Origin of the sequence: Rhodovulum sp. YNF3179, assembly GCF_050586465.1 — a bacterium.
In the GTDB taxonomy this organism is placed as follows: domain Bacteria; phylum Pseudomonadota; class Alphaproteobacteria; order Rhodobacterales; family Rhodobacteraceae; genus CAJXYS01.
In genome coordinates this window covers 223,811-332,517 of the sequence record NZ_JBOCEG010000002.1, presented here as the reverse complement: position 1 = coordinate 332,517, position 108,707 = coordinate 223,811, and the positions used below count along the sequence as shown (strand labels likewise).

General features: G+C 69.1%; 113 protein-coding genes and 1 tRNA gene (1 of these 114 cut by a window edge). 43 read left to right on the top strand and 71 right to left on the bottom strand.

Going from position 1 to position 108,707, the window contains the following annotated elements; genetic code table 11:
• The first annotated feature begins 185 nt into the window (after nt 1-185).
• The gene (locus ACQ5SP_RS04525; protein ID WP_430936886.1) at nt 186-563 is read left to right on the top strand and encodes a rhodanese-like domain-containing protein; all 378 of its coding nucleotides are present in this window, start codon (nt 186-188) and stop codon (nt 561-563) included.
• Here ACQ5SP_RS04525 and ACQ5SP_RS04520 read toward each other — a convergent pair.
• A complete protein-coding gene (locus ACQ5SP_RS04520) occupies nt 560-1,675 on the bottom strand; it encodes an ABC transporter ATP-binding protein (protein WP_430936884.1) in 1,116 nt (371 codons plus the stop codon). The genes ACQ5SP_RS04525 and ACQ5SP_RS04520 overlap by 4 nt on opposite strands.
• A 91-nt stretch (nt 1,676-1,766) precedes the next feature.
• Complete coding sequence (locus ACQ5SP_RS04515) at nt 1,767-2,546, bottom strand: SDR family oxidoreductase (RefSeq protein ID WP_430936882.1); 780 nt, start codon at nt 2,544-2,546, stop codon at nt 1,767-1,769.
• Between the two features lie 155 nt (nt 2,547-2,701).
• On the opposite strand from ACQ5SP_RS04515, the gene ACQ5SP_RS04510 reads away from it, so the two are divergent.
• From ACQ5SP_RS04510 to ACQ5SP_RS04500, 3 genes are all read left to right on the top strand, one after another.
• Nucleotides 2,702-4,309, top strand: coding sequence for a peptide chain release factor 3 (locus tag ACQ5SP_RS04510; protein ID WP_430936880.1), 1,608 nt, complete (start codon nt 2,702-2,704; stop codon nt 4,307-4,309).
• 132 nt (nt 4,310-4,441) lie between these two features.
• Nucleotides 4,442-6,655, top strand: a complete 2,214-nt coding sequence (locus ACQ5SP_RS04505; RefSeq protein ID WP_430936878.1) for a Hint domain-containing protein — start codon at nt 4,442-4,444, stop codon at nt 6,653-6,655.
• Between the two features lie 441 nt (nt 6,656-7,096).
• Complete coding sequence (locus ACQ5SP_RS04500; RefSeq protein WP_430936876.1) at nt 7,097-8,593, top strand: DEAD/DEAH box helicase; 1,497 nt, start codon at nt 7,097-7,099, stop codon at nt 8,591-8,593.
• 62 nt (nt 8,594-8,655) lie between these two features.
• On the opposite strand, the gene ACQ5SP_RS04495 is transcribed toward ACQ5SP_RS04500, so the two are convergent.
• The 31 genes from ACQ5SP_RS04495 to ACQ5SP_RS04345 all read right to left on the bottom strand — a co-directional run bounded on the left by ACQ5SP_RS04495 (nt 8,656) and on the right by ACQ5SP_RS04345 (nt 38,828).
• Nucleotides 8,656-10,326, bottom strand: a complete 1,671-nt coding sequence (locus ACQ5SP_RS04495) for a ribonuclease J (RefSeq protein ID WP_430936874.1) — start codon at nt 10,324-10,326, stop codon at nt 8,656-8,658.
• Nucleotides 10,323-11,102 (bottom strand): type III pantothenate kinase, encoded by a 780-nt coding sequence (locus ACQ5SP_RS04490; RefSeq protein ID WP_430936872.1) that lies wholly within the window; start codon nt 11,100-11,102, stop codon nt 10,323-10,325. Before ACQ5SP_RS04490 ends, ACQ5SP_RS04495 begins: the two co-directional genes overlap by 4 nt.
• Before the next feature lie 13 nt (nt 11,103-11,115).
• Nucleotides 11,116-11,865: a biotin--[acetyl-CoA-carboxylase] ligase gene (locus ACQ5SP_RS04485; protein ID WP_430936870.1), complete on the bottom strand. Its 750-nt coding sequence runs from the start codon at nt 11,863-11,865 to the stop codon at nt 11,116-11,118.
• Nucleotides 11,866-13,302: an NADH-quinone oxidoreductase subunit NuoN gene (nuoN, locus tag ACQ5SP_RS04480; RefSeq protein ID WP_430936868.1), complete on the bottom strand. Its 1,437-nt coding sequence runs from the start codon at nt 13,300-13,302 to the stop codon at nt 11,866-11,868.
• A 12-nt stretch (nt 13,303-13,314) separates the two neighbouring features.
• Nucleotides 13,315-14,853 carry an NADH-quinone oxidoreductase subunit M gene (locus ACQ5SP_RS04475; protein WP_430936866.1) on the bottom strand — a complete coding sequence of 513 codons (1,539 nt, stop codon included), beginning with the start codon at nt 14,851-14,853 and terminating at the stop codon, nt 13,315-13,317.
• Nucleotides 14,853-16,925 (bottom strand): NADH-quinone oxidoreductase subunit L, encoded by a 2,073-nt coding sequence (gene nuoL / locus ACQ5SP_RS04470; RefSeq protein WP_430936864.1) that lies wholly within the window; start codon nt 16,923-16,925, stop codon nt 14,853-14,855. Before nuoL ends, ACQ5SP_RS04475 begins: the two co-directional genes overlap by 1 nt.
• Nucleotides 16,926-16,931: 6 nt before the next feature.
• Nucleotides 16,932-17,237, bottom strand: coding sequence for an NADH-quinone oxidoreductase subunit NuoK (gene nuoK / locus ACQ5SP_RS04465; RefSeq protein ID WP_430936862.1), 306 nt, complete (start codon nt 17,235-17,237; stop codon nt 16,932-16,934).
• A gap of 1 nt (nt 17,238) precedes the next feature.
• On the bottom strand, nt 17,239-17,853 hold the full coding sequence (locus ACQ5SP_RS04460; RefSeq protein ID WP_430936860.1) for an NADH-quinone oxidoreductase subunit J: 615 nt from the start codon (nt 17,851-17,853) through the stop codon (nt 17,239-17,241).
• Between the two features lie 87 nt (nt 17,854-17,940).
• Entirely contained in the window at nt 17,941-18,432 is a 492-nt protein-coding gene (gene nuoI / locus ACQ5SP_RS04455; protein ID WP_430936859.1) for an NADH-quinone oxidoreductase subunit NuoI, read from the bottom strand.
• A gap of 3 nt (nt 18,433-18,435) precedes the next feature.
• A complete protein-coding gene (gene nuoH / locus ACQ5SP_RS04450) occupies nt 18,436-19,473 on the bottom strand; it encodes an NADH-quinone oxidoreductase subunit NuoH (RefSeq protein ID WP_430936857.1) in 1,038 nt (345 codons plus the stop codon).
• Between the two features lie 15 nt (nt 19,474-19,488).
• On the bottom strand, nt 19,489-19,893 hold the full coding sequence (locus tag ACQ5SP_RS04445; RefSeq protein WP_430936855.1) for a hypothetical protein: 405 nt from the start codon (nt 19,891-19,893) through the stop codon (nt 19,489-19,491).
• A gap of 4 nt (nt 19,894-19,897) precedes the next feature.
• A complete protein-coding gene (nuoG, locus tag ACQ5SP_RS04440) occupies nt 19,898-21,919 on the bottom strand; it encodes an NADH-quinone oxidoreductase subunit NuoG (protein ID WP_430936853.1) in 2,022 nt (673 codons plus the stop codon).
• 132 nt (nt 21,920-22,051) lie between these two features.
• Complete coding sequence (locus tag ACQ5SP_RS04435; RefSeq protein WP_430936851.1) at nt 22,052-22,375, bottom strand: hypothetical protein; 324 nt, start codon at nt 22,373-22,375, stop codon at nt 22,052-22,054.
• Between the two features lie 5 nt (nt 22,376-22,380).
• Nucleotides 22,381-23,676 carry an NADH-quinone oxidoreductase subunit NuoF gene (nuoF, locus tag ACQ5SP_RS04430; RefSeq protein WP_430936849.1) on the bottom strand — a complete coding sequence of 432 codons (1,296 nt, stop codon included), beginning with the start codon at nt 23,674-23,676 and terminating at the stop codon, nt 22,381-22,383.
• Between the two features lie 4 nt (nt 23,677-23,680).
• Nucleotides 23,681-23,908, bottom strand: a complete 228-nt coding sequence (locus ACQ5SP_RS04425; protein WP_430937173.1) for a DUF5337 family protein — start codon at nt 23,906-23,908, stop codon at nt 23,681-23,683.
• 2 nt (nt 23,909-23,910) lie between these two features.
• A complete protein-coding gene (locus ACQ5SP_RS04420; RefSeq protein ID WP_430936847.1) occupies nt 23,911-24,621 on the bottom strand; it encodes an endonuclease in 711 nt (236 codons plus the stop codon).
• Nucleotides 24,622-24,757: 136 nt separating this feature from the next.
• The gene (locus ACQ5SP_RS04415; protein ID WP_430936845.1) at nt 24,758-25,885 is read right to left on the bottom strand and encodes an NADH-quinone oxidoreductase subunit E; all 1,128 of its coding nucleotides are present in this window, start codon (nt 25,883-25,885) and stop codon (nt 24,758-24,760) included.
• Nucleotides 25,886-25,931: 46 nt separating this feature from the next.
• Entirely contained in the window at nt 25,932-27,143 is a 1,212-nt protein-coding gene (locus tag ACQ5SP_RS04410) for an NADH-quinone oxidoreductase subunit D (RefSeq protein ID WP_430936843.1), read from the bottom strand.
• Nucleotides 27,143-27,343 carry a hypothetical protein gene (locus tag ACQ5SP_RS04405; RefSeq protein ID WP_430936841.1) on the bottom strand — a complete coding sequence of 67 codons (201 nt, stop codon included), beginning with the start codon at nt 27,341-27,343 and terminating at the stop codon, nt 27,143-27,145. The genes ACQ5SP_RS04410 and ACQ5SP_RS04405 overlap by 1 nt, the downstream gene beginning before the upstream one ends.
• Entirely contained in the window at nt 27,343-27,948 is a 606-nt protein-coding gene (locus ACQ5SP_RS04400; protein WP_430936839.1) for an NADH-quinone oxidoreductase subunit C, read from the bottom strand. The genes ACQ5SP_RS04405 and ACQ5SP_RS04400 overlap by 1 nt, the downstream gene beginning before the upstream one ends.
• A gap of 9 nt (nt 27,949-27,957) precedes the next feature.
• Entirely contained in the window at nt 27,958-28,554 is a 597-nt protein-coding gene (locus tag ACQ5SP_RS04395; protein ID WP_430936837.1) for a NuoB/complex I 20 kDa subunit family protein, read from the bottom strand.
• The gene (locus ACQ5SP_RS04390) at nt 28,545-28,910 is read right to left on the bottom strand and encodes an NADH-quinone oxidoreductase subunit A (protein ID WP_430936835.1); all 366 of its coding nucleotides are present in this window, start codon (nt 28,908-28,910) and stop codon (nt 28,545-28,547) included. The genes ACQ5SP_RS04395 and ACQ5SP_RS04390 overlap by 10 nt, the downstream gene beginning before the upstream one ends.
• 275 nt (nt 28,911-29,185) lie before the next feature.
• Nucleotides 29,186-29,977, bottom strand: coding sequence for a crotonase/enoyl-CoA hydratase family protein (locus ACQ5SP_RS04385; RefSeq protein ID WP_430936833.1), 792 nt, complete (start codon nt 29,975-29,977; stop codon nt 29,186-29,188).
• A gap of 20 nt (nt 29,978-29,997) precedes the next feature.
• Nucleotides 29,998-30,852, bottom strand: coding sequence for a hydroxymethylglutaryl-CoA lyase (locus ACQ5SP_RS04380; RefSeq protein WP_430936831.1), 855 nt, complete (start codon nt 30,850-30,852; stop codon nt 29,998-30,000).
• Nucleotides 30,845-31,510, bottom strand: coding sequence for a glutathione S-transferase family protein (locus tag ACQ5SP_RS04375; protein ID WP_430936829.1), 666 nt, complete (start codon nt 31,508-31,510; stop codon nt 30,845-30,847). The genes ACQ5SP_RS04380 and ACQ5SP_RS04375 overlap by 8 nt, the downstream gene beginning before the upstream one ends.
• The gene (locus tag ACQ5SP_RS04370; protein ID WP_430936827.1) at nt 31,507-33,459 is read right to left on the bottom strand and encodes an acetyl/propionyl/methylcrotonyl-CoA carboxylase subunit alpha; all 1,953 of its coding nucleotides are present in this window, start codon (nt 33,457-33,459) and stop codon (nt 31,507-31,509) included. Before ACQ5SP_RS04370 ends, ACQ5SP_RS04375 begins: the two co-directional genes overlap by 4 nt.
• A gap of 103 nt (nt 33,460-33,562) precedes the next feature.
• A complete protein-coding gene (locus tag ACQ5SP_RS04365; RefSeq protein ID WP_430936825.1) occupies nt 33,563-35,167 on the bottom strand; it encodes a carboxyl transferase domain-containing protein in 1,605 nt (534 codons plus the stop codon).
• Nucleotides 35,164-35,550 (bottom strand): DUF1622 domain-containing protein, encoded by a 387-nt coding sequence (locus ACQ5SP_RS04360; RefSeq protein ID WP_430936823.1) that lies wholly within the window; start codon nt 35,548-35,550, stop codon nt 35,164-35,166. The genes ACQ5SP_RS04365 and ACQ5SP_RS04360 overlap by 4 nt, the downstream gene beginning before the upstream one ends.
• Nucleotides 35,551-35,572: 22 nt before the next feature.
• Nucleotides 35,573-36,736, bottom strand: a complete 1,164-nt coding sequence (locus ACQ5SP_RS04355) for an isovaleryl-CoA dehydrogenase (RefSeq protein ID WP_430936821.1) — start codon at nt 36,734-36,736, stop codon at nt 35,573-35,575.
• 148 nt (nt 36,737-36,884) lie between these two features.
• On the bottom strand, nt 36,885-38,093 hold the full coding sequence (locus ACQ5SP_RS04350) for a DegT/DnrJ/EryC1/StrS family aminotransferase (protein ID WP_430936819.1): 1,209 nt from the start codon (nt 38,091-38,093) through the stop codon (nt 36,885-36,887).
• 69 nt (nt 38,094-38,162) lie between these two features.
• A complete protein-coding gene (locus ACQ5SP_RS04345) occupies nt 38,163-38,828 on the bottom strand; it encodes an HAD-IA family hydrolase (protein ID WP_430936817.1) in 666 nt (221 codons plus the stop codon).
• Nucleotides 38,829-38,967: 139 nt separating this feature from the next.
• Between ACQ5SP_RS04345 and glmU the strand changes: the two genes are divergently transcribed.
• Together glmU and glmS are read left to right on the top strand one after the other, a co-directional pair.
• Nucleotides 38,968-40,317: a bifunctional UDP-N-acetylglucosamine diphosphorylase/glucosamine-1-phosphate N-acetyltransferase GlmU gene (glmU, locus tag ACQ5SP_RS04340; protein ID WP_430936815.1), complete on the top strand. Its 1,350-nt coding sequence runs from the start codon at nt 38,968-38,970 to the stop codon at nt 40,315-40,317.
• Between the two features lie 15 nt (nt 40,318-40,332).
• Nucleotides 40,333-42,156, top strand: a complete 1,824-nt coding sequence (glmS, locus tag ACQ5SP_RS04335) for a glutamine--fructose-6-phosphate transaminase (isomerizing) (RefSeq protein ID WP_430936813.1) — start codon at nt 40,333-40,335, stop codon at nt 42,154-42,156.
• 15 nt (nt 42,157-42,171) lie between these two features.
• Here the strand turns inward: glmS and ACQ5SP_RS04330 are convergent, their stop codons facing one another.
• The gene (locus ACQ5SP_RS04330) at nt 42,172-43,809 is read right to left on the bottom strand and encodes an AMP-binding protein (RefSeq protein WP_430936811.1); all 1,638 of its coding nucleotides are present in this window, start codon (nt 43,807-43,809) and stop codon (nt 42,172-42,174) included.
• Nucleotides 43,806-44,213 (bottom strand): hypothetical protein, encoded by a 408-nt coding sequence (locus ACQ5SP_RS04325; protein ID WP_430936809.1) that lies wholly within the window; start codon nt 44,211-44,213, stop codon nt 43,806-43,808. Before ACQ5SP_RS04325 ends, ACQ5SP_RS04330 begins: the two co-directional genes overlap by 4 nt.
• 86 nt (nt 44,214-44,299) lie before the next feature.
• On the opposite strand from ACQ5SP_RS04325, the gene moaA reads away from it, so the two are divergent.
• The gene (moaA, locus tag ACQ5SP_RS04320; RefSeq protein ID WP_430936807.1) at nt 44,300-45,310 is read left to right on the top strand and encodes a GTP 3',8-cyclase MoaA; all 1,011 of its coding nucleotides are present in this window, start codon (nt 44,300-44,302) and stop codon (nt 45,308-45,310) included.
• A 24-nt stretch (nt 45,311-45,334) separates the two neighbouring features.
• Here moaA and ACQ5SP_RS04315 read toward each other — a convergent pair whose 3' ends face one another.
• Nucleotides 45,335-46,099, bottom strand: coding sequence for a GNAT family N-acetyltransferase (locus ACQ5SP_RS04315; RefSeq protein ID WP_430936805.1), 765 nt, complete (start codon nt 46,097-46,099; stop codon nt 45,335-45,337).
• Nucleotides 46,100-46,213: 114 nt separating this feature from the next.
• On the opposite strand from ACQ5SP_RS04315, the gene msrB reads away from it, so the two are divergent.
• A complete protein-coding gene (gene msrB / locus ACQ5SP_RS04310) occupies nt 46,214-46,612 on the top strand; it encodes a peptide-methionine (R)-S-oxide reductase MsrB (protein WP_430936803.1) in 399 nt (132 codons plus the stop codon).
• Here msrB and ACQ5SP_RS04305 read toward each other — a convergent pair.
• Nucleotides 46,609-47,073, bottom strand: a complete 465-nt coding sequence (locus tag ACQ5SP_RS04305; protein ID WP_430936801.1) for an outer membrane protein assembly factor BamE — start codon at nt 47,071-47,073, stop codon at nt 46,609-46,611. The genes msrB and ACQ5SP_RS04305 overlap by 4 nt on opposite strands.
• Before the next feature lie 110 nt (nt 47,074-47,183).
• Here ACQ5SP_RS04305 and ACQ5SP_RS04300 point away from each other — a divergent pair, with 110 nt between their 5' ends.
• From ACQ5SP_RS04300 to ACQ5SP_RS04265, 8 genes are all read left to right on the top strand, one after another.
• A complete protein-coding gene (locus ACQ5SP_RS04300; RefSeq protein WP_430936799.1) occupies nt 47,184-47,753 on the top strand; it encodes a YceD family protein in 570 nt (189 codons plus the stop codon).
• Nucleotides 47,754-47,908: 155 nt separating this feature from the next.
• On the top strand, nt 47,909-48,118 hold the full coding sequence (gene rpmF / locus ACQ5SP_RS04295; RefSeq protein ID WP_430936797.1) for a 50S ribosomal protein L32: 210 nt from the start codon (nt 47,909-47,911) through the stop codon (nt 48,116-48,118).
• A gap of 22 nt (nt 48,119-48,140) precedes the next feature.
• Nucleotides 48,141-49,244 carry a phosphate acyltransferase PlsX gene (plsX, locus tag ACQ5SP_RS04290; RefSeq protein WP_430936795.1) on the top strand — a complete coding sequence of 368 codons (1,104 nt, stop codon included), beginning with the start codon at nt 48,141-48,143 and terminating at the stop codon, nt 49,242-49,244.
• Nucleotides 49,241-50,218, top strand: a complete 978-nt coding sequence (locus ACQ5SP_RS04285) for a beta-ketoacyl-ACP synthase III (protein ID WP_430936793.1) — start codon at nt 49,241-49,243, stop codon at nt 50,216-50,218. Before plsX ends, ACQ5SP_RS04285 begins: the two co-directional genes overlap by 4 nt.
• Before the next feature lie 86 nt (nt 50,219-50,304).
• Complete coding sequence (ihfA, locus tag ACQ5SP_RS04280) at nt 50,305-50,607, top strand: integration host factor subunit alpha (protein ID WP_430936791.1); 303 nt, start codon at nt 50,305-50,307, stop codon at nt 50,605-50,607.
• 17 nt (nt 50,608-50,624) lie between these two features.
• The gene (locus ACQ5SP_RS04275) at nt 50,625-51,314 is read left to right on the top strand and encodes a MerR family transcriptional regulator (RefSeq protein ID WP_430936789.1); all 690 of its coding nucleotides are present in this window, start codon (nt 50,625-50,627) and stop codon (nt 51,312-51,314) included.
• A gap of 73 nt (nt 51,315-51,387) precedes the next feature.
• Nucleotides 51,388-51,465, top strand: a tRNA-Pro gene (locus tag ACQ5SP_RS04270).
• 30 nt (nt 51,466-51,495) lie between these two features.
• Entirely contained in the window at nt 51,496-52,581 is a 1,086-nt protein-coding gene (locus tag ACQ5SP_RS04265; RefSeq protein WP_430936787.1) for a 2'-deoxycytidine 5'-triphosphate deaminase, read from the top strand.
• Between the two features lie 17 nt (nt 52,582-52,598).
• On the opposite strand, the gene scpB is transcribed toward ACQ5SP_RS04265, so the two are convergent.
• From scpB to ACQ5SP_RS04235, 6 genes are all read right to left on the bottom strand, one after another.
• Nucleotides 52,599-53,276, bottom strand: coding sequence for an SMC-Scp complex subunit ScpB (scpB, locus tag ACQ5SP_RS04260; protein ID WP_430936785.1), 678 nt, complete (start codon nt 53,274-53,276; stop codon nt 52,599-52,601).
• On the bottom strand, nt 53,266-54,069 hold the full coding sequence (locus ACQ5SP_RS04255; RefSeq protein ID WP_430936783.1) for a segregation and condensation protein A: 804 nt from the start codon (nt 54,067-54,069) through the stop codon (nt 53,266-53,268). Before ACQ5SP_RS04255 ends, scpB begins: the two co-directional genes overlap by 11 nt.
• Nucleotides 54,062-55,072 (bottom strand): beta-N-acetylhexosaminidase, encoded by a 1,011-nt coding sequence (nagZ, locus tag ACQ5SP_RS04250; protein ID WP_430936781.1) that lies wholly within the window; start codon nt 55,070-55,072, stop codon nt 54,062-54,064. Before nagZ ends, ACQ5SP_RS04255 begins: the two co-directional genes overlap by 8 nt.
• A complete protein-coding gene (locus tag ACQ5SP_RS04245; RefSeq protein WP_430936779.1) occupies nt 55,072-56,016 on the bottom strand; it encodes an SPOR domain-containing protein in 945 nt (314 codons plus the stop codon). Before ACQ5SP_RS04245 ends, nagZ begins: the two co-directional genes overlap by 1 nt.
• A gap of 88 nt (nt 56,017-56,104) precedes the next feature.
• Nucleotides 56,105-57,850: an arginine--tRNA ligase gene (argS, locus tag ACQ5SP_RS04240; RefSeq protein WP_430936777.1), complete on the bottom strand. Its 1,746-nt coding sequence runs from the start codon at nt 57,848-57,850 to the stop codon at nt 56,105-56,107.
• A gap of 79 nt (nt 57,851-57,929) precedes the next feature.
• Complete coding sequence (locus ACQ5SP_RS04235) at nt 57,930-59,072, bottom strand: deoxyguanosinetriphosphate triphosphohydrolase (protein WP_430936775.1); 1,143 nt, start codon at nt 59,070-59,072, stop codon at nt 57,930-57,932.
• Nucleotides 59,073-59,161: 89 nt separating this feature from the next.
• Here ACQ5SP_RS04235 and ACQ5SP_RS04230 point away from each other — a divergent pair, with 89 nt between their 5' ends.
• A complete protein-coding gene (locus tag ACQ5SP_RS04230; RefSeq protein WP_430936773.1) occupies nt 59,162-59,488 on the top strand; it encodes a HesB/IscA family protein in 327 nt (108 codons plus the stop codon).
• A 79-nt stretch (nt 59,489-59,567) separates the two neighbouring features.
• On the opposite strand, the gene ACQ5SP_RS04225 is transcribed toward ACQ5SP_RS04230, so the two are convergent.
• Nucleotides 59,568-60,746, bottom strand: coding sequence for a cation:proton antiporter (locus ACQ5SP_RS04225; RefSeq protein ID WP_430936771.1), 1,179 nt, complete (start codon nt 60,744-60,746; stop codon nt 59,568-59,570).
• Between the two features lie 136 nt (nt 60,747-60,882).
• On the opposite strand from ACQ5SP_RS04225, the gene xth reads away from it, so the two are divergent.
• A complete protein-coding gene (gene xth / locus ACQ5SP_RS04220; protein ID WP_430936768.1) occupies nt 60,883-61,662 on the top strand; it encodes an exodeoxyribonuclease III in 780 nt (259 codons plus the stop codon).
• A gap of 6 nt (nt 61,663-61,668) precedes the next feature.
• Here xth and ACQ5SP_RS04215 read toward each other — a convergent pair whose 3' ends face one another.
• Both ACQ5SP_RS04215 and dksA read right to left on the bottom strand, forming a co-directional pair.
• Complete coding sequence (locus ACQ5SP_RS04215) at nt 61,669-62,832, bottom strand: FAD-dependent monooxygenase (RefSeq protein WP_430936766.1); 1,164 nt, start codon at nt 62,830-62,832, stop codon at nt 61,669-61,671.
• Nucleotides 62,833-62,907: 75 nt separating this feature from the next.
• Nucleotides 62,908-63,330, bottom strand: a complete 423-nt coding sequence (gene dksA / locus ACQ5SP_RS04210) for an RNA polymerase-binding protein DksA (protein ID WP_430936764.1) — start codon at nt 63,328-63,330, stop codon at nt 62,908-62,910.
• A gap of 195 nt (nt 63,331-63,525) precedes the next feature.
• Here dksA and ACQ5SP_RS04205 point away from each other — a divergent pair, with 195 nt between their 5' ends.
• The 8 genes from ACQ5SP_RS04205 to ACQ5SP_RS04170 all read left to right on the top strand — a co-directional run bounded on the left by ACQ5SP_RS04205 (nt 63,526) and on the right by ACQ5SP_RS04170 (nt 69,386).
• On the top strand, nt 63,526-64,365 hold the full coding sequence (locus tag ACQ5SP_RS04205) for an AAA family ATPase (protein WP_430936762.1): 840 nt from the start codon (nt 63,526-63,528) through the stop codon (nt 64,363-64,365).
• Nucleotides 64,366-64,485: 120 nt separating this feature from the next.
• Nucleotides 64,486-64,944: a GNAT family N-acetyltransferase gene (locus ACQ5SP_RS04200; protein ID WP_430936760.1), complete on the top strand. Its 459-nt coding sequence runs from the start codon at nt 64,486-64,488 to the stop codon at nt 64,942-64,944.
• On the top strand, nt 64,941-66,338 hold the full coding sequence (locus ACQ5SP_RS04195) for a DUF2927 domain-containing protein (RefSeq protein WP_430936758.1): 1,398 nt from the start codon (nt 64,941-64,943) through the stop codon (nt 66,336-66,338). The genes ACQ5SP_RS04200 and ACQ5SP_RS04195 overlap by 4 nt, the downstream gene beginning before the upstream one ends.
• Complete coding sequence (locus ACQ5SP_RS04190) at nt 66,338-66,508, top strand: hypothetical protein (RefSeq protein ID WP_430936756.1); 171 nt, start codon at nt 66,338-66,340, stop codon at nt 66,506-66,508. The genes ACQ5SP_RS04195 and ACQ5SP_RS04190 overlap by 1 nt, the downstream gene beginning before the upstream one ends.
• 3 nt (nt 66,509-66,511) lie before the next feature.
• Nucleotides 66,512-67,696, top strand: a complete 1,185-nt coding sequence (locus ACQ5SP_RS04185; protein ID WP_430936754.1) for a vWA domain-containing protein — start codon at nt 66,512-66,514, stop codon at nt 67,694-67,696.
• Nucleotides 67,693-68,046, top strand: a complete 354-nt coding sequence (locus tag ACQ5SP_RS04180) for a hypothetical protein (protein ID WP_430936752.1) — start codon at nt 67,693-67,695, stop codon at nt 68,044-68,046. The genes ACQ5SP_RS04185 and ACQ5SP_RS04180 overlap by 4 nt, the downstream gene beginning before the upstream one ends.
• Complete coding sequence (locus tag ACQ5SP_RS04175; protein ID WP_430936750.1) at nt 68,043-68,636, top strand: DedA family protein; 594 nt, start codon at nt 68,043-68,045, stop codon at nt 68,634-68,636. Before ACQ5SP_RS04180 ends, ACQ5SP_RS04175 begins: the two co-directional genes overlap by 4 nt.
• A gap of 54 nt (nt 68,637-68,690) precedes the next feature.
• The gene (locus tag ACQ5SP_RS04170) at nt 68,691-69,386 is read left to right on the top strand and encodes a M48 family metalloprotease (protein WP_430936748.1); all 696 of its coding nucleotides are present in this window, start codon (nt 68,691-68,693) and stop codon (nt 69,384-69,386) included.
• Here ACQ5SP_RS04170 and ACQ5SP_RS04165 read toward each other — a convergent pair.
• The 8 genes from ACQ5SP_RS04165 to ACQ5SP_RS04130 form a co-directional block, all read right to left on the bottom strand.
• Nucleotides 69,377-69,922, bottom strand: a complete 546-nt coding sequence (locus ACQ5SP_RS04165; protein WP_430936746.1) for an RSP_2648 family PIN domain-containing protein — start codon at nt 69,920-69,922, stop codon at nt 69,377-69,379. The two genes, ACQ5SP_RS04170 and ACQ5SP_RS04165, sit on opposite strands and share 10 nt — an antisense overlap.
• Nucleotides 69,923-69,927: 5 nt before the next feature.
• The gene (locus ACQ5SP_RS04160) at nt 69,928-71,124 is read right to left on the bottom strand and encodes an RSP_2647 family RNA methyltransferase (protein ID WP_430936744.1); all 1,197 of its coding nucleotides are present in this window, start codon (nt 71,122-71,124) and stop codon (nt 69,928-69,930) included.
• Between the two features lie 56 nt (nt 71,125-71,180).
• Nucleotides 71,181-71,333, bottom strand: coding sequence for an RSP_7527 family protein (locus tag ACQ5SP_RS04155; protein ID WP_430936742.1), 153 nt, complete (start codon nt 71,331-71,333; stop codon nt 71,181-71,183).
• A gap of 108 nt (nt 71,334-71,441) precedes the next feature.
• On the bottom strand, nt 71,442-72,011 hold the full coding sequence (locus ACQ5SP_RS04150) for a sarcosine oxidase subunit gamma (RefSeq protein WP_430936740.1): 570 nt from the start codon (nt 72,009-72,011) through the stop codon (nt 71,442-71,444).
• Entirely contained in the window at nt 72,004-75,018 is a 3,015-nt protein-coding gene (locus ACQ5SP_RS04145; protein ID WP_430936738.1) for a sarcosine oxidase subunit alpha family protein, read from the bottom strand. Before ACQ5SP_RS04145 ends, ACQ5SP_RS04150 begins: the two co-directional genes overlap by 8 nt.
• The gene (locus tag ACQ5SP_RS04140) at nt 75,015-75,338 is read right to left on the bottom strand and encodes a sarcosine oxidase subunit delta (RefSeq protein ID WP_430936736.1); all 324 of its coding nucleotides are present in this window, start codon (nt 75,336-75,338) and stop codon (nt 75,015-75,017) included. Before ACQ5SP_RS04140 ends, ACQ5SP_RS04145 begins: the two co-directional genes overlap by 4 nt.
• A 15-nt stretch (nt 75,339-75,353) precedes the next feature.
• Nucleotides 75,354-75,797: a hypothetical protein gene (locus ACQ5SP_RS04135; RefSeq protein WP_430936734.1), complete on the bottom strand. Its 444-nt coding sequence runs from the start codon at nt 75,795-75,797 to the stop codon at nt 75,354-75,356.
• 40 nt (nt 75,798-75,837) lie between these two features.
• On the bottom strand, nt 75,838-77,085 hold the full coding sequence (locus tag ACQ5SP_RS04130; protein WP_430936732.1) for a sarcosine oxidase subunit beta family protein: 1,248 nt from the start codon (nt 77,083-77,085) through the stop codon (nt 75,838-75,840).
• Between the two features lie 208 nt (nt 77,086-77,293).
• Between ACQ5SP_RS04130 and ccmI the strand changes: the two genes are divergently transcribed.
• The 4 genes from ccmI (at nt 77,294) to ACQ5SP_RS04110 (ending at nt 80,885) form a co-directional block, all read left to right on the top strand.
• The gene (gene ccmI / locus ACQ5SP_RS04125; protein WP_430936730.1) at nt 77,294-78,535 is read left to right on the top strand and encodes a c-type cytochrome biogenesis protein CcmI; all 1,242 of its coding nucleotides are present in this window, start codon (nt 77,294-77,296) and stop codon (nt 78,533-78,535) included.
• A gap of 50 nt (nt 78,536-78,585) precedes the next feature.
• Entirely contained in the window at nt 78,586-79,020 is a 435-nt protein-coding gene (gene ruvX, locus ACQ5SP_RS04120) for a Holliday junction resolvase RuvX (RefSeq protein WP_430937171.1), read from the top strand.
• Nucleotides 79,017-79,256 carry a DUF1289 domain-containing protein gene (locus ACQ5SP_RS04115; protein ID WP_430936728.1) on the top strand — a complete coding sequence of 80 codons (240 nt, stop codon included), beginning with the start codon at nt 79,017-79,019 and terminating at the stop codon, nt 79,254-79,256. Before ruvX ends, ACQ5SP_RS04115 begins: the two co-directional genes overlap by 4 nt.
• 93 nt (nt 79,257-79,349) lie before the next feature.
• On the top strand, nt 79,350-80,885 hold the full coding sequence (locus ACQ5SP_RS04110) for a phytoene desaturase family protein (protein WP_430936726.1): 1,536 nt from the start codon (nt 79,350-79,352) through the stop codon (nt 80,883-80,885).
• A gap of 12 nt (nt 80,886-80,897) precedes the next feature.
• Here ACQ5SP_RS04110 and ACQ5SP_RS04105 read toward each other — a convergent pair whose 3' ends face one another.
• The 6 genes from ACQ5SP_RS04105 to ACQ5SP_RS04080 all read right to left on the bottom strand — a co-directional run bounded on the left by ACQ5SP_RS04105 (nt 80,898) and on the right by ACQ5SP_RS04080 (nt 85,136).
• Entirely contained in the window at nt 80,898-81,701 is an 804-nt protein-coding gene (locus ACQ5SP_RS04105; RefSeq protein ID WP_430936724.1) for a hypothetical protein, read from the bottom strand.
• On the bottom strand, nt 81,689-82,513 hold the full coding sequence (locus ACQ5SP_RS04100) for a sulfite exporter TauE/SafE family protein (protein WP_430936722.1): 825 nt from the start codon (nt 82,511-82,513) through the stop codon (nt 81,689-81,691). The genes ACQ5SP_RS04105 and ACQ5SP_RS04100 overlap by 13 nt, the downstream gene beginning before the upstream one ends.
• Before the next feature lie 72 nt (nt 82,514-82,585).
• Nucleotides 82,586-83,593 (bottom strand): tRNA dihydrouridine(20/20a) synthase DusA, encoded by a 1,008-nt coding sequence (dusA, locus tag ACQ5SP_RS04095; protein WP_430936720.1) that lies wholly within the window; start codon nt 83,591-83,593, stop codon nt 82,586-82,588.
• A gap of 162 nt (nt 83,594-83,755) precedes the next feature.
• Complete coding sequence (locus ACQ5SP_RS04090; protein WP_430936718.1) at nt 83,756-84,214, bottom strand: hypothetical protein; 459 nt, start codon at nt 84,212-84,214, stop codon at nt 83,756-83,758.
• A gap of 14 nt (nt 84,215-84,228) precedes the next feature.
• The gene (locus tag ACQ5SP_RS04085) at nt 84,229-84,516 is read right to left on the bottom strand and encodes a hypothetical protein (RefSeq protein ID WP_430936716.1); all 288 of its coding nucleotides are present in this window, start codon (nt 84,514-84,516) and stop codon (nt 84,229-84,231) included.
• A 134-nt stretch (nt 84,517-84,650) separates the two neighbouring features.
• The gene (locus ACQ5SP_RS04080) at nt 84,651-85,136 is read right to left on the bottom strand and encodes a bacterioferritin (RefSeq protein ID WP_430936714.1); all 486 of its coding nucleotides are present in this window, start codon (nt 85,134-85,136) and stop codon (nt 84,651-84,653) included.
• Between the two features lie 247 nt (nt 85,137-85,383).
• Here ACQ5SP_RS04080 and ACQ5SP_RS04075 point away from each other — a divergent pair, with 247 nt between their 5' ends.
• The 3 genes from ACQ5SP_RS04075 to ACQ5SP_RS04065 all read left to right on the top strand — a co-directional run bounded on the left by ACQ5SP_RS04075 (nt 85,384) and on the right by ACQ5SP_RS04065 (nt 87,705).
• Nucleotides 85,384-86,265 (top strand): patatin-like phospholipase family protein, encoded by an 882-nt coding sequence (locus ACQ5SP_RS04075; protein ID WP_430936712.1) that lies wholly within the window; start codon nt 85,384-85,386, stop codon nt 86,263-86,265.
• Between the two features lie 96 nt (nt 86,266-86,361).
• Nucleotides 86,362-86,631: a DksA/TraR family C4-type zinc finger protein gene (locus tag ACQ5SP_RS04070; protein ID WP_430936710.1), complete on the top strand. Its 270-nt coding sequence runs from the start codon at nt 86,362-86,364 to the stop codon at nt 86,629-86,631.
• Between the two features lie 99 nt (nt 86,632-86,730).
• Entirely contained in the window at nt 86,731-87,705 is a 975-nt protein-coding gene (locus ACQ5SP_RS04065; RefSeq protein ID WP_430936708.1) for an MBL fold metallo-hydrolase, read from the top strand.
• A 24-nt stretch (nt 87,706-87,729) separates the two neighbouring features.
• On the opposite strand, the gene ACQ5SP_RS04060 is transcribed toward ACQ5SP_RS04065, so the two are convergent.
• From ACQ5SP_RS04060 to ACQ5SP_RS04025, 8 genes are all read right to left on the bottom strand, one after another.
• A complete protein-coding gene (locus ACQ5SP_RS04060; protein ID WP_430936706.1) occupies nt 87,730-88,260 on the bottom strand; it encodes a flavodoxin domain-containing protein in 531 nt (176 codons plus the stop codon).
• A 79-nt stretch (nt 88,261-88,339) separates the two neighbouring features.
• Nucleotides 88,340-88,750: a c-type cytochrome gene (locus ACQ5SP_RS04055; protein WP_430936704.1), complete on the bottom strand. Its 411-nt coding sequence runs from the start codon at nt 88,748-88,750 to the stop codon at nt 88,340-88,342.
• A gap of 83 nt (nt 88,751-88,833) precedes the next feature.
• The gene (locus tag ACQ5SP_RS04050) at nt 88,834-89,613 is read right to left on the bottom strand and encodes a gamma-glutamyl-gamma-aminobutyrate hydrolase family protein (RefSeq protein ID WP_430936702.1); all 780 of its coding nucleotides are present in this window, start codon (nt 89,611-89,613) and stop codon (nt 88,834-88,836) included.
• Nucleotides 89,614-89,694: 81 nt separating this feature from the next.
• The gene (locus ACQ5SP_RS04045) at nt 89,695-90,123 is read right to left on the bottom strand and encodes a GlcG/HbpS family heme-binding protein (protein ID WP_430936700.1); all 429 of its coding nucleotides are present in this window, start codon (nt 90,121-90,123) and stop codon (nt 89,695-89,697) included.
• Entirely contained in the window at nt 90,116-92,281 is a 2,166-nt protein-coding gene (locus ACQ5SP_RS04040; protein WP_430936698.1) for a malate synthase G, read from the bottom strand. The genes ACQ5SP_RS04045 and ACQ5SP_RS04040 overlap by 8 nt, the downstream gene beginning before the upstream one ends.
• A gap of 72 nt (nt 92,282-92,353) precedes the next feature.
• Entirely contained in the window at nt 92,354-92,542 is a 189-nt protein-coding gene (locus tag ACQ5SP_RS04035) for a DUF2256 domain-containing protein (protein WP_430936696.1), read from the bottom strand.
• A complete protein-coding gene (locus ACQ5SP_RS04030; protein WP_430936694.1) occupies nt 92,542-94,071 on the bottom strand; it encodes a deoxyribodipyrimidine photo-lyase/cryptochrome family protein in 1,530 nt (509 codons plus the stop codon). Before ACQ5SP_RS04030 ends, ACQ5SP_RS04035 begins: the two co-directional genes overlap by 1 nt.
• Nucleotides 94,072-94,119: 48 nt before the next feature.
• Complete coding sequence (locus ACQ5SP_RS04025; RefSeq protein ID WP_430936692.1) at nt 94,120-94,326, bottom strand: hypothetical protein; 207 nt, start codon at nt 94,324-94,326, stop codon at nt 94,120-94,122.
• Between the two features lie 144 nt (nt 94,327-94,470).
• On the opposite strand from ACQ5SP_RS04025, the gene pepN reads away from it, so the two are divergent.
• The 3 genes from pepN to ACQ5SP_RS04010 all read left to right on the top strand — a co-directional run bounded on the left by pepN (nt 94,471) and on the right by ACQ5SP_RS04010 (nt 98,680).
• Nucleotides 94,471-97,044, top strand: a complete 2,574-nt coding sequence (pepN, locus tag ACQ5SP_RS04020) for an aminopeptidase N (protein WP_430936690.1) — start codon at nt 94,471-94,473, stop codon at nt 97,042-97,044.
• A gap of 69 nt (nt 97,045-97,113) precedes the next feature.
• Nucleotides 97,114-97,674 carry a type 1 glutamine amidotransferase domain-containing protein gene (locus tag ACQ5SP_RS04015; protein ID WP_430936688.1) on the top strand — a complete coding sequence of 187 codons (561 nt, stop codon included), beginning with the start codon at nt 97,114-97,116 and terminating at the stop codon, nt 97,672-97,674.
• Between the two features lie 127 nt (nt 97,675-97,801).
• Complete coding sequence (locus ACQ5SP_RS04010; RefSeq protein ID WP_430936686.1) at nt 97,802-98,680, top strand: lysophospholipid acyltransferase family protein; 879 nt, start codon at nt 97,802-97,804, stop codon at nt 98,678-98,680.
• 6 nt (nt 98,681-98,686) lie between these two features.
• Here the strand turns inward: ACQ5SP_RS04010 and ACQ5SP_RS04005 are convergent, their stop codons facing one another.
• Entirely contained in the window at nt 98,687-99,283 is a 597-nt protein-coding gene (locus ACQ5SP_RS04005; protein ID WP_430936684.1) for a transglycosylase SLT domain-containing protein, read from the bottom strand.
• A 175-nt stretch (nt 99,284-99,458) separates the two neighbouring features.
• On the opposite strand from ACQ5SP_RS04005, the gene gatB reads away from it, so the two are divergent.
• Entirely contained in the window at nt 99,459-100,970 is a 1,512-nt protein-coding gene (gatB, locus tag ACQ5SP_RS04000) for an Asp-tRNA(Asn)/Glu-tRNA(Gln) amidotransferase subunit GatB (protein WP_430936682.1), read from the top strand.
• Between the two features lie 107 nt (nt 100,971-101,077).
• Nucleotides 101,078-101,524, top strand: coding sequence for a DUF4177 domain-containing protein (locus ACQ5SP_RS03995; protein WP_430936680.1), 447 nt, complete (start codon nt 101,078-101,080; stop codon nt 101,522-101,524).
• A gap of 17 nt (nt 101,525-101,541) precedes the next feature.
• On the opposite strand, the gene ACQ5SP_RS03990 is transcribed toward ACQ5SP_RS03995, so the two are convergent.
• On the bottom strand, nt 101,542-101,796 hold the full coding sequence (locus ACQ5SP_RS03990) for a BolA family protein (RefSeq protein ID WP_430936678.1): 255 nt from the start codon (nt 101,794-101,796) through the stop codon (nt 101,542-101,544).
• Nucleotides 101,797-101,887: 91 nt separating this feature from the next.
• Here ACQ5SP_RS03990 and ACQ5SP_RS03985 point away from each other — a divergent pair, with 91 nt between their 5' ends.
• The 5 genes from ACQ5SP_RS03985 to ACQ5SP_RS03965 all read left to right on the top strand — a co-directional run bounded on the left by ACQ5SP_RS03985 (nt 101,888) and on the right by ACQ5SP_RS03965 (nt 107,753).
• On the top strand, nt 101,888-102,520 hold the full coding sequence (locus ACQ5SP_RS03985) for a DnaJ domain-containing protein (protein WP_430936676.1): 633 nt from the start codon (nt 101,888-101,890) through the stop codon (nt 102,518-102,520).
• Between the two features lie 143 nt (nt 102,521-102,663).
• Entirely contained in the window at nt 102,664-103,650 is a 987-nt protein-coding gene (gene cobS, locus ACQ5SP_RS03980) for a cobaltochelatase subunit CobS (protein ID WP_430936674.1), read from the top strand.
• Nucleotides 103,651-103,671: 21 nt separating this feature from the next.
• Nucleotides 103,672-105,558, top strand: coding sequence for a cobaltochelatase subunit CobT (gene cobT, locus ACQ5SP_RS03975; protein WP_430936672.1), 1,887 nt, complete (start codon nt 103,672-103,674; stop codon nt 105,556-105,558).
• Nucleotides 105,558-107,351, top strand: coding sequence for an aminopeptidase P family protein (locus tag ACQ5SP_RS03970; protein WP_430936670.1), 1,794 nt, complete (start codon nt 105,558-105,560; stop codon nt 107,349-107,351). The genes cobT and ACQ5SP_RS03970 overlap by 1 nt, the downstream gene beginning before the upstream one ends.
• Before the next feature lie 60 nt (nt 107,352-107,411).
• Nucleotides 107,412-107,753: a DUF427 domain-containing protein gene (locus tag ACQ5SP_RS03965; protein WP_430936668.1), complete on the top strand. Its 342-nt coding sequence runs from the start codon at nt 107,412-107,414 to the stop codon at nt 107,751-107,753.
• Nucleotides 107,754-107,771: 18 nt separating this feature from the next.
• Here the strand turns inward: ACQ5SP_RS03965 and ACQ5SP_RS03960 are convergent, their stop codons facing one another.
• Nucleotides 107,772-108,707: the 3' portion of a chloride channel protein gene (locus tag ACQ5SP_RS03960; protein ID WP_430936666.1), read on the bottom strand. 750 nt of this gene lie beyond the right edge of the window; only the last 936 of its 1,686 coding nucleotides appear in the window; its start codon lies beyond the right edge, outside the window; it ends in the stop codon at nt 107,772-107,774.

Here is a 108,707-nt window from a genome sequence, read left to right as displayed (position 1 = left end):
AGCGCGCGCCCGCCCCAATGCGTCATCCCGCACATTTATTCACTATCGCCACCGGATCAAAGACCCAATCGGCCGCTCGGCACGATTTCTTGCCTTTCCCCGGCGCCGGGGGATTGCCGCGATGCCCGAGCGTGGCACATCCTGACCGGGGACGAAACAACGCAAATTCCAAAGGAGCGACCCGGATGAAAACGGAACAGATCGACGGCGGCACCCTCGAGACCTGGACGGTCGAGGAGGTCGAAAAAGGCCTGGCGGATCACAGCATCGTGCTGATCGACGTCCGCACGCCACCCGAATACATGTTCGAATGCATCCCCGGCGCACTGCTCGCGCCCATGTCCCATTTCGACGCGGCCCAGATGCCCGAGGAAGGCAACAAGCGGATCGTGTTTCACTGCGGCTCCGGCATCCGGTCGGGCAAGGTCGCCCAGCGATACCTGGCCGCGGGCCATGACCGCATCGCCCATCTCGAGGGCGGCTTCGGCGCCTGGAAACAGGCCAAGAAGCCCTTTATCGGGATCGACCCCGCCAGCGGCAGCCAGCGCGCGGTGAACGGCTAGCCGGCATAGGGATCGGCGACGGTCGTCTGGCGCTTGCAGGGCATCACGAAGCAGCGGTCGCGCCGGATCGACAGCCAGAGCGGCGTGCCCGGCGCCGGCAGGAACACCGCCGGGACCGTCGCCTTGATCTGGGAGCCGTCGAATTCCATGCGGAATTCGACCAGGCTCTCGGAGCCCATGAACCGCGCCCGCTCGACGACCGCGCGGGCGGGCACGCCATCCGTCGAGGTGGGGTTCGGGCCCTTGCCGCCGCGGTCGAAATCCATCTTCAGGTGCTGCGGGCGGATGATGATCTCGACATCGGTGCCGTCGACCATGCCGGGCGTCAGGAAGCGCCCGAACGGCGTCTCGGTCTGCATATTCTTGACCACGCCGTGGATCACGTTGATGTCGGAAAAGAAGGCCGCCGCCTCCTTGTCGACCGGCGCGTTGTAGATGTTGTAGGGCGCCCCGCGCTGCACGATCCGCCCCCGGCGCATCAGCAGGATCTCGTCGGCCATGCGCATCGCCTCGTCGGGCTCGTGCGTGACCAGCAGCACCGCCGTGCCCTCCGCTTTCAGCACCGAGAGCGTCTCGTCGCGGATCTCGTCGCGGAGCCGGTTGTCGAGCCCCGAAAACGGCTCGTCCATCAGCATGATCCGCGGCCGCGGCGCCAGCGCCCGGGCCAGCGCCACGCGCTGCTGCTCGCCGCCCGACAGCTCATGGGGGTATTTCTCGGCGAAGCCGGCGAGATTGACCTTGTCGAGCTGCTCACGCACGCGGGCCGCGATCTCGTCGCGCGGCCCCTTGAGCCCGAAGCCCACGTTCCCGGCGACGGAGAGATGCGGGAAAAGCGCGAAGTCCTGGAACATGAGCCCGACCGAGCGGCGCTCGGGCGGGACCTGCACGTGATCGTCGGACACGGTGCGGCCCTCGATGCGCACCGCGCCCTTGTCCTGGCGGTCGACGCCCGCGATGATGCGCAGCATGGTGGACTTGCCGCAGCCCGACGGGCCGAGCAGGCAGCTCACCTGCCCCGCCGGCACGTCCAGAGACACGTCGCGCACCACCTCGATGCCGCCGAAACGGCGCGTGAGGCCGATCGCTTCCAGCCTTGGTGTGGTTTCCGTCACCGTCTGACCTGTGCCCTGTCTTTCCCGATAGAAATAATCGGATTAGGGCCGGTTACCACCCCGCCGGCCCCCGGGCAAGCCCGTCGGACGATCAGAGCGTGCTGTTGACGGCGCCGCCGTCGAGCAGCAGGTTCTGGCCGACGATGAAGCCCGCATGCTGCGAACAGAGGAAGGCGCAGGTATGGCCGAATTCCGAGGCCGTGCCGTAGCGGCCCACCGGGATGGTGGCCTCGCGCTTGGTGCGGGCCTCGTCCAGCGTGATGCCCTCGCGCTCGGCCACGCCCGTGTCGAGCGAGACCGCGCGATCAGTGGCGTGGATGCCCGGCAGCAGGTTGTTGATGGTCACCCCCTTGCCCGCGACCTGGCGCGAGGTGCCGGCGACATAGCCGGTCAGGCCCGCCCGGGCCGAGTTCGACAGCCCCAGGACCGGGATCGGCGACTTGACCGACTGGCTGGTGATGTTCACGACCCGGCCCCAGCCGCGATCCATCATGCCGGGCACGGTCGCCTTGATCATGGCGATCGGCGCCAGCATGTTCCCATCCAGCGCCTTGATGAAATCCTCGCGGTCCCAGTCGGTCCACATGCCCGGCGGCGGACCGCCGGCATTGTTGACCAGGATATCCGGCGCACCGCAGGCGGCGAGGATGGCCTCGCGGCCCTCGGGCGTGGTCACGTCGGAGGCCACGGCCGTCACCTCGACGCCATATGCGCTGCGAATCGCGTCCGCCGCCTCGTTGAGCGGGCCTTCGCTGCGCGCGTTCATCACCAGGTTTACGCCGGCCTCGGCCAGCGCCTCGGCGCAGCCGCGCCCGAGACCCTTGGACGATGCACAGACGATGGCCCATTTGCCCGAAATTCCCAGATCCACGGCTGATCCTCCCTCGCTCCGCTTCTTTCATGCCTTGGTTTGGCACCCCCGGCGCCGAAGTGCAACTTGGCGATCGCGCGGTGACCGCGCAAAGCATAGGGCACCGCCGCGCCGGGGCAATTGTGCTCGGCCCCGGGCTCGCCTATATGGCGGCCATGCTCGACCGCACGCACAACGCCCCCGCCCTGCCGCCCGAGATCGCGCGGCGCCGCACCTTCGCGATCATCTCGCACCCCGATGCGGGCAAGACGACGCTGACGGAGAAATTCCTGCTCTATGGCGGCGCGATCCAGATGGCCGGCCAGGTCCGCGCCAAGGGCGAGGCGCGCCGGACGCGCTCGGACTACATGCAGATGGAAAAGGATCGCGGGATCTCGGTCTCGGCCTCGGCGATGTCCTTCGACTACGACGGGTATCGCTTCAACCTGGTCGACACGCCGGGCCACTCGGACTTTTCCGAGGACACCTACCGCACCCTGACGGCGGTGGACGCCGCGATCATGGTGATCGACGGCGCCAAGGGCGTGGAAAGCCAGACGCGCAAGCTCTTCGAGGTCTGCCGCCTGCGCGACCTGCCGATCCTGACCTTCTGCAACAAGATGGACCGCGAGAGCCGCGACACCTTCGAGATCATCGACGAGATCCAGGAAAACCTGGCCATCGACGTGACACCGGCGAGCTGGCCCATCGGCATGGGGCGCGATTTCATCGGCTCGTACGACATGCTGAACGATCGGCTGGAGCTGATGGAACGCGCCGACCGCAACGTGGTGGCCGAGTCCATCGCCATCGAGGGGCTCGATGATCCCAAGCTGGACGAGACCATTCCCGCGCACCTGCTCGAGCAGCTGCGCGAAGAGGTCGAGATGGCGCGCGCGCTGATGCCCGCCTTCGACCGGCAGGCCTTCCTCGACGGCACGCTGACGCCGATCTGGTTCGGCTCGGCGATCAACTCCTTCGGCGTGAAGGAGCTGATGGACGGGATCGGGAATTTCGGCCCCGAACCCCAACCCCAGACGGCCGAGCCACGCCAGGTCACTCCGGACGAGGGCAAGGTCACCGGCTTCGTCTTCAAGGTGCAGGCGAACATGGATCCCAAGCATCGCGACCGCGTGGCCTTCCTGCGGCTGGGATCGGGTCATTTCAAGCGCGGCATGAAGCTGACCCATGTGCGCTCGAAGAAGCCGATGGCGATCTCCAGCCCGGTGCTGTTCCTCGCGGCCGACCGGGAACTCGCCGAAGAGGCCTGGGCCGGCGACATCATCGGCATTCCGAACCACGGGCAGCTGCGGATCGGCGACACCCTGACCGAGGGCGAGGCGCTGCGCTTCACCGGCATCCCGTCCTTCGCGCCGGAGCTGCTTCAAAGCTGCCGCGCCGGCGACCCGATGAAGGCCAAGCATCTCGACAAGGCGCTGATGCAGTTCGCCGAGGAAGGCGCGGCCAAGGTCTTCAAGCCGGCGATCGGCGCGGGCTTCATCGTGGGCGTCGTCGGCCAGCTGCAATTCGAGGTGCTGGCCAGCCGGATAGAGCAGGAATACGGCCTGCCCGTGCGCTTCGAGCCGACGCAGTTCACCAGCGCCCGCTGGGTGTCGGGCCCGAAGGCCGATCTCGACCGGTTCGTCAACGCCAACAAGGGGCACATCGCCCATGACCATGACGGCGACCCGGTCTACCTGACCCGGCTGCAATGGGACATCGACCGGGTGGAACGCGACTACCCGGACCTGACGCTTTCCGCGACCAAGGAAATGCAGGTCTGAACGGCGCCGCCGGCGCCGGCGGCGCGGCGGCGGCGGCTTCAATCAACCGGAAACCCATTTCCCGCAAACTATCCCGAACGAGAGCCGGACCCGCCCTTGGTGGAGCGGCGGCCAGACACCCGGGGCACGGGCATGGGATACAGGTTCATCGGCGCGGCGGGCGACTACGCCGGCGGGTCGCTCAACTTCACCGACGATATCGACGGCGACGGCCGCGCCGAGATCCTGATCGGCGCGACTGGATCCGATGCGGGCGGCGCGAATTCCGGCGCGGTCTACCTGCTCACCTCCACCGATCTGGCCGCACTCGATGCCGCCGACGGCGCCCGGGACTTCGAGATCGATCTCGGCCTCGTGGGGGCGGCGGGCGGCTACCGGATCGCCGGGGAAGCGGCCGCCGACTTCGCCGGAACCACCGTCGCTGGCATCGGCGACGTGGACGGCGGCGGCACCGGCGATTTCCTGATCGGGGCACGCGGCGCCTTTTTCGATGCCGACGACGATGCCGGGCGGACCTACCTGATCAGCGCCGAAAACCTGGACGTGCTGGACGGCGCCGACGGGGCGGTCGACGGAATCATCGACCCTGGCAACACCGGGTCCGCCGGGGGCTACCTGATCGGTGGCGAGGACGTGCAGGACTATTCCGGCGCCGTCGTCTCGTCGGCCGGCGACGTTGACGGCGACGGGCTGGAAGACCTGCTGATCGGCGCCGCCAGGGCCGACGGCATGGATGGCGCGGCCTATCTGCTGCCCGCCGCCGATCTCGCGGCGATCGACGCGGCAGATGGCGCGACCGACGGCCAGATCGACCTGGAAAATGTCGGTTCCGCGGGCGGCTACAGCTTCGGCACCTCCGGCAGTTACGAGTGGCTCGGCCATAAAATATCGTCTGCCGGCGATCTCGATGGCGACACCGCGCCTTTTGCCGATTACGGCGGAAGCTACGCGGGCGACATCTATCTTGTCACGGCCGCCGACCTCGCCGGCCTCGATGCTGCAGACGGCAGCACCGACGGCGATATCGACGTCGCGCATGTCGGTCCCGCCGGCGGTTTCGTGATCCGGGGCGATAGCGACGACCGGCTCGGAATCCAATCTGTCGTCGGCGGGGATGTCGATGACGACGGCCTCGGCGATCTGTTGATCGGCACCGGCTCCTATGCCCCTTACGACGCCTATTTCCTGACCGGTGCCGGGCTGACCACGATGGACGGGGCCGACGGGGCCACGGATGGCGTCATCAGCCTTGACCACACGGCGGCCGCGGGCGGCTATGTCTTCCAGGAAGCCCATGCCTCCGACTATGCCGGGGAAACGCTCTCCTTCGCCGGCGATGTCGACGGCGACGGTTTGGGCGACCTGCTGATCGGCGCGCCCGGCGCCTCCTACGGCGGATCGGACAGTGGCGCGCTTTACCTGCTGCCTCAGGCCGATCTCGGCGCGCTGGACGCGGCCGACGGGGCGACCGACGGCGTGATCGACCTGGCCCATGCTGGCAGCGCCGGGGGCTACGTGTTGAGCGGGGCCAGTGCGGACGACCAGGTCGGCGACGGTGGTGGCCAACTGACCTCGGGCGATTTCGACGGCGACGGGTTGGGCGATCTGCTCATCGGCGCGCGGCAGGCCGAGGGCGGCGGCGCGGGCTCCGGCGAGGTCTACCTCGTGCCGGCCGGTCAGCTCGACGCGATGGACGCCGCCGACGGCAGCCTTGACGGGCAGATCAGCCTCGCGAACGCCCCGGTTTGCTTCGTGCGCGGCACCCGGATCCTCACCGACCGGGGCGAGGTGGCGGTGGAACATCTCCGCCCCGGCGACCGGGTGATCACGCTGGATGACGGGCCGCGGCCGGTGGTCTGGATCGCCTCGGCCACCCGCCGCGCCCGGGGCCGCATGGCGCCGGTGCGGATCGCCGCCGGCGCGCTGGGCAACACCCGCGACCTCTGGGTCTCGCCGCAGCACCGGATTCTGGTGCGTGGCCCGGACGGGGCCGAGGGGTTCCGCCCCGCGATCCACCTGGTCGATGGCCGGGCGATCCGGCAGGTCGCGGGCGGCACGGTCACCTATTTCCACCTGATGTGCGCCCGCCACCAGGTGCTCCTGGCCGAGGGCACCCCCGCCGAAAGCTTCTTTCCCGGCCCCGAGGCCTGGAAAAGCCTGCCGCCCGCGGCGCGCGCCGAGCTGCTGGGCCTCTTCCCCGGCCTCGCCCCCGCCGCCGCGACCAGGCCAAGCGGACGCCCCGGCCCGCCCCCCGTGCCCGGTTTCGGCCCGCTGGCCCGGCCGGTGTTGCCGCGGCCCGCCTCCGCGCGGCCGATGGTGCGCGCCGTCTCGACCGTTCCGGCCTGAGCCGGCTGCTCCGGCCAGGCTGGTGGCGGTCCCATCCATCCGCCGGCGCTGCGGCGGGTCGGCGTCGCGGTGATCTGCGCGGGGCGGCTGCCGATCCCCTTCGCCCCGGTGCCGTTTCCGGCCTTCGGGATCGGGCTGACGGCGCGCCTGCTCGGGCCCGGCCTGACGGCCCGCGACGGCGCCGCAACGCGGATCGGCTTCGCTGCGCTGGCATGGGTGATGGGAAAGATCGCCTTCCGGTTGACACAACCTACCCTTTTTAGGGTGAGAAATCGCCGCAACTGCCCGATATGGCGCAAAAACCCGCGCCGCACGTTGACCAGTCCCGGCGATTCGCGTAGGGAAACGGTGTCGACGGCAGCACCAGGGGCCCTAGGCTTACGGACGTGCGCCACACCGATCTTGCGGCAGACGGAAACCGGCCGCACCAGACGGATACACATGACCAAATTCACCGACCTCGAACTCGACCCGAAAGTCCTGAAAGCCATTGCCGAAGCCGGCTATGAGGAACCGACGCCGATCCAGGCGCAGGCGATCCCGCATGCGCTCCAGGGCCGCGACGTCCTCGGCATCGCGCAGACCGGCACCGGCAAGACCGCCAGCTTCGTGCTGCCCATGATCACGCTGCTCGGCAAGGGCCGGGCGCGCGCGCGGATGCCGCGCAGCCTCGTGCTGGCGCCGACGCGGGAACTTGCCGCACAGGTGGCCGAGAACTTCGACACCTACGCCAGGCACACCAAGCTGACCAAGGCGCTCTTGATCGGGGGGGTCTCGTTCAAGGAACAGGACAAGCTGATCGACCGGGGCGTCGACGTGCTGATCGCGACGCCCGGCCGCCTGCTCGACCATTTCGAACGCGGCAAGTTGATGCTGAACGGCGTCCAGATCATGGTCGTGGACGAGGCCGACCGGATGCTCGACATGGGGTTCATCCCCGATATCGAGCGGATCTTCAAGCTGACGCCCTTCACGCGGCAGACGCTCTTCTTCTCGGCCACCATGGCCAAGGAGATCGAGCGCATCACCAACGAGTTCCTCACCGCCCCCGCGCGGGTCGAGGTGGCGCGCCAGGCCACGACGGCCGAAACCATCGACCAGCACGTGATCGAGTACAGCCCCAGCCGCCGCGACCGCGCGGCCAAGGAAAAGCGCGAAGTGCTGCGCGCGCTGATCGACCAGGAAGGCGAGAAGCTGACGAACGGCATCGTCTTCTGCAACCGCAAGAGCGAGGTCGACATCCTTTCCAAGTCGCTGAAAAAGCACGGCTACGATGCCGCGCCGATCCACGGGGACCTCGACCAGTCGCTGCGCACGAAGACGCTGGACGGGTTCCGCGACGGAGAGATCAAGCTGCTGATCGCCTCCGACGTGGCCGCGCGCGGGCTCGACGTGCCCTCGGTCAGCCACGTGTTCAACTTCGACGTTCCGAGCCATTCGGAAGACTATGTCCACCGGATCGGCCGCACGGGCCGCGCCGGGCGCGAGGGGCGCGCCCTGACCATCGCGATGCCGGCCGACGAGAAGTATCTCAAGGCGATCGAGGATCTTCTGCAACGGGAAATCCCGCGCATGGAAAGCCCCTACAATCCTGCGCCGACCCGGTCGCGCAGCAAGAAGGCAACGGAGGCGGACACGGCGCCCGCGCCCGATGCCGCCGAGGACCCCGGGAAGCCGCCGGCGCGCCGGTCGCGCCGGTCTGCCGCCAAGACCGCGGCACCCGCCAAGGCGGAACCCGCCCCGCCGGCCGCCGAAGACGCGGCGCCGAAGGCCGAGGCGCAGCCCAAGCCCGAGGAAAAGCCGAAGCCTGCCGCCAGGTCGCGCGGGCGCGGCAAGAAGGGCGGCGAGGACAAGCGGCGCCAGGACGAGGTCGTCGGCATGGGCGACCACCTGCCGAGCTTCATCGCCATGAGCTTCGAGGAACGCATGGCGGGCTGACGGCCCGCCCTGCCCGGCTGGCCCGGGGTCTCGCCCGGACCGGACCGGCGCGCCGGTCGCCCCTACTGGGCGACCAGCCGGCTGATCAGCACCGTGACCTCGGGTTTCTTGCCCAGAACCTCGTTCACCGCCATCCGGGCGGCGCGGTGGACCAGCTTCTCCAGCTTGTCGTCATCCATCACCGTCCGCGTGTCGGCCCGGGCCAGCACGTCGCCCACGGCATCCTCGACCGCCTCGACCAGCGGGGCGCCGCTGGCGCCGGTCTCGGGCAGGCCCATCAGCTCCACCCAGGCATCTTCCAGAACCTCGTCGTCCTCGTCCACGATCACGCCGACCGTGACATGCCCGTTCAGCGCCATGCGGATACGGTCGCGGACGATGCCGTCCATCGCCCCGATCAGGACGTTGCCGTCGAGATAGGTGCGCCCGGCCTCGATGTTGTCGATGACCCTGGGGCGGTCGCCGGTGAGATCCAGCATGGTGCCGTTCACCGCGATCGCGGCGGCGATGCCGCGGGACTCGGCCAGGCGGACATGCTCGCGCAGGTGGCGATGCTCGCCATGCATCGGGATGACCATCCGGGGCTTCACCAGGTCGTGCATCGCCTCCAGGTCCGGGCGGTTGGCATGACCCGAGACGTGGTAGCGGTCGTCGTCCTCGACCACGTCGACATCCATCTCGGAGAAGGCGTTGACGATGCGGCCGACGCCGACCTCGTTGCCCGGGATGGTCTTGGAGGAGAACAGGAACATGTCGCCGGCCTTCATCTGCAGACCCATGTAGCGGCCATTGGCCAGCTGCGCCGAGGCCGCGCGACGCTCGCCCTGGCTGCCGGTGACGATCAGCATCAGGTTCTCGCGCGGCAGGTCCTGCGCGTCCTCGGGCGAGATCGTCGGCGGAAAGCCCTTTAGCACGCCGGTTTCCTCGGCGGTGGACACCATGCGGCGCATGGCCCGCCCCAGCAGCACCACCGAGCGGCCGGCGGATCGCCCGGCCTCGGCCAGGGTCTTCACCCGCGCCACGTTGGACGCGAAGGTCGTGACCACGACCATGCCCGGCGCATCGGCGACGAGGTCGCGGAGGCTTTCGGTCAGCGTCTCTTCGGACCGGCCGGCATGGGAGTTGAAGACATTGGTGGAGTCGCAGATCAAGGCCTGGACCCCGCCTTTCGCCGCCTCTTGCCAGAGCGCGGGATCCCAGGGCTCGCCCACGCGCGGCGTCGGGTCGAGCTTGAAGTCGCCGGTATGGATCAGCTTGCCCTTCGGTGTCTCGATCACCAGCGCCGAGGTCTCGGGGATCGAGTGCGACACCGGCAGGAAGCTGACGCTGAAGGGACCCGCCTCGACCGTCTCGGGGAAGGGCTTGACGATCCGGACATCGTCCGGGTTCCGGCCGCGTTCCTCCATCTTCATCTGCGCCAGCGTGCCGGTGAAGCGACGCGCGTAGACCGGCGCGCGCAGCCGGTCCCACAAGAGCCCGATGGCGCCGACATGATCCTCATGCGCATGGGTGATGAAGATCGCGTCCAGGCGGTCGCGGCGCGCCGCGATCCAGTCGATATCCGGCATGATAAGGTCGACGCCGGGCGAGGTTTCCATGTTCGGAAAGGTGACGCCGGTATCGACGATGATGAACCGTTCCTTTCCCTTCGGCCCGTAGCCGTAGAGATACATGTTCATGCCGATTTCCCCGGCGCCGCCGAGGGGGAGGTAGATCACTCTGTCACTGCTCATGCGTTGCCGTGTTCCTTGTTGAAAGCGTGGATGACCGTCAGGCCATGCATCGTCAGGTCGTCCTCGATCGCGTCGAAGAGCACGTCGCCCTGCGCGAAAAGAGAGGCCAGCCCACCGGTCCCGATGATCCGCATCGGGGTCTCGTATTCGGCGCGGATGCGGTCGCAGACCCCGCGCACCAATCCAACATAGCCCCAGAAGACGCCGGACTGCATGCAGGCCACCGTGTTGGTGCCGATCACCGCCTGCGGCTTGGTGACGTCCACATGGGGCAGCGCCGCCGCCGAGGCGTGCAGCGCCTCGAGGCTGAGATTGACGCCCGGCGCGATGACGCCGCCGACATAGGCGCCGTCATGGGCGACCACGTCGAAGGTCGTGGCGGTGCCGAAATCGACCACGACCAGGTCGCCGCCATGGCGGTCGAAGGCGCCGGCGGTGTTGACCAGCCGGTCCGGCCCCACCTGGGTACCGGCATCGACCCGCGGCGCGGCCGGCAGGAGACACTCCTCCTTGCCGACGACCAGCGGCCGGCAGTCGAAATACCGGTTGCAGAGAACCCGCAGGTTGAAGACCACCCGCGGCACGGTCGACGAAATGATCACCTCGTCGATGTTCATCGGGATGCCGTGATGGGTCAGCAGCGTCGAGAGCCACACGTAATACTGGTCGGCGGTCCGCTGATGCTCGGTCGAGGTGCGCAGCGTGCACAAGAAGCGCGCGCCGTCCCAGATCGAGAAGACCGTGTTGGTGTTGCCGCAGTCGATCGCCAGAAGCATGGGCCTGACCCTGTCAGAAAAAAACGTCTGCCGCGGGGATCGCCCTGCGGCCATCGCCCGTCTTTAGAAGAAGATTGCCGGTCTCGTCCACCGTCTCGAAGGTTCCGGTCAGCGTCTCGCGGCCGGTCCGGGCGGTCACGGGCGCGCCCAGCCTGGCGGCATGCGCCAGCCACGCGGTCCGGATCGGCGCGAAGCCGTAGGTCACGAACTGGCGTTCGCGCCGATCATAGGCCGGCGCCAGCGTCTCGAGGAACTGCAGCGGCGTGACATTCACCCCGGTTTCCGCGGCAAGGCTGGCCGGCGGCACGGCCTCGGGGCCCAGCAGCGCGGCCGCCGGGGCCCGGGCGAGGTTCACGCCGATGCCGATGGCGAGATGTGCCATGCCGCCGCCCTGCCCCGCGCTTTCCAGCAGGATGCCGGCAAGCTTGCCGCCGTTGACCAGCACGTCGTTGGGCCATTTCAGCCTGAACGCCGCCTCCTGGCCGGTCAGCGTCACCAGCGCATCGCGCAACGCCAGCGCGGCGACGAAACTGCGCAGCGCGGCCTGTGCCGGGGGTTCGGTTGGTCGCAGGACCAGCGTGGCCGCGAAATTGCCCTGCGGGTTGGCCCAGGCCCGCCCCCGGCGCCCGCGCGCCGCGGTCTGGCGCAGCGCCATGATCCAGCAGGGTCCGGCCAGGCCCGGCGCGATGCGGGCGGCCTCGGCATTGGTGCTGTCGACGCTCTCCAGAACCCGGCGATCGACACCCTCGGGCCAATCGCCCATCTAGCGGACGAGCGTTTCGGCGGCGGCGGCGGCGAGGCCCTCGATCCCGAAGAGGTTGACGACACCGACGACCATGATCGCGGCCGAGGCCATCAGCGCCACCCACTGCACCGCCGGCATGGAACTGTCCAGCGCCTCGCGCGGTTCGCCGAAATACATCAGGTAGACGATCCGCAGGTAGTAGAAGGCGCCGATCACGGTGGCGATCACGCCGGCAATGGCCAGCCACGCCATGTCGGCCTCGACCGCGGCCTTGAGGACGTAGAACTTGCCGAAGAACCCCACCAGCGGCGGGATCCCGGCCAGCGAGAACAGCAGCACCAGCATCGCCAGCGCCTTGAGCGGCTCCGCCCGGGAATAGAGGCTGAGCGACGCGATCTCGGTTACCGGCTCGCCGTCGCGCTTCATCGACAGGATGAAGGCGAAGGTGCCGATGTTCATGGTCACGTAGATCGCGAGGTAGATCAGCAGCGCCTGCACGCCGCCCACGGTGCCCGCGGCCAGCCCCATCAGCGCGAACCCCATATGCGCGATCGAGGAATAGGCCATCAGCCGCTTGATGTCGGTCTGGCCGATCGCGGCGACGGAACCGAGGAACATCGACAGCACCGACAGGAGCGCGACGATCTGGCTCCAGTCGTCGACGGCCGAGCCGAAGGCGGAATGCGCAACCCGGGCAAAGAGCACCGCCGCGGCCACCTTGGGCGCGGTGGCGAAGAAGGCCGTGACCGGGGTCGGCGCCCCCTCGTAGACATCGGGGGTCCACATGTGGAAGGGCACCGCGGAGACCTTGAAGGCCAGCCCGGTGACGATGAAGACCAGCCCGAAGAGCAGGCCCAGCGACATGCCGCCGCTGGCGGCCTCGACGATGCCGGAGAACAGGGTGGTGCCCGCGAAGCCGTAGGTCAGCGACGCCCCGTAGAGCAGCAGCCCCGAGCTGAGCGCGCCCAGCACGAAATACTTGAGGCCCGCCTCGGTGGAGCGGGCGGAATCGCGGCGCATCGACGCCACGACGTACAGCGCCAGGGACTGCAGCTCGAGCCCCACATAGAGCGCCATCAGGTCGTTGGCCGACACCATCATCATCATGCCGAGCGTCGCCAGCGCCACGAGTACCGGGTACTCGAAGCGCAGAAAGCCGTGACGCGCCATGAAATCCTGGCTCATCAGCAGGACGATCGCGGCGGCGATCAGCATCGTCACCTTGGCGAACCGCGCGAAGCCGTCATCGATGAAGGAGCCGCCGAAGGCGGTTTCGGTGCCGGCGGGGGCCAGCCCGATCCAGAAACCCAGCCCGACCATGACGGCCGCGGTCAGCCAGATCAGCAGCGGCGCCTCGCGATCCTTGCCGGTATAGACCCCGTACATCAGCGCGGCCATGGCATAGATGGCCAGGACCAGCTCGGGCAGGACGACGGAAAGATAGGTACCAATCATCAGGCGGTTCCCTTAATTGCCGGCCAGCTGCACGTCGCCAGCCTCGAGCAGTGCGGTCTCGTACCCGGAGATGAGCGCGCTCACAGACGGGCCGGTGACGTCGAGGATCAGGCTCGGATAGACGCCGAGCAGCAGCGTCATCGCCACCAGCGGCGCGAAGATCCAGCGTTCCCGCGGGGTCATGTCGGTGATCGACTTCAGGCTTTCCTTGATCAGGTCCCCGAACACCACGCGCCGGTAAAGCCAGAGCGCATAGGCCGCCGAGAAGATCACGCCGGTGGCCGCGACGAAGGCGATCCAGGTATTGGCCTGGAAGGCGCCCATCATCGTCAGGAACTCGCCCACGAAGCCGCTGGTGCCCGGCAGCCCCACATTGGCCATGGTGAACAGCATGAAGACCAGCGCATAGGCCGGCATCCGGTTCACCAGCCCGCCATAGGCGTCGATATCGCGGGTATGCATCCGGTCGTAGATCACCCCCACGATCAGGAAGAGCGCACCCGAGACGAAGCCGTGGCTGATCATCTGGAAGATCGCGCCGTCGATGCCCTGCTGGTTGGCCGCGAAGATGCCCATCGTCACGAAGCCCATATGCGCGACCGAGGAATAGGCGATCAGCTTCTTCATGTCGTCCTGCATCATCGCCACCAGAGAGGTGTAGACGATGGCGATGACCGACAGCCACATCACGAAATCGGCCAGCAAGTCGGAGGCGACGGGGAACATCGGCAGGCTGAAGCGCAGGAAGCCGTAGCCGCCCATCTTCAGCAGGATCGCCGCCAGCACCACGGAGCCGGCCGTCGGCGCCTGCACATGCGCGTCGGGCAGCCAGGTATGCACCGGCCACATCGGCATTTTCACCGCGAAGCTGGCGAAGAAGGCCAGGAACATCAGCGTCTGCAAGCCGCCGGCGATCTGCCAGCCCAGCAGCGTGATCGGCCCGGAGGAGAATTCATGGGTGAGCAGCGTCGGGATATCGGTGGTGCCGGCATCCATCCACATGGCGATCATCGCCACGAGCATGAGGACCGAACCGAGGAGCGTGTAGAGGAAGAACTTGAAGGCCGCGTAGATGCGGTTCTTGCCACCCCAGATCCCGATGATCAGGAACATCGGGATCAGGCCCGCCTCGAAGAAGAGGTAGAACAGCACCAGGTCCAGCGCCATGAACACGCCGAGCATCAGCGTCTCGAGCACCAGGAAGGCGATCATGTATTCCTTGACCCGCTCGGTCACGTTCCAGGCCGAGGCGATCACCAGCGGCATCAGGAAGGTGGTCAGCAGCACGAAGAGCACGCTGATCCCGTCGACGCCCATCTTGTAGCTGAGCCCGAGCAGCCAGTCGCGCTCTTCCACGAACTGGAAACCGGTATCGGCGGGGTCGAACTCGGCATAGACGAAGAGCGAGACGAGGAAGGTCGCCGTCGTCGCCACCAGCGCCAGCCACTTGGCGTTGCGCTGAGCCGCCGCGTCGTCGCCCCGCAGCAGCGCCGCCAGGATGACGGCCGCGATCAGCGGGATGAAGGTGATGATCGAAAGCACGTTATCCATCAGTTCGCGCCCCCGCTGATGGTGATCCAGGTGACAAGGACCACGAGGCCCAGCACCATGGCGAATGCGTAGGTGAAGATGTATCCGGACTGCATGCGGTGGCTGAGCCGCGCGAAGAAGGGCACGATGCCCATCGCCACGCCGTTGATCGAGCCGTCGATCACGTCGCCGTCGCCCCGCTTCCAGAAGAACCGGCCGAGCCACTTCGCGCCCCGCACGAAGACGACGTCGTAAAGCTCGTCGAAATACCACTTGTTGAGCAGGAAGAGATAGAGCGGGCGCTGGTTTTCAGCCAGCCGCGCCGGCAGCGCCGGGTTCACGATGTAGAACAGGTAGGCCACGCCCAGCCCCAGCAGCATCGCGACGAAGGGCGAAAGCTTGACCCAGGTCGGCACGTAATGCGCCTCGTGCAGGATGGTGTTCTCCGGCGCGATGTAGATCGCCGCCTCGCCCGGCGCGCTTTCCATCACGTAGTGCAGCTCCGATGCCTTGGGGTTGCGCTCGGCCACGGCCTCGACCAGCTCCTCGGCCGGCTTGCCGTAATCGCCGCCGAAGAACTTCACCACCTCGTTGGTCTTGCCGAAGAAGCTGCCGTACCAGATCGCCCCGGCGAAGATCGCGCCGATGGCCAGCACGCCCAGCGGGACCAGCATGACCGTCGGGCTTTCATGGGCATGTTCATGCGTGTGCTTGTCGCCGCGCGGCTTGCCCCAGAAGGTCATGAACATCAGCCGCCAGGAGTAGAAGCTCGTCATCAGCGCCGCGATCACCAGCATCCAGAAGGCATAGCCCCCGGCAGTGCCGGCATAGGCGCTCTCGATCACGGCATCCTTCGAGGCGAAGCCGGCGAAGCCGATCCACCCGGTCAGCGGGATGCCGACCCCGGTGATGGCCAGCGTGCCGATCAGCATCGCCCAGAAGGTATAGGGGAACTTCTTCCGCAACCCGCCGTAATGGCGCATGTCCTGCTCGTGATGCATCCCGTGGATCACCGACCCGGCCCCGAGGAACAGCATCGCCTTGAAGAAGGCGTGGGTCAGCAGGTGGAACATCGCGACCGAGTAGACGCCGACGCCCGCGGCCACGAACATGTAGCCGAGCTGCGAACAGGTCGAATAGGCGATGACACGCTTGATGTCGTTCTGCACCAGCCCGACGCTGGCCGCGAAGAAGGCCGTGGTCGCGCCGAGATAGACGACGAAGGTCTTGGCCTCGGGCGCGAACTCGAAGACGGGCGACATGCGGCAGACGAGGAACACCCCCGCCGTCACCATGGTCGCGGCGTGGATCAGCGCCGAGACCGGGGTCGGGCCTTCCATCGCGTCCGGCAGCCAAGTGTGCAGGATCAGCTGGGCCGATTTGCCCATGGCCCCGATGAACAGCAGGAACGCGATCAGGTTGGCCGCGTTCAGCTCCATCCAGAGGAAGGTGAGCGAGGTCTCGGCCAGTTCCGGCGCGGCGGCGAAGACGTCTGAGAAATTGACGCTGTCGACCAGGAAAAAGAGCCCGAAGATGCCGAGCGCGAAACCGAAGTCGCCCACCCTGTTGACGATGAAGGCCTTCATCGCCGCCGCATTGGCCGTGGGCTTGCGATAGTAAAAGCCGATCAGCAGGTAGGAGGCGAGGCCGACGCCTTCCCAGCCGAAGAACATCTGCAGCAGGTTGTCGGCCGTCACCAGCATCAGCATGGCGAAGGTGAAGAAGGAGAGATAGGCGAAGAACCGCGGCCGGTAGGACTCGTCGTCGCGGAAATTCTCGTCATGGGCCATGTAGCCGAAGCTGTAGAGATGGACCAGCGCCGACACCGTGGTGACCACGATCAGCATGGTCGCCGTCAGCCGGTCGAGCCGGATCGCCCAGTCGGTGGAGAGCGTGCCGCTCTCGACCCAGCGCAGGATCGGGATCTGCTGGGTCTCGCCGTCGAAGCCCAGGAACACGATCCAGCTGAGCAGCATCGACAGGAACAAGAGCGCCGTCGCGGTGATCTGGGCCGGCTTCTCGCCCATGAACTTCCAGCCGAAACCGCAGAGGATGGCGCCGACGAGGGGGGCGAAGAGGATGATCGTTTCCATGTCGCCTTACCCTTTCATCCGGTTGACGTCTTCGACGTCGATCGTGCCGCGGTTGCGGAAGAAGCAGACCAGGATCGCCAGCCCGATCGCCGCCTCGGCCGCGGCCACGGTCAGCACGAAAAGGGTGAAGACCTGGCCGACGAGATCGCCCAGATGCGTCGAGAAGGCCACGAGGTTGATATTCACCGCGAGCAGCATCAGCTCGATCGACATCAGGATGATGATGACGTTCTTCCGGTTCAGGAAGATGCCGAAAATGCCGATCACGAACAGTGCCGCGGCGACGGTGAGGTAGTGTTCTAGTCCGACCATCTCAGAGCCCCTGCCCCGGTTTGACGTCTTTCAGTTCCATCGACTTGGCGGGATCGCGATACATCTGGTCCAGGATGTTCTGGCGCTTGATGTCCTGGCGATGGCGCACGGTCAGCACGATCGCGCCGATCATCGCCACCAGCAGGATCAGGCCCGCCGCCTGGAAGAGATAGATGTACTGGGTGTAGATCAGCCCGCCGAGCGCCGAGGTGTTCTGCGTCTCGCCCGGGGCCGGCGCCACGGCCTGGCGGGCGGTCTCGGCGGTCTCGGCGAACTGCCAGTCGCCGAAGACCAGGCCGAGCTGCATCAGCAGCACGACCCCGATCAGCAGCGCGACCGGCATGTATTTCGCCATGCCCGCCTTGAGCGCGGCGAAGTCCACGTCGAGCATCATCACCACGAAGAGGAACAGCACCGCGACCGCGCCGACATAGACGATGACCAGCAGCATCGCGACGAATTCCGCCCCCATCAGGATGAAGAGCCCGGCCGAGGACAGGAAGGCCAGGATCAGCCACAACACCGAGTGCACCGGGTTGCGTGCCATCACGGTGAACAGGCCGGCGGCCACCACGAGAATGGCAAAGACATAGAAGGCGATATCCGCGAAGCCCATCTCTGTCCCCTTTGCTTGGCCCCTCTCGGGGGGCCTTTTCATGTCCGGCCACCGGTCCGATCCGGCGGCCGCTGGCGCGCGCCCCGCTTAGCGGTAGGGCGCGTCGAGTTCAATGTTGCGGGCGATCTCCGCTTCCCAGCGATCGCCGTTCTCCAGCAGCTTGGCCTTGTCGTAGTAAAGCTCTTCCCGGGTCTCGGTGGAGAACTCGAAATTCGGACCCTCGACAATCGCATCCACCGGGCATGCCTCCTGGCAGAACCCGCAATAGATGCATTTCGTCATGTCGATGTCGTAGCGCGTCGTCCGGCGCGAGCCGTCCTCGCGCGGTTCGGCGTCGATGGTGATCGCCTGCGCCGGGCAGATCGCCTCGCACAGCTTGCAGGCGATGCAGCGCTCTTCGCCGTTGGGATAGCGCCTGAGCGCATGCTCCCCGCGGAAACGCGGGCTGAGCGGCCCCTTTTCATGCGGGTAGTTCACCGTCGCCTTCGGCGCGAAGAAATAGCGCAGCCCCAGCCCCATGCCGCCGATGAAATCGGCCAGCAGGAAATAACGGGTGGCCCTTGTCCAGTCGATACCCATGAATCAGCCTCCCACGGCCCAGCGGGCATAGGCCCCGCCGAACAATCCGTATTGCGCGAAGAACGCCACCAGCACGACCCAGCCCAGCGACATCGGCAGGAACACCTTCCAGCCCAGCCGCATCAGCTGGTCGTAGCGGTAGCGCGGCACGATGGCCTTCACCATCGCGAAGAGGAAGAAGAACACCGCCATCTTCGCCACCATCCAGAAGGCGCCGTCGGGCAGGCCCGGGATCGGGCTCAGCCAGCCGCCGAAGAACAGGATGCTCATCAGCGCGCACATCAGGAAGATGGCGATGTACTCGCCCGCCATCAGCAGCAGGAAGGGCGTGGCGGAGTATTCCACCTGGTAGCCCGCGACCAGTTCCGACTCGGCCTCCGGCAGGTCGAAGGGCGGGCGGTTGGTCTCGGCCAGCGCCGAGACGAAGAACAGCACCACCATCGGCAGGTGCGGCAGCCAGTACCACGAGAACAGCCCGTAGGCGCCGTCCTGCGCCATCACGATGGCACTCAGGTTCAGCGAGCCCGTGGACAGCAGCACGCCGACGATGATGAAGCCGATCGAGACCTCGTAGGAGATCATCTGCGCGGCCGAGCGCAGGCTGCCCAGGAATGCGTATTTCGAGTTCGAGGCCCATCCGCCCATGATCACGCCATAGACCTCGAGAGAGGACGCCGCGAAGATGAAGAGCAGCCCCACATTGATGTCGGCCAGCACCCAGCCCGGCGCGAAAGGCACGACAGACCAGGCGATAACCGCCAGCACGAAGGACACGAGCGGCGCCATGATGAACACCGTCTTGTCGGCCCCCGCCGGGATCACGACCTCCTTGACGACGTATTTCAGCGCGTCGGCCACCGTCTGAAGCAGGCCGAAGACGCCCACGACGTTGGGGCCGCGCCGCATCTGCACCGCGGCCCAGATCTTGCGGTCGCCATAGACCAGGAACAGCAGCGAGATCATCACGAAGCCGAGCAGCATCAGGCATTGCGCCAGGATGATCACGAAGGTCCCGAAGCCGGTGTCCAGAAATTCAGCCATGCTTGCTCGTGTCCCTCAAACCGTGGGTATGCCCTGGTCCGCGCAGGCCGCCGTCACGACCTCGGCGTCGATGGGCGACACCCCGCGCGGCAACGACGCCGAGACGGTATAAACCGCATCTCCGCGCCAAAGGCCACCGTCTTCTTCCACATTCGTCCGCACATGCCGCGCGAACCCGAAGCCCCGGATCAGCGCGTACTGCGCGGCCGCGCAGTCGGCATAGGCGGTCACGTCCGCGCCGTCGCGCGCGCCCCGCATCGCGACCCGGAAATTCACCAGGTCATGATCGAGCAGGCGCGTCTCGACGCCCATGTATTCAGGCGCCTTGGCCGATTTCTCGCCCAGCGGCGCACAGCCCGCCGCCCCGGCCGAAACGGCCAGGGCCAGCGCGACGGGGCCGAGGGACAGGCGACCGATCATGCGTTCACTCCGCCGCGATTTTGCCGGCGCGCGCGCGGGCGCTGGCCGACATCTCGGCCATCAGCGCCGAGGCGCGCGCGATCGGGTTGGTCAGCCAGAAATCCCGGATCGCCGGTTCGAAATCGCCGCTGCCGAGCTTGCCGTCCGGCAGCCGGTCCCAGCGGTTCTCGGGCACCTCGTCGATGCGCTCGAGATCCGGGAACTCGGTGATGAGTGCCCGGCGCAGCTGCGCCAGCGAGTCGTAGGGCAACCTGGCGTCCATCTGCGCGGACAGCGCCCGGAGAATGGCCCAGTTTTCCTTGGCCTGGCCCGGCGGGAACCCGGTGCGCAGCGCCAGTTGCGGGCGGCCCTCCGTGTTGACGAAGAGACCCTGTTCCTCGGTGTAGGCCGCGGCCGGCAGGATCACGTCCGCGCGGTGCGCGCCGCGGTCTCCGTGGCTGCCCTGGTAGATGACGAAGGGACCCTCGGCGATCTCCACCTCGTCGGCACCGAGGTTGTAGACGACATCCGCGCCGTCCATCGCCGCCGCGCACCCGCCCTCGGTGGTGAAGCCCACATCCATCGCGCCCACGCGGCCCGCGGCGGTGTGCAGCACCAGGAGGCCGCTTTCGGTCTCTTCCGCGATCTTCTGGGCGGCGGCCAGCACGGCGGCGCCGTCGGCGCCCTGGATCGCGCCCTGCCCGACGACCACGACCGAACGCTTGGCGCGGATCTCGTCGTCGCCGCCCATCTTCACGGCCTCGGCCAGCGACTCGCGTCCCGTGCCCAGATGGGCGTAGTCATAGGTCAGGTCGACCGGCTGGCCCACCAGCGCCACCTCGGCGCCCTCGAGCCAGGCCTTGCGAATGCGCGCGTTCAGAACCGGGGCCTCGTGGCGCGGGTTGGTGCCGATCAGCAGCACCCGCTCGGCGGTGTCGAGATCCTCGATCCGGGCCGTGCCCACATAGGCCGAGCGGTTGCCGGCCGGCAGCTTGGCGTCATCGGTGCGGCACTCCACGGCCCCGCCCTGCCCCGTGACCAGCTGCTTGAGCGCGTAGACCGCCTCGACCGGCGCGAGATCGCCGGCCAGCGCCGCGATCTTACCGGCGCCCTTCAGCGCCGCGGCGGTCCTGGTCAGCGCCTCTTCCCAGCTCGCGGCGCGCAGCTTGCCGTTCTCGCGAACATAGGGCTTGTCGAGCCGCTGGCGGCGCAGCCCGTCATAGATGTAGCGGGTCTTGTCCGAGATCCATTCCTCGTTCACGCCGTCATGGTTGCGCGGCAGGATGCGCATGACCTCGCGCCCCTTGGTGTCGACCCGGATATTGGAGCCGAGCGCGTCCATCACGTCGATGGTCTCGGTCTTCTTCAGCTCCCATGGCCGCGCGGTGAAGGCGTAGGGCTTGTTGGTAAGCGCCCCGACCGGGCAAAGATCGACGATGTTGCCCTGCATCTCGCTGTCGATCAGATCGCCGAGATAGGTGGTGATCTCGGCATCCTCGCCGCGGCCGGTCTGGCCCATGACCGAAACGCCCGCCACCTCGGTGGTGAAGCGCACGCAGCGCGTGCAGGAGATGCAGCGCGTCATGTGGGTCTCGACCAGCGGGCCGAGATCGAGATCCTCGACCGCGCGCTTGGGCTCGCGGAAGCGGCTGAAATCGACGCCGTAGGCCATCGCCTGGTCCTGCAGGTCGCATTCGCCGCCCTGGTCGCAGATCGGGCAGTCGAGCGGGTGGTTGATGAGCAGGAACTCCATCACCCCCTCGCGGGCCTTCTTGACCATCGGCGAATTGGTGCGCACCACCGGCGGTTCGCCGTTGGGGCCCGGGCGCAGATCCTTGACCTGCATCGCGCAGGAGGCCGTCGGCTTGGGCGGGCCGCCCACGACCTCGACCAGGCACATGCGGCAGTTGCCCGCGATCGACAGGCGTTCATGGTAGCAGAAGCGCGGGATCTCGATCCCCACATCCTCGCAGGCCTGGATCAGGGTCAGGGCCGGGTCGACCTCGTATTCCTCGTCGTCGATGATGATCTTGCGCAGGTCAGACATTCGCTACTCCGCCGCCTCGCCCGGCCGCGGCCGGGCAGGTTCCTTGCTGTCGCGGCCGCCGGCCGCCGATTTCCTTTCCGCCGCCACGGACCCGCGGACCGCGGACCGGTGCGGGATATGCAGGCGCGGTGCTCATCCCGTGCAGCGCCCGCTGTAGATCCGCGCGTCGCCGTCAAGCTCGTAGAGCCAGAGGCCGGTCTCGGGATCGGCGTCGAACACCGCGTCCGAGACGCCGGTATACTCGATGCAGTGCTTCGTCGCGGCATAGCGCGCGGCCTTCTGCGCCGACTGGCCCGGCACCGCGGCCGGGCGGACCCGGATCGCCATGTTCCGGCGATCCTCGCCCAGCTTGGTGACGCGGGCGTCCAGCCGGTAGCCGTCGAAGGTCACCACGTCGCGCCCGCGGGAACATCCCGCCGCCAGCGCCATCAAGAGAAGGAGTCCCGCGATCCGCATCGGCCTCACTCCGCTGCCACGGCGCTGCCGCGCCCGGTTCGCTTGGCCTTGATCCGGTCCTCGATCTCGTCCCGGAAATGGCGGATGAGGCCCTGGATCGGCCAGGCCGCCGCATCGCCGAGCGCGCAGATCGTGTGCCCCTCGACCTGCTTGGAGACGTCGAGCAGCATGTCGATCTCTTCGGGCGCGGCGTCGCCGGTCACGAGGCGATCCATGACCCGCATCATCCATCCCGTGCCCTCGCGGCACGGGGTGCACTGGCCGCAACTCTCGTGCTTGTAGAATTTCGAGAGCCGCCAGATGGCCTTCACGATATCGGTGGACTGGTCCATGACGATCACCGCGGCGGTGCCGAGCCCGGACTTCTGTTCCTTGAGCCAGTCGAAATCCATCAGCGCGTCGTCGCAGAGGCTCGCGGGCATGCAGGGCACCGACGAGCCGCCCGGGATGACGGCCTTCAGGTTCTCCCAGCCGCCGCGGACGCCGCCGCAATGCTTCTCCAGCAGTTCCTTGAGCGGGATCGACATCTCTTCCTCGACCACGCAGGGATTGTTCACATGCCCCGAGATCGCGAAGATCTTGGTGCCGGTGTTGTTCGGCCGGCCCATGCCGGCGAACCACTCGGCGCCGCGGCGCAGGATGGTGGGCACGACGGCGATGGATTCGACGTTGTTCACCGTGGTCGGGCAGCCCCAGACCCCGGCCCCGGCCGGGAATGGCGGCTTCATGCGCGGCATGCCCTTCTTGCCCTCAAGGCTTTCCAGCAGCGCCGTTTCCTCGCCGCAGATATAGGCGCCGGCGCCGTGATGGACGTAGATGTCGAAATCCCAGCCCGAGCCGCAGGCGTTCTTGCCGACGAGGCCCGCGTCATAGGCCTCGTCGATGGCGGCCTGCAGCGCCTCGCGTTCACGGATATACTCGCCACGAATGTAGATGTAGCAGGCATGGGCGTTCATCGCGAAACTCGCGATCAGGCAGCCCTCGACCAGCGTATGCGGATCGTGGCGCATGATCTCGCGATCCTTGCAGGTGCCAGGTTCCGACTCGTCGGCATTGACCACCAGGTATGCGGGGCGGCCGTCGGATTCCTTCGGCATAAAGGACCATTTGAGCCCGGTCGGGAAGCCCGCGCCGCCGCGCCCGCGCAGCCCGCTGGCCTTGACCTGTTCGATGATCCAGTCGCGGCCCTTCTCGATGAGCGCGCCGGTCCCGTCCCAGTGGCCGCGGCTCCGGGCGCCCTGCAGCGTCCGGTCATGCATCCCGTAGAGATTGGTGAAGATCCGGTCCTGGTCCTTCAGCATGCTGTCACTCTCCATGTTCCTGGCGTTTCCGCCAGACGCGAAACAGGACGACCAGCGCCCAGAAGAAGGCGGCCAGCGCCGCCAGGTCGATAAGAAAGGCGAAGCGGACCGGCAGCCCCAGTCGCCCGCCCAGGTACGACGCCCCCATCCAGAGCGCCATCGTCGCGATGATGACGATGGCCGCCAGGCGGGTCTCCGCCCGCGTGGCGCCGTTGTCGTCGCGCTGGGCCATCGTCACGCGCTGCCCCCGTCGTTACCGGCGGCCAGCGCCTGCGCCTGGCCGACCCAGTCGTCGCGGCTGACACGGCCGGGAAAGCCGGTCAGGTTGTCGTCCATCCAGGCGACCTCGGCCTGCGACCAGGCGGCGATCTGGTCGAAATGGAAGATGCCCATCTCGTTCAGCGTCGCGGCCAGCTTGGGGCCCACGCCCTTGATCCGGGTCAGCTCGTCGCCCTGCCCGCCCCGCGGTGCATCGAGCGCACCGGGCTTGCGGCCGGCCTCGGCCGTTGCCTGCGCCGGCGCCTCGGGCGCGGCCTCGGGGGCGACGGCATCCTCGATCGGGCGATCGTCCCCGGCATCGGGCGGGGCCGTCACCGGCGGCACGCCGGCCGCCGCGGTTTCGAGCACCGCCTTCTCGTGGCTGTCCGCGATATCCGCGGTTTCGCTGGGCAAGGGATCGGCCGCCCGGGTGTCGGGCATATGGCCCGTCGCGCCGGTGGCGCCGGTGCTGCCCTCCGCGCCGCGCAGTTCCTCGGCGTCGACACAGAAGGCCCGCGTCAGCAGGATCCCTGCCCCGGCGGCCACCACCACGCCCGCGATCAGGCCGGGGACGATCCCCGCGCCGAAACGCCCGGCGAGAAGCCACAGCACCACGATGCCGAAGGCCGCAGCCGCGACCCAGCTTGCCCTGTGGCACGGCATCCCGAAGACTTTCTGTTCTTCCATGCTATCGTCCCCCTGCGGTTTGCCCGGTTCCTGCATGACGCCGGCCTGCATCCGGACGCGTCCCCGCGCCCGCTGCCCTGTTCTGCCGTGCCTGCGTTTCGGTCATAGCCAACCTGCCTTGGGGGGCGCGGGACGATCAGTCGTCGCCCTTCTCCGCCCGGTCGTCGTCTGCGATCAGTGTCTTGGCCTGCGCCACCCAGCCGTCGCGGCTGACGCGGCCCTTGAAGCGCACGAGGTTCGCGTCGATCCAGGCCACCTCGGCCGGGGTCCATGCCGCGATCTGCTCGAAGTGGAACACGCCCAGGTCGTGAAGCATCTTCTCCAGCGCCGGACCCACGCCGTTGATCCGCGTCAGGTCGTCCGCCTTGCCGTCGCGGGGCGCGTCCATCAGCGCCGGCTTGTGCTGGTCCGGCGCGGCCTCGCCCGTCTCGGGTTTGGCGCGGGGCTTGGCGCGCGCCTCCTGCTTGGCGATGCCGGTGTCGTCCGCGGGCGCCTTGCGCGCGGGCTTTGCCTCTTTCCGTTTCGTCTTGACCGGCTTGACCGCGCCCGGGCTCTTGTCGCCGTTCCACGGCGTCCGCAGCGGCTCTTCGGTGCCGTCGATGCGCTTGACCGTGTCGCCCAGATCCAGCGCACGGGCGACGGAGGCGTTGTGCTGGGTCCGGCCGCTCTCGTATTTCTCGAGGCTGGTCAGCCCCTTGAGCGGCTCCGAAGCGTAGCGCCCGTTCTGCGGCCCGGGGGGCGGCACCTTGCCCGCGGCCAGCGCGTCGAGGATCTCGGCGAAGCGCGCGGCGGTCAGGTCCTCGTAGTAATCCTTGCCGATCTGGGCCATCGGCGCGTTCGCGCAGGCACCGAGGCATTCGACCTCTTCCCAGCTGAACTTGCCGTCGGCCGAAAGCGCATGCGGCGCGTCGGCGATCTTTTCCCTGCAGACCGCGATCAGGTCCTCGGCCCCGCAGATCATGCAGGAGGTGGTTCCGCACACCTGCACATGCGCCACCGAACCCACCGGCGCGAGCTGGAACATGAAGTAGAAGGTCGCGACCTCGAGGGCGCGGATATAGGCCATGTCCAGCATCTCGGCGACGTACTCGATCGCCGGGCGGGTCAGCCAGCCCTCCTGTTCCTGGGCGCGCCACAGCAGCGGGATCACCGCGCTGGCCTGGCGCCCCTCGGGATACTTGGTCATCTGCGCCTTGGCCCAGGCCAGGTTCTCCGGCGTGAAGGCGAAGCTCTCGGGCCGTTCGTGATGAAGACGGCGAAGCATCAGACGCTGGACTCTCCGACTGGAATTGTGACAGGGGCGGGCGCGCTCATCGGTCGATCTCCCCGAAAACGACGTCCATCGTCCCGATGATGGCCGAGACATCGGCCAGCTGGTGACCCTTGGCGACATGATCCATCGCCTGCAGGTGCAGGAAGCCCGGCGCCCGCAGCTTCGCGCGGTAGGGCCGGTTCGTGCCATCGGCCACGAGATAGACGCCGAACTCGCCCTTGGGCGCCTCGACGGCGGCGTAGACCTCGCCCTCGGGGACGTGGAAGCCCTCGGTGTAGAGCTTGAAGTGATGGATCAGCGCCTCCATCGAGGTCTTCATCTCGCCCCGGCGCGGCGGCGAGATCTTGCCGCGGGCCATGACCTCGCCCGGTTCGTTGTTCATCTTCTCGATGCATTGGCGAATGATCTTCAGGCTCTCGCGCATCTCCTGCATCCGGACCAGGTAGCGATCGTAGCAGTCGCCGTTCTTGCCGACGGGGATCTGGAAGTCGAATTCGTCGTAGCACTCGTAGGGCTGGGCGCGGCGCAGGTCCCAGGCCAGACCCGAGCCGCGCACCATGACGCCCGAGAACCCCCAGTCGAGGATTTCCTGCTCGGTCACGACGCCGATATCGACGTTGCGCTGCTTGAAGATGCGGTTCTCGGTCAGGAGCCCGTCGATGTCGTCGAGCACCTTCGGGAAATGCTCGGTCCATTCCATGATGTCGTCCAGGAGCGCCTGCGGCAGGTCCTGGTGAACGCCGCCGGGCCGGAAATAGGCGGCGTGCAGCCGCGCCCCGCAGGCCCGCTCGTAGAAGACCATCAGCTTCTCGCGCTCCTCGAAGCCCCAGAGCGGCGGGGTCAGCGCACCCACGTCCATCGCCTGCGTGGTGACGTTCAGCAGGTGGTTCAGAACCCGGCCGATCTCGCAGAACAGAACCCGGATCAGCTGGCCGCGCCGCGGCACGACGGTGCCGGTGAGCTTCTCGATGGCGAGGCACCAGGCATGTTCCTGGTTCATCGGCGCCACGTAGTCGAGCCGGTCGAAATAGGGCAGGTTCTGCAGGTAGGTGCGGCTTTCCATCAGCTTCTCGGTGCCGCGGTGCAGCAGGCCGATATGCGGGTCGCAGCGCTCGACGATTTCGCCGTCAAGCTCCAGCACCAGGCGCAAAACCCCATGTGCCGCAGGGTGTTGCGGGCCGAAGTTCAGGTTGAAGTTGCGGATCTTCTGTTCGCCCGTCTGGGCGTCGTCGAACTTGGTGCCGTCCATCACGCACCCCCCTCGAGCTTGTCGCGGAACGCCATCACCCAGAGCAGGATCAGCGCGCCCAGCGGGATCACCGCCACCAGCGCCACCCAGGACGGGATGCGGTACTGCGGCAGCAGCCGCCAGAAGGGAATGACGATCAGCGCACCGAAGACCAGGAACCAGATCAGCCCGCCGCCGCCCATTGCAACACCTCCGCCCATCACTTCGATCCCTCTTTCTCGTCGCCGGGCAGAATGTACTCGGCGCCCTCCCACGGGCTCATGAAGTCAAAGAGCCGGTATTCCTGAACCAGTTTCACCGGCTCGTAGACGACACGCTTCTGATCCTCGTCATAGCGGACCTCGATATAGCCCGTGGTCGGGAAATCCTTGCGCAGCGGATAGCCCCGGAACCCGTAATCGGTCAGGATCCGGCGCAGGTCCGGATGCCCGGTGAACAGGATCCCGAACATGTCGAAGACCTCGCGCTCGAACCAGTTGGCCGAGGGATGGATCCCGCAGATCGACGGCACCCGTTCATCGTCGCGGATGGCCAGCTTCACGCGGATGCGCTGGTTCTGGTACATCGACAGGAAATGGTAGACCACGTCGAAACGCTTGTCGCGCTCGGGGTGGTCGACCGCGGTGATGTCCACCAGCGTCGAAAACTGGCACCGGCGATCCGTGCGCAGGAACTCGACCAGCGCGGTCAGGTCGCTCGGCGCGGAATGGAGGGTCAGCTCGCCCATGGCGATGGCGTGGCCGGTCACCGCGTCGGGCAGCTTCGCCTCGATCTGGGCGGCGAGTTCCTCGAGTGCTTCGCTCATCGCGTGCTCCTACCTGACGAGGGTACCGGTGCGGCGGATTTTCCGCTGCAGCTGCAGGATGCCGTAGAGCAGCGCCTCGGCCGTCGGCGGGCAGCCCGGCACGTAGACGTCCACCGGCACGATGCGGTCGCAGCCGCGCACCACCGAGTAGCTGTAGTGGTAATAGCCCCCGCCATTGGCGCAGGAGCCCATCGAGATCACGTAGCGGGGCTCGGGCATCTGGTCGTAGACCTTGCGCAGCGCCGGCGCCATCTTGTTGGTCAGCGTCCCGGCGACGATCATCAGGTCGGACTGGCGCGGGCTGGCGCGGGGCGCGGTGCCGAACCGCTCCATGTCGTAGCGCGGCATCGAGGTGTGCATCATCTCGACGGCGCAGCAGGCCAGCCCGAAGGTCATCCAGTGCAGCGAGCCGGTGCGCGCCCAGTTGATGATGTCCTCGGTCGAGGTGACCAGGAAGCCCTTGTCCTGGAGCTCGCGGTTGAGCGTCTGGGTCGCATGCTCGGGATCCGGGCCCGCATCGTAGCTGCCCGAGGCCAGGTTGCCCCGCCCCGCGCCCGCGGTGATCCGCTCGCCCTGCACATCGGTGTCGGTGACCTTCACTCCCATTCGAGCGCCCCTTTCTTCCATTCATAGGCGAAGCCGATGGTCAGGACGGCCAGGAAGACCATCATCGACCAGAAGCCGAGCAGGCCCACATCCTGGAACGCCACCGCCCAGGGAAAGAGGAACGCGACCTCGAGATCGAAGATGATGAACAGGATCGAGACCAGGTAGAACCGGACGTCGAACTTCATCCGCGCGTCGTCGAAGGCGTTGAAGCCGCATTCATAGGCCGAGACCTTTTCCGGGTCGGGGTTGCTGGGCCCGAGGATCACCGCGGCCAGCACCAGCACGATGCCGAGCCCGATCGCGACGCCCAGGAAAACGAGGATGGGGAGGTATTCTGTCAGCAGCTCTTCCACGCGAAGCTCCTTCTGTGCCGGACGCGGCCGTCCACACTCGTGTCGATCTAAACCCGTGCCCCCGGCAGGTCAACACAAGCCGGGCGCCCCGGCAGGGTGTATACGGCGGTATGCCACCTTTCCCAGCGCGGTTGAAGGCCCATGCCGGGATTTTCTCTGCGCGCAGACGCGCGGGACGGCCAGAACCGGCCCGGATCGGTGCGGAAAGCCGCTGTAACCTGCGCGCAAACTTCCCAGATCGGATCGTTTTCCCGCGCGCGGCGGGTCCGCCCGGCTCAGCCCTCCGCCTGCCAGCGGGGCTTGCGCTTGTCGAAGAAGGCCGCGATCCCCTCGGGCGCCTCGGCGCCTTCCCAGCGCCGGACGAGCAGCTCCACCGTCTCGGCGATGACCGCCTCGTCGATCCGCGGCCCCAGCATCCGGGCCAGCCGCTTGGCATCGGCCACCGCCCCCGGCGCACAGTAGAGATAGGGGGCGACCTCGGCCTCGACCGCCCCGTCGAGCTGGCCGTTCTCGACCACCCGCGCGATCAGGCCCAAGTCGCGCGCCTCGTCCGCGCCGAAGACGCGGGCCGACATGAAGACCCGGCGCGCGCGCGCCTCGCCCATGCGGGCAAGGACATAGGGCGAGATCGTCGCCGGGATCAGGCCCAGCCGGGTCTCGGTCAGGCCGAACTTGGCGCCGGCCGCCCCGACGACCACGTCGCAGACCGACATCAGCCCCACCCCGCCGCCGAAGGCGTTGCCCTGCACCCGCCCGATCAGCGGCTGGGGCAGCGTGTTCAGCGCCTGGAGCATCCGCGCCAGCCGGGTCGCCTCGGCCCGGCGGGTTTCGGCATCGGCGTCCATCTGGTCGCGCATCCAGCCCAGATCGCCCCCGGCACAGAAACTGCGCCCCTCGGCGGCCAGAACCACGACGCGAATCGAGTCCGTCCGGGCGATCCGGGCCGCCATGTCGGTCAATTCACCGATCATCTGCCCGGACATGGCATTGTGCTTCTCGGCCCGGTCCAGCGTCAGCGTTGCGACGCCGCGCGCGTCGGTGTCCAGTCTCACGGTCGCGTCGTCCATGGATCCTCCTTCCGGCTGCGTCAGCCCTGGCGCATCCGCCGCGCCATCCCAGCCGCGTTGAGCAGCCGGTCACGGTCGAGCCCGGTGTCGTAGCCCAGGCGCGCCAGCAGATCGTGCACGGCCTCGGTCGCCACGTTGCCGGTCGCACCCCTGGCATAGGGACACCCGCCGAGCCCGCCGATGGCGGCATCGAACACCCGCAGCCCGCGCGCGAGCGATGCCTCGATATTCTCCAGCGCCCGGCCCGCCGTGTCGTGGTAATGGCCCGCCAGCCGATCCGCCGGCAGCTCCTGCAGGACCGCGTCGAGCATCGCGTCGATCCGGCCCGGCGTACCCTGTCCGATCGTGTCGCCGAGGCTGATCTCGTAGCATCCCATGTCGCGCAACGCGGCGGCGACCCGCGCCACCTGCCCCGGTTCCGTCGGCCCGTCATAGGGGCAGTCCGTCACGCAGGAGACGTAGCCGCGCACCGGCACGCCCGCGTCGCGGGCGGCCGCGGCCACCGGGCGGAACCGCTCGAGGCTCTCGGCGATGGTGGCGTTGATATTGGCCCGGGAGAACCCTTCAGAGGCCGATCCGAAGATCGCCACCTCGTCGGCGCGGGCTTCGCGGGCACGCTCGTAGCCCTTCATGTTGGGCGTCAGCGCCGCGTAGAGCACGCCCGGCGCGCGCCAGATACCGGCCATGACCGCGGCGCCGTCGGCCATCTGCGGCACCCATTTCGGGCTGACGAAGCTCGCCGCCTCGATCCGGCGGAACCCGCAGGCCGAAAGCGCGTCGATCAGCGCGATCTTCTCGGCGGCGGGGATGATCCGGGTTTCGTTCTGCAACCCGTCGCGGGGGCCGACCTCGAAGATCTCGACATGCTCAGCCATCGGCCGGGGCCTCGTAGAAATCCTGCGTGTAGATCTCGGCCGGGCCATCCTCGGCCGCGGCCGCCCGGAAGGCCGGGCGCGCCTTGCAGCGGTCGAGATACGCGGCGACGTTCGGCAAGAGCCCGAGCGGCACGAAGCGCCGGGCGATGTCCACGCTGTAGCCCAGATTGGTATCGACCGCCGAGAAGCCCGAGGGCAACAGCCAGTCGTGGCGGGCGACGACGCGTTCGACCACCTCGAGCACTTTCTCGAGCCGCCTGGCCTCGAGCCGCATGACGGTGGGCGAACGCATACAGTCCTCGCGCAGCGCGATATGCTGCTGGGTCAGGTTGGCGAGATGCTGGCCGATGGTTTCCGCGAAATGCAGCCATTCGAGCCATTCCAGCCGCTCGGCGTCGGGCGGCAGCCGGCCGAGCCCGGCCTCGGGCCGGGTTTCGACCAAGTATTCGGTGATCGCGCCCGACTCGAACATCACGCGCCCGTCGATCTCCAGCGCGGGCACGCGCCCCGCCGGCGACAGCGCCAGGTAGTCGGGGTTCCTGAGCGACTTGTCGAAGAAGCTGTGGCGCCGGATCTCGAAATCGAGCCCCATCTCGTGCATCAGCCAGAGCGTCCGGAACGACCGGGCCTGGGCGACGTGGTGCAGACGGATGGTCATGTTCCCTCCTCTTCGGCGGCAAAGCGGATCAGCGCGTCGCCGGCCGCGACCTGGGTGCCGGCGGGCACGAGAATCTCGGCCACGCTGGCATCATGCCCGGCGGTGAGGGTATGTTCCATCTTCATCGCCTCGAGAATGGCGAGCCGCGCCCCCTTCTCGACGGCCTGCCCCGGCTCCACGAAGACCACCTTGACCATGCCGGGCATCGGCGCCTCGACCACGTCGGTCGCGGCGGCGTCGGCCTCGGCGCGTTCGAGCGGATCGACGGCGCGGAACGAGAACCCGTGCCCCGCGAAGACATGCACCCCGTCGCCGATACGCCGGATCCTGGCCCGCGCCGGGGCACCGTCCACCCACCAGCCCGGCGCCCGTCTTTCGCAGGTCACGGTGGTTGCGCCGATCTCCACCTCGAAGCGGCCCACGCCCTGCGCGGTGACGCGCGCGGCCAAGTCGGTGCCCGCCTCGTCCAGCAGCACCGTCCGGCAGAGCGGTGCCCACTGGGTGAAGCCCTCGGCCCAGTGCGTGGGCGCGCCGTCCAGGCCGGCCGCGCCCAGCGCCGCCAGCGCCCGGATGGCCGGGCTTGGCGCCGGCGCCGCGACCAGCATGTCGAGATCCCGGTCGATCAGCCCGGTATCGACGTCGCCGGCGGCAAAGCCCGCATGGCGTGCCAGCGCGCCGAGGAAGGCCAGGTTGGTCACGCTGCCCGCGACCTCGGTCTCGGCCAACGCCCGCGAAAGCCGCTGCAAGGCGACGGCGCGGGTCGGGCCGTGAACGATCAGCTTGGCGATCATCGGGTCGTAGAACGGGCTGATCTCGTCGCCCGTCCGCACGCCGCTGTCGGCGCGCACCCCGGGCGGGAATTCCAGGTGATCGAGCCGGCCCGTCGCCGGCAGGAATCCCGCCGGCACGTCCTCGGCGTAGAGCCGGGCCTCGAAGGCGTGCCCGGTGATGGAGAGATCGCGCTGCCGGGCGGGCAGCGGCGCACCGGCCGCGACGCGCAACTGCCATTCCACCAGGTCCACGCCGGTGATCGCCTCGGTCACCGGGTGCTCGACCTGGAGCCGGGTGTTCATTTCCATGAACCAGAAGCGGTCGGGCCTGAGCCCGTCGGAGGCATCGACGATGAATTCCACCGTCCCGGCCCCGCGATAGCCGATCGCCCTGGCCGCGCGGACGGCGGCCTCGCCCATCGCGGCGCGCATCTCGTCGGTCATGCCGGGCGCGGGCGCCTCCTCGATCACCTTCTGATGACGCCGCTGGAGCGAGCAGTCCCGCTCGAACAGATGGACGGCGTCCGTCCCGTCGCCGAAGACCTGCACCTCGATATGGCGGGGTTTCTCGACGAATTTCTCGATCAGCACGGCGTCGTTGCCGAAGGCCGTACGCGCCTCGCCCCGCGCGCTTTCCAGCGCGTCGGCGAAATCGCCCGGCGCCATGACCTTGCGCATCCCCTTGCCGCCACCGCCCGCGACCGCCTTGATGAGAACCGGGTAGCCGATCGCGTCGGCCGCGCCCGCAAGGTGCTCGGGATCCTGGTTGTCGCCGTGATAGCCCGGCACGACGGGGACGCCGGCCTCTTCCATCAGTTTCTTGGCGGCATCCTTCAGCCCCATGGACCGGATCGCCGCGGCCGGCGGGCCGATGAAGGCCAGCCCGGCGGCCTCCACCGCCGTGACGAAATCGGGGTTTTCCGACAGGAAGCCATAGCCCGGATGGATCGCCTCGGCCCCGCTGTCCAGCGCCGCCTGCACGATGACGTCGCCTTTCAGGTAGCTCTCGGCCGGGGCGGCGCCGCCGATATGGACGGCCGCGTCGGCAATGGCGACGTGGCGCGCGCCGGAATCGGCGTCCGAGTAGACGGCGACGGCCTCCACCCCCATCCGGCGGCAGGTCTCGATGATGCGGCAGGCGATCTCGCCGCGGTTGGCGATCAGGATGCGGCGGAACATGCCAGTGTCTCCGTTCTTGTCGCTGCGCCGGGCGTCGGGGCCGGCCCGAGCGTCCCCGCGTCGTCGGATGGCGGCATGCCGCCCGGCTCGGTCATCGGGGGTCTCACATCCGGAACACGCCGAAGCGTGTCTCCTCGATGGGGGCGTTCAGCGCCGCCGAGAGCGAGAGCCCCAGCACCTCGCGCGATCGCCGCGGGTCCAGGATCCCGTCGTCCCAGAGCCGTGCCGCGGCATAGAGCGGGTGCGACTGGCGCTCGAACATCTCGATGGTGGGGCGTTTGAACGCGGCCTCGTCCTCGTCAGACCAGCTGCCGCCACCGCGTTCGATCGCGTCGCGCTTGACGGTGGCCAGAACGCCCGCGGCCTGCTCGCCCCCCATGACGCTGATCCGGCTGTTGGGCCAGCTCCAGAGGAAGCGCGGCTGGTAGGCGCGCCCCGCCATGCCGTAATTCCCGGCCCCGAAGGATCCGCCGACGATCATCGTGATCTTGGGCACGCCGGTCGTCGCCACCGCCGTCACCATCTTGGCGCCGTGGCGCGCGATGCCCTCGTTCTCGTATTTCCGGCCCACCATGAAGCCGGTGATGTTCTGCAGGAAAACCAGCGGGACCTGCCGCTGCGAGCATAGCTCGACGAAATGCGCGCCCTTCTGCGCCGCTTCGCTGAACAGCACGCCGTTATTGGCCACGATCCCCACTGGGCAGCCCATGACATGGGCGAAGCCGGTGACCAGCGTCTCGCCGTATCGCGGCTTGAACTCGTCGAAGCGCGAGCCGTCCACCACGCGCGCGATCACCTCGCGGATGTCGTAGGGCGTGCGCAGGTCGGCCGGGACCACGCCGAGGATCTCGTCGGGATCGTAGGCCGGGGCCTCGGGCGTCTGCCATTGCACGCTCGCGGGCCTGGCGCGGTTCAGGCTCTCGACCGCGCGCCGCGCCAGCGCCAGCGCATGGGCGTCGTCCTCGGCCAGGTAGTCCGCGACGCCCGAGAGCCGCGTGTGCACGTCGCCGCCCCCGAGATCCTCGGCCGTGACCACCTCGCCGGTCGCGGCCTTCACCAGCGGCGGACCCGCCAGGAAGATCGTGCCCTGCTCCTTGACGATGATCGTCACGTCGGACATGGCCGGCACATAGGCACCGCCCGCCGTGCAGGAGCCCATCACCACCGCGATCTGCGGGATGTTCTTGGCGCTCATCCGGGCCTGGTTGTAGAAAATCCGCCCGAAATGATCGCGGTCGGGAAAGACCTCGTCCTGGTTCGGCAGGTTCGCGCCGCCCGAATCGACCAGGTAGACGCAGGGCAGATGGCATTCCTCGGCGATCTCCTGGGCGCGGAGATGCTTCTTGACCGTCATCGGGTAATAGGTGCCGCCCTTCACGGTCGCATCGTTGCAGACGACCATCACCTCCTTGCCGTGGATGCGCCCGACCCCGGCGATCACGCCCGCACCCGGCGCCGCGCCGTCATACATGCCATGCGCCGCCGTCGCCCCGATCTCGAGGAAGGGCGACCCCGGGTCGAGCAGGTTCGCGACCCGTTCACGCGGCAGCATCTTGCCCCGGTCGAGATGGCGCTGGCGAGCCTTCTCGCCACCGCCGGCCGCCGCGGCCTCGGCGGCATCGCGGATCTCGGCCAGCAGCGCCGCGTGGGCGGTGCGGTTGGCCTGGAAGGCCTCGGATGACGGCAGCGCCGCGGAGCTGAGTTTCACTTGTCCCCCTTTTCGCGGATTTCGCGAATCTCCTGGGTGAGGAAATACGAGGTGACCGCGCGGATCCCGACCAGCAGACCGAGGAAGATCAGGTCGGCCATGGCCAGCGAGAGCGCGGTCTTGATGATGTCGGTGACGATGAAGAGTTCGAGCCCGGCAAGGATGTAGCGCCCCAGCTCGACCCGTGCCAGCTCGAGCTGGTGCAGGCGATCCGCGCCGGCGCGCTCGGCCTGGAAGAGATCGACGACGAAGCGCACCGCCCCGATCAGCAGCACGCCGATCGCCAGCAGGTCGATCCCCGCCGCGACCCATTCCAGGACCGAGACGAGTTCCGGCAACTGGGCGTGCAGGAAGCCGTCCCCGGTGGGTTCCAGCAGCTCCATCAGCCTCTCCGCGGGGCCCGCGTCACCCCATCGCTCCCATCAGTTCGCGCCCGATCAGCATGCGGCGGATCTCGCTGGTGCCGGCGCCGATCTCCATCAGCTTGGCGTCGCGAAAGATCCGGCTGACCGGCGTGTCCGACAGGAAGCCCGCGCCCCCCATCGCCTGCACCGCCTGGTGGGCCTGCTTCATCGCCTCCTCGGAGGCGTAGAGCACGCAGGCGGCCGCATCCTGGCGGGTGACCTCGCCCCGGTCGCAGGCCTGCGCCACCGCGTAGACATAGGCGCGGGCCGTGTTCATCGCCGTGTACATGTCGGCGATCTTGCCCTGCATCAGCTGGAAGTTGCCCACCGGCTGGCCGAACTGCTTGCGCTCGGCCATGTAGGGCATGATCTCGTCGAGACAGGCGGCCATGATGCCGGTGCCGATCCCGGCCAGCACCACCCGTTCGTAGTCGAGCCCGGACATCAGGACGCGCACGCCCCGGCCCTCCGCGCCCAGCACGTTCTCGAAGGGCACTTCCACGTCGTCGAAGATCAGCTCGGCGGTGTTCGATCCGCGCATGCCGAGCTTGTCGAAATGCGGGCTGGTCGAGAAACCGGTCATGGACTTCTCGACGATGAAGGCGGTGATGCCCTTGGACCCGGCCTCGGGATCGGTCTTGGCATAGACGACCAGCGTGTCGGCGTCCGGGCCGTTGGTGATCCAGTACTTGGTGCCGTTCAGCGTGTAATAGCCGTTCTTCTTCTCGGCCCGCAGCTTCATCGACACCACGTCGGATCCCGCCCCGGCCTCCGACATGGCGAGCGCGCCCACATGATCGCCCGAGATCAGCCCGGGCAGGTATTTCTCTTTCTGCGCCTCGGTGCCGTTCAGCTTGATCTGGTTCACGCAGAGGTTCGAATGCGCCCCGTAGGACAGGCTCACCGAGGCAGAGGCGCGGGCGATCTCCTCGACCGCGACCACATGCGCCAGGTACCCCATGCCGGCCCCGCCATAGGCCTCGTCGACGGTGATTCCGAGCAGGCCGAGATCCCCCATCTCCTTCCAGAGCGCGTTGGGAAAGGCGTTGGAGCTGTCGATCTCTGCCGCCATGGGCTTGACGCGCTCCTGCGCCCAGCGATGCACCATGTCGCGCAGCGCCTCGACCTCCTCGCCGAGCGCGAAATTCATCGTGGCGGTGAACATGGACCGCGCCTCCCTTAATTGAACACGTGTTCATTTCTATCCGACTCGCGCCCCGCCGGTCAAGCGCCACCGCGTCCGCCGCGGCGCGCGCCCCCTCTCCAAGTGGCGGAAATATCCCCGCCGGAGGCATGGATCCGCGCGCAGCGCGTTACTCGGCCGCCGGGCGTGCGCCGGCGCGGGCGATCTCCTCGCGCAGGATCCGGGCGATCAGCCGGCAATCCTCCAGGCTGAAGGTCAGCGGCAGCCGCATGTCCAGCAGCGTCGCCAGCACCGCGTCCGTCCGCGGCAGATCCTGCGCCGGCGCATAACGCCAGCTGTCATGGCGCGACGTATAGCCCTGCGGTACCTCCGCCCCGAACCACTTAAGCGCCACCCCCCGCGCCGCGGCGGCCGCCAGCAGCGCCCCGATCCGTGCCGGCGGCCAGCCCGGCAGCCGGAACTGGATCGACGAGCCGACGAACCGCTCGGCGGCAGGGCGCGGCACCAGCGCCAGGCCCGGCACGCCGGCGAGCCCCTCCTCCACCGCGCGGTAGCGGGCGTTCCAGGCCGTGACCTGATCGTCCAGCCTCGCGAGCTGCGGGCGCAGGATCGCGGCGCGCAGGTTGTCCATCCGCCCCGAGCAATTGGGCGTCTCCAGCCGTATGGTCTCGAAGGTCTCCTCCGGCGGCCCGGCGGGATGGCGGCCATAGAACATGTAGCTGCCGGACAGGATCGTGGCCCGCGCCATGACCGCGGCGTCGTCGCTGACGATCAGGCCGCCCTCGCCGGAATTGACGTGCTTGTAGGTCTGGGTCGAGTAACAGCCGACCCGCCCGTGCCGCCCGGACGGCACCCCGTTCCAGGCCGCGCCCATGGTGTGCGCGCAATCCTCGACCACCGTGACCCCGGCGGCGTCGCAGACCGCCATCAGCCGATCCATGTCGCAGATATGCCCGCGCATGTGGCTCAGCATCAGGATACGCGCGCCGCTGGCCGCGATCTTCGCCGCCAGGTCCTCGACATCGATGACGAGATCCTCGGTGACCTCGACCAGGACCGGTGTCGCGCCGACGCTGGCGATGGCGCCGGGCACCGGCGCCAGGGTGAAGGCGTTCGTCAGCACCCTGTCTCCGGGGCCGACCCCAAGCGCCCTGAGCGCGGTGGCGAGCGCGTAGCCGCCCGAGGTCACCGCGAGGCAGTAGCGCGCGCCGGTCATCGCCGCGAAATCAAGCTCGAGCTGCGCGGTCTCGCCGATCTCGCCGGGATCGGTGTTGTAGCGGTGCAGCCGGCCAGAGCGCAGCACGCCGAGCGCGGCGTCGATCGCCTCCTCGGGGATCGGCTCCTGCTGGGTGAAATTCCCCTCGAAGCTGTCTGTCATGGGCGTTGCGCTCCTCGCCGGCGGGCAAAGACTGCGCCCGCCCCGCCCGGCGGTCAAGGGCCAAGCGCCTCAGCCGATCAGCCCCGCGACCACCCGGCCGAGATCGTCGTAATGCCCGAGCAACGCCTCCGGGTCGAGCCGCGCGAGCCCCGGCCCCTCGGGGCCGAACGCGACGAGGATGCAGGGCACGCCGGCCGCGCGCGCGGTTTCGCGGTCGGTCTCGGTATCGCCCACCAGCAGCGAGCTTGCGACCGCCCCCCCGGCCCGTTCCACGGCCGCCAGGTAGGGTGCCGGGTCGGGCTTGCGCACCGGCAGCGTGTCGGCCCCGATCATCGACGCGAAGCGGTCCCGCACCCCCAGCCGATCGAGCAGAAGCTCGGCCAGCGCGGCGGGCTTGTTGGTGCATATGCCGACCCGGTAGCCGGCCGTCGCCAACCCCTCCACCGCGGCGAGCGCGCCGGGATAGAGCCGCGTGTGCCGGTCGATATCGGCTTCGTAGGCCTCGAGCAGGCGCGGATAGGCGGCATCAACGTCGGCCTCTGACCATGGCAGGCCGCGGCGCTCCAGGCCCAACCGCAGCATCGCGCGCCCGCCGCGGAACGCGGTCAGCCGGTCGCGCGCCGGGTCCAGCAGGCCGTGCTGGCCCATGTCGCGGAAACAGGCATTCGCCGCCGCGATCAGATCGCCGCTCGTATCCGCGAGCGTGCCGTCCAGGTCGAAGATCACCGTGCGCATGGCGCCCCTTTCCTCGGCGGGAAGCCGCCGAGGCTGTAATCCGCCGTAAACAATCTTGATGCGGCCCCGCGCCGCCCCGGCCTTGCGCCGGGTCCGACACCAGATAAAAGGGGCGGAAAGGAAATTGAAGACACAACACATGCCGACAGCGCTGATTATCCTGGCCGCGGGCCAGGGCACGAGAATGCTCTCCGATACGCCGAAGGTCCTGCACAGGCTCGCGGGCGCGCCGCTGCTCGTCCACGCGATGGAAGCCGGCCGCGCGCTCGAGGCCGCGCGGACCGTGGTGGTGGCCGGGCATGGCGGCGCCGCGGTCGCCGATGCCGCCCGCGCCCATGATCCCGAGGCGATCACCGTCACACAGGAAGAACAGCTCGGCACCGGCCACGCCGTGGCCCAGGCGATGCCGGCCCTGTCGGGATTCGCCGGCGACGCTGTCGTGCTCTTCGGGGACACGCCCTTCATCCGCCCCGAGACGCTCGCGGCGATGCGCGAGGCGCGGCAGGCCGGGCACGACGTCGTTGTCCTCGGATTCGAAGCCGCAGAACCCGGCCGGTACGGGCGGCTGGTGATGGATGGCGACCGGCTGACCCGCATCGTCGAGGCGAAGGATGCAACGGATGAAGAGCGGGCGATAAAGCTCTGTAATTCCGGCGTGATCTGTGCGAGCGCCGAAACCCTTTCCACGCTTGTCGGCGCCATCGGCAACGACAATGCCGCGGGTGAGTATTACCTCACCGACATTGTGGGGCTGGCCAATTTGCGGGGCCTCTCCTGCACGGCGATCCGGTGTGACGAGGCCGAGACGCTGGGCGTCAACACCCGCGCCGACCTGGCCCGTGCCGAGGCCGTCTTCCAGGACCGCGCGCGGACCGAGGCGATGGCCGGCGGCGTCACCCTCACCGCGCCCGAGACCGTGTTCTTCGCCCATGACACGGTGATCGGCCGGGACACGGTCATCGGGCCGAACGTGATCTTCGGCCCCGGCGTCACGGTCGAGTCCGGCGCCGAGATCCGGGGCTTCTGCCATCTCGAGGGCTGCCATGTCAGCCACGGCGCGACCGTCGGCCCCTTCGCCCGGCTGCGCCCGGGCGCGGAACTGGCCAACGACGTGCATGTCGGGAACTTCGTCGAGGTCAAGAACGCCGTGATCGACGACGGTGCGAAGGTCAACCACCTGACCTATATCGGCGATGCCCATGTGGGCGCGCGCAGCAATATCGGGGCGGGCACCATCACCTGCAACTATGACGGGGTGATGAAGCATCGCACCGAGATCGGCGCGGACGCCTTCATCGGGTCGAGCACCATGCTGGTTGCCCCCGTCAATATCGGCGCGCGGGCGATGACCGGGTCAGGGTCGGTGATCACCGAGGACGTGCCCGACGGCGCGCTCGCCATCGCCCGCGGCAAGCAAAGCAACAAACCGGGCCTCGGCATCCGCCTCATCGAGCGGCTGCGCGCCATCAAGGCCCGGAAGACGAATTGAGGAAAGGGTGACACCATGTGCGGGATCGTAGGCGTTCTGGGCAATCACGAAGCGGCGCCGATGCTGCTGGACGGGCTGAAACGGCTGGAATACCGCGGCTATGACAGTGCCGGCATCGCGACGGTCCAGGCGGGTCGCCTGGACCGGCGTCGCGCCATGGGAAAGCTGGTCAATCTCTCGGACGCGCTGGTGCACGAGCCCCTGCGGGGGCGGGCCGGGATCGGCCATACACGCTGGGCCACGCACGGCGCCCCGAGCACGACCAACGCGCATCCCCATGTCTCGGGCCCGGTGGCGGTGGTGCATAACGGGATCATCGAGAATTTCCGCAGCCTGCGCAGCGATCTCGAAGCCCGGGGCTACAGCTTCGAAACCGAGACCGATACCGAAACCGTCGCGATCCTGATGCGCGCGCATATCGAGGACGGCCTGCCGGTGCGCGACGCCGCCGCCGAGACGATCCGCGCGCTCGAAGGCGCCTTCGCGCTGGTCTTTCTCTTCGAGGGCGAGGAGGATCTGCTGATCGCGGCGCGCAAGGGATCGCCGCTGGCCATCGGGCATGGCGACGGCGAGATGTTCGTGGGGTCCGATGCGCTGGCGCTGGCGCCCATGACGGACCGCATCACCTATCTCGAGGAAGGCGACTGGGCCATCATCACCCGGGCCGGGGCCGAGATACTGGATTTCGACGGCCATCCGGTCTCGCGCGAGATGCAGGTCATTCACCTCGACCTCTCGGCGGCGGAAAAGGGCCGCTACCGCCATTACATGGAAAAGGAAATCCACGAGCAGCCGACCGTGGTGGGTAACGCCATCGCCCATTACCTCTCGGGCGAAGGCACCGATATCCGTCTGCCCGATGGCGATCTCGACTTCGCCGGGGCGGACCGGATCACCCTGGTGGCCTGCGGCACGGCCTTTTACGCCTGCGCGGTGGCGAAATACTGGTTCGAGCAGATCGCGGGCCTGCCGGCGGATATCGATATCGCCTCGGAGTATCGCTACCGCGAACCCCCGCTCTCGTCGAAATCCATCGCCGTCTTCGTCAGCCAGTCCGGCGAAACCGCCGACACGCTGGCCGCGCTGCGCCATGTGCGCGGGAAGGTGGCGGCGGTGGTCTCAGTCGTCAACGTCACCACGTCGACCATCGCGCGGGAAAGCGACCTGGCCCTGCCGATCCTGGCCGGGACCGAGATCGGCGTCGCCTCGACCAAGGCGTTCACCTGCCAGCTCGCGGTGCTGGCGGCGCTGGCGCTGCGCGCCGGCACCGACCGGGGCCATCTGACCCCCGAGCGGCACCAGGCACTCGTCGACTCGCTGCGGCGTGTGCCGGGCCAGATGAATGCCGCGCTCGCCCAGGAAGAGACGATCCGCCAGGCCGCGATCCGCGTCTCCGAGGCCCATGACGTGCTGTTCCTCGGGCGTGGCCCGATGTTCCCGATCGCCCTTGAAGGCGCCCTGAAGCTAAAGGAAATCAGCTATTTACACGCCGAAGGTTATGCATCGGGCGAACTGAAGCACGGCCCCATCGCGTTGATCGACAAGAAGGTGCCGGTGGTGGTTTTCGCGCCGCGCGACGCGCTGTTCGACAAGACGGTCTCGAACATGCAGGAGGTGATGGCGCGCAAGGGCAAGGTGCTGCTGATCTCGGACGCCGCCGGCGTCACGGAGGCCGGCGACGGCGTCTGGCGCGCGATCACCCTGCCCGAGACGGACCCGGTCTTCGCGCCGATGCTTTACGCGCTGCCGGCCCAGCTGCTGGCCTACCACGCGGCGGTGAACAAGGGCACGGATGTCGACCAGCCGCGCAACCTCGCCAAGTCCGTGACCGTCGAGTGAAGACCGGCCCGCAGGCTATTCTTCGGAAACGGCTTTCCTGCGCAGCGCACGGCGCATGATCTTGCCGGTCGCCGTCATCGGCATCTCGTCGATGACGTAGACGCGGCGCGGGGCGACATGGGGCGAGACCCGGCTGCGCACCCGGTCTATCAGCGCCGGTTCCATCCCCTCGGCCCGTGCCCCCTCGCGCAGCACCACGAAGGCCTGCACGACTTCCGTCCGCACCGGGTCGGGGACCCCCACCGCCGCGGCCATCACGACGTCGGGGTGCCCGGCGAGACAGCTTTCGATCTCGCCCGGCCCGATTCGGTAGCCGGCCGAGGTGATCACGTCATCGTCGCGGGCGACGAAGGTGAAATACCCGTCCGCGTCGCAGATGCCCATGTCGCCCGTGCGCATCCAGTCGCCGACGAATTTCTCTGCCGTCTTCTCGGGCTGGTTCCAGTAGCCGAGAAACATCGCCGGGTTCGGCCGGCGCACCGCGATCTCGCCGGTCTCGCCCGGCGCCAGCACGCGCCCTGCGTCGTCGATGATCGCCACGTCATGGCCCGGCACCGGCTTGCCCATCGATCCCGGCCGAACCTCCATCGTGCCGTGGCAGCTGGCCAGCACGAGATTGCATTCGGTCTGCCCGTAGAACTCGTTGATGCCGACGCCCAGCGTTCCCTGTGCCCAGTCCAGCATCTCGGCGCCGAGCGACTCGCCGCCCGATCCGATCGTGCGGATACCGAAGCCTTCGGGCACCGGCGCCGCGCGCATCAGCTTCAGCGCGGTGGGCGGCAGGAACAGGTTGCGGATCTTTTCGCGCCGGATCAGCGCCCAGGCCGCGGCCGGGTCGAACTTCGCCATGCGATGGGCCACCAGCGGCACGCCGTAGTAGAGACATGGCATCGCCATATCCATGAGCCCGCCGATCCACGCCCAGTCCGCCGGGGTCCAGCCGCAATCCCCGGGCTGGGGGAAGCCCTCGTGATGCAGTTCTATCGACGGCAGGTGCCCCAGCAGGAAGCGATGTGCATGCAGCGCGCCCTTGGGCGGCCCGGTGGTGCCGGATGTGTAGATCAGCACCGCCGGGTCGTCCGGCGTGGTCTCGGCCCGCACCGGGGCCCCGGAGGCCGCGGCCAGAAGGTCCTGCCAGCCGAGCGCCTCCTCCCCGGCCCCGTCGAGCGAGATGACGGTCGAGAGCCCCGGAAGATCGCCGCGCACCGCCATGAGCTTGTCCAGGTTCGCGGCATCGGTGATGACCGCCGCCGCCCCGCTGTCGGCAAGCCGGTAGCGCAGCGCGTCCGCGCCGAACAGGGTGAAAAGCGGCAGGACGATCGCGCCGAGCTTGTAGGCCGCCATATGGGTGACCAGCACTTCGGGGGCCTGCGCGAGCAGCACGCCGACCCGGTCGCCCCGCCCGATGCCGCGGGCGGCCAGCGCGTGCGCCAGCCGGTTCGACTGGTCCGACAGCCCGCCATAGGTCAGCGCCCGGCGCGCGCCGCTCTCGGTGACCTGGATGACGGCGACCCGGTCGGGCGCAACCGCGGCCCAGTCCTCGCAACAGGCATCGGCGATGCTGAACCGCGCGGGCCGCGGCCAGCGAAAGCTCTCCCGCATCGTGTCCCAGTCGCCAAGGGCCGGGATCAGCCGCTGCCCGGGCGCGCTCATTCCGCGTAGACGATCACTTCGGGCAGCGCCGTCAGCGGCAAGCCGAGCGCCTGCATCGCCTGCAGCGAAAGCTGTCCGCCGCCGCCCTCGGCCAGCGGGCGCAGGGTCACCGAGACGGCATCGCCGGTGCCGATCCTTTCCACGCGGCCCGGCCGTTCGCTGCCGACGAGGGGCGTCTTCAGCCAGAGCCCGGGCTCCCCAACATCGCCGAGCGAGGCCACCGTGCGCCCGAGCACCCCGTCGGGCGCTGCCGGCCGGGGCGCGGGCCGCGCCGTGCCGTCATCCGGGGTTTCGACCGCAACGTCTTGCGGGGACGACGCAGCGTCAGGCGGCGGGGCCGCCTGCCAGGCACAGCCGGCCAGCACCATCAGCGCCGCCGGCCCGATCCAGGACACATGTCTCATGATCCGCAGCCTAGGCGCTGCCCCCGCGCCTCGCAACGCATCTCTCGCGCCTTGCCCCGGACCCGAACCGCGCCTAGATTGCCGCCATGACCCAGGCACCGCTCATCGACCCGTTTGCCCGCCCGATCAATTACCTGCGGGTTTCCGTCACCGACCGCTGCGATTTCCGCTGCGTGTATTGCATGGCGGAAAACATGACGTTCCTGCCCAAGAAGGAACTCCTGACGCTGGAAGAGCTCGACCGCATGTGCTCGGCCTTCGTCGGTCTCGGGGTTGAGAAGCTGCGGATCACCGGGGGCGAGCCGCTGGTCCGTCGCGGCATCATGACGTTCTTCGAGTCGATGGCCCGCCATCTGGACTCGGGCGCGCTGCGGGAACTGACGCTGACCACCAACGGATCGCAGCTGCGCCGCTTCGCGCAGGATCTCGCGGCCCTCGGGGTCAAGCGGGTCAACATCTCGCTCGACACGCTCGACGAGAAGAAATTCGCCGACATCACCCGCTGGGGACGCCTGCCCCAGGTGCTGGACGGGATCGAGGCCGCGCAGGAAGCGGGGATGCGCGTCAAGATCAACACCGTCGCGCTCAAGGGTTTCAACGAGGACGAGTTGTTCACCCTCGTGGACTGGTGCGCCGGGCGGGGCATGGACCTGACCTTCATCGAGGTGATGCCCATGGGCGATCTCGGCAACGAGGATCGGCTCGACCAGTACTGGCCGCTCAAGGATCTTCGCGCCCGCCTCGAAGAGCGCTTCACCACCATCGACCTGGCCGAGAACACCGGCGGCCCCGCCCGCTATGTGCGGCTTGCCGAGACCGGGCAGAAGATCGGCTTCATCACGCCGCTCACCCATAATTTCTGCGAGAGCTGCAACCGCGTGCGGCTGACCTGCACGGGCGAGCTCTACATGTGTCTCGGCCAGGAGGACATGGCCGATCTTCGCGCGCCCCTGCGCGCCCATCCCGAGGATGACGCGCCACTCGTCGAGGCGATCCGCGCCGCCATCGCGCGCAAGCCCAGGGGGCACGACTTCGACTATTCGCGCCAGCAGGTCGGGGGCCAGATGTCACGCCATATGAGCCACACCGGCGGCTGAAAGGCGCGGCCCCGCGGGGGGCGTCTATCCCGCAGCCGCGCGCAAGAGCCGCGCACGCGTCGGCGGGATCGCGCGGATCTCGAGCCCGGTGAAGACGTGCAGCGTGTTCAGGTCGCGGTCGACCACGGCGTGGTCCGACACCCAGCCGCCCATCACGAGATAGGTGCGCAGCAGGGGCGGCATTTTCTGCATGGCCAGTTTCAGGTCCGGCTTGCGCAGCCGCAGCCGCCGCGCGAACTGGAACACCGCCGGCGCCTTGACCCGCGGCAGCCAGCGCTTGGGCGCAAGGTGGCGATCCTTGAGCAGCGCGAAGGCGTCCATGTAGGCCTCGGCCTCGGTACCCTGGAACGACGAGCAGCCGAAGAGCATCTCCACGCCCCGCTCGTCGACGTAGCGGGTCATCGCCGCCCAGGCCACGCGCAGAACGTCCGGATCGCGCACGTCCGGGTCGATGCAGAATCGGCCCATCTCGACCATCGGCCCGTCGAAGGCGGCGAGGCGCGACAGCTCGTAATACTGGGCGGCGTAGCTCTCTGCGATCTCGGCCCCGCGCGCGAGGTGCAGCAGCCGGAAGCAGCAGACGAGCCGGCCGCTGCGCGTGTCCTCGACCAGCACGTGGGTGCAGCGATCGTCGAACCGGTCCCGTTCCAGCCCGTCCGCGCGATCGCCGTCCGTGGCCGCGCCCCGTCCAGCGATGAAGCTGCGATAGCGCAGCCGCTGCGCCGCCTCGACATCGGCCGGCGTGCTGGCGAAACGCGCCGCGTACCGTCCTCTTGAGAATGCCCGCATATCTCCTGACCTCCACGCTGCCCTTGGCGCGCCGCCCGCGCCGGCCTAGCTTTATCCTTGGGCGCAGTCCTGCACAAAGAGCGTGACAGGGATTTGACAGGAGAAATTGCACAGATGACGGAGAAAGTTGTCAAGTCGGACGCCGAATGGCGTGAAGAGCTCTCCGAGCTGGCCTACCGGGTCACCCGCAAGGGCGCGACCGAGCGCGCCTTCACCCATGACGATTTCCCGAAGGCGCCCGGCACGTTCCGCTGCATCTGCTGCGGGGCGGCGCTCTTCGATGCGGGGGACAAGTTCGACTCGGGCACCGGCTGGCCCTCTTTCACCCGGCCGCTGTCGGAGGCCGCCGTGGGCGAGCGCGAGGACAATTCCTGGTTCATGCGGCGCACGGAAGTGCATTGCGCCCGCTGCGCGGCCCATCTGGGGCACGTCTTCCCCGACGGGCCCGCGCCGACCGGGCTGCGTTACTGCATGAACGGCGTCGCGCTCCGCTTCGAGCCGGCGGCCGGTTAACGCTCGCCCGCCAGCGCCTCTCCGACATTGATCCGGCCGAAGTTGCGCAGAAGCTGCTCGATCAGGGAAATCCCGCTGATATTGGTGTCGGTCACCCGGCGCGACAGCGGCACCACCCGGCCCGCTTCGAGCCCGAAGCGCTCAATATTGGCGACGCGGTCCGATCGGTCGAAGGAAATGGCGACGACCTCGCGCTCCACCTCTTCGGGGGGGCGGTAGGCGAAATGGCGCACGCGGCTCTGGACGTAATACCAGCCCGACTCCTGCAGAAGTCCGCGCGAGACCGGGCGCCCGATCTCTTCGGCGACGCTCTCGCGCGTGTCCACGCCGACCTCGATGCCGGCCAGTTCGCGGTCGGTCGGGGTGTAGCCGTGATTGCGGTATTGCGCACTGCAGGCGGATAGCGCGGCCAGCGCCACGACCACGGCGATTGCCCGTCCGGTCGTCGAAAGCGTGATCATGCCCGACCCCTTGCCTTGCCTGCCAATCCTTTATATCCGCTTACAGAAGTGAGGCCCCACGTTCAAGGAAGATGCGCTGCGTTCCCGGCGCGGCGCCCGGAGAGAGGCCGATGCCTGAGACCCCCGAGAACGAAGACGACGCGTCGATTCCCTGCAGCCACCCGATCCGGGTCGCCGATCTCGTGCAGCGCCGCGAGACGCCTTTCGAGATCACGCCCGACGCCGAGGCCCGCGCGCGGATCGCCAAGGCGCTCGGGGCGCTCGACATCCGCAAGCTGCGGTTTGGCGGCCGGCTGCGCCCGGCGGGCAAGCGCGACTGGGTGCTCGAGGGCCAGCTCGGCGCGACCGTGCGCCAATCCTGCATCGTCACGCTGGAGCCGGTGACGACCCGCATCGACGAGAAAGTGGTGCGCCGTTACATCGCCGGCATGGCATTGCCCGACGGCGGCGAGACCGAGATGCCCGAGGACGAAACCCGCGAACCGCTCGGCGCGGTGATCGATCCCGGCGCGGTGATGGTCGAGTCGCTGGCGCTGGCCATGCCGCTCTACCCGCGCGCCGATGCGGCGGAACATGGCGCGCAGGTCTACGCCCCCGAGGGCGCCGAACCGCTCACCGACGAGGCGATCCGCCCCTTCGCGGGTCTCGAGGACTTGAAAAGGAAGCTCGAGAAGAAATAAGGAGGCCCCGTGAAAAGGGGCTTGCGAATTCGGCCGATCCGAGTATGTTCCCGGCCTCGTTTGCACTGAGGATCGAGAGCGGTGTCGCACCGGGTGCGGTCCTGACAGAACGCCCAGAATTCAGGGGGCCCTGCCCCATAAACCGAGGATGAGACATGGCTGTCCCACAGAATAAAGTCACGCGGTCGCGCCGGAACCAGCGTCGCGCCCATGACGCGCTGACTGCCGCGAATCCGAACGAGTGCTCGAACTGCGGTGAGCTCAAGCGCCCGCATCACGTCTGCGCGTCCTGCGGCCATTACGACGATCGCGAGATCGTTGCCGTGGTCGAGGATGTGGATCTGGACGACGAAGACGCGGCGTAAGCGCCTTCGGGCGCATCCGCGCATGACGGCACAGAGCACCACCAGAACCGAGCAAAAACCGGGCACCGTGATCTCGGTCGACGCCATGGGCGGAGACCTGGGCGCGGCCGCCGTGGTCGCGGGCATGGCCAAGTCCGCGGCCAAGAATCCCGATATACGCTTCATCCTGCACGGCCCCGCCGAGGAACTCGCGCGCCTCGTCGCCAAGCGCGGCCTCACCGACCGTTGCGAGATCCGCGATGCCAATCGCGCGGTGTCGATGGACGAGAAGCCGAGCCACGTCATGCGGCACGGCAAGGGCACCTCGATGTGGTCGGCGATCGACTCGGTCCGGGAAGGCGAGGCCACGGTCTGCGTGTCCTGCGGCAACACCGGCGCGCTGATGGCGCTGTCGATGGTGCGCCTGAAGAAGGCGCCGGGCGTCAACCGCCCGGCCATCGCCTGTCTCTGGCCCTCGCGCAATCCCGGCGGCTTCAACGTCATGCTGGACGTCGGCGCCGATGTGCGCGCCGACGAGGAAGACCTGCTGCAATTCGCGCTGATGGGCGCCTCCTATGCGCGCAACGGCCTCGGGCTGCAGCAGCCGCGAATCGGGTTGCTCAACGTCGGCACCGAGGAACACAAGGGACGGGCCGAGCTGAAGACGGCCCACGACCTGATCTCGCGCGCCGCGCCAGAGAACGATTTCGACTTCGTCGGTTTCGTCGAGGGCGGCGACATCCCCTCTGACCGGGTCGACGTGATCGTGACCGACGGGTTCACCGGCAACATCGCGCTCAAGACCGGCGAGGGAACGGCGACGCTGATCCGCGCCTTCCTGGCCGACGCCTTCCGCCACACGCCGCTGTCGCGGATCGGGGCGCTTTTCGCGATGACCTCTCTGCGCCGGCTGCAGAAACGCATCGACCCGCGCCGCGTCAATGGCGGCGTGTTCCTGGGGCTCAACGGCACGGTCATCAAGTCCCATGGCGCCGCCGACGAGACCGGGGTCTCGGCGGCCATAAAGCTGGCCTTCAAGCTGGCGCAGACGGGCTTCACCGAGCGGCTCGCGGCACGGGTTGCATCCGGGAGTCTGCCGCGTAAAGATGCCGCCCACGACAGCACTCAGAGCGGTTCGCAAGAATGACCAAAACACGAGCCGTCGTTCGGGGGGTCGGGCACTATCTGCCGGCGCGGGTGGTTCCCAACAGCGACTTCGAGAAGACGCTGGACACCAGCGACGAATGGATCCGGGCCCGGACCGGCATCGAACGGCGTCACTTTGCCGCCGAGGACGAGAACACCTCGGACCTCGCGCTCAGGGCGGCCGAGGCCGCCCTGGCCGATGCCGGCCTGACCGCCGCGGACATCGACGGTATCGTGGTCGCCACCTCGACCCCGGACCTGACCTTTCCCTCCACCGCCACCAAGGTGCAGGCGGCGCTCAACATGACGGGCGGCTTCGCCTATGACCTGCAGGCGGTCTGCGCGGGGTTCGTCTACGCGCTGGCCAATGCCCACGCGATGATCCTGTCCGGCATCGCGCAGCGCGTGCTCGTGATCGGCGCCGAGACCTTCTCGCGCATCCTCGACATGGAAGATCGCGCGACCTGCGTGCTGTTCGGGGACGGCGCCGGCGCCGTGGTGGTCGAGGCCGACGCGCAGCCCGGCGGCGCGGACGATCGCGGCATCCTGTCGGTGGATCTCAATTCCGACGGGCGCTACCGCAATATCCTCTATGTCGACGGCGGTGTCTCGACGACCGGCACGGCCGGGTATCTTCGCATGGAAGGGCGCGAGGTGTTCCGCCACGCCGTCGAGAAACTCGCCCATACCGCCGAGACCGCGCTCGAACGGGCCGGGCTCTCGGGCGACGACGTGGACTGGATCGTGCCCCACCAGGCGAACCTTCGGATCATCAAGTCCACGGCGGCCCGCATGGGTGTCCCGATGGAGCGCGTGGTGGTCACCGTCCAGGATCACGGCAACACCTCTGCGGCCTCGATTCCGCTCGCATTGTCGGTCGCCAAGGCCGAAGGCAAGATCAAGCCCGGCGACCTGATCGTGACCGAAGCGATCGGCGGCGGACTGGCCTGGGGGGCGGTCGTCCTGCGGTGGTAGCGAATATGCGCCGTGTTTCAAGTCGTTGATGTTGACTCCTAAACTTCGTTCTCCGTATCCTCGTCGCGTTCTCAGGGGGGATCGTGATGAGCGGAAAAACAATAACCCGCATGGACCTCAGCGAAGCGGTGTTCCGCGAGGTCGGCCTGTCGCGCAATGAATCGGCCGATCTGGTCGAGAGCGTTCTGCAACACATGTCCGACGCGCTGGTCCGGGGCGAGACGGTAAAAATCTCGTCTTTCGGGACATTTAGCGTGCGCGAGAAATCCGCCCGCATGGGTCGGAACCCGAAGACGGGCGAGGAAGTGCCCATCCTGCCCCGCCGGGTCCTCAGCTTCAGACCGTCGCATCTGATGAAGGACCGGGTCGCGGCGGGCAACAGGCGCTGATCCGGGCGCGCCGAGCCATGAAGAAATCTCCCGAAGCGTTCCGCACCATCAGCGAAGTGGCCGAGTGGCTCGACACGCCGGCCCATGTGCTGCGCTTCTGGGAAAGCCGGTTCGGCCAGATCAAGCCGGTCAAGCGCGCCGGCGGGCGGCGATACTACCGCCCGTCCGACATGCGCCTGCTGGGCGGGATCAAGAAACTTCTGCACGAAGACGGCGTCACGATCCGCGGCGTCCAGAAGATCCTGCGGGAAAAGGGCGTCAAGCATGTCGCGGCGCTCTCTCCGGCCGTGAACGGCGCCGAGGGTCAGGACCAGCCCGAGACGACGGATACCCGGCCCGCCGCCCCGGCGCAGCCCGCGGCGCCGGCCACCGCCCCTGCCCCGTCGCCCGCAGCGGCCGGACATGCGGCCGAAAACGAAGCGCCCGAACTGCCCTTCGCGCAGCCCGCCCCGGCCCGGCCGGCCGAGCCCGCGGCGCCGCCCCCCGTGACCGAGACCACCGCCCCGGCCATGGCCGCGATCCCCGCCGATCCCGAGGACGACGGCGCCGAACCGGCGCAGGCCATTCCCGCCTTTCTCAAGCGGGTGCGCAGCACGCCCGAGACGCTCGCCGAGCTCGATCCGTCGCGCCGCGCGCAGGTGACCGACCTCTACCGCCGCCTCAAGGCACTGCGCGACCGCATGTCCGAGGACGCGGCGCGCGGATGATCGGGAAAACGGCGTGCCGGCCCGCGACTTCGCGCTTGCGCACCGGCGCAAATCAGATATGTATGGCGCCCGTCGGGCCGTGGCGCAGCCTGGTTAGCGCGTTCGTCTGGGGGACGAAAGGTCGCGAGTTCGAATCTCGCCGGCCCGACCATCTACCGAAGATCACGCCGGAGGCGGCATCATGACAGGCGGCACCGGCGTCCTGCCTTTCCAGGAAATCCGCGGCCTGATCGACGGCGGCGCCATCGGCGCCGACACCGCCATTCCCGACGCCCAGATCCAGCCTGCCAGTCTCGACCTTCGCCTCGGCGCGACCGCCTGGCGCGTGCGCGCCTCGTTCCTCGCCGGGCAGAGCCGCAGCGTCGCCGGGCGGCTGGAAGAGTTCGGCATGCACGAGATCGCCCTTGGCGACGGCGCGGTGCTGGAAAAGGGCTGTGTCTACGTCGTCAAGCTGATGGAGCGGCTGACCCTGCCCGTGGGCGTGCAGGCCGTCGCCAACGCCAAGAGCTCGACCGGGCGGCTCGACCTGCTGACCCGCCTCATCACCGATAACGGAACCGAATTCGACCGGATACCGGCCGGCTATGACGGCCCCCTCTATGCCGAGATCTGCCCGCGCAGCTTCTCGGTTCTGGTGCGCCCCGGCATGCGGCTCAACCAGATCCGCTTCCGCCGTGGCCAGGCGGTGCTGGAAGACGCGGCGCTAAAGCGGCTGCAGGCCGATGTGGGGCTGGTCTCCGGCGAGGCGCGGATCGATGGGGGGCTTGGCTTCTCGGTCGACCTGGAGCCGGGCGCGGACGGGCTCGTCGGCTGGCAGGCGCGACCCCATACCGGCGTGATCGACCTTGACCGGATCGGGGCCTACGACCCGGCCGAGTTCTGGGACCCGATCCGGACGGACCGGCGCCACATCATCCTCGATCCCGGCGCCTTCTACATCCTCGTCAGCCGCGAGGCCGTCACCATCCCGCCCGACTGCGCCGCGGAGATGGCGCCCTACCTCGCCATGGTGGGGGAGTTCCGGGTGCATTACGCGGGCTTCTTCGATCCCGGCTTCGGCCATGACGCCGCCGGCGGCGCCGGATCGCGCGGCGTCCTCGAGGTGCGCTGCCACGAGGCTCCCTTCGTCCTGGAACACGGCCAGACGGTCGGACGGCTCGTCTACGAACGCATGGCCGCGGTGCCCGCCCGGCTTTACGGCGCCGAGATCGCGTCCAACTACCAGGGCCAGGGGCTGAAGCTTTCCAAGCACTTCCGCGCCGCCTGAGGCGCGGTGCCCCGGCCCTAGTCGAACATGTCCGACTGATCCTCGGGGGCGATGTCGTCGCCGTCCACGTCCTCGTCCCCCGCGTCGGGCATCCCCGGCATGTTGCCGGGTGGCGGCCGGCTTTCCAGCAGCCCGGCCGAGCGCAGTTCCTTCAGGCCGGGCAGGTCGCGCGCCGACTCGAGACCGAAATGATCGAGGAAATCCTGCGTGACGACGAAAGTGACGGGCCGGCCCGGCGTCATGCGCCGGCGGCCGAAGCGGATCCACTCCATCTCCATCAAGAGGTCGATGGTGCCCCGGCTGACCGAAACGCCCCGGATTTCCTCGATCTCGGCGCGGGTGACGGGCTGGTGGTAGGCGATGATCGCCAGCGTCTCGATCGCCGCGCGGCTGAGCTTGCGGGTCTCGACCGTCTCTTTCTGCATCAGGAAGCCGAGATCGGACGCCGTGCGCATCGCCCAGGCATCGCCAACGCGGCGCAGCTGCACCCCGCGCCCCTCGTAGCGCTTCTTCAGATGGGCCAGCGCCTCGGCCGCGTCACAGCCATGGGGCAGCCGGTCCGCGATCTCGCGCGCGGTGATCGGCTCGGCCGTGGCGAAGAGGATCGCCTCGACCATGCGCTCCTGCTCGGCCATGGGCGGGGCCTGAAACAGGCTCTCCTCTTCCTCGGCCGCAGTGTCGTTCTCAGCCGCCATGGGCGTCCGTCCTCCGTCTCAGGCGAATGGGGGCGAAGGTCTCGTCCTGGGCCAGTTCTACCTCGCCCCGCTTCGCGAGTTCCAGAGAGGCCGCGAACGTCGAGGCCGTGGCCGAGCGCCGCTTGGCCGGGTCCATCGCCCAGCCCTCGGGGAGATAGCTGGCCAGGTCGGTCCAGTCACCGGCGAAGCCGATAAGGCTCCGCATCTGGTTCAGCGCCTCTTCCATGGTGAAGACCGCCTCCCGGTCCATGACGTAGGGGCGGAAATCGTCACGCGTCCGGACCCGCGCATAGCCCTGCATCAGGTCGAGCAGCGTGGCGCTGTATTCCACGCGGCGAATCCGCGTGACGTCTTCCGGCAGGCCGCGCGCGAAGGTGTCGCGCCCCAGCTGGTCGCGCGCCATCAGCTTCGCGGCCGCCTCGCGCATGGCCTGGAGCCGCTCGAGCTGGAACGCGAGATGCGCGGCCAGTTCCTCGCCGCTGGGGCCGTCCTCGGTCGGGTCGGGGGGCAGCAGGAGCCGGGATTTCAGAAAGGCGAGCCAGGCCGCCATCACGAGGTAGTCGGCCGCGAGTTCGATCCGCAGGCGCTTGGCCTCCTCGACGAAGCGCAGGTATTGCTCGGCCAGCTGCAAGACCGAGATCTTCCGCAGGTCCACCTTCTGGGTGCGCGAGAGCGTGAGCAGCAGGTCCAGGGGCCCCTCGTAGCCCTCCACGTCGACGATCAGCGCCTCTGCCTCGCGGCGGGCGGCGACGCTGTCGGGTTCGGCGTCCCAGTCGTCCTGCGGCTCAGCCATCGGCGGCCCCGGCCAGCAGTCCCCGGTATTCGGCGTCGAGCAGGTCGAGATCGGCCGGCTCGGGGGGGCGGCGCGCGGACACGGCCCGGGCGGCCCGCAGCGCCGCGGGTTCCGAAAGCGGCCCGGCGGCCGCCGCGACGGCCTCCATCTCGGCCATGTCGCCGTTGCAGTGCAGGATCATGTCGCAGCCGGCAGCCATCGCACGGGCCGCGCGGGCGCCGATCCCGCCGCTGAGGGCGGACATGGATATGTCGTCGGTCATCAGCACACCGTCGAAGCCGATCTCGTCCCGGATCAACGCGACCACCGCGGCGCTTTCGGTCGCGGGGCGCTCCGGGTCGATCCCTTCATAGACGATATGCGCCGTCATGCCGAGAGGCAGGTCGGCGAGCGCCCGGAAGGCGGCGAAATCCGTCGCCGCGAGCATTGCATGCTCCGCGCTGACCCGCGGCAGTTCGAGGTGGCTGTCGGCGGTGGCGCGGCCATGACCGGGAATGTGCTTGAGAACCGGCAGAACGCCGCCGGCCAGGCAGCCATCGGCCACGGCCCGCCCGGCGCGCGCCACGGTGTCCGGATCGCTCCCGTAACAGCGGTTCCGCAGAACCGGGTGGGTTTCCGGCGTGGCGATATCGGCAATCGGCGCGCAGTTGGCGTCGATGCCGAGCGCGGCGAGTTCCGCCGCGATCAGGCGATAGCGCAGCCACATGGCCCGCGCGGCACGGGCGGGCGCGACCATCGCCATCTGGTCGAGCGGCGCCGGCCAGGCGCGGGCCAGGGGCGGACCCAGCCGCGCGACGCGTCCGCCCTCCTGGTCGATGAAGATCGGGGCGTCGCGCCCGACGGCCGCGCGGAGTTCATCCGTCAGCCGGCGGATCTGCGCGGCGTCGCGCAGGTTGCGATCGAACAGGATGAAGCCCCATGGCGCCGCCTCGGCGAAGAAGCGGCGTTCGGCCTCCGTCAGCTCCTCGCCCGCCAGGCCGAGGATCGAGGCCCCGGCGCCCATCAGCGTGCGGTCACCGGTATGCAGGCCGTGTCGCGGGCCAGCAGCGCCGAGCAGAAGCGGCGCGAGTCGTCGACACCGTCGAACCCCACGACCCGCAGCCGGTAAAAGACCCGTCCGCCGCTTTCGGCCTTCTGGACGACACGCTGCTTGTCAGCGAGCAAATCGTCATGGGCCGCGACCAGGCGGTCCCATTCGGCGCGCGCGGTCTCGGCGTCGTCGAAGGCGCCCAGCTGCGCAAGCCGCGTGCCCGCCGCAAGCGCCGCCGGATCCAGTTCGATCCTTGCCGGGCCCACGCGATCCGCCGCACCCAGGTTCTGGCGCGCGGCGATGTCCATTTCCGGGCGCGGCGCGGGCCGGGGCGACCGGCGCAGCCCCGGCACGCTTGTCGACAGGATGTCGGGGCTGTCCGCCGCGGCCGCGTCTGCGCTTGTCTCCGTGCTTGCCGCTGCGTCCGGCACCGGCGTGACGCTTTCCTCGGCGAGGCTCACACCCAGCGGCCCGGGATCGGGGAATTCGCGCCCCATGCGTTCGGCCTCGGCGATGCGGATCGCCTCGGGGATGCTGACGCCCTCGGCGATGGCGTCCTCGCGGCTGGGCGGGCGGAGCGCCCCGCGCGGCTTGTCTTCCTCGGTCAGGTCGATGGGATCGGGGGCCAGCACGACCCGGTTGGGGGGCTCCTCGACGCCGCCATCGGCCTGCACCGCGTTCACCGCCAGCCCCTGGTGATCGGCCGCCATTCCGCCGGGATCTTCCGGCGCCTCGCGCATCGGACCCTCGAGGGCCCGGATCACCGGCACCTCGCTCACGTCGCGCATGGTCAGCTGGTAGCCCCAGATCGAAAGCCCCACCACGAGTCCGACCGACAGGGCCGCGCCCGTCCAGTTGACAACGGCCGTCAGGGCGCCCGTCGTCGGCGCATCGGCCCCATCGTCATCGTAATCCATGTCAGCCATCGCTCAGCCTCGTTCAGCGCCCGCTTGTTTTCGCGTGGCTTTGCCTGCTCGAGCCCGGCCGCGCCGATCGCAGTGCCTGTCAGCGCATTTCCTCGACCGGGGTCACCCCAAGAATACCAAGACCAGCCGAAATAACAACGGCGGTGGCGCGAATCAGGGCGATTTTTGTCCGGCTCGTCTCGGGGGCGTCCTCTTGCAGGAAGCGCAGCGACGGGTCGTCATTGCCCCGGTTCCAGAGCGCGTGCAGCTCGCTGGCCAGCTCGTAGAGGTAGAAGGCCACCCTGTGCGGCTCATGGTGGCGCGCGGCGATTTCCACCAGCCGCGGCCATTCGCCGATCTTCTTGGCGAGCGCGATCTCCGCCTCGTGGGCGAGGTCCGAGAGGTCGAGCGCGGCCAGGCCGGCATCGTCCACGGCGATGCCCGCGGCCGCGGCCTTGCGCAGCACCGAGCAGACCCGCGCATGGGCGTATTGCACGTAGAAGACCGGGTTGTCCTTCGACTGCTCCAGCACCTTGTCGAAATCGAAGTCCAGCGGCGCATCGTTCTTGCGCGTCAGCATCACGAAGCGGGTGACGTCCGGGCCGACCTGCTCGACCACGTCGCGGAGCGTCACGAAGGTGCCGGCCCGCTTGGACATCTTGAAGGGTTCGCCGTTCTTGTAAAGCTTCACCAGCTGGCAGAGCTTGACGTCGAGCGGCACCCGCCCGTTCGACAGCGCCGAGACCGCGGCCTTCATCCGCTTGACGTAACCGCCGTGATCTGCACCGAAGACGTCGATCAGCTCGTCGAAGCCGCGGTCGATCTTGTCGTAGTGATAGGCGATGTCCGGGGCGAAATAGGTCCAGGACCCGTCCGACTTGCGGATCGGGCGGTCCACATCGTCGCCATGCGCGGTGGAGCGGAACAGCGTCTGCTCGCGCGGCTCCCAGTCCTCGGGCGTCTTGCCCTTGGGCGGCTCCAGCACGCCGGTATAGATCAGTCCCTGCTCCTCGAGCTCGGACAGCGCCTCCTCGATGCGGCCGGTGCCGTAGAGCGACTTTTCGCTGTAGAAGACGTCCATCTCGACGCCGAGCACGGCGAGATCGGCGCGGATCATGTCCATCATCTTCAGGGTGGCGAAATCGCGGATCTCGGCCAGCCAGACCGATTCCGGCTGGTCGACCCAGCGCGCGCCGACCTCCTCGGCCAGCGCCTCGCCCACCGGGATCAGGTAGTCGCCGGGATAGGTGCCGTCCTCGAAGGCGACCTGCTGGCCCAGCGCCTCGAGATAGCGCAGGTAAACGGACCGGGCGAGCACGTCGACCTGCGCGCCGCCGTCGTTGATGTAGTATTCCCGCGTCACCGCGTAACCCGCGAAATCCAGCAGGCTCGCCAGCGCGTCGCCGAAGACGGCGCCGCGGGTGTGACCGACATGCAGCGGCCCGGTCGGGTTGGCCGAGACGTATTCCACGTTGACCTTCCGGCCCTGCCCCATCCGCGAGGCGCCGAAGCCCGCCCCGGCGGTCAGCGCGGCGGCGACCACCCGATGCCAGGCGGCGGGCTCGAGCCGCAGGTTCAGGAAGCCGGGCCCGGCCACCTCGGCCACCGCGATGCGCGGGTCGGCGGCCAGCTTGTCGGCCAGGCCGGCGGCGATGTCGCGCGGCTTCAGGCCCGCGGGCTTGGCCAGCACCATCGCGGCATTCGTGGCCATGTCGCCATGTGCCGGGTCGCGCGGCGGCTCCACCGCGACATTGGCGAAATCGAGGCCGTCGGGCAGCGCGCCTTCGGCCACCATGTCGTTCAGGCTGCCGATCACGAGGTGATGGAGTTCGGAAAAGAGGTTCATGTCTGCCATCCTGTGTCTCGCCGCGGGGTTTACCACGGGGCCGGTCAGGGTCAATGGCCTGCCCCGGCCCCGGCGCGCGTCAGACCGGGGCGATCAGGCGGGCATGTTCCTGCAGCGCGAAGCGGTCCGTCATCCCGGCGATGTAGTCGCAGACGATCCGCGCCACGGCGGTCCTGTCCGGCGCGCCCGCCACGTCTGCCTGCCACATCTCGGGCAGGAGATCCGTCCGCGCGAGATAGAGCGGGAAAAGCTCCGCCACGACGGAGGTGACCTCCTGGCGCATGCGCACCACCGCGGGGGCACGGTACATCCGTTCGAAGAGGAAGGCACGGATCGCGTTCAGATCTTCCCAGAGCGGCCCGGAAAAGCGCACCACCGGATGGCCGAGGGCGCGCACCGCGCCCGGGCTGTCGGGCGCGGCGGCGGCGATCAGGCGTTGGCTTTCCGCGATCACGTCCTCGACCATGACGCCGAAGACCCGGCGCAGTGCCTCGTGGCGGCGGCGGATCGCGTCGGTTTCGGGATAGCGGCGGTCGACCTCGGCGAAACAGTCGCCCACGATCGGCAGCCCGCAGATCTCGTCCTCGGTGAACAGGCCGGCCTGCAGCCCGTCCATCAGGTCATGGTTGTTGTAGGCGATGTCGTCGGCGATGGCGGCGACCTGCGCTTCGGCGGCGGCGTGGGTGTGCAGCTCGAGGTCATGGCGCGCGTCGTACTCGGCCAGCGCGTAGGGCAGCGCGCCCGTGACCGGCCCGTTATGCTTGGCGATACCCTCGAGCGTCTCCCAGGTCAGGTTCAGCCCGTCGAACTCGGCGTAGTGCCGCTCGAGCGAGGTGACGATCCGGATCGCCTGGGCGTTGTGATCGAAGCCGCCATGGGGCGCCATGGCCTCGGCCAGCGCATCCTCGCCGGTATGGCCGAAGGGGGTGTGGCCCAGGTCATGGGCCAGCGCCACCGCCTCTGTCAGTTCCTGGTTCAGCCCGAGAACCCGCGCGATGGTCCGCGCGACCTGCGCGACCTCGATGGAATGGGTCAGCCGGGTGCGGAAGTAATCGCCCTCGTGCTCGACGAAGACCTGCGTCTTGTGCTTGAGCCGGCGGAAGGCCGAGGAATGGATGATCCGGTCCCGGTCCCGCTGGAAGGGCGTGCGAAACGCGCTCTCTTCCTCGGCGTGGCACCGGCCCCGGCTCTCGGCGGGGTCGCAGGCAAAGGCCGCAAACATCGTGATCCGCCCGTTCTTGTCGCTGCACCTTCCCCTGCATATATTCGGGACAGCACAGTTGCGAAACGGAAAAACAGGCCGGACCCCGAATGAACCTTCCGCCGAAAGTGACCGAACGGGCCTTTGCCCGGCTCGCCGAGATCAATGCCGGCGCCGATACGCCGCGCGCGCTGCGCGTCGCGGTCGAGGGCGGCGGCTGCTCGGGCTTTCAGTACGCGATCGACCTGGACGATCCGTCCGAGGACGATCTGGTGCTGGAACAGGATGGGCAGAAGGTGGTGGTGGACAGCGTCTCGCTGCCCTTCCTCGAGAACGCGGTGATCGATTTCTCGGACGAGCTGATCGGGGCGCGCTTCACCATCGACAACCCGAACGCGGCCAGCTCCTGCGGCTGCGGCACCAGCTTCGCCATGTGACCGGCCCGCGGCCCGCCCCTGCGGGTGCGCCGGGGCTCCTCCTGCAGCACCTGGGTCCGGGCCATGCCAGGCGGCATGCCTACCGCGGGGCCGTGCCGCCCGGCGAGCTGACCCGCCGCAGCGCGACATAGGCCGCGAAGGGGCCGAGAACCTCGAAGACCACGGTCGAGGCGATGGTCAGCGTCAGCACCGCCTGGCCGATGCCGGGCAGCTGTTCATGGGCGACCAGCGCCATGCCCACCGCAACGCCGGCCTGCGGCAGCAGCGCCATGCCGTACCAGGGCCGCATCGGCCGGGGGCTGCCGGCCAGAACGGCGCCCAGCCATCCCCCCGCGATCCGGGCCACGATCCTGAGCACCACGTAGCCCGCGCCGACGAGGCCCAGCTCGGCCAGTTCTCCGGGCCGGAGCGCCGCGCCGGCGAGGATGAAGAACAGGATCATGAACGGCCACTGGACATGCTCGATCTCGTGGAAGGGGCGCAGGTGATGGCGCGCGGTGTTCACGACGATGGCTCCCGCCGTCATTCCCGCGATCAGGAAAGAGACCTCCAGCCAGACCGCCGCGCCGGCGCAGAGGAAGACCACGCCCAGCGCCTCGGCCTGCGAGGGTTCGCCCTTCGAAAGCCGTCCCGTCAGAAAGGCCGCCGGCACGCCGATCACCGCGCCGAGCAGCACCGCGCCGAGCAGGTCGCGCGCCGCCCCCGTCAGCACGCCGTCCATCCCCGCGCCGTTCATGCCGCCCACCACGGCGAGCACAACGCCGAAGACGATCAGCCCCCAGGCATCGTCGATGGCGACGATCCCGCGCACCGTGTCCGCGAAGGGGCCATGCGCGCGCGCCTGGCGCAGCACGTCCTGTGTCGCGGCCGGTGCGGTCGCCGTGGCGATGGCCCCGAGGATCAGCGCCAGCGCCGGGTCGACGCCGATGGCCCAGAGCCCCGCGGCGACCAGGCCCAGCGTTCCCAGCACGATCGTCAGAGAGATCGCCATGATCTCGCGGCCATGCTCGCGCAGCGTCTTGCGCGTGAGCGATCCGCCCAGCAGGAAGGCCACCATCGTCAGCGCCATCACCGACAGGAACTCGTACCAAAGCTGCGCCGCGTCCGGCAGCAGGTCGAGCCCGGCCTCGCCGGCGATGATCCCGCAGGCCAGCAGCAGCGTCACCCGCGGCAGCCGCGTGCGCCGGCCGATCTCGTCGGCCGCGAGTCCCGCCACGAAGAGCGCGCCCAGCGTCAGGAAAAAGACATCGAGTTCCATTCCGCCGAAGCCTAGCCGCATCGCCCGAAGCGGGAAAGCGCCGGATCGCGGGGCCGCGGCCGGCGCCGCGCCGGCGCGGGTTGTGCCCGGACCGGAATCGCGGATACTTCCCCGCGAACCCGTGACGGAGGCCCGCATGAAGATCGCCACCTTCAACATCAACGGCATCAAGGCCCGGCTCCAGGCCCTGCTGGACTGGCTGGACGAGGCGGCGCCGGACGTCGTGGTGCTGCAGGAGATCAAGTCGGTCGACGAGACCTTCCCCCGCGACCCCTTCGAGGATCGCGGCTACAACCTTGAGACCCACGGTCAGAAAAGCTTCAACGGCGTGGCGATCCTTTCGAAGCTGCCGCTCGAGGACGTGCGCCGCGGCCTGCCGGGGGACGACGCCGATGAGCAGGCGCGCTGGATCGAGGCGACCGTGGTCGGGGACCAGGCGGTGCGCATCTGCGGGCTCTACCTGCCAAACGGCAACCCGGCGCCGGGGCCGAAATACGACTACAAGCTTTCCTGGATGACGCGCCTGAAGGCCCGCGCCGAGGAGCTGCTCGCCGCCGAGGAGCCGGCGCTGATGGCCGGCGACTACAACGTCATCCCCCAGGCCGAGGATGCCGCGCATCCCGAGCGGTGGGCGGAGGACGCGCTCTATCTCTACGAAAGCCGCGCGGCGTTTCGGCGCATCCTGAACATGGGCTTTACCGACGCGGTCCGCGCGCGCATCCCCGGCCCGGGGCATTACAGCTTCTGGGATTACCAGGCCCGCGCCTGGGAAAAGAACGACGGCATCCGCATCGATCACCTGCTGCTGACCCCGCAGGCGGCCGACCTGATGACCGGCTGTGGTATCGACAGCGACGTGCGCGGGCGCGAGAAGCCGTCGGATCACGTCCCGGTCTGGATCGAGCTGGCCGCCTGAGCCGGCTCACGGCAGGGTGACGTCCTCGCCATAGAGCCAGTCGAACCGACCGAGCGCCGCGCCCGGCGCCAGCGCGCCGCCGAGCCGCATGGCGGTGTGCAGCGCCGCGCGCCCGAGGGGATGGCGCATGTGGTAGATGCGCGCGTTCCGGTTGGCCGCTTCGACGATCCGCTTCACCCGCGCGATTCGCGCCCCCTGGTAGGCCGCGAGCGCGGAGCCCATGTCGTCGGCGGAGGCGAGCGAATGCGCCAGGACCCAGGCGTCCTCGAGCGCCATGTTCGCCCCCTGCGCCAGGAAGGGCAGCGTCGGATGCGCCGCGTCGCCCAGGATCGCCATGCCCTCGCCATGCCAGCGCGGCGCGACGGGGTGGCGGAACAGGCCCCAGATATGAACCTTCTCGGCCCGGGCCAGAAGATCGCGCACCGCCGGGTGAAAATCGCTGAAGGAATCCTGCAGGTTCTCGGGATCGTCGGGATGGTTCCAGCCCTCGGCAACCCAGCTGTGGCGCTCCTCCACCGCGACGACGTTCATCAGCCGCCCGCCCCGCAGCGGGTAGAACACGACATGCCGCCGCGGCCCCATGTAGAGCTGCGCCATCGCGCCGGGTGCCGCGCCCGCCTCGACCGGGACAAGCGCCCGCCAGGCGACCTGGCCCGTGAAGAAGGGCTGCGTGTCGCCGTTGAGCGCCGCGCGCACCTGCGAGCGCAGCCCGTCCGCGCCGATCACCAGATCGGCCTCCGGGGCGGGCGTCCCCTCGGGGGCGCCCGGCGGTGCGACGCGGGCGTCCAGCTCGACCTCGACACCGGCATCCGCCGCCGCCTCTGCCAGCAGCCCGATCAGGTCGGCCCGGTGCATGTAGAGATAGGGATGCGTATTGGTGTGCCGGCGACGCGCGAAATCAAGCGTCAGGACCCGTGCGCCTTCCTCGTGGTCGCGCAGTTCAATCCCCTCGGCCCGGACGCCGAGATCGAGCGCCCGCCGCTCGAGCCCCAGCCCGGCCAGCACCGCCGCGCCGTTCGGCGTCACCTGCAGCCCCGCGCCCACCTCGCGGATGGCGTCGGCCTGCTCGCAGACCCGGACCCGCGCACCGGAGCGTGCCAGCGCGGTGGCGACGGCCAGCCCCGCGACCCCGGCGCCGATCACGGTGAAGCTCATCCGGTCGAGTTTCATTTGCCCTGCCCCCAAAGAAAAACACCGGAGCATTCCGCCCCGGTGTTCCCGTCACGTCAAGTCATCGCCTGCCGGTCAGTCGTCGCGATGAACCTTTTCGCGGCGCTCGTGGCGCTCCTGCGCCTCGAGGCTCAGCGTGGCGATCGGCCGGGCGTCGAGGCGCTTCAGCGAGATCGGCTCGCCGGTTTCCTCGCAATACCCGTATTCGCCCTCCTCGATGCGGCGCAGCGCCGAGTCGATCTTGGAGATCAGCTTGCGCTGGCGGTCGCGGGTGCGCAGCTCGAGTGCGCGGTCGGTTTCCTCGGATGCCCGGTCGGCGACGTCGGGCACGTTGCGCGCGCTGTCCTGAAGACCCTCGATGGTATCGCGGCTCTCGGCCAGGATATCGTTCTTCCAGTTGATCAGCTTGCGGCGGAAGTATTCGAGCTGACGCTCGTTCATGAAAGGTTCGTCCTCGGCGGGACGGTAATCCTCGGGAAGGAATACCTCTGCTTTCATTGTCTGGTTCTCCACGTCGTGAAGACGTTGGCCTGCAACATCGTCTGCAACGCCCATCGTCGACACCTCCCACTCTGCGCGTTCCGCTTAAAGGATCACGGGGGGTTTGTCACCCCTTGATCGGCACATCTTGAAGCTTTGAACCGGCGTGATACTGTCCGCTTCAATTCCTCCCACTACGGGCTTATGCAGCAAATGAAATTCTCAGGAACCGAATCCTATGTCGCGACCGAGGACCTGACCGTCGCGGTCAACGCGGCCATCGCGCTGGAACGTCCGCTTCTGGTCAAGGGAGAGCCCGGGACCGGCAAGACCGAACTGGCCAGGCAGGTGGCCGGCGCGCTCGGCCTGCCGATGATCGAATGGCACATCAAGTCGACCACCCGCGCGGCGCAGGGGCTCTATGAATACGACGCCGTCAGCCGTCTGCGCGACAGCCAACTGGGCGACCCGCGGGTCGAAGACATCTCGAACTACATCAAGCGCGGCAAGCTGTGGGATGCCTTCACCGCCCAGAGCAAGACGGTGCTGCTGATCGACGAGATCGACAAGGCCGACATCGAGTTCCCGAACGACCTGCTGCAGGAACTCGACCGGATGGAGTTCCACGTCTACGAGACCGGCGAGACCGTCCGCGCCAGCCACCGCCCCATCGTGATCATCACCTCGAACAACGAGAAGGAACTGCCCGACGCCTTCCTGCGGCGCTGTTTCTTCCACTACATCCGCTTCCCCGACGCCGAAACGATGAAGCAGATCGTCGAGGTGCATTTCCCGGGCATCAAGGAGACCCTCGTCACCGCGGCCCTGACGGAATTCTACGCGCTGCGCGAGACGCCGGGGCTGAAGAAGCGGCCCTCCACCTCTGAGGTGCTGGACTGGCTCAAGCTGATCCTGGCCGAGGATCTCGCCCCCGAGGACCTGAAGCGCGAAGGCAAGAACGCCCTGCCCAAGCTGCACGGCGCGCTGCTGAAGAACGAGCAGGACGTGCATCTTTTCGAGCGGCTGGCCTTCATGGCGCGGGGCGGGCGCTGAGCGCACGGGGACGCGGCGCCGCGGCCACGCCGGCCGCGAAAGGCCCGGGGCCAGCTTCCCCGAATCGAGGGGGGACGGTAGACTTGGGATTACGAAAACTGAAAGCCGTGCGATTTCCGAATGTTAAATGATTCTCTTGAAGTCAGGGTCAGGCCGCTGGCCGCCGAGGATGCGCCGGAATGGCGCCGCCTTTGGACGGGCTACCTGCGCTTCTACGAGACACGGGTCTCCGAGGAGGTCTATGCCACGACCTTCGCGCGGCTGCTGTCCGGCGACCCGCAGGAGTTTCACGGGCTGATCGCGGAATCGGGCGGGCGGCCGGTCGGCCTCGCGCATTACCTTTTCCATCGCCACGCCTGGAAGCTGCGGAACGTCTGCTACCTGCAAGACCTCTATGCCGACCCGGACCATCGCGGCCGGGGTGTCGGGCGCGCGCTGATCGAGGCGGTCTACGCCGCCGCAGATACGGCCGGGGCGCCGGATGTCTACTGGCTCACGCAGGAGTTCAACCATACCGCGCGCCAGCTCTACGACCGGATCGGGCGGGTGACGCCCTTCATCCGCTACAACCGGGCATGACGATGCGCTGGCGGTTCGTCCCCCTGCTGCTGCTGCTCGGCGCCTGTGCCGCGCCCGACGGCGCCGAGGTGCCCGAACGCCATCACCAGAGCCCCGCGCGGGCCGAACTGCCGCAGACGCTGCCGCCGATGAAGACCTTCGCGCCGCGCCCGGCCGACATGGTGGTGCGCGCCAATGCCGACATTCTGCGCGACTTTCTCGACCTCGCCTTCGAGATGGAGAGCGGGCGCCCCCTGCCCCGGCTGACCCGCTTCGAAGAGCCCATCGACGTGGCCGTGATCGGCGGGGCGCCGTCCACGCTCGGCCCCGATCTCGACCGGCTGCTGGCGCGGCTGCGGTCGGAAGCGCGGATCGACATCCGCCGGGCCGAGACCACCGCGACGGCGAACATCCTGATCGAGACCGTGCCGCGGCGCGAGTTGCAGCGCGCCGTGCCGCAGGCGGCCTGCTTCGTCGTGCCGCGGGTCGCGGGCTGGCAGGACTTCCTCGCGAACCGGCGCAGCGGTGCGCTCGACTGGACGACGCTGGAACGGCGGACGCGGACCTCTGTCTTCATTCCCTCCGACGTCAGCCCGCAGGAAATCCGCGACTGCCTCCACGAGGAAATCGGCCAGGCGCTGGGGCCGCTGAACGATCTCTACAGGCTGCCGGATTCCATCTTCAACGACGACAACTTCCACACCGTGCTGACCGGTTTCGACATGCTGGTGCTGCGAGCCTTCTACGCCCCGGAGATCCGGAACGGGATGACCCGCGAGGCGGCGGCACGCGCCCTGCCCGGCCTGCTGGCGCGGCTGAACCCCGCCGGCGAGCGCGTCGCGCCCGAACCGCTGCGGCGCACGCCGCGGGCCTGGATCGGGGCGATGGAAACCGCGCTCGGCCCGCGCGGCTCGGATGCGCGCCGCCGCGGCGCGGCAGAGGACGCGCTGCGGATCGCGGCCAGCGAGCGCTGGCTCGACAACCGGCTCGGCTTCAGCCTGTTCGCCTATGGGCGGCTGGCGCTGGCGCGCGACACCGAGGCCGCGCTCAACGCCTTCGCCCGCGCCCACAGCCTCTATATCGGCCTCTATGGCGAGAACGACATCCATGCCGCGCATGTGGCGATGCAGATGGCCGCCTTCGCGCTGTCGAGCGGCCAGAGCCGGGTCGCGATCGACCTCATCGACCGCAGCCTGCCCGCGGTGATGCGCGCCGAGAACGCGGCGCTTCTGTCGACGCTGTTGCTGATCAAGGCCGAGGCGCTGGATCTCGAGGGGCGCGGTCCGGAGGCCGCGGCGGTGCGCCTCGACAGTCTCGGCTGGGCACGCTATGGCTTCGGCTCGACAGGGGAGGTCCGCAGGCGCTTCGCGGAGATCACCGCCCTGACACCTGAACGCACGCAAACGGGGACCTGATGCTCGTCATCGTCGGATTCGTGATCGGCGCCGCCTGGGGCGCCATGGTCGCGCGCAAGCGCAAGGGCAGCCGGCTGGACATGGCCCAGTACGGCGCAGGCTACGGCATCGCCTTCGCCATTCTCGGGCTGTTCGCCACGCTGATCCTGGGCTGGACCGGGATGGGCTGACCCATGTTCCTGCCCTTCTTCGAGAAGCTCAGGGCGGAAAAGATCCCGGTCTCGCTCCGGGAATACCTGACCTTCCTGGACGCCGTGCGGACCGGCATGGTCACCTATGACGTCGAGGGGTTCTATTACCTCGCCCGCGCGGCGATGGTGAAGGACGAGCGCAATCTCGACAAGTTCGACCGCGCCTTCGCGGCCGCCTTCGCGGGGCTGGACGAGATCTCGGCCGAGAACGTGCTGGAGGCGGTCGACCTGCCCCGCGAGTGGCTCGAGAAGATGGCCGAGACGCAGCTCTCGCCCGAGGAGATGGCCGAGATCGAGGCGATGGGCGGCTTCGACAAGCTGATGGAGACGCTGAAGGAGCGGCTCAGGGAACAGCAAGGCCGCCACCAGGGCGGCAACAAGTGGATCGGCACAGCCGGCACCTCGCCCTTCGGCGCCTATGGCTACAACCCCGAGGGCGTGCGCATCGGCCAGTCCGAGAGCCGGCACCGCCGCGCGGTCAAGGTCTGGGACAAGCGCGCGTTCCGCAACCTCGACGACAGCGTGGAACTGGGCACCCGCAACATCAAGGTCGCGCTGAAGCGCCTGCGCCGCTGGGCCCGCGAAGGCGCGCATGAGGAACTCGACCTCGACGGCACGATCCGCGCCACGGCCGAGCACGGCTATCTCGAGGTGAAGACCCGGCCGGAACGTCACAACGCGGTGAAGGTGCTGCTGTTCTTCGACGTGGGCGGGTCGATGGATCCGCATATCCGCGTGGTCGAGGAACTCTTCAGCGCCGCCCGCGCCGAGTTCAAGCATCTCGAGCACTACTACTTCCACAACTGCCTCTACGAGGGCGTCTGGCGCGACAACGCCCGGCGCTGGCGCGAGCAGACACCGACCTGGGACGTGCTGCACACCTACGGGTCGGACTACAAGTGCATCTTCGTGGGCGACGCCAGCATGTCGCCCTACGAGATCGCCTTTCCGGGCGGCGCGAACGAGCACTGGAACCCGGAAGCGGGCGAAACCTGGCTGCGCCGGGCCCGCGACCAGTGGCCGGACAGCATCTGGATCAACCCGGTGCCCGAACGCCACTGGCCCTATACCCAGTCGATCGGCATGATCCGCGAGATCTTTGCCGACGCGATGTTCCCGATGACCCTGGCCGGGATCGAAGGCGCGATGAAGGCGCTCGGGCGGTGACCGGGCGGCTGGCGCGGCTCTGGCGGCGGCGCCGGGGCCTGGCGATCGCCTTCGTCGCCGCCGTCGCGCTGACGCTGTTCTTCGGCATGCGCATGGTGATCTTCGCGGTCTACTGGAGCGACCCGGACCACCGCGACCAGGCGATCGCCGGCTGGATGACCCCGCGCTACGTCGCCCATTCCTGGGACGTCCCGCCCGAGGTGGTGGGCCGCGCGCTCGGGCTGACGCCCGAGCCGGGCCGGGGTCGCACGATCGCCGAGATCGCGGCCGCGCGCGGACAAAGCGTCGAGACCCTCGGCACCACGCTCGAGGCCGCCATCGCGGCGCACCGGGACGGGCCCGGGCAATGAACGACGCCGTCTTCCTCCTCGTCTCGCAATACGGGGTCGCGGTGCTGTTCGTCTCGACCTTTCTCTCCTGCCTCGCCCTGCCGATCCCCGCCAGCGTGATCATGCTGGCCGGCGGGGCCTTCGTGGCCTCGGGCGACCTTGGCCTCTGGGCCACAGCGGCGGCGGCCTTCCTCGGCGCCGTGGCCGGCGACCAGGCCGGCTACCGGCTCGGGCAGGCGGGCGGCGCGGGCCTGATCGACCGGCTCGCCGCCCGGCCGAAGCGCGCGGCGCTGGTCGCGCGGGCACGGGGCTTCGTGGATCGCTGGGGCGGGCTCGGCGTGTTTCTCAGCCGCTGGCTGCTCAGCCCGCTCGGCCCCTACGTGAATTTCCTCGGCGGCGCGGCGCGGCTCGACATGCGGCGCTTCCTGGCCTGGGGAATGGCCGGCGAGGCCGTCTGGGTCACGGTCTATGTGGGGCTCGGCTACGGCTTCTCCAGCAACATCGCCGGGATCGCCGATATCCTCGGCAACGCGGTGGTGTTCCTCGCCTGCGCGGCGGTGGCGCTGCTGCTGGGGCGGCTCCTGCTGGCCAATGGCCGGACGCAGCCCTGACGCGGCGCCGCTTTTCACGTTGTCGGCGGCGGGGTCAGCCCCCATATTCGCCTCATGCTGAAGTTCACCCCGATCCTCCTGGCCGTTCTCTACGCGGTGGGGATGTATCTCTTCTCTGCCTGGCGGACGGTGCGCCAGCTGGACGCGAACTCGACCCTGATGGCCGATGCGCCGCTCCGGCGGCTGACAAAGCAGCTGGCACAGGCGCTCGGGCTGGACGACATCCGGGTGCATATCTACGAGATCGACCCGGTCAACGGGCTCGCCGCGCCGGACGGGCGCATCTTCATCACCCGCGGCTTCTACAACAAGTACCGCGCCGGCGAGGTCAGCGCCGAGGAACTGACCAGCGTCATCGCGCATGAGCTTGGCCATGTCGCGCTGGGCCATGCCCGGCGGCGGATGATCGATTTCTCGGGACAGAACGCCATCCGCGTCGCGCTCGGCACGATCCTCAGCCGGATCATCCCGGGGGTGGGCGTCTACATCGCCAACGCGCTGACCACGCTGCTGGCCGCGCGGCTCTCGCGGCAGGACGAGTACGAGGCCGACGCCTATGCCGCGGCGCTCCTGACCAAGGCCGGGATCGGCACCGCGCCGCAGAAATCGCTCTTCGAGAAGCTCGAGGCGCTGACCTCTGGCGGGGGCGGCGCGACGCCGGCCTGGCTGATGAGCCATCCCAAGACGAAGGACCGCATCGCCGCCATCGAGTCGCGCGAGGCGAAATGGGGCGTCGGCGATCAGTCCTGAGAGAGCGCCTTGGCCAGCCGCGGCAGCTTGGCCTTCTTGAGAAGCGGGCGCAGCGGCTGGGGCTGGCCGGAAATCGCCTCGGCCCGCGCGCGGACACGCGCGGCAACCCCCGCGAGGCGCTCCGGATCGGCCGCCCAGGCCTCGCGCAGCAGCCCGTCGGGATCGCGGCGCAGGATCCCGTGCGACGACAGGAGGCGCGTCGGGAAATCCTGCAGGTTCAGCGTGACGATGGCGTCGGCCCCGCCGGCGATCGCGGTGGCCAGCACATGCGCGTCGTTCGGGTCCGGCAGGTGCAGGCCGGCCTCGAGATGCGGAGACGGCGCGATCTCCGCATCCGGCCAGCGGTCGCGAAGCAGCGCGATCTCGGCGCGCGCGACCGCCTCGCCCTCGGCGCCGAGCCGGGCCGCCGCCCGCGCCCATTCCTCGAGGATGCGCGCCGACCAGAGCGGCGTGAAGACGCCGGCGGCGGCGGCGCCCATCAGCATCTCGCGCATGACCGTCGGGTAGAGAACGCAGGCGTCGAGAACCGCGCGCATCCGGCTCAGCCGTCCAGCCGGAAGAACAGCGCCTTGAGATAGCCGCTCTCGGCCAGCGCGGGGTGCTGCGGGTGGTCGGGCCCGGCGAAGCCGGTATGCAACAGCTGTGCCTGCCGCCCGGCCCGCCCGATACCCCGGAGCGAGGCCGCGCGGAACTTGGCGAGGTCGGCCGCATGCGAGCAGGAACAAAGCACGAGATACCCCCCCGGCGTCACCAGCCGCGCCGCCAGCAGCGCGATGCGTTCATATGCCCGCAGCCCCTGCCCCAGCGCCTGCTTGTTCGGCGCGAAGGCCGGCGGGTCGCATATCACCAGATCGAAGGCCGCCCCCTCCTGGCCGAGCGCGGTAAGCGTGCCGAAGGCATCGCCCTGCCGGGTTTCGAAGCGCTCCGCGAGGCCGGTGGCCGCGGCCCCCTGCCGGGCGAGGTCCAGCGCGGGCGCGGAACTGTCCACCGCCAGCGCCTGCGCCGCGCCGCCGGCGAGTCCCGCCAGCGCGAAGCCGCCCACATGGGTGAAAACGTCGAGCATCCGCGCCCCGCGCGCAAGGCGGGCGGCGAAGGCGTGGTTCGGACGCTGGTCGTAGAAGAGGCCGGTTTTCTGCCCGCCGGTCAGGTCGGCCATGTAGGTGGCCCCGTTCATCGGCACCGGGACCGGGCCGTCCACCGCCCCGGCGATCACCTCTGTCACCTCGTCCAGCCCCTCGAGCGCGCGGGCACGCCCGGTGCCGTTCAGCACGACGGTCGACACGCCCGTCGCCGCCTGAAGGGCCGCGGCGATCTCGCCCGAGCGCGCATCCGCCCAGGCGGCATTGGGCTGCAGCACCGCCGTATCGCCGAAACGATCGATGACGACGCCAGGCAGCCCGTCGGCCTCGGCATGGACGAGGCGGTAGAACGGCGTCTCGTAGAGCCGCGCGCGCAGGTCGAGGGCGCGGGCGATGCGGCCCTCGAACCAGGCCGGCCCGATCTCGGCCGCCGGGTCGCGGTCGAGCATCCGGGCCACGATCTTCGAGGCGGGATTGACCGCCACGCGCCCCAGCGGCTGGCGCTCGGCATCCTCGAGACGAGCGAGGCTGCCCGGCGCGAGCGCCCGGGTGCGGCGGTCTAGCACAAGCTCGTCGGCAAAGACCCAGGGCGCGCCCCGGCGCAGCGGGCGCGGATCGGTCTTGGGTTTCAGGCGGATCACGGGCTGGGCGTCGGTCATGGCGTCGTCCTAGCCCTTTGGCGCCCCGGCGGAAAGGGGCTTGTCACCGGCGCCGCTCAGGCCCCGGCGCGGGCGGCCGAACCGATGCCGCGGCTCAGGAAACGCCGGATCCGGCGCAGCCCTTCGGCCATGGCCTCGGCGCGCAGCCGATGCGCGTCCTGTTCGATCGCCTGGATATCGAGGGCGGAGTAGTCGATGTGCTGTTGCATGGGTCTTCCTGCGGCAGATTGCGTTGTCCGCCGCAGAGATAAGGCCGCCACCCCGGCGGCTTCCACAGACGTTCCGGCAAACCCGCCATGCGGGCGGCGCAAACCGGCTCAGGCGTACCAGCCCGGCAGGCTGTCCTCGGCCGCGCCGGTGGAGAGCCAGTCGAACACGTATTCCGCGACCGAGCGGAAGCAGACGATGTCGAAGCTGTCGGCCCCGGTCAGCCAGAACGCCGCCGCCACCTGGCCGATCCGGGTGCGCCGGATCTCGCCCGCGCCGAACGCGCCCGGCGACAGGTCGACCGGCGCCCCCTTGGCCAGCACGTCGCGCACGCCCGGCCCTTCGATGCGAAACAGCGCCCGGGCGTCCGAGACGTTGACGACCAGCGCGGCCTCGCCGGCCAGCGCCTCGGCGATCTTGGCCGCGGCTTGCGGCGCCGCCGCGTAGGGCATCATCAGCAACAACTCGTCGGGCGACATCCAGGCGGCGGCGTGATCCCCCGCGACCTCGATTCGGCGCCGGCCCGGCACATCGGTGCCTATCACGTCCTGGATCGCGGCGGCCAGCGCCGCCGACGACAGGTCGCCCCGCACCGTCACCATGCCCGCCAGGCCGCGTTCGGTCACCGTCACGGCGCCCTTGTATTCCGCGCCGTTCAGCGCGCTGACCGCTTCAGACATTCTGACGCTCCCCTTCCTTGTCGAGGAAGACCGGGTCGACGATCTTCGCCTTGATGATGCGCCCGTCGGTGGCCTCGAAATCGAGCACCTCGCCCATGCGGTCCGGCCCGCCCTCGACCAGCCCCATCGCGATGGACCGCCCGAGGGTCGGCGAGAAATAGGTCGAGGTCACGCGTCCGACCGTCCGCTTGATGCCGGTCGGCAGCACCTGCCCGTCGACCGCGTAGATACCGTCGGGCAGCACCTCGTGCGCCTCGACGGTCTCGAGCCCCACCAGCTTCCACCGGTCCGCGCGCACGAGATCGGTGCGGTCCTGCGCGCGCTTGCCGATGAAGTCGTCCTTCTTCTTCGACACCGCCCAGTCGAGCCCGAGATCCTGCGGCGTCACCGTGCCGTCGGTCTCGTCACCGATCATGATGAACCCCTTCTCGGCACGCATGATGTGCAGTGCCTCGGTGCCGTAGGGCGCGACGCCGAATTCCTCGCCCGCCTCGAGCAGCCGGTCCCAGAACGCCCGGCCCTGGCTGGCGGGCACGGCGATCTCGTAGCTGAGCTCGCCCGAGAAGGAGATCCGGAAGACCCGCGCGTCGAAATCGCCGATCCTGCCCTCGGTCCATCCCATGAAACTCAGCGCCTCGGCCGAGACGTCCATCCCGCCCAGCTTTTCCAGCAGCTTGCGAGCCTTCGGGCCCACCACGGCGACCTGGGCGTATTGCTCGGTGATGTTGGCCGTGTAGACCTGCCAGTCCCACCACTCGGTCTGGAGGAATTCCTCCATATGGGCATGGACCGTGTCCGAGCCGCCGGTCGTGGTGTGGCAGAGGAAGGTTTCCTCGTCGATGCGCGCCACGACGCCGTCATCCATCAGGAAGCCGTTCTCGTTGCACATCAGGCCATAGCGGCAGCGCCCCGGTTTCAGCGTGGACATCATGTTGGTGTAGAGCATGTCCATGAATTTCGCCGCGTCCGGACCCTTGACCAGGATCTTGCCCAGGGTCGAGGCATCCAGCAGGCCCAGCCGCTCGCGGGTGTTGCGCACCTCGCGGTGGACGGCGTTCTCGACGTTCTCGCCGGCATGCAGGTAGCAATAGGGCCGCCGCCAGTCGCCGACCGGTTCCCAGTAGGCGCCGTTCTCGGCGTGCCAGGCGTCGATCGGGGTCTTGCGGGTGGGCTTGAACAGCTTGCCGCGCGCCTCGCCGGCCATCGCGCCGATGGAAACCGGCGTGTAGGGCGGGCGGAAGGTGGTGGTGCCCACCTGCGGGATCGGGCTGTTGAGGCTGCCGGCCAGGATCGCGAGACCGTTGATGTTCGACAGCTTGCCCTGGTCCGTCGCCATGCCGAGCGTGGTGTAGCGCTTGGTGTGCTCGACGCTCTCATAGCCCTCGCGGGCGGCCAGCTCGACGTCGGAGACCTTGACGTCGTTCTGGTAGTCCAGCCACATCTTGGTGCGCAGCTGGCGCGAGGCGCCCTGCGGCATGGTCCAGACAGGCTGGATCGGGCTTTCGGACAGGTTGTCCGCCTCGGGCGCATCGCCCACGGCCCCCGCGTGTCCGGCCGCGGCGGCCGCGTCGCGGCCCGCGGCATGGGCGTCGTCCAGCACCTCGGCCGTGGCAAGCGGACCGCTGGCCGCCCCCGCGGTCTTGACCATGCCCGTGCCCGCGGCGCCGGTCGGCGCGCGGTCGGGATCGGGGCGGAACATCACCCGCTCGTCGTCCCAGATCAGCTTGCCGCCGCAATGGGACCAGAGATGGACAACGGGCGACCAGCCGCCCGACATGGCCACCGCGTCGCAGCCGATGGTCTCGAGCACCGAGCCCTCGCCGGCCTGCGGACAGACGGCGACGCCCTCGACCCGGCGCCCGCCCTTGACCTTGGCGATGCCGTGCCCGGTCTCGACCCGGATGCCCATCTCGCGCGCCCGCTCGGGCAACAGGCCGGCGGCGTGGGGGCGGGCGTCGATGATCGCGGGCACCTCGAGGCCGGCCTCCTTCAGCGCGATGGCCGTACGGTAGGCGTCGTCGTTATTCGTGGCGATCACGGTGCGGTCGCCGGGGCTGACGCCCCAGTTCACGACGTAGTCGCGCACCGCCGAGGCCAGCATCACGCCGGGAATGTCGTTGCCGGCAAAGGCCAGTGGGCGTTCCAGCGCGCCGGTGGCGGTCACGGTCTGCGCGGCCCGGATACGCCACATGCGGTGGCGCGGGCGCCCGTCGCCCGGCGTGTGGTCGGCGACGCGCTCGTAGACGGTAACGTAGCCGTGGTCATAGACGCCGGTGCCCATCATCCGGGTCCGGAGCCGCACGTTTTCCATGCGCGAGAGCTGCGCAACGGTCTCGTCGATCCATTCCGCGGCCGGGCGTCCCTCGATCTCGACCCCGTCGACCGGGGCACGCCCGCCCCAATGGGCGGTCTGCTCGACCAGCAACACCTGCGCCCCGGCCGCCGCGGCGGCCTTGGCCGCCGCCAGGCCGGCGATGCCCCCGCCGATCACGAGAACGTCCGTGAAGGCGTAGAAATACTCGTAGCGGTCGGCATCTCGGGCCTTGGGCGCCTTGCCCAGCCCCGCCGACTGGCGAATGAAGGGCTCGTAGACATGCTTCCAGAAGGGGCGCGGCCAAGTGAAGGTCTTGTAGTAGAAGCCCGCCGGCAGGAAGCGCGACAGCCTGGCGTTGATCGCGCCGATGTCGAACTCGAGGCTCGGCCAGTGGTTCTGGCTGGTCGCCTGCAGCCCGTCGAAAAGCTCGGTGGTGGTGGCGCGCTGGTTCGGCTCGAAGCGCGCGCCCTCGCCCAGGTTGACCAGCGCGTTGGGCTCCTCGGCGCCCGATGCGACGACGCCGCGCGGGCGGTGATACTTGAAGGACCGGCCCACCATCGCCTTGCCGTTGGCCAGCAGCGCCGAGGCCAGCGTGTCGCCCGGATGGCCGGTCAGGCGTTCGCCGTTCCAGGTGAATTCCACGGTTTTCCGGCGGTCCAGGAGACGGCCGCCGCTCGCGAGGCGTGTGCTCATTCGTAGCCCTCCCAGTCCGGACGGCGATCCTTGATGCGCGCGACGATCTCGGCCGGCGGCTCGGTGGTCTGCGCCGGGTAGGTCCCGAAGACCTCCAGCGTGGCGGTGCAGCGCGCGGCATGGAACCACTTGCCGCAGCCGAAGCTGTGGCGCCAGCGCTCGAAATGGACGCCGCGCGGGTTCTTGCGCTCGAACATGTAGCCGGTGAAGTCGTCGTCCGACGCGCCGGGTCCGTGGCGCGTCAGATGCGCCTCGCCCCCCGGCGTCAGTTCGGTTTCTTCGGCGGCCACGCCGCAATTGGGGCAGGTCAGGACAAGCATGACGCAATCGCCTCCTTACGCATGCAGAAATTCGAGAAACACGTCGCCGAACCCCCATTGGAGCGTGGCGACGGTCAGCAGAACGATGTTGAGCGCGTTGATCCGGCCCGCACGGCGGCGCAGGCGCGAGAACTTCGCCTCTTCGGACAGGTAGTCGGCCTCGTAGCCGCCGGGCGGCAATTCGCGGGGCGGGATGCCCTCGCGCAGCACCTCGAACTCGACGCCGTATTCGTGCAGCATCCGCTCGACGGTGCGCTGGCGCTCAAGCTCGAGCTTGAGCAGCCGGTCGGTGAAGAACAGGATCGCCGCCGCCACGCCGAGCGACCCGAAGCGCTGGAACACGCCCGTGGCCCCCGTCGCGAGGCTGACCGCCGTGCCGAGCAGATAGACGCCGAGGCCAACCGTGGCCCAGAGACCGGGATCGGCAAGGCGCCGCGCGACATGGGAGAGCGCCGTCATGCGCGCCCCCGGCGATCGGGCGATATGGCGGGCAGGCGGATCAATGCGCCACAGCCGCGGCGACGGACTCGTCGATCATGCGGCCTTCGCGGAACCGGTCGAGGCTGAAGGGCGCGGCCAGGTCGCCCGGCGCGCCGCGGGCGACCATCTCGGCCGTGGCCCAGCCCGAGCCGGGAATCGCCTTGAAGCCCCCGGTGCCCCAGCCGCAATTGATGAAGATGCCCTCGACCGGGGTCCTGGAGATGATCGGGGAGCGGTCGCCGGTCATGTCGACGATCCCGCCCCACTGGCGCAGCATCTTGAGCCGCGAGATGATCGGGAAGGTCTCGACCAGCGCGCGGATCGTTTCCTCGATATGCTGGAAAGACCCGCGCTGGGTATAGTTGTTGAACCCGTCCGCGCCGCCGCCGATCACCATCTCGCCCTTGTCGGACTGGCTCATGTAGCCATGCACGGTATTGGCCATCACCACGATGTCCATGGCCGGCTTGATCGGCTCGCTGACCAGCGCCTGCAGCGCGACCGATTCCACCGGCAGGCGGAAGCCCGCCATGTCGGCCAGAACGCCGGAATGCCCGGCGACCACGATGCAAAGCTTCTTGGTGCCGATCGTGCCGCGGTTGGTCTCGACCCCGGTCACCTTGCCGCCCTCGCGCTGTATCCCGGTGACCTCGCATTTCTGGATGATGTCCATGCCCATGTCGGAACAGGCCCGCGCATAGCCCCAGGCGACCGCGTCGTGGCGCGCGGTGCCCGCGCGCGCCTGCCAGAGCCCGCCCAGCACCGGGTAGCGCGGCCCGTCGATGTTGATGATCGGGCAAAGCTCCTTGACCCGCTCGGGGCCCACCCAGCTGGTCTCGATGCCCTGAAGCGCGTTGGCATGCGCCGTGCGCTTGTAGGCGCGGACCTCGTGCTGGGTCTGGCCCAGCATCAGCACGCCGCGCGGGCTGAACATGATGTTGTAGTTCAGGTCCTGGCTGAGCGTCTCGTAGAGGCTCCGCGACTTCTCGTAGATCGCGGCCGAAGGGTCGCGCAGGTAGTTCGAGCGGATGATCGTCGTGTTGCGGCCCGTGTTGCCGCCGCCGAGCCAACCCTTCTCGAGCACCGCGACATTGGTGATGCCGTGGTTGCGGCCGAGGTAGTAGGCCGTGGCCAGGCCGTGCCCCCCGGCGCCCACGATGATGACGTCGTAGGATTTCTTGGGCTCCGGAGAGCCCCAGGCGCGGTCCCACCCCGTGTGGTGACGCAGGGCCTCGCGGGCGATGGCAAAGGCGGAATAGCGTTTCATGGGCCTCTCGTCCGACTCGTCAGCGCGGTCTTCGGCTGACGGCTCTTGATGCAACTGCGGGGCATTTTATCCGCGACAGCCAGCGGCACAATGATGGGAAGATGCGACATGGCGCCTGTCGCGGATGTGACCGGGCTGCGGCGGTTTGTCCTTTTCGCCGGGGCACCGGACGGTCTACACCCGGAACAGGCAAATTCGAGAGGCTTTCATGGGGTTCTGGCTGACGGCCATCGGCCTTGCGGTCATCGTGACGATCTTCCTGGTGCTGGCACTTCTGCGCGCCCGCGACGCGGCAGCGCCCGCGGCGGCATACGACCTGCAGGTCTATCGCGATCAGCTGCGCGAAGTGGAACGCGACCACGCGCGCGGGCTGCTGTCCGCCGACGACGCGGAGCGGGCCCGGATCGAGATCTCGCGCAAGATCCTCGAGGCCGACCGCGCGCTGAAGGACGCGGGCGGCACCGGGGGCGCGCCGCCCAGGCTCACGGCGGTCGCCAGCGCCCTGACCGCGCTGGTCGTGATCGGGGGCGGTGTGGGGCTCTATCTGGTCATGGGCGTGCCCGGCGCGCAGGACGTGCCGCTGGCCGGCCGTCTCGCCGCGATCGAGGAGAGCCGCACCAACCGCCCGACCCAGCAAGAGGCGGAATCCAACGTTCCCGAGGTGGAGCGCCTGCCCGAGGGGGCGAGCGACCGCTATCTCGAGCTGGTGCGCCAGCTGCGCGCCACGGTGGCCGAGCGCCCCGACGACATGCGCGGCAACGCGCTGCTCGCCCGGCACGAGGCCGCGCTCGGGAATTTCCGCGCCGCATACGCCGCCAAGGGGCGGGTGATCGCCGCCAGGGGCGACACCGCCACCGCGCAGGATTACGCCGAACTGGCCGAACTGATGATCCTTGCGGTGAACGGCTACGTCTCGCCCGAGGCCGAGCGCGCGCTCGGCGCGGCGCTGTCGCGCGACGAGGAAAACCCGACCGCGCGCTATTATTCCGGCCTGATGTTCGCCCAGTCGGGCCGCTACGACCGGGCGTTCCGTCTCTGGCGGGGCCTGCTGCAGGACAGCCAGCCGGATGCGCCCTGGGTCGGCCCGATCCGCTCGCAGATCGAGGATATCGCCCGGCTCGCGGGAGAGAATTACACGCTGCCCCCCGCGCCGCAGCCCGGGCCGGCCGCGCCCGGCCCCAGCCAGGCGGATATCGAGGCCGCCGGAGACATGAGCGCCGAGGATCGCGACGCGATGATCCGCGGCATGGTCGGGCAGCTCAACGACCGCCTGGCGGCCGAAGGCGGCTCGGCCAGCGAATGGGCCCGGCTGATCGGTGCCTATGGCGTGCTGGGCGAGACCGAGCGCGCCGCCGCGATCTGGCAGGAAGCGCAGGCGAAATTCGCGGCCGACCCAGAGGGCCTGGCGCAGATCCGCGCCGCCGCCCGGCAGGCCGGGGTCGCGGAGTGACCCCGGCCCCGGTCGACGACATCGAGGCCTTCGCGGCCGCGCTTCCGCGGATGCGCCCGCTCTTGGGGCTCGATCTCGGCGAAAAGACCATCGGTGTCGCGATCTCGGACACGCTCTGGTCGGTGGCGACGCCGCTCGAGACGATCCGCCGCCGGAAATTCACCCTGGATGCCGAGCGGCTTCTGGCCATCGCCGGGAACCGGGAGGTGGGCGGGCTGGTGCTGGGCCTGCCGCGCAACATGGACGGGTCCGAGGGGCCGCGCTGCCAGTCCACCCGGGCCTTCGCCCGCAACCTGTCGCGCCTGACCGACCTGCCGATCGGGTTCTGGGACGAACGGCTCTCGACCGTGGCGGCCGAACGGGCGCTGCTCGAGGCGGATACGACACGGAAACGTCGCGCGGAGGTTATCGACCACGTGGCCGCGGCCTATATCCTTCAGGGGGTACTGGATCGCATGCGCAACATGAGGCCCGCGGAACGATGAACGACGACCCGGTCTGGAAACGCGACGAGGTGGACAGCCCGTGCACTTCCGTCTGCGTGGTGCATCCCGAGGCGCGGATCTGCGTCGGCTGCTATCGCAGCATCGACGAGATCACCCAGTGGTCGCGCCTCGCCGCCGAGGAACGCCGCCGGATCATGGAAGAGCTGCCCGGCCGCGCCAGCCGGCTGCGCACCCGGCGCGGCGGCCGGGCCACCCGGCGACAGGGCCAGGGCTGATGTTAAGACAATTGACATAGGTCAAATCCAGGCGAAGCCCCGCGTGGCTACATGGTCCGGAGACACGTGTAACCAGTGCGGGAGTTCAAGAAGATGTCCGAAACATTCGATGCCGTTGTGATCGGCTCCGGCCTCGGGGCCGCGACGGCAGGTGCGCTCTATGCCAAGGCCGGCCACCGGGTGCTGATGCTGGAACGGATGGAGAGCTTCGGCGGTGCGGCCAGCCGCTTCATCCGCGAGGGCCAGGTTTTCGAGACAGCGCTGCACGAGACCACCGCGCCCAGGGACGGCGACGTGAAGGAAGAAGTCTTCCGCGCGCTGGATCTCTTCGACCGCGTCACCTTCGTTCCGGTCCCCGAACTGCACGAGGTGCGGGCCACCGCGCTCGGCGCGCCCTTCACCCTGCCGCATGGCTACGACGCCATCGCGGCCGCCGTGGCGGACCGGTTCCCGCAGCATGCCGCCGCGGTGCGCGCGTTCCTCGACGATCTCGAGCATATCCGGCATCTCCTCAGCCTCACGGCGCATCGCGGCGGGCTCGGCTGGTGGGTCAGGCACGGCCCGGAGATCCTGTCGGACCTCCGCCATGCCGGGCGCGATTTCGGCCGCTCGCTCAGCGAGATGCTCGATCGCCATTTCGGCGCGGACGAGACCGTCAAGGCGGCGCTGGTGCCCAACCTGGCCTATTACCACGACGATCCCGACCGGCTCTGGTGGACCTTCTTCGCGGTCGCGCAGGGCGAATACTACCGCCACGGCGGGTATTTCATCCGCGGCGGGTCCACGGTCCTGGTCAGGGCCCTGCTCGACGTCATCCGCGCGGCCGGCGGGCAGACGCGCGCGGGCCGCACCGTCCACGAAATCCTTCTCGACACCGAAGGCCGGGCCGCCGGCGTGGTCTATCGCGACTCCCATGGCGGCCTGCAGACGGCCCGCGCCCCGATCGTCTTCGCGGGCTGCGCGCCCGAGCAGCTGGCCGACATGCTGCCGGCGGACCGGCGCGCCGCGTTCCTCGCGCCGTATGACGGCAAGACGCGATCGCTGACGCTGATGCAGGCGAGTTTCGCGCTGACGCGCCCGGCCGCGGACCTGGGCCTGACCGCCTATTCCACGGTGCTGGTGCCGGACTGGATGACCGGGCTGCGCGACCTGAAAGACGCCGCGGCGCTGATCGGTGACGACCCGCGGCCGGACCGGCTGCCGCCGCTGACGGTGGTGGATTACGGCCGGATCGATGCGGGACTGCCCGGACCCGGCCCTGCACCGGTCGCGGTGGCCGCGCTCGACCGGCTGGACAACTGGGAGGGGCTGTCGGACGCGGCCTACGCGGCCCGGAAGACCGCGTGGCTCGACGCGCTCATCGGTCGGCTCGACCGCGAATGGCCGGGGTTCGCGCAGGCTGTGCGGCTCTCGGATCTGGCGACGGCCCGCACCATGGCGCACTGGATGGGCACGCCGGGCGGCGCGGTCTACGGGTTCGCCCCGGATGCCCCCGCGGGCATGCCGAAGCCGCCCACCAAGGTCGACACCACGATACCGGGGCTCTTCCTCGGCTCGGCCTGGGCGGGTACGGGCGGCTTTACCGGCGTGATGGTGGGCGGCAAGGCCGCGGCCGACGCGGCGCTCTAGGCGCGCGCCCGGTCAGGGGGACTCCAGCCAGTCGGCCGGACCCCAGGACGGTTCGGGACGGAAATAGGCGATCATGCGCCCCTCCGGCGGGGCCGTGGCGCCGGCCGCCCAGGGCGCCACCCCGTGCAGCGCCAGCCGGTGCACGACATAGGCCTCGCCGGGCCGGGCATGGACCGGCACCCGCGGGCAGATCTCGAAAATGCGCTGGCGGGTCGCCTGGTAGATCTCGGTGACGTCGGTGTCGCGCCAGGTCTCCGGCGCCACGCCGGCGAAGGCCGCGCGGAAGGCCGCGCGGATGACCTCGTGGCTGCCTTCCCAGACGACGAGCGGGGCCGCGCCCGGATCCGTCTCGGCCAGCGGGATCCCGAGGATGAAGCCATGATGCTCGCGCAGCATGCGCCGCCGGTCCGGTCCCACGGGCAGCAGCCCGTCAAGATGCGCGGCATCGCGCCTGAGCCGAAAACGATAGGCCGCCTCTGACTCCGCCGCCCAGGGTTGCGGGTAGCCGGGGTAGCAGACCGACAGCTGGCCGGCGTCCCAGGCGATGTCGTCGAAGCCCAGCGCCGCATGGATGAAATCGACGGCCTGTCCGCGCAGCGGACCGCTATCCGCCACCGCGCCGTCCGGCGCGTTGCCGAGCACGCCGACACCGGCGAACCAGGTGCCGCCGCAGCGCAGCCAGTCCGCCCGCGCCTGCGGGTCCGACGCCACCCGGCGGGCCCACGGCGCCACCGCCGCCACCCAGCCCGCCAGCGCCGGGTCCGCGTCGAAGCGCACCCAGCCGCGGGATAGGAATCTCTCTCTCAGACCAGCCATGCCTCACGCAGCATGTTGAGGGCCACGACGACCAGGAACACGGCGAAGACCCGCTTCAGCGGCCGCGGGTCCATGGCGTGGGCCAGCCGCACCCCCCAGGGCGTGGTGATCAGCGTCATCGCGATCACGACGGCAAAGGCCACGAGGTTCACATGCCCCACGGTGAAGGGCGGGCGCCCCGCCTCGGGCGCGCCGACCAGCAGGAACCCAGCCACGGACGGCACTGCGATGATCACGCCGAACCCCGCCGCCGTCGCCACCGCGCGGTGGATCGGCACGCCGTAGAGGCTCATCAGCGGCACCCCGAAGGAGCCGCCGCCGATCCCCATCAGCACCGAAAGAAAGCCCACCGCCGGCGACAGCGCCGCGCGCCGGGCGCCGCGCGGCATGCCGTTGCCCAGGCGCCAGCTCTCGCGGCCGAGCCCGAGATAGAGGCCGATGACGATTCCGAGACAGCCGAACACCCCCATCAGCGTGCTCGATTGCAGCCAGGTCGCGGCGACCACCCCCGCCACCGCGCCGAGCGCGATACCCGGCGCCCAGCCGCGCAGGATGTCCCAGTCCACCGCGCCCTTGCGGTTGTGGCTCAGCACCGAGCGCACCGAGGTCACGACGATCGTCGCCAGCGAGGTCGCGAGGCAGATCTGCATCAGCTGCGGGCTGTCATAGCCGAGCCCCGCGAAGGCGAAGTAGAAGGCCGGCACCAGGATGATCCCGCCGCCCACGCCGAGCATCCCGGCGATGACCCCCGCAAAGGCGCCGATCGCCAGCAGCAGCGCCAGCATCGGCAGGACGTCGGACAGTTCTGGCATCGGTTTCCCCTCCGGATCTCGATGCCTAGGTGGCACGAAGCGCGGGGAAAGGCCAGAGCCGGTCCGCGGACCTCAGCCCGCGGCCGGGGCGCCGGCGGGGGCGAGCCGGGACAGCGCCTCCTCGACCACCTCGGTCCCGGCGCCGGGGCGGTGAGCCCGCTCCGAGAGGATGCGCCGCCATGCCCGGGCGCCCGGACGCCCCGCGAAGAGGCCCAGCATGTGCCGGGTGACCTGGTTGAGCCGTCCGCCTTCGTCCAGGTGGCGCGCGATATAGGGCAGCATCCGCCGCACGACCTCCTCGGCGGCTGGACCCGGCGCGCCCCCGAAGAACGCAGCGTCCACCTGCGGCAGGATCGACGCGGGATCGTGATAGGCGGCACGGCCCACCATGACGCCGTCGAGCCCCGCCTCCAGCAGGGCTTGCGCCTGCGCGATCCCGGTGATCCCGCCATTGATCGAGATATGCAGATCGGGGAAGGCGCGCTTCATCTCGATCACCAGCGGGTAGTCGAGCGGCGGGATGTCCCGGTTCTCCCTGGGGCTCAGCCCCTGAAGCCAGGCCTTGCGCGCGTGGATCGTGACCCGGCGCACCCCCGCGCCGGCCACCGTTTCGAGAAACCGCGGCAGGGTCTCGCGCGGGTCCTGGTCGTCGACGCCGATCCGGCACTTGACGGTGACCTCGGTCGCGCCGGCCGCGCCGATCATCGCGGCGCAACACTCGGCGACGAGCGCCGGCCGTTCCATCAGCACCGCGCCGAAGCAGCCCGACTGCACCCGGTCCGAGGGACAGCCGACATTGAGGTTGATCTCGTCATAGCCGAACTCCGCCCCGATGCGGGTCGCGGTCGCGAGCTCCGCGGGATCCGACCCGCCGAGCTGCAGCGCCACCGGGTGCTCGGCCGGGTCAAAGGCCAGCAGATGCGTCGCCCCCCCGCGGGCCAGCGCGGGTGCGGTGACCATTTCCGTGTAAAGAAGCGCATGCCGCGTCATGAGCCGGTGGAGATACCGGCAATGCCGGTCCGTCCATTCCATCATCGGCGCGACGGAGAAGCGGGCGGCGTTTCGTGCTGTCGCGGTCATGCGCGCGGGATCCCGTGGCGTGGCGGTCGGTCGACTGTCGCGCGGCGTGCCGGCGCGGGATCGCCGGCCGTCGCCGGCCCCGCATCCGGGTGCGCGCGCCGTGGTCATAGACGGTGCGGGCGCCTCGCGCAATCGTGGCGCGCCGCCGCCCTGCCCCGGCGGTCAGTCGGCCTCGGCCCCCGGCGCGGCCGGCCGCCACGCTTCGGCGAAGGCGTCCCAGGCGCCGGTGAAGCCGTCTCTCAGTTCGTCCCAGGCGCTGCCCGCGCCCGCCTGAAGCGCGCCGTAGCGTTCCGCGAGGCCGGTGCGCGCGGCACGCAGATCGCGCATGCTCTCGCGCGCCGTTTCCCGCGCGGCGTCGGACATGTCCGCCCAGTTCTCGCGCAGCGCTTGTTCGCGCCGCTCGATCACCGCGTCCAGGCGGGTCAGCGCCGCCTGCGCCGTGGCCAGCGCCTGGTCGCGTTCCTGCACGGAATAGGCCGCGATGGCGTCCATCGCGTCGGACACCTCGGCGCGGATCTCCTCCGGCGTGGTGAAGGGATCGTCGTTCTGCGCGCGCGCCTGCGGCGCGGCGAGGGCGACCGCCGTGGCGGCGGCGAGCCCGTAAACCGATGTTCTGAGCATCCTGTCGGCCCTCCTTACTTGAAGCGTGCCATGGCTGTGTTGAAGGCCTCGGAAATACTGTCCCAGGCCCGGTCGAAACCGGCCTTCATGTCGCCCCAGGCCTCGTCGCTGGCGTCGCGCATCTTTTTCAGACGCTCCTCGGCCTCGTCCCGGCGGGTCCGCATCTCGTCGAGCTGTTTCTGATACTCGATCTTCGCATCGGCCTGCGCCTCGTCGACCTTGGCCTTCATCTTCTCGATCTCGGCGTTCCACTGGTCGATCTTCGCCTTGGTCTTGGCGATGTATTCCTCGCGTTCGGTCATTCGGATTTCTCCTTTCGCTCGTCTCTGGCCGGGCGCCCGGGGCGCGGGCCGCCCGGCGGTCAGGGGGAAAACCCCTTGGCCCGGCTTAAGTTCCGGCGGCCGCGGTATCGGCCGGCCCGCGCCCCCGGCGCGGGTCAGCCTTCGGCGTTTTCGCCGCTCATGTAGATCGACATGAAGGCGGGTTCGCCCATGCGGCCCAGCGTTGCGAGCTGCCGGTCCAGCCAGTCCCAGTGCCCCTCCTCGTCGAGCACGATCGTCTCGAAGAGCGTGCGCGTGCCGATGTCGTTGGACTCGGCCGCGTCGCGGGCGGCCTTGCTGTAGAACGCGATGGCGCCCTGCTCTTCGGACTTGTCGTCCTGGAAAAGCCCCTTGAGCGTTTCCGCCATCTTCGGCGTCTTGGTGGGCGTCAGCTCGGGCGTGCCGCCGAGGAACATGATCCGCTCGATGAACTGGCCGGCATGGCCCAGCTCTTCCTGCATCTCGGTGCGCATGCGCTGGGCCAGCTTGTCGAGCCCCCAGTCCTCGAGCGTATGCGCGTGGAGCAGGTACTGGTTGACCGCCGTCAGCTCCATCGCGAGCGCGGTCTGAAGGTTCTCGATGCTCTTGCTGCGATCGGTCATGATCTTTTCCTTTCCGTTACCTCTGCATGCGCGCGGCGCGCGCGTTCGCATCCCAACACCCCACCCAACAAGGCGTTCCATTCCGCGCGGCTCCACCCCCTGCGGCGTCACCGCGCAGCCCGGGCAGCCCGCATCCGGTGCTTCCAACATCCCCGCCGCGCCCATATGCTGTGCCGGGCGGGGGCCGCGCCGGCCGCGCCGCGACCAAGGATGGAACGCCACGATGCGCGCAGGAAGCAGGCCGAAAGTGGGACTCGCCCTCGGGAGCGGCGGCGCGCGGGGCTGGTCCCATATCGGGGTCCTGCGCGAACTGGATGCGATGGGGCTGCAGCCCGACGTCATCGCGGGCGCCTCGATGGGCGCGCTGGTCGGGGCGATCCATGCCGGCGGTGCGCTCGACGCGCTCGAGGACTGGGCCACCGGGCTGACGGCGCGGGATTTCTTCGGGATGCTCGACGTGAAGCTTTCCTCGGGCGGGCTCGTCCAGGGAACCGAGATCCTGACCGTGATCCGGCACCTCGTCGCGGCGGAGCGGATCGAGGACCTGGCGGTGCCGCTCGCGCTGGTGGCGACCGACATGGCGACCGGCCGCGAGGTCTGGATGACCGAGGGCGACCTGGCCCAGGCCGTGCGCGCCTCCGTCGCGCTGCCCGGCGTGATCAGCCCCTACCGGATCGGCGAGAAGTGGTTTCTCGACGGCGGGCTCACCAACCCGCTGCCGGTCACGGCCTGCCGGATCCTCGGGGCCGAGGTGGTGATCGCGGCCAATCCCAACGGCCGGTTCGACGGCACCTTCTGGGCCGAACGCGAGGCCGAGATGCCGGCCTTCTGGAAATCCTGGGGCGAGCGCCTGCGTGACCTGCCGGCAGCGCTCTCCGGCCTGTTCGAGCACGCCGACGCGGACGCGGTCACGCCGCAATACCTGGACGTCATCGCGGCCTCGATCGACATCATGACCGACGGCATCCGCCGCGCGAAACTGGCCGGGGACCCGCCCCATGTCCTGCTCGACGCGCATCTCTCGAAGCTCTCGGTGCTGGATTTTCACCGCGCCTCCGAGGCGATCGAGGAGGGACGCCGGATCGTGAAGGAAAACGCCGAGGCGATCGCCCGCGCCGCCCGGCTCTGAGCCGCCGCCACGGCCGGGGCCGCACAGCGCCGGCGCGCGGGCTTTGACCGCGCCGGCGTCGCGGCGTTACCATACCCCGTCACAGGAGGACACGACATGGCCGGTGGCTGGACGCGCGACGGCGCGGTGCAGGAACAGATCGACGCCTCGATCGAGGACGAGCTGAAGCGGATGCAGGCCCGGCGGCGTCCCGCGGGGGAAAGCCTGACCCATTGCGCCGACTGCGAGGACCCGATCCCCGAGGCCCGCCGCCAGGCGCTGCCGGGCGTCAAGCTTTGCATCGCGTGTCAGCAGGAGCGCGACGGCCGGCCCATGCAGCGCGGCGGCATCAACCGGCGCGGCTCCAAGGACAGCCAGCTGAAATAACGGCGCTGGGCGCGCACCGCGGTGCGGCGGCCGCCCGGCCGGCCGTTGCAATATTCGCTTTCTTGAATACAACTGGGGGCAAATCACAGGGAGGATACCATGAGTCTGAAACGCCCCACCCGCCGCGACATTTTCAAGATCGCCGCCGCAGCCCCCGCGCTGGCGCTGCCGGCGCCGCTGCAGGCGGCCCTGTCGGCCCCCTCCGCGGGCGGCAATCCCGGGCATTTCCGGTTCGACCTCGGCGAGATGCGGCTGACCGTGATCTCGGACGGGCACCTTTTGCTGCCGACCTCGGGGCTGGGCGTCAATGCCGAACCCGAAGAGGTGCAGGCGCTGCTCGCCCGCTACCATCTCTCGACCGAGGAAAACTATTCCCACACCAACCACCTGCTGATCGAGACCGGTGCGGCGAGGGTGCTGGTCGATATCGGATCGGGCAATCGCTTCATGCCGACCGCCGGGCGGCTGATGGCGAACCTCGAAGCCGCCGGGGTCGATCCCTATTCCATCACCCATGTCGTCATCACCCATGCGCATCCCGACCATGTCTGGGGCGTGCGCGACGATTTCGACGAGGCGATCCTGCCCGACGCCGAATTCATCATGGGCCGCGCCGAGCATGACTACTGGATGCAGGACGGGCTCGCGACCAGCGTGTCGCAGGACATGCAGCAATTCGTGGTGGGCGCGGTGAACTCGATCACCACCGAGGGCCTGGACTGGACGCTGGCCGAGGACGGCCACGAGGTGGTGCCGGGCGTGCGGCTGATCTTCACCCCCGGCCACACGCTCGGCCACATGTCGGTGCAGCTCGACAGCGGCGACCGCAGCCTGATCGCGCTCGGCGATACGATGACCCATGCCTACATGAACTTCGACGCGCCGGATTGGGTCACGGGCTTCGACATGGATGCCGAGCAGACCGTCGCGACCCGGCGCCGGCTGCTCGACATGGCGGCCGAAGACGGGATCGCGGTGCTCGGCTACCACTTCCCCTTCCCGGGCGTGGGCCACGTTATCCGCGAGGGCGCGGCCTACCGGTTCGTGCCGGCGCTCTGGCGGTGGCAGGGCTGACGGCGTCTCGGCCGGCGCGGCGGTCTAGCCGTCGCGCCACGCCCGCAGCTCCGCCCGGAGCGCGCCCCAGTCGGTGTATTCCTTGTCCTTGTGCGGATCGATCTCCTGATCCTTCTGCGCCGCGATCCAGCGCATCGCCCAGGACTTGAAGAAGTCGTATTCGCTGAAGCGAAAAGCCCCCGCGACATGAACCACCCGGCCGGGCGTCCACCCGGTCTTGGCGGTGAACCGCGCCACGCCCTCCTCGAGCCCCTTCCAGTCGTCCGGATCTTCCCCGGCGGCCGCGAGCGAAACGGAGAGAAAGAGCGTCCCGGCGGTGTTGAGCCCGCCGGCATGGGTCCGGGCGAAGTCTACCAGATCGGACTGGTAGCGCCCCGCATGGACCGACCCCGCGAGGATCAGCGCGTCATAGGCACGCGTGTCAGTGTCCTCGGCGCGGGCCTCGGCCGCGGGCAGGAGCTCCACGCCCTCGCCCATTCCCGCCAGCTCGTCGGCGCAGAAGCGGGCGACCTTGCGGGTCTGCCCCTCGGTGGTGGCATAAACGATCAGGATCATGGTCGGGCTCCCTTGATGGCGATGCCCAAGCCTGCCATGCCGCCCGGCGCCGCGCCTTGCGGCAGGTCAAGCCGCCGTGTCAGCCGCGCGGGTTCGCCCGCTGCATGCGCCTGAGATAGGCGCTGATCGCCTCGACGCCCTGCTCGGAGGGCGGCAGCGTGGCACCGGCGATGTCCGAACCCGCTTCGGCCTGCCGCGCGATGCACCGCCGCAGGCGGGTGCTCAGCACGGCGACGTGACCGCCGAGATCCGCAAAGTGCCGTCCGATCAGCTGTGGCGCCGTCCCGCCCGTGCCGTGGGCGCCGTGGCATATCGCGCAGGCAATGGCGAAGGTCTCGGCCCCGGCCCGTTCGCGGCGGTCGAACTCGGGCACGTAGATCGCGGCAAGCCGCGCGGTCTCCATCTGGGTCTGAGCAAGCGGCAAAAAGTAGACTGCCGACGCCAGCAAAACAACGCCGGACAGCAGGATCAAACCATCAAAACGGGTCATGTGCCCCCCCAACACTACCGTAAGGAAGCCACCACAATCATGCACAAAAATCAATATATATCGACCGGACGGGTAGCCGGCGCTCAGGCGATCTTGCGGCCCTCCACCGGGCGTTCGCCCGCGGCCCAGCGATGCACCGCCTCTCCGAAGGCCTCGAAGAGCGGGCGCGAGACCGGGTCGTCGGCCGCGTTCCATTCCGGGTGCCACTGCACCGACAGCGTGAAGCCGGGCGCGTCCTTGACATAAATCGCCTCGGGCGTGCCGTCGGGGGCATGGCCCTCGATCACGATCCGGGGACCGGGAACCGCTATGCCCTGGCCATGCAAGGAGTTGACCATCACCTCGTCGGCGCCGAAGACGCGCTCGAAGACGCCGCCCCTGGTCAGGCTGATCGGGTGGCGCAACGCGAATTTCTCTTCCAGCGTGCCGTCGGGCGGCATGCGGTGGTTCATCCGTCCCGGCAGCTCGCGGATTTCCGGATGCAGAGAACCGCCCATGGCGACGTTCACCTCCTGGAAACCGCGGCAGATACCCAGGAAGGGCTGGCCGCGTTCGACACAGGCCCGGATCAGCGGCAGCGCGATGGTGTCGCGGCCGCGATCGGAGGCACCGTGTGCCTCGGTCCAGTTCTCGCCGTATTCCTCGGGGTGGACGTTCGGCCGGCCGCCCGGCAGCAGGAAACCGTCGAAGCGTTCCAGCAATTCCTCGACGCCGACATAGGCGGGATCGCACGGCACGATGACCGGCAGCGCGCCCGACACGTCGGACACGGCCGCGCTGTTCATGGTGCCGCCGGCATGGGCCGGATACTGATCGTTGATGAGGTGGGTGTTGCCGATGATCGCGACGACCGGGCGTGTCATGAAGAGGCCTGTGTTCCTTTGGATCCTCTGCACAATATAGGGCCGGCGCCCGCAGGTGAAGGGGGGCGCCGGCCGAAAGGTTCAGGCGTCGCCGCTGTAGCCCGCGGCCTCGATACCCGCGAGCGCGGCGGCGGCGTCGTTTTCCGAGGTGTCGCCGGTCACGCCGACCGCACCGATGACCCGGCCGCGCCCGTCGCGCACCAGCACGCCGCCCGGCACCGGCACGACCTTGCCGCCGAAGGCGCCGTTGGCGGCCGCCATGAAATAGGCCTGCGCCTCGGCCCGGTCGCGCTGCGCGGTGCCGGACATGCCTAGCATGACGGCGCCGTAGGCCTTGCCCTCGGCGATGGCGTAGCGGCCCGGCGAGGCCCCGTCCGCACGTTCGAACGCCTTGGGATGGCCACCCGTGTCCAGCACGATGACCGAGAGCGGTTTCAGCCCCTGCGCGCGCCCATGCTTGAGCGCACCGCGGATGATGGTTCTTGCCTTGTTGAGCGAAATCTCACCCATTCTGCGACCCTTTCAGTTCGAGACGCCGGGCATGAAGCACCGGCTCGGTGTAGCCCGAGGGCTGGACGCGACCCTTGAAGACCAGGTCGCAGGCGGCCTGGAAGGCGATGCCTCCGAAACCGGGGGCCATCGGCCTGTAGGCCGGATCGCCCGCGTTCTGGCGGTCGACCACTTCGGCCATGCGCTGCATGATCTCCATGACCTGCGCCTCGGTGACGACACCGTGATGGAGCCAGTTCGCGATATGCTGCGAGCTGATCCGGCAGGTCGCGCGATCCTCCATCAGCGCGACGTCGTGGATATCGGGCACCTTCGAGCAGCCGACGCCCTGGTCGACCCAGCGCACGACGTAGCCGAGGATGCCCTGGGCGTTGTTCTCGATCTCGGCGCGGATCTCGGCCTCGGACCAGTTGTGCCCCTTCGAGACCGGGATCGTCAGCAGCGCGTCGAGGCCGGCGCGGTGGCCGCCGGCGGCGATCTCGTCCTGGCGCCGGAAGACGTCGACCCGGTGGTAATGCGTCGCGTGGAGCGTCGCGGCGGTGGGCGACGGCACCCAGGCGCAGTTGGCGCCGGATTCGGGATGGCCGATCTTCTCGGCCAGCATCGCCTCCATCCGGTCGGGCGCGGCCCACATGCCCTTGCCGATCTGCGCCCGGCCCTGCAGCCCGCAGGCCAGGCCGATATCGACGTTGCGGTCCTCGTAGGCCTTGATCCAGGGTTCGGATTTCATCTCGCCCTTGCGGATCATCGCCCCGGCTTCCATCGAGGTATGGATCTCGTCGCCGGTGCGATCGAGGAAGCCCGTGTTGATGAAGGCCACGCGATCCCTTGCGGCGCGGATGCATTCCTTGAGGTTCACGCTGGTGCGGCGTTCCTCGTCCATGATGCCGAGCTTCACGGTGTTGCGCGGCAGGCCCAGCGCGTCCTCGACCCGGTCGAAGATCTCGGTGGCGAAGGCCACTTCCTCGGGGCCGTGCATCTTGGGCTTCACGACGTAGACGGATCCCTTGACCGAGTTCCGGATCCCGCCCTCCTTCTTGAGGTCGTGGATGGCGATCAGCGTGGTCACCATCGCGTCCATCAGGCCTTCGAAGATTTCCTCGCCCTGGCGGTCGAGGATCGCGGGGTTGGTCATCAGGTGACCGACATTGCGCACCAGCATCAGCGCGCGCCCCTTGAGGCTGGCCGGGCCGCCATCGGCGGCGGTGTAGTCCACGTCGCCGTTGAGCCTGCGGGTGACGGTGCTGTCGCCCTTCCGCACCTCTTCGGTCAGGTCGCCCTTCATCAGCCCGAGCCAGTTGGAATAGGCCTGCACCTTGTCCTCGGCGTCGACGCAGGCGACCGAATCCTCGCAGTCCATGATCGAGGAGATCGCGCTCTCGAGCCTGATGTCGGCGACATGGGCGCCGTCGGTCTCGCCGATCGGGTGGGTGCCGTCGATCTCGATCACGATATGGAGATGGTGATTCCTGAGCACGATACCGGTCGGATCCGCGGCGTCGCCCTGCCAGCCGGCGAACTGGCCGGGGGTCTTCAGCCCGGCCTGGCCGTCGCGGGTCGCCGCGACCAGCGCGCCGTCCGCGACGCGGTAGCCGGTGACCTCGGCATGGCTGACCCCGTCGAGCGGCGCGATATCGTCGAGGAAGGCACGCCCCCAGGCGATGACGCGGGCGCCGCGCTTGGCGTCATAGCCCTTGCCCTGCGGCAGGTCGCCCAGCGCATCGGTGCCGTAGAGCGCGTCATAGAGCGAGCCCCAGCGCGCATTGGCGGCGTTCAGCGCGTAACGGGCATTGGTGATCGGCACCACGAGCTGCGGGCCCGGGATGGCCGCGATCTCGTCGTCGACATTCTCGGTGCCGATGGCGAAATCCTCGCCTTCGGGCAGCAGGTAGCCCAGCGACTCGAGGAATTCCCGGTACGCGCCCAGCTCCAGCGGCCGCCCCTGGCGCTCGATATGCCAGTTGTCGATCTTTTCCTGGATCGCCGCGCGTTTTTCCAACAGCGCGCGGTTCTTCGGTCCCAGATCGTGGACGAGACCGCTCAGGCCTTCCCAGAACGCGTCCGCCGTCACCCCGGTGCCGGGCAGGGCCTTTTCCTCGATGAAGTCGGCCAGGTCTCGGGCCACCTGAAGGCCCTGCTTTTCAACGCGGTCGGTCATGGACGCCTCCTGTCGGATGTGTGCAGTTGTGCACGGCTTAGGAAAAAAGTTTCCGATAGGCAACAACCGTGGTCAGTTTTTTTGACCAGATTCACGCGAAGCTGCTTCTTTCGCTTCCGAACGCCGGCCCCGGCGGCAGCGTTCCGAGCAATACCGCACGGCCTCCCAGTCGCGCGCCCATTTCCTGCGCCAGGCAAAGGGCCGCCCGCAAACCGCGCAGGTCTTCTCGGGCAGGTCACCCTTGCGGCGTTGGCGGCCCATCAGAAATCGAAGCGGAGCTGCGCCGCCCCGCCGGTGCGGGGCTTGATGCGCCGGGGGCCGCGGCTGTCGGCGCGCTTGCGGCTGCCGTGGCGCCGGACCAGCCGGTCGGCCTCGTCGCGGTAGGCCGCGCCGCGCCGGACCGCCCAGACCCGGTCACGCGCGGCGCGCGCCGCCGCCGCCACGTCGACCACCGGCGCGGGATAGGCCCGGCCCAGCACGCGGCCCGCCCCGTCCCAGCGCCAGGGCTCCTGCAGCCAGGCATCCGGCACCTCTGCCAGTTCCGGCAGCCAGTACCGGGTAAAGACGCCGTCAGGGTCCTGGTCGCGGCCCTGTTTCACGGGGTTGTAGATACGGATCGTGTTGGTGCCCGTCGTGCCGGACTGCATCTGGCATTGCGGCCAGTGGATCCCCGGCTCGTAATCGGTGAACATCCGCGCGAGATGCGGGCCGCTGTCGCGCCAGTCGAGCCAGAGATGGTAGCTCGCCACCGCCATCAGCATCGCGCGCATGCGGAAATTCAGCCAGCCCGTGGCAACGAGGCTGCGCATACAGGCATCGACGAAGGGAATGCCGGTCTCGCCCGCCTGCCAGGCCGCCAGCAGCGCAGCGTCGCCGGGGCGCGGGCGCAGATCCTCGTAGGCGGAGTGCAGGCAGCGGGTCTCGAGCCCAGGCGCGTCCTCGAGCTTCTGGGTGAAGTGATCCCGCCAGGCAAGCCGGCTCGAAAAGCTCCGAAGGCTGCCCACCCAGCCCGCGCGGGTGCCCTGGACGTGCCGCTGCCGTTCCGCGCCGGCCTGCGCGGCCTCGCGCACGGACAGCGCCCCCGTGGCCAGGTGCACGGAGAGCCGCGAACAGGCCCGCGCCCCGGCGCCGGGCGACGCCATCGCCCGGCGATAGTCGCGCCCGCGATCCGACAGGAAACTCTCGAGCGTCTCGAGCGCCGCGCGCCGGCCACCCCGCTGCCGACCGGGGCAGAGATCCGGCGAGAGGCCGAGCGCGCGCGCCGCGGGGATCGCGCCCGGATCGATACCGGGCACCGGACGCAGCCGCAGAGGGGGTGCGATAGGGGCCGCGCGCACGAAGCGCGTGCGCCGCGCGGCCCATCCGTCACGCCCGCCGAGCCGGCGGATCACCGCGCATTGCGGGTATTCCGCCCATTCGACGCCCTGCCCCCGCGCCCAGGCGGCGACGCGCCGGTCGCGGGCATAGGTCCAGCCATTGCCGGTCTCCTCGTGGCTGACCAGCCGCGTCACGCCGTGCTTGGCGCGCATGTCCTCCAGCAGCGACACCGCGTCGCCGCGGCGAACGACCAGGGCGGCGCCCAGCGCGGCCAGCTCGGCGCGCAGCTCGGCCAGGCTTTCCGCGAAAACCGCCCACTGCCGTGCCGAGGTGTCCGGCAGCGCCCAGTAGTCCGGTTCCGCGATGTAGAGGGGTATGACCGGCCCGTCCCCGGCCGCCGCCGCCGCGAGGGCCGCGTGATCGGCCACCCGCAGGTCACGCTTGAACCAGAGGATCGTGACGGGCTGCTTCATGGCCCGGAGATAGAGGGGCCACGGGCGCGGTAAAGGCGGGAAAGGGCGTCAGTCCTCGGCCGCGTCGATCTGGCCGCCGCCCGGCGCGACCTCGATCTGGCGCTCGGCGCCGGCCGGATCTTGGCCTTCGGTGAAGCCGTAGCTGACATAGAACAGCATCGCCAGCGCGGCAGCGGCGAGGCAGAGCCCCAGCACGATCAGCGGGGCGCGGTGGCGGGCCTTCTGCTTTTCAAGTCTCGTGTCGGAAGCCGACATGGATTGCTCCTTTCGGTTTTCGTCACTTGTCAAACGCCGGGGCGCGGCCCCGGTTCCCCCTTGCACCTAGCCGCCGGATGATGATTGTCAGGGGCGAAACACGCCCGCCGCCTTCACGTCGGCGCGAGATGAGAGGTTTCCCAGATGCGCGATCCCGCCCCGACCGCCGTTCACCTGTCCGACTACCGCCCGCCAGCCTGGCTGGTGGACGCGGTGCACCTGACCTTCCGGCTGGATCCCGGCGCGACGCGGGTGCTCTCGCGGATCGCGTTCCGCCCGAACCCGGCCGTGCCGCGCGGCGATCTGCGGCTCGACGGCGAACAGATCCGGCTGATCTCCGCCGCGATCGACGACGCGCCGCTGGGGGACGCGGCCTTGGCCCCGGACGAGACCGGGCTGACCCTGCCGGCCGACCAGCTGCCCGACGGGCCGTTCACCTGGACCGCCGAGGTCGAGATCGATCCCGCGGGCAATACCGCGCTCGAGGGGCTTTACATGTCGCGGGGGATGTACTGCACCCAGTGCGAAGCGCAGGGCTTTCGCCGCATCACCTATTATCCCGACCGCCCGGACGTCATGGCCCCCTTCAGCGTGCGCATCGAGGCCGCGTTGCCGGTCCTTCTGTCCAACGGCAACCCGGTGGACAGCGGCGACGGCTGGGCCGAGTGGCACGACCCGTGGCCGAAGCCGAGCTACCTCTTCGCGCTGGTGGCCGGCGACCTGGCGGCGGTGTCCGACCGCTTCACCACCGCCTCGGGGCGCGGGGTGGCGCTGAATATCTGGGTGCGCCCGGGCGACGAGGACCGCTGCGCCTATGCCCTCGACGCGCTGAAACGCTCGATGCGCTGGGACGAGAAGGTCTACGGCCGCGAATACGATCTCGACGTCTTCAACATCGTCGCGGTCGATGATTTCAACATGGGCGCGATGGAGAACAAGGGGCTCAACGTCTTCAACTCCAAGTTCGTGCTCGCCAGTCCCGAGACCGCGACGGACCAGGATTTCGAGCGGATCGAGGGCATCATCGCCCATGAATACTTTCACAACTGGACCGGCAACCGCATCACCTGCCGCGACTGGTTCCAGCTCTGCCTGAAGGAAGGCCTGACCGTCTTCCGCGACCAGGAGTTCACCGGCGACATGCGCTCGGCCGCGGTGAAGCGGATCGACGACGTGCTGATGCTGCGCGCGCGCCAGTTCCGCGAGGATAACGGCCCGCTCGCCCACCCGGTGCGTCCCGAGAGCTACGTGGAGATCAACAACTTCTACACCGCCACCGTCTACGAAAAGGGCGCCGAGGTGATCGGCATGCTGAAGCGGCTGGTCGGAGAGGACGGCTACCGCGCCGCGCTCGATCTCTATTTCGACCGCCACGACGGCGACGCGGCGACCATAGAGGACTGGCTTCGTGTCTTCGAGGACGCGACCGGCCGCGACCTGTCGCAGTTCAAGCGCTGGTACAGCCAGGCCGGCACGCCCCGTCTGCATGTCACCGAGGCCTGGGAAAGCGGCACCTACACGCTGACCTTCCGCCAGGAGACGCCGCCCACCCCCGGCCAGCCCGCGAAGGCGCCGCAGGTCATCCCGATCGCGGTCGGCCTGCTCAACCCCAATGGCCACGAGGTGGTGCCGACCACGCTGCTGGAGATGACAGAGGCCGAGCAGAGCTTCCGCTTCGACGGCCTGGCGGCGCGGCCGATCCCGTCGATCCTGCGCGGCTTCTCGGCGCCGGTGATCCTGACCCGGCAGCCGGACAACGCCGAGCGCGCCTTCCTGCTGGCCCATGACACCGACCCCTTCAACCGCTGGGAGGCGGGCCGCGCCCTGGCCAAGGACGCGCTGATGCGCATGGTCACCGACGGGGCCGCGCCGGACACGGCCTTCATGGAGGCGCTCGGCCGGGTGATGGCCGACACGGATCTCGACCCGGCCTTCACCGCGCTGGCGCTGCGGCTGCCCGGCCCCGACGACCTGGCACAGGGCCTCTACGAGGCGGGCGTCACGCCGGACCCGCTGGCGATCCACGCCGCCCGCGAGACCCTGTCCACCGCCATCGCCGGGGCGCATGCGGGCCGCCTGGAAGAGCTTTACCGCGCCATGGACGTGCCCGGCCCCTATAGCCCCGACGCGGGCGCCGCCGGCCGGCGCGCGCTGAGGCAGGCGGCGCTGTCCTACCTGACCCGTCTCGACGGCGGCAGGCTGGCCGGGGCGCAGTTCGCGGCGGCGCGCAACATGACCGAGGAACTCGCCGCCTTCGACTGCCTGCTGCGCGCCGGCGCCGGCGCCGCGGCGGCCGCGCGGTTCTATGACCGCTGGCAGGCGGACCGGCTGGTGCTCGACAAGTGGTTCACCCTGCAGGCCGCGAACGCCACCCCCGCCGAGGCCGTCGCCGTCACCCGCCGGCTCACCGAGCATCCGGATTTCGACTGGACCAATCCGAACCGGTTCCGCGCCGTCATCGGGGCCTTCGCGATGATGAACCCGGCCGGGTTCCACGACCCGTCCGGCGCGGGCTACGAGCTGGTGGCGGACTGGCTGATCCGGCTCGACGGGCGCAATCCGCAGGCGGCGGCGCGCATGGCAAGCGCCTTCGAGACCTGGCATCGCTACGACGCCGACCGCCAGGCGCAGATGCGGGCCGCGCTGCAGCGGATCCGTGACCGCGCCGAGCTGTCGCGCGACATGGACGAGATGACCGGGCGAATCCTCGAGGGCTGAGGGAACCGGGCCAAGGGGTCGCGCGTTGGCGGGGTCGAACCTTTCCCTAGCGCAGTCAAGGAGACCCCGATGCCCGCGATCAACGACGCCCGCATCCTGATCATGGCCACCCACGGTTTCGAGCAGTCGGAACTGGAGGCCCCGCGCCAGAAGCTCCGATCCACCGGCGCGACGGTGGATCTCGCGACACCGGACGGCGAGGACATCCGGGGCTGGAAGACCGATCACTGGGGCGACCAGGCTCATGCGGACCGTGCGATCGCCGACACCGAGGCCGGGGATTACGACGCGCTGGTGCTGCCCGGCGGTCAGATCAATCCCGATCTTCTGCGCCTCGACGCCGACGCCGTGCAGCTCGTCCGGGACTTCGCGGACAGCGGCAAGGTCGTGGCCGCGATCTGCCACGGGCCCTGGATGCTGGTCGAGGCCGGCGTGGCCGAGGGCCGCAGGATGACCTCCTACCCGTCCATCCGGACCGATCTGAAAAATGCCGGCGCCGAGGTCGTGGACGCGCCCGTCGTGGCCGATGGCGGCGTCGTGACCAGCCGAAACCCCGGCGATCTGGAGGATTTCGTCCAGAAAATCATCGACGAGGTGCAAAACGGCGACCGCGCGGGCGCCGCGTCGTGACGGCGTGCCAAACGGCGTCGCCGGTCTCGCGGATCCGCGCCGATGCGCCGGATCGCGCGGGATCGGCTTGCGCCCGGATACCGGCAGGTGTCACATTGGTGTAACGCCGCTTTGGTGGAACGACGCCATGAAGGACAGAATCGACCCGCTGATTGCCGAGCGCGCGCCGTGGCTCTACCGAGAGCACTGGGCCGTGCCGCCCGTGCGCCGGGTTCTGAACCGGATGCTCGGCTACGACCGGACGCTGGAGATCGGCACCGCGATCGAGGACGCCGCCCCGCCCGAGATCATGTCCCGCATGGCCGCGCTCATCGCGCGCGACGTGGAATTCTCGGGCCTCGAGAACATTCCGCGCAACGGCGCGGCGCTGATCGTGTCCAATCATCCGACCGGGATCGCGGACGGGATCATCCTGCACCACGTGCTGCGCCAGGTTCGGCCGGACGCCTATTACTACGCCAATTCCGACATCCTGCGTGTGCTGCCGCAGATGCAGGACATGATCGCGCCGGTCGAATGGCGCAAGGAAAAGCGCAGCCACGCCAAGACCCGCGAGACCATGGCCTATACCCGCAAGGCGGTCGATGCCGGTCGTCTCGGCGTCCTGTTCCCATCGGGACGCCTGGCCAAGCGGCGCGGGCTCCGGCTGTTCGAGCGGCCCTGGATGCCCTCGGCGGCGATGATCGCGCGCAAGTTCGAGCTGCCCGTGATACCGGTCAACATCCGGGCGCGCAATTCCGCGCTGTTCTACATCTTCGACCTCATCCACCCGACCCTGCGCGACATCACGCTGTTCCACGAGACGCTCAACAAGGATCGCCAGCCTTACCGCATCACCATCGGCAAGCCGATCGCGCCCGAACGGATCTCGTCCAATTCCCAGGACGGGATAGAGATGCTGATGAACGAGACGCTGGCGCTGGGCGGACGCCACGCGCCGACGGTTTCGCTGGTGCAGACCACCCGCATGCCGAGCTGGGCGCGCGAGACGGCGGGCGGATACTGAGGCCCCCTAGCCGTCGCGGCAGTAGCTCTGCGCGCGGGTCCAGGCGCGCATGTCGCCGCGCTTGCGCGCGCTGTGGAACGGTCCCCAGTCGGCCGCGACCCCGCGTCCGCCCGCGGCGATCACCCCGTCGCGCGGCACCGTCTCGGCCATGATCCGCACCGCGCAGGACAGGTTCTTCGCCCCGTCCTTCAGCGCCGCCGCGTCCCCGGCGGCGCAGCCATAGCCCCGCGCCGTGGCCGGGGCGATCTGCACCAGGCCGAACCAGCGCCCGCCACCGCCGGCGGCGCCCGGGTTCCAGGTGCTTTCGTGCTTGGCCAGGGTAGAGATGAGACCGGCCCAGAAGGCCTTGCGCGTTTCCGCGTCCGCCTCGGGATAGGCCGGGCACCAGTCGCCGACATCGGCGGGCTCCAGCGCGACGAGGGCGCGGCCGTGCCCGTCCAGCGCCGCCATCGTCGCCGCGGTCCAGCGATCGGCCTCGGGGCGATGATCCCAACGCATCGGCGGTGGCGTGTCCGGCGACTTGGTCGAGGCCACCGGCTCCGCGCAGCCGGCGGCCAGAAGGACCGCGACGAGCGCGACGGCGGAACGATATGACAGGCGCATCGGGTTTTCCCGGCAGTGCCGGCAGGCCGGCGGATCGGGCGTAGAATGCCCCCGACGCGCCGGCCACGCAATCCCTGGCGCCGCCGTCGAACCCGGATCGGCGAAACCCTGCGCGTCCGCCCTTGCCCGCCCGCCCCGGCTGGCCTAGAAGGCGGATCGACGACGGAGGACGCTGATGCTCGACCTGACCTATACCGAACCGGAGCCGAAGATCATCGCCGGCGCCAAGCAGGACTGGGAGCTCGTGATCGGGCTCGAGGTGCATGCGCAGGTGGCGTCCCGGGCCAAGCTGTTCTCCGGCGCCTCGACCGAATTCGGCGCCGAGCCCAACTCCAACGTCGCCTTCGTGGACGCCGCGATGCCGGGCATGCTGCCGGTGATCAACGAATTCTGCGTGGCCCAGGCGGTGCGCACCGGGCTCGGGCTCAAGGCGGAGATCAACCTCGTCTCGGCCTTCGACCGCAAGAACTACTTCTATCCCGACCTGCCGCAGGGCTACCAGATCAGCCAGCTCTACCACCCGCTCGTGGGCGAGGGCGAGGTGCTGGTGGACATGGGGCCGGGCGTTGCGCGCAAGGTCCGGATCGAGCGCATCCACATGGAACAGGATGCCGGCAAGTCGATCCACGACATGGACCCGACGATGTCCTTCGTGGACCTCAACCGCACCGGCATCGCGCTGATGGAGATCGTCAGCCGCCCCGACATCCGCGGCCCCGAGGAAGCCGCCGCCTATGTCGCCAAGCTGCGCCAGATCATGCGCTATCTCGGCACCTGCGACGGCAACATGCAGTCGGGCAACCTGCGCGCCGACGTGAACGTGTCGGTCTGCCGTCCGGGCGATTACGAGAAGTACCAGGAAACGCAGGATTTCAGCCATCTCGGAACGCGCTGCGAGATCAAGAACATGAACTCGATGCGTTTCATCCAGCAGGCGATCGAATACGAGGCGCGCCGCCAGATCGCGATCATCGAGGATGGCGGCGCTGTGGTGCAGGAAACCCGCCTCTACGATCCCGACAAGGGCGAGACACGCTCGATGCGGTCCAAGGAAGAGGCGCATGACTACCGCTACTTCCCCTGCCCCGACCTGCTGCCGCTCGAGATCGAGCAGGCCTGGGTGGACGACATCGCCGCCAGCCTGCCGGAACTGCCGGACGAGAAGAAGGCCCGCTTCGTCACGGACTTCGGCATCACCGAATACGACGCCGGCGTGCTGACGGCGGAACCGGCCAACGCCGCCTTCTTCGAGGCCGTGGCCGGGGGCCGCGACGGCAAGCAGGCGGCCAACTGGGTCATCAACGAGCTGTTCGGCCGGCTGAACAAGGAAGATCTCGGCATCGAGGAGAGCCCCGTCTCGGCCGCACAGCTGGGCGGCATCCTCGACCTGATCGCCAAGGGCGATATCTCGGGCAAGATCGCCAAGGAACTGTTCGAGATCGTCTGGGCCGAGGGCGGCGACCCCGCCGAGATCGTCGAGGCCCGCGGCATGAAACAGGTCACCGACACCGGCGCCATCGAGGCCGCGGTCGACAAGATCATCGCCGAGAACCCCGCCCAGGTGGAAAAGGCCCAGACCAACCCAAAGCTCGCGGGCTGGTTCGTCGGCCAGGTGATGAAGGCCACCGGCGGCAAGGCCAACCCCAAGGCAGTCAACGAGATCGTGGCGGCGAAGCTCGGACTCTGAGCCCGGCCGGGCCGGCGGCACGCCGCCACGCGGCCCCGCGACAATGGACAGCCGCGGCAAACGGCTGCTAGGCTCTACCCTGACGCGACCAGATCCGGAGTCAGGCCATGCCGTCCCGCTATGAATACCGTGTCGTCCCCGCGCCCCGCCGCGGGGCCAAGGGCAGGAAACTCGGAGCCCCCGAGGACCGCTTCGCCCATGCGCTCGGCACGGTGATGAACGAGCTCGGCGCCGAAGGCTGGGAATACCTCCGCACCGACAGCCTGCCCGTCGAGGAACGCGCCGGTCTCGCGGCGCGGCGCACGGTCTATCGCAGCATGCTGGTCTTTCGCCGCCCGCTGGCCGAAGGGGCCCCGGCCGCCGACGTCGCGGCGCGCGCCGCGCCCCCTGTTACCGCCGGCCGCCCGCCGCGGCAGCGTCCCGGCGCCTCGGCTCTCGAACGGCTGCAGGCAAGCCTTGCCGTGCCCGATCCCGGCCCGCAGCCGGCCCGGCGCGAGGAACCTCGGCTTGGCCGGATGGTCCCGAACCGGAACGCGGATGCGGGGCGCGACTGACCGGCCCCGCCGCGCGCTCAGCGCAAATCCATCGACAAGGCGTGAATCCGGCCCATGATATCGGGGCCGAGCGCCGCATGCACCGCCCGGTGGCGCGCGATGCGACTCTTTCCTTCGAACCGCGGGCTCGCGATCACCAGGTGCCAGTGGCTTTCGCCCGAACCGTCGTCGCCGGCATGGCCGGCATGCCGATGGCTTTCGTTGATGACCTCGAGTTCGGTCGGCGCAAGCGCCTCTTCGAGCCGGTTGCGGATCTGGTCTTCAAGCCCCATGTGAAATTCCATCTGCCTTAGAGATTGCCCTTGGTTCGCGCGCACAAAACACTAAACTAATGCGCCCGAGTCGAGAACAAACGCGTGACACATGACGGACCGTTCCCCTTTCGATTTCGATATCCGCGCCTCGGTTGACAAGAAGAAGCGCAACCGGGGGCGTCGCGGCATGTCCGGCGCTTTCGAGACCTCGCAGCGCGTCTGCGAGCAGCCCGGCTGCGACAAGCCCGGCCAGTACCGCGCGCCGAAATCGCCCGATCACCTGGACGAGTATTTCTGGTTCTGCCTCGACCATGTGCGGGAATACAACCTGAAGTGGAACTTCTTTTCCTCGCAGAACGAGGAAGAGGTCGAGGAACAGATGCAGAAGGATCGGGTCTGGGGGCGCGGTACGCGTCCGCTCAACGATCGCGAGCAGCGGGCCTGGGAACGGCTCGGCATCGACGACCCGATGCAGATCCTTGGCGAGAAGGCGACCCAGAACCCGGGCAAGGGCCGAGCCGGCGCCGCGACCCGGCGCCTGCCGCCGACCGAGCGCCGTGCGCTCGAGATCCTGGACGCGCAGGATCACTGGACCCGCACCGAGATCCGCAAGCAGTACAAGTCGCTGGTCAAGGATCTTCACCCGGACATGAACGGCGGCACGCGCGCCGACGAGGAGCGCCTGCAAGAGGTCGTCTGGGCCTGGGACCAGATCAAGGAAAGCCGCAGCTTCAAGGACTGAACCGGCTGCGCTGCGACGGGACCGCCGGCCGCGCCGGGGCGACGTCCTTCCCCTTGCCTCTCGTCGCGATATGTTCCACTACACGCGGGTTGCGAAACGCGCCGTCCGGCCGGGGACCGGGCGCACGGAAACGGGATGACAGCATGGCAGACGGCAGGATGGAAATGGCACAGGAGCCGACGAAGCGGCATTCGGTCCGCGAGGTTTTCGGCATCGACACCGACATGGAGGTGTACGGCTTCGCCGAGTCCAACGACCGTGTGCCGGAACTCGATTCGACCTACAAGTTCGACCCCGACACGACGCTCGCGATCCTGGCCGGCTTTTCCCATAACCGCCGGGTGATGATCCAGGGCTATCACGGCACCGGCAAATCCACCCATATCGAGCAGGTGGCCGCGCGGCTCAACTGGCCCACGGTGCGGGTCAATCTCGACAGCCATATCAGCCGGATCGACCTGATCGGCAAGGATGCCATCAAGCTGCGCGACGGCAAGCAGGTCACCGAGTTCCAGGAGGGCATCCTGCCCTGGGCGCTGCGCAACCCCGCGGCCATCGTCTTCGACGAATACGATGCCGGCCGGGCCGACGTGATGTTCGTGATCCAGCGTGTGCTGGAGGTGGACGGCAAGCTGACGCTGTTGGACCAGAACGAGGTGATCACGCCGCATCCCTATTTCCGGCTCTTCGCGACGGCCAACACCGTCGGGCTCGGCGACACGACCGGGCTCTATCACGGCACCCAGCAGATCAACCAGGGCCAGATGGACCGCTGGTCGATGGTCGCCACGCTGAACTATCTCAGCCACGACGCCGAGACGCAGATCGTGCTGTCGAAGAACCCGCATTACAACACCGAGAAGGGCCGCCGGACCATCGGCCAGATGGTGACCGTCGCGGATCTCTCGCGCACCGCCTTCATGAATGGCGACCTGTCCACCGTGATGAGCCCGCGAACGGTCATCAACTGGGCCCAGAACGCCGAGATCTTCCGCGACGTGGGCTATGCCTTCCGCGTGACCTTCCTCAACAAGTGCGACGAGCTGGAACGCCAGACCGTGGCCGAGTTCTACCAGCGCTGCTTCGACGAGGAGCTGCCCGAGAGCGCGGCGAGCGTCAGCCTCGGCTGACGGCCCGCGACGGCGAGGATCATGACCAGGCAGACCGACAACCCCGCCGACCCGTTCAAGAAGGCACTGGCGGAAGCGACCAAGACGATGGCCGACGACCCGGAGATGTCGGTCAGCTATTCCGTCGATCCGCCGGGCATGACGTCGGACTCGATGCGCCTGCCCCAGATCAGCCGGCGCATGACCCGCGACGAGGTGCTGCTGGCGCGCGGCACCGCGGACGCCTTCGCGCTGCGCCGCAAGTACCACGACGACAAGACGGCGGCGAAATACCAGCCGCAGGGCGAGATCGCCCGCGCGCTCTACGACGCGATGGAGACCGCGCGCTGCGAGGCGATGGGCGCGCGCGACATGCCCGGCACCGCCAAGAACATCGACGCGCGCATCGCCGACGAGGCCGCGCGCCGGGGCTACGGCGATATCACCGACCCGGGCGACGCGCCGCTGGCCCAGGCCGCCGGCTACCTGGTGCGCCATCTCGCGACCGGCCGCGACCTGCCCGCGGGCGCCGACAACGTGATGGATCTCTGGCGCGGCTTCATCGAGGGCCAGGCCGGCGACACGCTCGGCCGGCTCGACCGGGTTCTGGCCGACCAGACGGAATTCGCCCGCTTCACCCGCAAGGTGATCGAGGATCTCGGCTATGGCGACCAGCTTGGCGAGGATCCCGACGCCGAGAACGACGAGCAGGACGAGACCGCCGAGGAGGACCAGAGCGAGGAAGAGACCCCCGACAGCGAGGGGCGCGACAACGAGGAGTCGACCGACGACCAGGAGGCGCCGCCCGACGAATCCGAGAGCCAGGAGACCGACCAGTCCGAGGCGCAGGTCTCAATGGAAGAGGCCGACGACCAGGACATGGCCGACGAGGCGGAGCTGCCCCAGGGCGAGCCGCCGCACGAGCCGCCGCCGCCCCAGCCCCATTCCGAGGCCGACCCGGACTACAGCGTCTTCACCACCGGCTTCGACGAGGAAATCCGCGCCGAGGACCTGGCCGAACCGGCGGAACTCGAACGGCTGCGCGCCTATCTCGACCAGCAGCTCGAGCCGCTGAAGGGCGCCGTCAGCCGGCTGGCCAACAAGCTCCAGCGCCGCCTGCAGGCACAGCAGAACCGCAGCTGGGAGTTCGACCGCGAGGAGGGCATCCTCGACGCCGGGCGGCTCGCCCGCGTCGTGGCGAACCCGACGACGCCGCTCTCCTTCAAGGTCGAGAAGGACACCGAGTTCCGCGACACCGTCGTGACGCTGCTGCTGGACAATTCCGGCTCGATGCGCGGTCGGCCGATCTCCATCGCGGCGATCTGCGCCGACATCCTCGCGCGCACGCTGGAACGCTGCCAGGTCAAGGTCGAGATCCTCGGCTTCACCACCCGCGCCTGGAAAGGCGGGCAAAGCCGCGAGGCGTGGCTGGCCGACGGCCGCCCGCAGCAGCCCGGCCGCCTGAACGACCTGCGCCACATCGTCTACAAGGGCGCCGACGCGCCCTGGCGCCGCGCCCGGCCCAACCTCGGCCTGATGATGAAAGAAGGCCTGCTGAAGGAGAATATCGACGGCGAGGCGCTGGAATGGGCCCATCGCCGCGTGACCGCGCGCAACGAGGCGCGGAAGATCCTGATGGTGATCTCGGACGGCGCGCCGGTGGACGACTCCACCCTGTCCGTGAACCCGGCCAACTATCTCGAAAAGCACCTGCGGGACGTGATCGCCATGGTCGAGCGCAAGAAGCAGGTGGAACTCCTGGCCATCGGCATCGGCCATGACGTGACCCGCTACTACGACCGGGCCGTGACCATCACCGACGTCGAACAGCTGGCCGGTGCCATGACCGAGCAGCTGGCCGCGCTTTTCGACATCGACCCGCGGGCCTCGGAACGGGCCATGCGCGTCGCGCTGACGCGGGCAAGCTGATGCTGCAGTCCTTCGCCGTCACCTCCCGCCCCGAACAGGGTCCGCCGCGGCTCGCCCGGCTGCGCGAGGCCATGCGCGCCGCGGGGCTCGACGGCTTTCTCGTGCCGCGGGCGGATGCCCACCAGGGCGAATACGTCGCGCCCCGCGACGAGCGGCTGGCCTGGCTCACGGGCTTCACCGGCTCGGCCGGTTTCGCGGTCGTGCTGCGGGATATCGCCGGCATTTTCGTCGACGGCCGCTACCGGGTGCAGGTGAAGGCCCAGGTCGATACCGCCCACTTCACCCCCGTCGACTGGCCCGAGACCAAGCCCGGCCCATGGCTCAGGGAGCACCTGCCCACCGGCGGCAGGGTCGGCTTCGATCCCTGGCTGCATACCCCCGCCCAGATCGAAGAGATCGCGACGGCGCTGGCGGGCAGCGGCGTGGTACTGGCGCCGGTCGAAAACCCGCTCGACCGGGTCTGGGACGACCGCCCCGCCCGCCCGGCAGAGCCGGTGCGAAGCTATCCCAAGGCATATGCCGGGAAAGGCGACGAGACGAAGCGCGCGGAGATCGCCGAGGCGCTGCGCGCAGCCGGCCACAAGGCCGCCGTTTTGACCCTGCCCGACTCGATCTGCTGGCTACTGAACATCCGCGGCGCCGACATTCCCCGGAACCCGGTCGTCCACGCCTTCGCGATCCTGCATGACGACGGGCATCTGCACCTGTTCTCCGACCCCGAGAAGTTCGACGGTCTCGGCCCCGATCCGGGCATCGACCTGGCCCATTGGGACGCCTTCGAGGATGCGCTCGCCGCGCTGACAGGCCCGGTGCGCGTCGACAAGGCCAGCGCGCCCTGCGCGGTGTCCGCCGCGCTCGAGGCCGCGGGCGTGGCCATCGCCTGGGCCGACGATCCCTGCATCCTGCCCAAGGCCTGCAAGACCGAAACCGAGATCGCCGGCGCCGTCGAGGCACATCTGCGCGACGGCGCCGCGATGGTCGAATTCCTGGCCTGGCTCGACGCGCAGGACCCGGCCGCGCTGACGGAAATCGACGTGGCGACCGCGCTCGAGGGGTTCCGCCAGGCCACGGGCGCGCTGCAGGACATCAGCTTCGAGACCATCGCCGGCGCGGGACCGCACGCCGCCCTGCCCCATTACCGGGTGACCGAGGACTCGAACCGCCGCCTTGCCGCGGGCGAGCTGCTGCTGGTCGATTCGGGCGGGCAGTACCTGGACGGCACCACCGACATCACCCGCACCATGGCGATCGGCGCCGCCGGCGCCGAGGAACGCGCCTGTTTCACCCGCGTGCTCAAGGGCATGATCGCGATCTCCATAACCCGCTGGCCGCGTGGCCTGGCCGGGCGCGACCTGGACGCGCTGGCGCGCTGGCCGCTCTGGCAGGCGGGTCTGGACTATGACCACGGGACGGGGCATGGTGTCGGTGCCTATCTCAGCGTGCACGAGGGACCGCAACGCCTGTCGCGCATCTCGCACGTGCCGCTGGAACCGGGCATGATCCTGTCGAACGAGCCCGGCTATTACCGCGAGGGGGCCTTCGGCATCCGGATCGAGAACCTGATCGTGGTGGAAGAGGCGCCGGCGCTGCCCGGGGCCGACGCGCGTGAGATGCTGGCCTTCCGTACGCTCACCTACGTGCCGATCGACCGGCGTCTGATCGACGCCGCGCTGCTGACCGGGGCCGAACGCGACTGGCTCAACGCCTATCACGCCGAGGTCCTGGACAGGATCGGCCCCCGCTGCGGCGACGCGGCGCGCGCCTGGCTCGAAGCCGCCTGCGCGCCGATCTGACACGCCCGCGTTACAAGCGCCCCGGTATAGGATGCCGGGAAGACAAAAAGGGAGGGACGGATGACCGACCATATTCAGATACGGCCGGCCGAGGGGCTCTGGGTCGTGCGCGCCGGCGGCGCGGTGCTGGGCGAGAGCCGCGATGCGCTGGAATTCCACGAGGGTGACCGGCCGGCGGTGATCTATTTCCCGCGATCCGATATCGGTATGGCGTTCCTCGACGAATCCGAGACCCGCACCCGCTCCCCCGACATAGGCGAGGCCACCTATTACAGCATCCAGACCAAGAGCACGGTCATCAAGGATGCCGGCTGGTCCTACGAGGATCCGGTGGCCGGCGCGGAACAGATCAGGGGCTACCTCGCCTTCCATCCCGAAAAGGTCACGGTCGAGCAGCTCTGATCCTGGTGCCGCGCGCCGTCAGGAATGTTCCTCGGCCGCCGTGGCCGAGAGCGCCCGGTTGAACGCCTTGAGCGCGTCCACCTGGTAGACCGCCCCCCAGAGCACCGTGGGCGCGTCCTTCTCCGCCCGCGAGACCACCGGCAGGAATTCGGGGTTGTTGGCCTCGAAGACCGGCATCGCGGCCTCGAGCGTGGCCTCGCGGTCGATATAGACGCCCTGCTCGATCAGGTCCCAGCAGCGGTCCTCCGGCGCGGCGCGCTGGCTGTCCTTGGGCCGCATCACGAGGCTGACCGGCACGGTGGCCAACAGGTAGGCCTGCGGACCGGCCGCGAGGTGTAGGTCGCGTCTCTCGAGCTGGGTGAGAAAGAAGGAGCGGTCGACCATGCGGCTGGCCAGCGCCGTCGAGGTCGAGACCGCGACCATCACCGCGAGCCCCGTCTGCCAGTCGCCGGTCAGTTCGAAGACGATCATCGTCGTCGAGATCGGTGCGCCCAGCACCGCCGCGGCGACCGCCCCCATCCCCGCCAGCGCGTAGAGCGTCTCGGATCCCGAGACCTCCGGAAAGATCGCCGTGGCGACCAGGCCGAAGGCCAGCCCGGTCAGAGCGCCCACCATCAGCGACGGCGAGAACACCCCGCCGCCCATCCGCCCGGCCATGGTCACGGCCACGGCGAAGACCTTGACCGCCGCGAAGACCATCGCGTTCCAGAGCAGCAATTCTCCCGTCAGCGCCGCCGATGTCGTCTCGTAGCCGACCCCGATGATATGCGGGAACCAGATCGCCACGGCGCCCAGCACCAGCCCCGCCACCGCCGGGCGCAGCCAGCCCGGCATCCGGGTGGCGCGCTGGATCACCGTGCCCAGATCCTCGGCCAGGAAGATCGCGCGCATCAGGATCACCGCGACGAGCCCGCAGACCAGCCCGAGGATCAGGAAGGCCGGAAGCTCGACATA

Bases quoted from the DNA above. Each gene is read 5' to 3' on its own strand.
- ACQ5SP_RS04055 (WP_430936704.1), bottom strand. From the start codon at position 88,750: ATGACCCGTTTTGATGGTTTGATCCTGCTGTCCGGCGTTGTTTTGCTG.
- ACQ5SP_RS04355 (WP_430936821.1), bottom strand. From the start codon at position 36,736: ATGTTCACCGCCACGATGAATTTCGCGCTCGGCGAGGAGGTCGAGGCG.
- ACQ5SP_RS04235 (WP_430936775.1), bottom strand. From the start codon at position 59,072: ATGTTTGCGGCCTTTGCCTGCGACCCCGCCGAGAGCCGGGGCCGGTGC.
- ACQ5SP_RS04375 (WP_430936829.1), bottom strand. From the start codon at position 31,510: ATGACCATCCGTCTGCACCACGTCGCCCAGGCCCGGTCGTTCCGGACG.
- ACQ5SP_RS04140 (WP_430936736.1), bottom strand. From the start codon at position 75,338: ATGCTTGTCCTGACCTGCCCCAATTGCGGCGTGGCCGCCGAAGAAACC.
- ACQ5SP_RS04370 (WP_430936827.1), bottom strand. From the start codon at position 33,459: ATGTTCCGCCGCATCCTGATCGCCAACCGCGGCGAGATCGCCTGCCGC.
- ACQ5SP_RS04190 (WP_430936756.1), top strand. From the start codon at position 66,338: ATGCTCGTCATCGTCGGATTCGTGATCGGCGCCGCCTGGGGCGCCATG.
- ACQ5SP_RS04205 (WP_430936762.1), top strand. From the start codon at position 63,526: ATGAAATTCTCAGGAACCGAATCCTATGTCGCGACCGAGGACCTGACC.
- ACQ5SP_RS04155 (WP_430936742.1), bottom strand. From the start codon at position 71,333: ATGCAACAGCACATCGACTACTCCGCCCTCGATATCCAGGCGATCGAA.
- ACQ5SP_RS04065 (WP_430936708.1), top strand. From the start codon at position 86,731: ATGAGTCTGAAACGCCCCACCCGCCGCGACATTTTCAAGATCGCCGCC.
- ccmI (WP_430936730.1), top strand. From the start codon at position 77,294: ATGGGGTTCTGGCTGACGGCCATCGGCCTTGCGGTCATCGTGACGATC.
- ACQ5SP_RS04315 (WP_430936805.1), bottom strand. From the start codon at position 46,099: ATGCGGGCATTCTCAAGAGGACGGTACGCGGCGCGTTTCGCCAGCACG.
- ACQ5SP_RS04360 (WP_430936823.1), bottom strand. From the start codon at position 35,550: ATGGAGCTGCTGGAACCCACCGGGGACGGCTTCCTGCACGCCCAGTTG.
- ACQ5SP_RS04200 (WP_430936760.1), top strand. From the start codon at position 64,486: ATGTTAAATGATTCTCTTGAAGTCAGGGTCAGGCCGCTGGCCGCCGAG.
- ACQ5SP_RS04110 (WP_430936726.1), top strand. From the start codon at position 79,350: ATGTCCGAAACATTCGATGCCGTTGTGATCGGCTCCGGCCTCGGGGCC.
- ACQ5SP_RS04025 (WP_430936692.1), bottom strand. From the start codon at position 94,326: ATGTCGGCTTCCGACACGAGACTTGAAAAGCAGAAGGCCCGCCACCGC.
- ACQ5SP_RS04040 (WP_430936698.1), bottom strand. From the start codon at position 92,281: ATGACCGACCGCGTTGAAAAGCAGGGCCTTCAGGTGGCCCGAGACCTG.
- ACQ5SP_RS04345 (WP_430936817.1), bottom strand. From the start codon at position 38,828: ATGCGCACGGTGATCTTCGACCTGGACGGCACGCTCGCGGATACGAGC.
- scpB (WP_430936785.1), bottom strand. From the start codon at position 53,276: ATGGCGGCTGAGAACGACACTGCGGCCGAGGAAGAGGAGAGCCTGTTT.
- ACQ5SP_RS04195 (WP_430936758.1), top strand. From the start codon at position 64,941: ATGACGATGCGCTGGCGGTTCGTCCCCCTGCTGCTGCTGCTCGGCGCC.
- cobT (WP_430936672.1), top strand. From the start codon at position 103,672: ATGACCAGGCAGACCGACAACCCCGCCGACCCGTTCAAGAAGGCACTG.
- nuoG (WP_430936853.1), bottom strand. From the start codon at position 21,919: ATGTCTGACCTGCGCAAGATCATCATCGACGACGAGGAATACGAGGTC.
- ACQ5SP_RS04385 (WP_430936833.1), bottom strand. From the start codon at position 29,977: ATGGACGACGCGACCGTGAGACTGGACACCGACGCGCGCGGCGTCGCA.
- ACQ5SP_RS04460 (WP_430936860.1), bottom strand. From the start codon at position 17,853: ATGGGCTTCGCGGATATCGCCTTCTATGTCTTTGCCATTCTCGTGGTG.
- ACQ5SP_RS04010 (WP_430936686.1), top strand. From the start codon at position 97,802: ATGAAGGACAGAATCGACCCGCTGATTGCCGAGCGCGCGCCGTGGCTC.
- ACQ5SP_RS04435 (WP_430936851.1), bottom strand. From the start codon at position 22,375: ATGCGGATCGCGGGACTCCTTCTCTTGATGGCGCTGGCGGCGGGATGT.
- ACQ5SP_RS04410 (WP_430936843.1), bottom strand. From the start codon at position 27,143: ATGGACGGCACCAAGTTCGACGACGCCCAGACGGGCGAACAGAAGATC.
- ACQ5SP_RS04325 (WP_430936809.1), bottom strand. From the start codon at position 44,213: ATGAGACATGTGTCCTGGATCGGGCCGGCGGCGCTGATGGTGCTGGCC.
- ACQ5SP_RS03995 (WP_430936680.1), top strand. From the start codon at position 101,078: ATGCCGTCCCGCTATGAATACCGTGTCGTCCCCGCGCCCCGCCGCGGG.
- ACQ5SP_RS04425 (WP_430937173.1), bottom strand. From the start codon at position 23,908: ATGGCCCAGCGCGACGACAACGGCGCCACGCGGGCGGAGACCCGCCTG.
- nagZ (WP_430936781.1), bottom strand. From the start codon at position 55,072: ATGGGCGCCGGGGCCTCGATCCTCGGCCTGGCGGGCGAGGAGCTGACG.
- ACQ5SP_RS04160 (WP_430936744.1), bottom strand. From the start codon at position 71,124: ATGACCGACGCCCAGCCCGTGATCCGCCTGAAACCCAAGACCGATCCG.
- ACQ5SP_RS04150 (WP_430936740.1), bottom strand. From the start codon at position 72,011: ATGTCTGAAGCGGTCAGCGCGCTGAACGGCGCGGAATACAAGGGCGCC.
- gatB (WP_430936682.1), top strand. From the start codon at position 99,459: ATGCTCGACCTGACCTATACCGAACCGGAGCCGAAGATCATCGCCGGC.
- ACQ5SP_RS04100 (WP_430936722.1), bottom strand. From the start codon at position 82,513: ATGCCAGAACTGTCCGACGTCCTGCCGATGCTGGCGCTGCTGCTGGCG.
- ACQ5SP_RS03970 (WP_430936670.1), top strand. From the start codon at position 105,558: ATGCTGCAGTCCTTCGCCGTCACCTCCCGCCCCGAACAGGGTCCGCCG.
- ACQ5SP_RS03965 (WP_430936668.1), top strand. From the start codon at position 107,412: ATGACCGACCATATTCAGATACGGCCGGCCGAGGGGCTCTGGGTCGTG.
- ACQ5SP_RS04005 (WP_430936684.1), bottom strand. From the start codon at position 99,283: ATGCGCCTGTCATATCGTTCCGCCGTCGCGCTCGTCGCGGTCCTTCTG.
- glmS (WP_430936813.1), top strand. From the start codon at position 40,333: ATGTGCGGGATCGTAGGCGTTCTGGGCAATCACGAAGCGGCGCCGATG.
- ruvX (WP_430937171.1), top strand. From the start codon at position 78,586: ATGCGCCCGCTCTTGGGGCTCGATCTCGGCGAAAAGACCATCGGTGTC.
- ACQ5SP_RS04300 (WP_430936799.1), top strand. From the start codon at position 47,184: ATGCCTGAGACCCCCGAGAACGAAGACGACGCGTCGATTCCCTGCAGC.
- ACQ5SP_RS04265 (WP_430936787.1), top strand. From the start codon at position 51,496: ATGACAGGCGGCACCGGCGTCCTGCCTTTCCAGGAAATCCGCGGCCTG.
- ACQ5SP_RS04175 (WP_430936750.1), top strand. From the start codon at position 68,043: ATGAACGACGCCGTCTTCCTCCTCGTCTCGCAATACGGGGTCGCGGTG.
- dksA (WP_430936764.1), bottom strand. From the start codon at position 63,330: ATGAAAGCAGAGGTATTCCTTCCCGAGGATTACCGTCCCGCCGAGGAC.
- ACQ5SP_RS04505 (WP_430936878.1), top strand. From the start codon at position 4,442: ATGGGATACAGGTTCATCGGCGCGGCGGGCGACTACGCCGGCGGGTCG.
- ACQ5SP_RS04115 (WP_430936728.1), top strand. From the start codon at position 79,017: ATGAACGACGACCCGGTCTGGAAACGCGACGAGGTGGACAGCCCGTGC.
- ACQ5SP_RS04420 (WP_430936847.1), bottom strand. From the start codon at position 24,621: ATGGAAGAACAGAAAGTCTTCGGGATGCCGTGCCACAGGGCAAGCTGG.
- ACQ5SP_RS04400 (WP_430936839.1), bottom strand. From the start codon at position 27,948: ATGAGCGAAGCACTCGAGGAACTCGCCGCCCAGATCGAGGCGAAGCTG.
- nuoI (WP_430936859.1), bottom strand. From the start codon at position 18,432: ATGGGTATCGACTGGACAAGGGCCACCCGTTATTTCCTGCTGGCCGAT.
- ACQ5SP_RS04350 (WP_430936819.1), bottom strand. From the start codon at position 38,093: ATGACAGACAGCTTCGAGGGGAATTTCACCCAGCAGGAGCCGATCCCC.
- nuoK (WP_430936862.1), bottom strand. From the start codon at position 17,237: ATGGTCGGACTAGAACACTACCTCACCGTCGCCGCGGCACTGTTCGTG.
- ACQ5SP_RS03985 (WP_430936676.1), top strand. From the start codon at position 101,888: ATGACGGACCGTTCCCCTTTCGATTTCGATATCCGCGCCTCGGTTGAC.
- ACQ5SP_RS04490 (WP_430936872.1), bottom strand. From the start codon at position 11,102: ATGCTTCTGGCGATCGACTGCGGCAACACCAACACGGTCTTCTCGATC.
- ACQ5SP_RS04475 (WP_430936866.1), bottom strand. From the start codon at position 14,853: ATGGATAACGTGCTTTCGATCATCACCTTCATCCCGCTGATCGCGGCC.
- ACQ5SP_RS04060 (WP_430936706.1), bottom strand. From the start codon at position 88,260: ATGATCCTGATCGTTTATGCCACCACCGAGGGGCAGACCCGCAAGGTC.
- cobS (WP_430936674.1), top strand. From the start codon at position 102,664: ATGGCAGACGGCAGGATGGAAATGGCACAGGAGCCGACGAAGCGGCAT.
- ACQ5SP_RS04185 (WP_430936754.1), top strand. From the start codon at position 66,512: ATGTTCCTGCCCTTCTTCGAGAAGCTCAGGGCGGAAAAGATCCCGGTC.
- ACQ5SP_RS04070 (WP_430936710.1), top strand. From the start codon at position 86,362: ATGGCCGGTGGCTGGACGCGCGACGGCGCGGTGCAGGAACAGATCGAC.
- ACQ5SP_RS04495 (WP_430936874.1), bottom strand. From the start codon at position 10,326: ATGAGCAGTGACAGAGTGATCTACCTCCCCCTCGGCGGCGCCGGGGAA.
- ACQ5SP_RS04050 (WP_430936702.1), bottom strand. From the start codon at position 89,613: ATGACACGCCCGGTCGTCGCGATCATCGGCAACACCCACCTCATCAAC.
- ACQ5SP_RS04285 (WP_430936793.1), top strand. From the start codon at position 49,241: ATGACCAAAACACGAGCCGTCGTTCGGGGGGTCGGGCACTATCTGCCG.
- nuoN (WP_430936868.1), bottom strand. From the start codon at position 13,302: ATGATTGGTACCTATCTTTCCGTCGTCCTGCCCGAGCTGGTCCTGGCC.
- ACQ5SP_RS04170 (WP_430936748.1), top strand. From the start codon at position 68,691: ATGCTGAAGTTCACCCCGATCCTCCTGGCCGTTCTCTACGCGGTGGGG.
- ACQ5SP_RS04405 (WP_430936841.1), bottom strand. From the start codon at position 27,343: ATGGGCGGAGGTGTTGCAATGGGCGGCGGCGGGCTGATCTGGTTCCTG.
- nuoF (WP_430936849.1), bottom strand. From the start codon at position 23,676: ATGCTGAAGGACCAGGACCGGATCTTCACCAATCTCTACGGGATGCAT.
- ACQ5SP_RS04090 (WP_430936718.1), bottom strand. From the start codon at position 84,214: ATGCTCAGAACATCGGTTTACGGGCTCGCCGCCGCCACGGCGGTCGCC.
- nuoH (WP_430936857.1), bottom strand. From the start codon at position 19,473: ATGGCTGAATTTCTGGACACCGGCTTCGGGACCTTCGTGATCATCCTG.
- ACQ5SP_RS04415 (WP_430936845.1), bottom strand. From the start codon at position 25,885: ATGCTTCGCCGTCTTCATCACGAACGGCCCGAGAGCTTCGCCTTCACG.
- ACQ5SP_RS04225 (WP_430936771.1), bottom strand. From the start codon at position 60,746: ATGGAACTCGATGTCTTTTTCCTGACGCTGGGCGCGCTCTTCGTGGCG.
- ACQ5SP_RS04080 (WP_430936714.1), bottom strand. From the start codon at position 85,136: ATGACCGATCGCAGCAAGAGCATCGAGAACCTTCAGACCGCGCTCGCG.
- msrB (WP_430936803.1), top strand. From the start codon at position 46,214: ATGACGGAGAAAGTTGTCAAGTCGGACGCCGAATGGCGTGAAGAGCTC.
- rpmF (WP_430936797.1), top strand. From the start codon at position 47,909: ATGGCTGTCCCACAGAATAAAGTCACGCGGTCGCGCCGGAACCAGCGT.
- glmU (WP_430936815.1), top strand. From the start codon at position 38,968: ATGCCGACAGCGCTGATTATCCTGGCCGCGGGCCAGGGCACGAGAATG.
- ihfA (WP_430936791.1), top strand. From the start codon at position 50,305: ATGAGCGGAAAAACAATAACCCGCATGGACCTCAGCGAAGCGGTGTTC.
- ACQ5SP_RS04395 (WP_430936837.1), bottom strand. From the start codon at position 28,554: ATGGGAGTGAAGGTCACCGACACCGATGTGCAGGGCGAGCGGATCACC.
- ACQ5SP_RS04145 (WP_430936738.1), bottom strand. From the start codon at position 75,018: ATGAGCACACGCCTCGCGAGCGGCGGCCGTCTCCTGGACCGCCGGAAA.
- ACQ5SP_RS04305 (WP_430936801.1), bottom strand. From the start codon at position 47,073: ATGATCACGCTTTCGACGACCGGACGGGCAATCGCCGTGGTCGTGGCG.
- ACQ5SP_RS04255 (WP_430936783.1), bottom strand. From the start codon at position 54,069: ATGGCTGAGCCGCAGGACGACTGGGACGCCGAACCCGACAGCGTCGCC.
- moaA (WP_430936807.1), top strand. From the start codon at position 44,300: ATGACCCAGGCACCGCTCATCGACCCGTTTGCCCGCCCGATCAATTAC.
- dusA (WP_430936720.1), bottom strand. From the start codon at position 83,593: ATGACCGCGACAGCACGAAACGCCGCCCGCTTCTCCGTCGCGCCGATG.
- ACQ5SP_RS04485 (WP_430936870.1), bottom strand. From the start codon at position 11,865: ATGGGCGATTGGCCCGAGGGTGTCGATCGCCGGGTTCTGGAGAGCGTC.
- nuoL (WP_430936864.1), bottom strand. From the start codon at position 16,925: ATGGAAACGATCATCCTCTTCGCCCCCCTCGTCGGCGCCATCCTCTGC.
- ACQ5SP_RS04215 (WP_430936766.1), bottom strand. From the start codon at position 62,832: ATGAAACTCGACCGGATGAGCTTCACCGTGATCGGCGCCGGGGTCGCG.
- ACQ5SP_RS04525 (WP_430936886.1), top strand. From the start codon at position 186: ATGAAAACGGAACAGATCGACGGCGGCACCCTCGAGACCTGGACGGTC.
- ACQ5SP_RS04445 (WP_430936855.1), bottom strand. From the start codon at position 19,893: ATGATCGGTCGCCTGTCCCTCGGCCCCGTCGCGCTGGCCCTGGCCGTT.
- ACQ5SP_RS04105 (WP_430936724.1), bottom strand. From the start codon at position 81,701: ATGGCTGGTCTGAGAGAGAGATTCCTATCCCGCGGCTGGGTGCGCTTC.
- ACQ5SP_RS04245 (WP_430936779.1), bottom strand. From the start codon at position 56,016: ATGGATTACGATGACGATGGGGCCGATGCGCCGACGACGGGCGCCCTG.
- pepN (WP_430936690.1), top strand. From the start codon at position 94,471: ATGCGCGATCCCGCCCCGACCGCCGTTCACCTGTCCGACTACCGCCCG.
- ACQ5SP_RS04035 (WP_430936696.1), bottom strand. From the start codon at position 92,542: ATGGGCCGCCAACGCCGCAAGGGTGACCTGCCCGAGAAGACCTGCGCG.
- ACQ5SP_RS04510 (WP_430936880.1), top strand. From the start codon at position 2,702: ATGCTCGACCGCACGCACAACGCCCCCGCCCTGCCGCCCGAGATCGCG.
- argS (WP_430936777.1), bottom strand. From the start codon at position 57,850: ATGAACCTCTTTTCCGAACTCCATCACCTCGTGATCGGCAGCCTGAAC.
- xth (WP_430936768.1), top strand. From the start codon at position 60,883: ATGAAGATCGCCACCTTCAACATCAACGGCATCAAGGCCCGGCTCCAG.
- ACQ5SP_RS04165 (WP_430936746.1), bottom strand. From the start codon at position 69,922: ATGCGCGCGGTTCTCGACGCCTGCGTTCTCTACCCGACGGTCATGCGC.
- ACQ5SP_RS04030 (WP_430936694.1), bottom strand. From the start codon at position 94,071: ATGAAGCAGCCCGTCACGATCCTCTGGTTCAAGCGTGACCTGCGGGTG.
- ACQ5SP_RS03990 (WP_430936678.1), bottom strand. From the start codon at position 101,796: ATGGGGCTTGAAGACCAGATCCGCAACCGGCTCGAAGAGGCGCTTGCG.
- plsX (WP_430936795.1), top strand. From the start codon at position 48,141: ATGACGGCACAGAGCACCACCAGAACCGAGCAAAAACCGGGCACCGTG.
- ACQ5SP_RS04330 (WP_430936811.1), bottom strand. From the start codon at position 43,809: ATGAGCGCGCCCGGGCAGCGGCTGATCCCGGCCCTTGGCGACTGGGAC.
- ACQ5SP_RS04130 (WP_430936732.1), bottom strand. From the start codon at position 77,085: ATGAAACGCTATTCCGCCTTTGCCATCGCCCGCGAGGCCCTGCGTCAC.
- ACQ5SP_RS04085 (WP_430936716.1), bottom strand. From the start codon at position 84,516: ATGACCGAACGCGAGGAATACATCGCCAAGACCAAGGCGAAGATCGAC.
- ACQ5SP_RS04135 (WP_430936734.1), bottom strand. From the start codon at position 75,797: ATGACGGCGCTCTCCCATGTCGCGCGGCGCCTTGCCGATCCCGGTCTC.
- ACQ5SP_RS04230 (WP_430936773.1), top strand. From the start codon at position 59,162: ATGAACCTTCCGCCGAAAGTGACCGAACGGGCCTTTGCCCGGCTCGCC.
- ACQ5SP_RS04015 (WP_430936688.1), top strand. From the start codon at position 97,114: ATGCCCGCGATCAACGACGCCCGCATCCTGATCATGGCCACCCACGGT.
- ACQ5SP_RS04045 (WP_430936700.1), bottom strand. From the start codon at position 90,123: ATGGGTGAGATTTCGCTCAACAAGGCAAGAACCATCATCCGCGGTGCG.
- ACQ5SP_RS04380 (WP_430936831.1), bottom strand. From the start codon at position 30,852: ATGGCTGAGCATGTCGAGATCTTCGAGGTCGGCCCCCGCGACGGGTTG.
- ACQ5SP_RS04500 (WP_430936876.1), top strand. From the start codon at position 7,097: ATGACCAAATTCACCGACCTCGAACTCGACCCGAAAGTCCTGAAAGCC.
- ACQ5SP_RS04275 (WP_430936789.1), top strand. From the start codon at position 50,625: ATGAAGAAATCTCCCGAAGCGTTCCGCACCATCAGCGAAGTGGCCGAG.